We start from the raw sequence: 115,343 nt of genomic DNA, 5'->3' as shown, positions 1-115,343 counted from the left end.
ATGCTGTTCTGGCTGGTCGGTTCGGTGTCTGGCCGCAGTCTGTCGATGCTGTTGCCGCTGCTGCCGTATTTTGTCATGGCGCTATTCCTTACGCTGCTGTTAGCGCGTCACCTGAATATTCTGGTGGCGGGCGACGAGATCGCCAAAGGGTTGGGACAGCGAACCACTCTGGTCCGTGCGTTATCCGGGCTGTGTGTGATCGGGTTGGCGGGCGGCGCCGTGGCGATAGCTGGAAATATCGGTTTTATTGGGCTGATTGTGCCGCATATGGTGCGCCGTCTACTGTCTGCCGATCATCGCTGGCTGTTGCCCGGCTGCGCGATTTTTGGTGCCACGTTGTTACTGCTGGCTGATGTCGCTTCGCGTCTGCTGATTGTGCCGCAGGAAGTACCGGTTGGGGCAATGACCGCGCTGCTAGGTGCGCCTTTCTTCATTTATCTGGCGAGAAAGGGGATGCGGCATGGGTAAGGTGTTTACCGTGCGGATGGGGAGCGTTTCACGTCAGATTGATCTACGTACCTCTGTGGTGGCGCTCTTGCTCCTGCTGGTGCTGTTAGCCGTCGTGTTCCTCTCGCTGTCGCTGGGGGAAGTGGTGCTGTCGCCTGTGCAGGTGATGTCGGCGCTGCTGGGAAAGGCAGACAGCGGTGTGTATTTTATCGTCAACGACCTGCGTTTACCGCGAGCGCTGTTGGCGCTATTGGTCGGCGGTGCGCTGGCGATATCCGGCTTGATTCTGCAAAGCATTGTGCGTAATCCATTAGCCTCGCCGGATATTCTGGGGATTACCAGCGGTGCATCGGCGGCAGCGGTCTTCTTCCTCTCGTTTCTGGCGACGGCGATAAGCCAGCGTTGGCTCCCGCTGGCGGCGATGGGCGGGGCGTGGATAACGGCGCTCGCGATTTATCTGCTGGCCTGGAAGCAGGGCGCATCGCCGCTGCGGTTGGTGCTGGTTGGCGTTGGGCTGTCTGCCATCATGGGCGCGGCGGTCACGATGATGCTGGTATTTAGCCCGATAGGCACCACGCTGACAGCCTATGTGTGGCTGACGGGCAGTATTTACGGCGCACAGTGGCAGCATGTGTCAGAGCTGACGGGCTGGTTGTTGCTTGGTGCACCGTTTTTAGTGGGGCTGGCGAGACACGTTAACGTGCATGAGTTGGATGATGCGTTGGCCTGCGGTGTTGGCCAGTCTGTTGGGCGTATCCGGCTTGCGCTGTTAACGCTGAGCGTCGCGCTGGCAGGGGCTGCCATTGCCTATGCAGGCGCGATGGCGTTTGTTGGCCTGCTGGCACCGCATATCGCGAAAAAGCTGGCGAGCCGTTCATTTCCCGGCCTGGCGCTGGTGTCAGCGTTGACGGGCGGTTTATTGGTGATGGTGGCCGATTTGATTGGCCGCACCGCGTTCCTGCCGTTGGATCTGCCTGCTGGTATTTTTATCTCTGTGCTCGGAACGCCTTTCTTTATCTATTTATTGCTTCGGCAACGTTACTGAGATTGTAAGATGATGCGAGAGAATGTGCTGCCAACACACGTATATCCAACTCACGGCGAAGCGATTGCCAGCCAGTCGCTGACGCTGAGTTATGAAAAACAGGTTGTGATTGATGCGTTGGATATCGCGCTGCCAGCCCAGAAAATTTCGGTGCTGGTGGGGAGTAACGGCTGCGGTAAGAGCACGTTGTTGAAGTCGTTCGCCCGTCTGCTGAAACCGACAAGTGGGACGATTATTGTCAACGGGGCGGATATCCATCGGCAATCTACCGTTGAGGTGGCGAAGTCACTGGCGATTCTTCCACAAACGCCGACCGCGCCGGAAGGGCTGACGGTGTATCAATTGGTGAAGATGGGGCGTTATCCGCACCAGTCGTGGCTCAAGCAGTGGTCGACAACGGACGAAGAAAAAGTGATTCAGGCGTTGCACAGCACTGGCGTGTTGGCATTAAAGGATCGCGCAGTAGATTCGCTATCCGGCGGGCAGCGCCAGCGTGTATGGATCGCTATGACGCTGGCGCAGGATACCGATATTGTTCTGTTGGATGAGCCGACGACGTATCTCGATCTGGCGCATCAGATGGAGGTGCTGGATTTGCTGCGGGAATTGAACCTTCAGCAGCAGAAAACTATTGTCATGGTGTTACATGATTTGAATCTGGCGTGTCGCTACGCACACCACATGGTAGCCGTGCATAACCGTACGGTGTTTGCACAGGGGAATCCGCGCGATATTCTTACCGAAGCTACGGTAAAAACGGTGTTTAACCTGAACTGTCGCATCATTGACGATCCGTTCTTCGGCACGCCGTTGTGCATTCCGTTTGGGCGCGACGCGGTGGAGACGGCGACTGATGTCGGTTAACCGCCTGACGGCACCGCAGTGGGCGATGCTCTCCGGTACGCTGCAACTCACGGATGCCTCGCTGCGGGTCGGTTCTGACCGTTGCCCAAGCCGTAAGATGCTGGAACCAGACTATTGCCATTGGCTGCTGAACACCCTGACACCACCGTTGCTGTCGCCATCGATCAAGATTACGGCGTCACTGCTGGCGAAGCGGATAGGATTTTTAACCACGGCCGCCAGCCTGTATGCGATGTCGGTGTATAACAAAGGGCTGAACATGACGCTGGATAACAGCGTGCTGGAATTCGGACACAGCCGTCTATGGACATCGACCATGCCACTTTACGATCTCACGGTGTCTCAACCAGAAGCAGGGCGGCGAGAGGCGTGGCGCGATAGCCTGTTCGATACGCTGTTTGCTCAACACCTATCGCCGGTGTTACATACGCTGTCTGCGGTGTCGGGCGCGCCGTTGCGCATCCTGTGGGAAAACGTCGCGGTGCGGGTGTTTTCGTTATACGAACAGCGTATTGAGTGGGACGATCCGGCAGCGGAGTGTTCACCAGGAATGACGTTGGCACAGCAGGTACAACAGGATTTTGACGCTTTGCTGGCTGCGCCCGGCGAACGTTTTGGCTGTGATGATAACCCGCTAAGACCGTTCTTTCGGGCGAAAACGCGAGTGCCTGCGGTGGGGAGTTCGGTGAACTTTCGCAGCGTACGCTTCCGCCGCACCTGCTGTTTTTATTACAAGGCATCGCAGCCGCAGGAATACTGCCAAAATTGCCCATTACTGCGCCCCACCAGAAAAACGGGCTGACACAGGTAAAAATCCTCTCGTAGTTATGCCCTAAATAATTCGAGTTGCATGACAAAACGTTAGCGTTTTGAACAACGCAGAGCGTTGGCCCTTTAGGGCGAGGCCCACGACGGGCCGAGTATTTAAGGTCAGCCAACGCACATGCAGCTTGAAGTATGACGGGGATAGAATCTCTGCTACAATCGTCGGCAGTCATGCACCGTAGTTGTGCTCGTTCACCGTGGTTGTTGCGTATGTCGTTGTTACGTGAAGTGTTACGTGAGTTGTTACGTAAATAGTGGCCCAGCAAACCCGTCTTATTGACCCTCTGAAAACTACACCGGCTACTGTCCGGTCAGAGCGGATCTGGAGTTGTTCTTTTTATGTCATTTGATTCTCTCGGCCTGAGTGCCGATATTCTGCGCGCGATTGAAGAGCAGGGTTATCGCGATCCTACCCCCGTTCAGCGTCAGGCGATTCCTGTCGTGTTGGAAGGGCGCGATTTAATGGCCAGCGCGCAAACGGGTACGGGTAAAACGGCGGGTTTTACGCTGCCACTCTTGCAACTGCTCACCAGCCGCGAAGCGCAGAATAAAGGGAAAGGACGCCGTCCAGTGCGGGCGCTGATCCTCACGCCAACTCGCGAGCTGGCGGCACAGATTGATGAGAACGTGAAGGCGTATAGCAAGTATCTGCGCCTGCGCTCACTGGTCGTATTTGGCGGTGTGAGCATTAACCCGCAGATGATGAAGCTGCGCGGCGGCGTGGATATTCTGGTGGCGACGCCGGGGCGTCTGCTCGATCTGGAACACCAGAACGCCGTTGACCTGTCACAGATTGAAATTCTGGTTCTGGATGAAGCGGATCGGATGCTGGATATGGGCTTCATTCACGATATTCGTCGTGTACTGGCGAAGCTGCCGACCAAACGCCAAAACCTGCTGTTCTCCGCGACTTTCTCGGATGAGATCAAAGCGTTGGCGAACAAACTGCTGACTAATCCCGCCTCGGTTGAAGTCGTGCGTCGTAATACGCCGTCTGAACTGGTTACGCAGCACGTACATTTTGTCGATAAGCGCCGCAAACGTGAACTGTTGTCTCAGTTGATTGGTGAAAATAACTGGCAGCAGGTGCTGGTCTTTACCCGTACCAAACACGGCGCTAACCATCTGGCTGAACTGCTGGAGAAAGACGGTATTACCGCCGCCGCTATCCACGGTAATAAAAGCCAGGGCGCGCGTACGCGTGCGCTGGCAAACTTCAAAGATGGCAGCATCCGCGTGCTGGTCGCGACGGATATCGCCGCACGTGGTTTGGATATCGACCAACTGCCGCACGTGGTGAACTATGAGTTGCCAAACGTGCCGGAAGATTACGTGCACCGTATCGGCCGTACCGGTCGTGCAGAAGCAACGGGAGAAGCGCTGTCGCTGGTGTGCGTAGATGAACACAAACTGCTGCGTGATATCGAGCGTTTGTTGAAGCGTGAGATTCCGCGTATTGCTATCGAAGGCTATGAGCCAGATCCGTCCATCAAGGCAGAACCGATTGTGAATGGCCGCCAGGGTAACCGTGGCGGCGGCGGTGCGCGTAGTTCAGCACCTCGTGCGCAGTCTGGCGCACCGCGCGGTCAGTCCGAGCGCAGCGAACGTAGTCAAGGTCAGGGCGAACGCCGTTCAGCCGAGGGTAATCGCCAACCGCGCAAATCGGGCGGTAATAGCGATAGTCCATGGGGCACTGGCGGAAAAGGCAAGGGGGGCGGTGAAGGCCAGCGCCGCGCACCGCGCCCGCAAAACCGCAGTAAGCCAGCGGATAAGTAACAGCGAAAGGGAGCCATCTGGCTCCCTTTTTTATCGCGTTATTTTTGCCGTAACAGGCTGTGCAGTTGGATTGCGTGGGCGGTAGAACATCACCGCGTTGCCCGCCAGAATCAGCAACAGGCCGATAAGCGCGTTGGGTCGCCACTGGTAGCCTTCAAATAGCGTCGAAATCGACAGCGCCACCAGCGGAAAGAGCAGCGTGGTGTAAGCCGCCTGGCTGGCACCGATGCGGCCGATCAGGCTGAAGTAAGCACCGAAGCCGATGACTGAACCAAAGATAGCCAGATAGAACAGTGACCCCAGATAGCTGGTGCTGTATTCCGGTGCGAAGCTATATCCCTGAATCAGGCTGAACAATCCCATCCAGAGCGCCCCATATCCCATGCCCCAGCCGTTGGTTGTCAGTACGTCGCGACCCTGTCGCTGGTGCTGGGCGCTAATCATATTACCGAGTGAGAAGCAGTAGGTACCCAGAACGCTCAATCCCACGCCCCATAGCAAATAGGGCTGCGCATCGATTTGTGTCAGATCGTGCCAGAATAGCGCGATGATGCCGGTAAGCCCGAGCGGTGTGGCGATCGCCACGTTGCGTGTTAACGGCTGCCCGAAGAAAAGACGGCTGTTAAAGGCGTTAAACAGCACCGCCATCGAGAAAATGATGGATTCCAATCCGCTCGAAATCCAGGCGATGGCGTGGTAAAAACAGAGAAAGTTGACGCCGAATACGCATAGCCCTTGTACCATACACAGCAGGTGGGCACGCGGGGAAAGCGGGCGCAGGCGACGCGTCAGGGTCAGAAATGCCAGTAAGATGGCCGATGCCAGCGCAAAGCGCCAGAAAACGGAGACTTCAGCAGCGACGTTGCCCTGTTGCAGGCTAATGGCGATCCACGTCGTGCCCCAAATCAGGACGACAGAAAAGTAAAGTAGGGTATTCATTGAGTGATTCCGCATGAGTTAATGTTGGCAGTATGGCGAATGCGTTTGTCGCAGGCTTTCAGCCCCTTGCGGTGAATAACAGAATCTTGCGGTTAAATGAAAAACGGAGGCAGCAATGCATCGTTATAAAGCGTTCGATACCATGCTGCATCATAAAACCGAGCTGCGCGGCACCGTCGAACTGACGTCCGGCGTGCGTCTGGCCGCATGGTTTAACCGCCATGACCGCGTTACGATGGAAAACACCGAGCACCATACGCTTAGCCTTTATATCGCCGGTGGCTATGAGAGCTATCACCAAACGGCGGACGGCTGGCATAACGGCGGCGGGCCGGATCGTTTCTGCCTGATGCCGCAACAGAGCGCATCGACCTGGGATATCCGTGGCGACCTCGATTTTGTGCATCTGTATTTTGACGATGCACACCTGCGACAGCTGGCTGAGCAAACCTGGGATCGCAGCCCGGCATCGATCTGCACGGAAGAGCGGATATTTGGTGACGATCCGCTGATTACGTCGCTGTATCGGCAATTTTTGCTCAGCAACCGCTGGGACGATCCGGCAAATCAGCTTGTCCTTAGCAGTGCTGCGACGCTGTTGATGATTCAGGTACTGCGTGGTTACACCCAATTGCAATGGGAACTGCCGATGGTGCGCGGCGGGCTGGCGCCAGCAGTACTGCGGCGCAGCAAGATGCAAATTGACGCGAATCTCGATCAGCCGCTGACGCTACAGGCGCTGGCGGCGGAAGCGGGGCTCAGCGAGTTTCACTTTGCGCGCATGTTTCGCCAGAGTGTGGGAATGGCACCGCATCAGTATGTCCTGAAGCAGCGACTGGTTCGCGCTGAAGCGCTCGTGCGACAGGGTACGCTGCCGATCACGGATATTGCGCTGGCCTGCGGGTTCAGCTCCGCCAGCCACCTCAGTCATCAATTCAAAAAGGAATATGGCCTGACGCCATCGGCGCTGCGTCTGGCGCAGAAATAGACCGGAAAAAAGCAGACGGGCAAAAAATCAGCGAAACGTTGTCGAGGCGGATGTTCATCATCCGCCTCACGCTTTTCTGATCGTTATTATTTCGCCGCCAGCAGGCATAAATTCAATGCCACTTCATACGATTTTACAAACGACGGCACAGGAAGAAACTCAAAACGCGAGTGGAAATTGTGTGCACCGGTGAAGAAATTTGGCGTCAGCAATCCTTTGGCGGACAGTGCCGCGCCGTCTGTGCCGCCACGCATTGGTGTCACTTTGGGTTCAATGCCCAGCGTGTCCAGTGCGGCAAACAGCAGATCGATGGCTCGGCGATCGTCGGTAATCGCATTGCTGATATTGCTGTAGATATCGGTGAGGCTGAATGCCACGCTGCCAGTCGGGTACTGTGCAGCAATCTTCTCGGCGATGGCGGCGATCTGCTGCTTCCGTTGTTCAAACGTCGCTAAATCGAAATCGCGGATAGACGCTTTGAGCTTCGCTTCATTGGCGTTCGCCGTCAGATCGTTAAACCAGACATAGCCCTCGCGTCCTTCCGTATGCTCCGGCGTCTGTTGGCGATCGAACTGGCTGATAAAGTCATGCGCCATCAGCAGCGGGTTGACCAGCACGCCTTTTGCCGACATCGGGTGCGCGGGCACGCCAGTAAAGCGAATTTCCGCTGAGGCTGCATTGAAGTTCTCATACACCACTTCACCCAGTTCGCAGCAGTCGATAGTGTAGGCGAAATCAACATCGAAGCGTTTGAGATCGAGCGCTTTTGCTCCGCGCAGCCCAATTTCCTCATCTGGCACAAAGGCCACCACGATATCGCCGTGTGGGGTAGCGTGGGTCAGGTTCTCCATGAGCGTCATCACTACGGTAACGGCGGCTTTGTTGTCCGCACCGAGTACGCTGGTGCCGTCGCTGAAAATAATGTCCTGCCCGACATACGGTAGAATTTCCGGGTGTTCCGCCGTGCGCAGCCAAATGTCCTGTTCGGCGTTCAGACAGAGGTCTTCACCGGTAAAACGCAGCGTTTGTGGGTGAATATGCGGCGACAGGCCGACGTCAACCGTATCGATATGCGTAATAAAACCGATGCGTGGTGCGGACGGACAGTTACCCGGCTTCACGGCTGTCACAGTGGCGTGCTCATCAATGACGACATCTTGCAAACCCAGTGCTCGTAGCTCGTCCGCCAGCAGACGTGCCATTTCATGCTGTTCCGGGGTGCTGGGTAACGTTGTCGAGCGGGCATCGCTTTGGCTGGTGACGGCGAGATAACGGTAAAAACGGTTGCTGAGTTGATGAGCCAGACTGTCTGTCATAACGAATCCTTTTTGTTCTGCAATACCTATGATGGCTATCCTAACGTAGAAATTATTTCATTTGAGGGTTTTATTTGTCATTTTATCGTCATGATTTTTATAGCGGTGTGGTGGAACATCAATAACAAGCGAGGACTGGGATGAAAAAAGCAGGAATACGATTCACATTGGCTGCGCTGACGCTGGCGGTCGCCTCCGCGGCATCGGCGAATACCCTGGTGTATTGCTCTGAAGGATCGCCGGAAAACTTTAACCCGCAGCTTTATACCTCCGGCACCAGCGTGGATGCCAGCGCTGTGCCGATTTATAACCGTCTGGTGGATTTCAAACGTGGCACCACAGAACTGGTACCAAGTTTAGCAGAACGCTGGGACATCAGTGCTGATGGCCGCGTGTATACCTTCCATTTGCGCAAAGGGGTGACGTTCCAGAGCAATAAATTTTTCAAACCCTCGCGTGATTTTACCGCCGACGACGTCATTTTCTCCTTCATGCGGCAAAAAGACCCGCAGCATCCTTACCACAACGTCTCGAAAGGGACGTATGCCAATTTTGAAAGCTTGTCCTTTAGTTCACTGATTCAGAATATCGAGAAAGTGGATGACCACACGGTGCGTTTCACGCTTTCCCATGCGGAAGCCCCGTTTCTGGCCGATTTAGCCTGGTACTTCGCTTCCATTCTTTCTGCGGAATATGCCGATGCCATGCTCAAAGCCGGCACGCCGGAACGCGTGGATATGGACCCGATTGGCACTGGACCTTTCGAGTTAGCACAGTATCAGAAAGATTCGCGCATTCTGTTTAAGGCATTTCCCGCCTATTGGGAAGGCAAGGCTAAACTGGAACGGTTGATTTTCACTATTACGCCAGACGCCTCCGTGCGTTACGCCAAGCTAGAGAAGAATGAGTGTCAGGTGATGCCGTTCCCTAATCCTGCCGATCTGCCACGCATGAAAGAGAACAAAGATATCGTGTTGATGCAGAAGGCGGGATTGAATACCGGCTTCCTGTCGTTCAATACCCAAAAAGCGCCGACGGATAATGTGAAAGTGCGGCAGGCATTGACGATGGCGATTAACAAACCGGCGATTATTGACGCCGTTTTTCAAGGCACTGGCACCGTAGCGAAAAACCTGCTGCCGCCTGGCGTCTGGAGTGCTGACAGTGAGCTAAAGGATTACGACTACGATCCCGAGAAGGCGAAGGCATTGCTGAAAGAAGCCGGTTTGGCGGAGGGCACCACTATCGAACTGTGGGCGATGCCGGTGCAGCGTCCGTATAACCCGAATGCCCGCCGCATGTCGGAGATGATTCAGGCCGACTGGGCGAAAGTCGGCGTGCAGGCGAAAATTGTCACCTTTGAGTGGGGCGAATATCTGAAGCGGGTGAAAAGTGGTGAGCATCAGGCGGCGTTGATGGGCTGGACAACGGCGACGGGTGACCCTGATAACTTCTTCGGCCCGCTGTTTACCTGTACGGCGGCCAACGGCGGTTCCAACTCGGCAAAGTGGTGTTATGCGCCGTTTGATAAAATCATTATCGAAGCGCGCGCTTCACAGGATCACGAGCAGCGTATTGCCCTGTACAAGCAGGCGCAGCAGATGATGCACGATCAGGCACCGGCCGTCATGATTGCGCATTCCACCATCTTTGAACCCGTACGTAAAGAAGTGACCGGGTACGAGGTCGACCCGTTCGGTAAGCATATTTTCTATCAGGTAGACGTGAAGAAGTAAGACGTAGTGAAAACGGCACGCCGCACGGCGTGCCTGACTCTGGCGTAGCGTTACTCGGTTTCGTCACCGTAATACAGCTTACCGATGCGGATAATATCGCGCCCCTGTGATTTGCGATGTTTATTGGAATCGCGCAGGGAATAAATGCAGCCGCAATACTCCTGTTGATAGAAACGTTCGCGTTTGCTGATTTCGATCATGCGCGACGAGCCGCCGCCTTTGCGCCAGTTGTAATCCCAATAGGTGATGCCGGGATATTTCTGCGCCGCGTTCTGTCCGCATTCGGTAATCTGCTGCATGTTTTTCCAGCGTGAAATCCCCAGCGAACTGGAAATGACGCTAAACCCGTTTTCTGCGGCGTACAGCGCTGTGCGCTCAAAGCGCATATCAAAACACATGGTGCAGCGAATACCGCGTTCCGGTTCCCATTCCATGCCTTTAGCGCGCTCGAACCAGTTATCCGAATCGTAATCTGCATCAATGAAAGGCACGTTATGCTGTTCGGCGAAGCGGATGTTTTCCTCTTTTCGGATCAGATATTCACGCTGCGGGTGGATATTGGGGTTATAAAAGAAAATGGTGTAGTCGATGCCAGAAGCGGTGATGGCTTCCATAACTTCACCAGAGCAGGGCGCACAGCAGGAATGCAGCAGCAGTTTGTCTGCGCTGTTGGGTAGTGAAAGCTGCGGGCGTTTAAATTCTGCGGTTTTGACATTCGACATAAAAAATAGCCACTTCGTTGTGGTCCGTAAGGACGGTGTCGGTACAAATTCGTCACGAATTATTGATGATATGTTCACAAGAGGCAACCTCATGGCCTGCCCAGCGTTATCTTTCCCGTTGCGTTCCCCGTACAATACCCCCTAAGATTGCCTGCTTTTTTTGGCCTGAATGGCTGTGATTAACGATCGAATGGTTACCGAGTAGCGTTATGCGTGTTCTGCTTGCCCCGATGGAAGGGGTTCTCGACTCATTAGTGCGAGAACTGCTGACTGAAGTAAATGATTATGACCTGTGCATCACCGAATTTTTACGCGTGGTGGATCAGTGCCTGCCGGTTAAATCCTTTTATCGCCTTTGCCCGGAACTACAGCATGCCAGCCGTACGCCGTCAGGCACGCTGGTGCGCGTACAGTTACTGGGGCAATATCCCCAGTGGCTGGCGGAAAACGCGGCGCGGGCGGTGGAGCTGGGCTCATATGGTGTCGATCTTAACTGCGGCTGCCCGTCGAAGCTGGTGAACGGCAGCGGGGGCGGGGCGACGCTGTTGAAAGATCCCGAACTGATTTATCGGGGCGCAAAAGCGATGCGTGAGGCGGTGCCTGCGCATTTGCCGGTCACAGTGAAAATCCGTCTGGGCTGGGATTCCGGTGCTCGCCAGTTTGAAATCGCCGATGCGGTGCAGCAGGCGGGCGCGAGCGAGCTGGCCGTGCATGGTCGCACGAAGGAAGACGGTTATAAGGCTGAATGTATTAACTGGCAGGCGATAGGGGAGATTCGCCAGCGCCTGCGGATTCCGGTGATTGCCAACGGTGAAATCTGGGACTGGCAGAGTGCACAGGATTGTATGGCAACAACGGGCTGCGATGCGGTGATGATCGGGCGTGGTGCGCTGAATGTACCGAACCTGAGCCGCGTGATTAAGTATAACGAGCCGCGTATGCCGTGGCCTGAGGTCATGCTGCTGCTACAAAAATATGTGCAGTTGGAAAAGCAGGGCGACACGGGAATGTATCACGTCGCGCGCATCAAACAGTGGCTCGGCTATTTGCGTAAAGAGTACGACGACGCCACCGAGTTATTCAGCGAGATCCGCACGTTGAAGACCTCAACGGATATCGCCCGTGTGATTGGTGAGCCATAAGTGCTCACCGTTTTTCGTCCTTCTGCTCAATTTTAACCCACCTCATCACTCTCCCGCTGGCCTGTACTTTACTTTACGAATCGGTTGGCGGTATAACACCTCATCTATCTGGAAGTTTAGACGTCTATAATGAAAGGTCATCATGGAACAACACGCACCAGTCACGGAAGGGCAGTTTAAGCGCACCATGAAAGCTCGCCATTTGGTGATGCTTTCGCTCGGCGGTGTCATCGGTACTGGCCTGTTTTTCAATACGGGCTACATTATTTCCACGACGGGCGCGGCTGGGACGCTATTGGCGTATCTGATCGGCGCGCTGGTGGTGTATCTGGTCATGCTGAGTCTGGGGGAGTTGTCTGTCGCCATGCCAGAGACTGGGGCATTCCATGTGTATGCGTCCCGCTATCTCAGCCCGGCAACAGGCTATACCGTGGCGTGGCTATATTGGCTGACGTGGACGGTCGCGCTCGGTTCCAGCCTGACCGCTGCTGGTTTTTGTATGCAGTATTGGTTTCCACAGGTGCCAGTCTGGACCTGGTGCCTGCTGTTTTGTGTGTTGATCTATTTGCTGAACGTTGTGTCGTCTCGCTTCTTTGCCGAAGGGGAGTTCTGGTTCTCCATCGTTAAAGTGGTCACGATTCTCGCCTTTATCGTGCTCGGTGCGGGTGCGATGTTTGGCTTTATTCCGATGCAGGATGGTTCTCCCGCCCCGTTCTTCCAGAATATTACGGCGTCCGGCTGGTTCCCCTACGGCGGCTTGCCGATCTTGATGACGATGGTAGCGGTCAACTTCGCTTTCTCCGGTACGGAACTGATCGGTATCGCGGCGGGAGAGACTGAGAATCCGCACAAGGTTGTGCCGATGGCGATTCGTACGACCGTTGCGCGACTGGTGATCTTCTTTCTGGGGACGGTATTGGTTCTGGCGGCGCTCATTCCGATGGAAGAGGCCGGTATCGCCAAAAGCCCATTTGTGCTGGTGTTTGAAAAAATAGGTATTCCCTACGCCGCTGACATTTTTAATTTCGTGATTTTGACGGCGATCCTGTCCGCGGCTAACTCAGGGCTATATGCCTCGGGGCGTATGCTGTGGTCGTTGTCCAATGAAGGCACATTACCGCGCCGTTTTTCTCGCCTGACGCGCCGTGGTATTCCGCTTTTTGCCATTTCCGTCAGTATGCTGGGCGGGCTGCTGGCGCTATTTTCCAGCGTGATCGCGCCGGATACCGTCTATGTGGCACTGTCCGCGATTTCCGGTTTTGCCGTGGTGGCGGTGTGGTTGAGTATTTGTGCCTCGCACTATATGTTTCGCCGCCATCATGTTCGTGCCGGGAAATCCCTTTCCGACCTGCAATATCGTGCACCCTGGTTCCCGATAACACCGATTTTGGGATTCCTGCTCTGTCTGCTGGCCTGCGTCGGGCTGGCGTTTGACCCAAGCCAGCGGATTGCACTGTGGTGTGGAATTCCATTTGTCGCGCTGTGCTACGGTGCTTATTATTTCACGCAGTCAATGAAGAAGCGTGGATTAACGGGAGTGGAAGACATTGCGTAAAAATACGGTGACCGACATGCTGGCGACGGCATCAACGATTGTGCTGGACGGTGCGCTGGCGACCGAACTGGAAGCGCGCGGCTGTGATTTAACGGACCCACTGTGGTCGGCGAAAGTGCTGGTGGAAAATCCGGCACTGATTTATCAGGTACACCTCGACTATTTCAAAGCCGGGGCGCAGTGCGCGATTACCGCCAGTTATCAGGCGACGCCGCAAGGATTTAAGGCGCGTGGGTATAGCGAAGCGGAATCGTTGATGCTGATTGCCAAAAGCGTACAGTTGGCGGCGCAGGCACGGGATGATTATCGCCGTGACAACCCGCAGGCTGGCGTGCTGCTGGTGGCTGGATCAGTCGGGCCGTACGGTGCCTATCTGGCGGATGGTTCAGAATATCGTGGCGACTATCAGTTACCGCAGGCTGACATGATGGCGTTTCATCGCCCGCGTCTGGCGGCGCTGCATGACGCGGGGGCGGATTTGTTGGCCTGCGAGACGCTGCCGTCTTTTGCGGAAATAGAGGCGCTGATTGCGTTGTTGGCCGAATTCCCTCAGGCGCAAGCCTGGTTTTCTTTCACGTTGCGTGACAGTGAACACCTCAGCGACGGTACGCCATTACGCACCGTGCTGGAACGCGTTAACGCCTGTTCGCAGGTGGTTGCCGTGGGCATCAACTGTATTGCGCTGGAGAATGTGACGCCAGCGCTGACGCACCTGTCTTCGCTGACGAATTTGCCTTTGGTGGTTTATCCCAATTCCGGCGAGCAGTATGATGCGGTAACCAAAACCTGGAGCAGCACTCATGATGCCGCATGCTCGCTGACGGCGTATCTACCCGAGTGGCGAGCGGCAGGGGCTCGTCTGATTGGCGGCTGTTGCCGAACCACGCCTGCTGATATCACCGATATTGCACGCTGCTGTCAGCACTAAATAGGGGGATGTCGTGATGGACAATGAGGTGAACCTACAGCATGTGTATGCGCTTGCCAGACAGCGTGTCGCACCGGATATTCCGGTGACGGTGCTCTGTATTGGTGAACAGCAGACGACTGTCATTTGCGGGGCGGCATCACAACCGTCGGCAATTCTGCAACTGACCATCGGTTTTGACAAAACAGCGGCGACGTTTTTCAAGCATCTTCCCCCGACGCCAGATGAGATGGAATTAGCGATCATGGCGGTAGAAGATGAGGTGACGCGTATTCGGCACGACATCCCTGCGAATTCCGCTTTGTTCTCTTTCGACCCTGCATTGGAGACAATCGCACAGATTTCTGGAGCAGAAGAAGAGGATGGCGGATGGCGGCTGCCGCAGGATGATATGGAACGAACATTTAAACGTCTGGAACGTGTCATGCTAGGGAGCCCGGCTAGCTGGGAAGGCATTCCGCTAGAAAACGCTTTTTCCGCCCGGTTGCTTATTTTGCGTGAGTTTATGCACCATCACGGCTTCGATTCTGCACTGATCTTGCTGTTACCTGCGGTTGCTGCGTGAAGAACTAGCGGTTTTTTCTTTCTCAGCTACTATTAACGGCGGTCAGCGTCCAGTGCGATTCTGACCGCATTTTTTTCTGGAAAATTATCGGTGGATAGTCGCGCTTCTGCATGTCTTGGTAGGGATGGTGCGTGGGTCTCCGGCGTTGTAAGGTAATAACACGATAATATTATCGCGGTGATAGGGACGTAGGGTGTTAATCCAAGGAGGGTGAGAGGACGGCCATTTGGCCATATTATGTTACCTGTATGATCTATTTTACGGATGACTGAATCATTATTTTCTTGAATTTCCGCATGGCAGCGTAATAACGCGCTGAACGATGTGGCGGAGAGTCAATGTTATTTCAGGGAATCCAGTGAGGGGAAAGAACATGGTTGAACATTTCACAGGGAAATATGAAGTTGAACTTAAATTTCGTATCGACGATATAGCCGTTTTTAGAAATACGCTTTTTAGTCTTCACCCAGAAGCTTTCGTCTTTGAAAATAAAGAACATGATATTTATTACGATGACTCAGAGAAGCGACTACGGCAGCAAAATATCAAAATGCTGGTGCGCCGCATGGAGCCATCGGGGATAAAACTTTGGATTGTTAAAGGGCCGGGAGCCGATCGTTGCGAAGCGGTTAACGTCGAAGCCTTTGAAAAAACTGACAGTATGTTACAGACGTTAGGGTATCAGCCCTTGTTTGAAATTCATAAAATCCGCAGCATCTATTTTTTAAACGCCTTCCATATTACCCTCGATTATATTGAATCACTTGGGTATTTTGTCGAAATATCCGTGATGACCGATGATGAAACTCAGTTGAAAGCACTCAGAGATCGGTGTATAGAGTGTGCATTACGGCTTCAATTGTCATTGGATAATATTGAAACGAAATCTTATTACCAATTATTAGGTTTTAACTGACTGTTCTTTTTTGGTTATTGAATGGTTGCTTTTATTGTTTTATTTACATAGGGAAAAATGATGAAAAAATCTATTCCGGCGGTGCTGGCCACGGTGGTGATGGCTTTTTCTTTGTCCGTTCATGGCAGTAATGTGGCGCAATATAAAGACGGCACCTACATCGGTAAAGCACAGGGTAAGGCGGCAGAGGTTGAAGTGACGGTCAGCATCAAAGATGGGAAGTTCGCCAATGCTGAAGTGCTCAAGCATGGTGATACCGAGGCGATGATGCTGAGCGCGACCGATCAAATTGTGCCGGAGCTTCTTGAGAAGCAGGATATTAACAAAGTGGATGCGGTAACGGGTGCCACATTATCAAGCCAGGGCGTAATTAATGCGGTGAAACAGGCGCTAGAACAGGCAAAAGTCACACCGTGATTGAACACAACGTGACTATCATCACTCATAAAGGCATCGTTGATAAAGGAATCGCATTGCCGTGGAAAACCTGCTGATTATTCTGCGCCACACGCCTTATTGGGTGTGGGCTATTTTGGGTTACCTGATTTATGTTGGTGTAAAAGCCAGCCAGCCGAGGCGACAATCCCTGGCGCAGATGTTAGTCGTGCCAGTGGTGTTTACAGTGTGGGGTATTAGCTCGATTTTTCACACGCTAATGCTCCCGCTTGCGGCGGCGAGCGGGTTTCTACTGATGCTGATGGGTGGACTGGGTATGGGGTGGATGTGGGGGAAGACCTCTGGAATCTACTTGCCGGAACCACGCTGTTTTCAACGCACGGGTTCGTGGTGGCCGTTGATCTTGATGCTAATGACGTTTTTCTCTCGCTTCTATTTTGCCGTCCAATTGGCGTACTTTCCGACATTGGCTCACGATCTTGCGTTCTGCCTGTTTTCCGGCGCGGCGAGCGGGATGACTGCCGGGATATTCAGCGGTGTCAGCCTGCGTTTGCTTAGCCAGATGCGCAAAATAAGACCGTCTCTGACATAATGCTATAAAAAACAGTATGTTGATGAAATCGTTTGTCAAAATTTGTCACAAAGCTTTTTCTGCTGCATGAGTGCGTGGGGAGAGGCGGTAAATTATAATGCCGATGCCTATCCCTTTCATTTAACAGAATTCTGTTTAAGTTATTGAAGAATGACTAAAAATTTTAAGCTTTCTCTTTTTGGCCTGTTGGTACTGTCAACCCATGCTGTGATGTTGCCTCAGGCTGTGGCGAAAGCGCCGACGTATTCCGCAGGCAGCGCGCATCAGGAAATTGCTTCTGGTAGCGCGATGGTGGTGGATTTGAGTGATAACCATATTCTTTATTCCAGCAATCCTGACGTCGTTGTGCCGATCGCGTCGGTGACGAAGCTGATGACAGCGCTGGTGGTGCTGGATGCCAATCTGCCGCTGGATGAAATTATCTCTGTCGATATCAGCCAGACGAAAGAAATGAAAGGGGTGTACTCGCGCGTTCGTCTGAACAGTGAGATCAGCCGCCGTGATATGTTGCTACTGGCGCTGATGTCATCCGAAAACCGCGCGGCGGCCAGTCTGGCGCACCACTATCCGGGCGGCTATCAGGCGTTTATCCGTGCGATGAATGCCAAAGCCCGTGCACTCGGTATGGCACACACGCGTTATGTCGAGCCAACTGGCTTGTCTATTAATAATGTGTCGACCGCCCGCGATCTTACCAAGCTCCTGATTGCCAGCAAGCAATATCCATTACTGAGCCAGCTCAGCACGACACAGGAAAAAACGGCGACGTTCACCCATCCGGCGTACAGCCTGCCATTCAGAAATACTAATCATCTGGTCTATAAAGCGGATTGGAGCATTCAGCTCACCAAAACGGGCTTTACGAATCAGGCCGGGCATTGTCTGGTGATGCGTACGGTCATTAATCAACGACCTGTTGCGCTGGTGGTGTTGGATGCATTCGGTAAATACACGCACTTTGCGGATGCTAACCGCCTGCGTAAGTGGATTGAAACCGGTAAGGTTAGCGAGGTGCCCGCCGCCGCGTTGAGCTATAAGAAACAAAAATCGCTGGCTTCTCGCCAACCGCAGAGCATGGCGAATATCGATACCGAATAAGAGACTGATCCCTTCCCGTGTCCGGGAGGGGCGTTTTGACGGTGGCCGAAAGGGTCACCGATTGCGTTAGGCGCGCGCGCGAAAATCCTTTACCACTTCACCTGCATTTGTTACCTCTTCCTCGTGCGCGGCTTCGCGCCAGGTTTCAGCTAGGGCGTCTTGTAGCCATTGCTGCATCGCGGGCAATGCCAACAAGTGCTCGCAGTAAGCGGCGGCTTCCGGTGAGACGGTAAGCTGATAGGTTTTGATACGGAAAACGACGGGGGCAAAAAACGCGTCTACCGCTGAAAATTGTTTCCCCGCTAAAAACGGCCCGCCAAATCGTGTTAATCCTTCCTGCCATAGCTCAGAGATACGCGTAATGTCGCTGCTGAGAGCAGGAGATATCTCGTTCAGCTTGACGCGCACGCCGCAGCTCATGGCGCAGGTATTGCGCAGTGTGGTAAAGCCGGAATGCATTTCGGCGGCGGCACAGCGAGCCCAGGCACGGGTTTTGGCATCAGCAGGCCAGATGTCGGGGTGCTGTTCAGCCAGATACTCGGTAATCGCCAATGAATCCCAGACGGTGGTTTCGCCATCGATCAGGCAGGGGACTTTTGCCGTCGGTGAAAAAGCCTTAAACGCTGGCTGTGCCATGCCCGGCGCAAAAACAACCTGCTTCTCCTCGAAAGGAATCGACAGCGTTTTCAACAGTACCCACGGGCGTAACGACCAGGATGAATAGTTCTTATTGGCGATGTACAACTGATACATGTCTGAGGCTCCTTGCATTAGCGAAGCCTTAGCATTAGCACGAAAGACGGTAGAAATCACCCTGCATTTACCCACCCGTGTGGCGAGTAGAACAATCCGGTTTGAGGCCAGCGATGAACTACAGGAAAGGTGTTTCATCGCGGTTCATCAGGCGATGATAACCTGCTGGCAATGCCTCTGGAGTAACGAGAGTTCGGGTTTGTCTGCGCTAAGCGTATCAGTCACGATCATGTCGATTTCCTGCATGGTGGCATAGACCACGCGGCTCGTGATGCCAATCTTGCTGTGATCTGCGAGGATAATTCGCGTTCTGGCATGTTGCACCATCGATCGGGCAATTGCCGCTTCGTGGTGAGCAAAACTGGTCGCGCCAGAGGTCGCATCCACTCCAACAGGAGAGAGGATCGCCACGTCGGCGCGGTAGCGTTCCAGTTCATTGATTGTGATATCGCCGCTGGTTGCCTGTGCTGAGGCTCCCATGTATCCACCGAGTAGTATCACGCTATGTTGTGCGACAGACTCCGTGGCGGTAAGTTTCTGCGCGACGGTGAGACTGTTGGTAATCACCGTCATTCCCGGCATGGAAAGCAGTTCGTCGGCGAACAGAGAGGTGGTGCTACCTGCGTCGATAAACAGCGTTTGCCCGGCCTGTAGCTGTTGTACCGCCGCACGGGCAATCGCCTGTTTTTCTTTTTCACGCACGGTATTGCGAATGGACAACGGTGGTTCCGGCTCTTCCGTTGTGGCTACGATCCCACCATGAACGCGGCGTAACGCCCCTGCCGCTTCCAGCTTGAGAATATCGCGTCGTACGGTTTCGCGCGAAACACCAAGATGTTGAATAATCTTCTCGGTGCTCACCCGGTTTAATGTTGAGAGCAGGGCCTGTATGCGATGTAACCGCGTTTCTTCTAACATAGCTGTCCATTCGTTAATGTTGTGACACCGGTTACCATGATTGCCGCTTTTCTGTTACCAGGTGCAGAAGCAGTGCGGTCACCGCCACGATGCCCATAATACAGGTCGAAAAAGCGGCAGCCTGTGACGTAAAGCCGGCTTCATCCAGTCGCATCACGGTGACGGCACCTAAAGGCAACGACGGCGTGACCAAAAAAATCACGGCTGATAGTGTAACCATTGAGCGCATGAATAAAAACATAGCGACCGAAATCAGCGTGACGCGCATAGCTGGCAGGTAGACATCACGTAAAATACGCACTACGCCGCCGCCTAAAACAGTTGTGGCGTCCTCCATCGCATGCGGCACGTTGCGTATTCCCATCATCATCGTGGTGTAGCCTTGTGTGTGATAATGGTAATAATTACATAGTGCCACCAGCAGCGCCGAACCATACAGCATTCCCCACGGGAGATCGGCCGTATTGAACGTGAACACATAAGATAACCCCAACACCAGGCCGGGAACAGCAACAGGCAATGCACTAACCAGTACGGCGGTGTTGGCAACTTTGCCCGGCTGGCGGTGAATGCCGAAGGTGAGCAGGAACAGTAGCGCGGTGCCGACCACTGCCGCCAGCGCCGAGATCCAAACTGACGTCCATAGTGGCGTGTAGCCTCCCGCGAGATCGATATCGTAATGTTTTAGCGTCAGATCCAGACGATATGGCCATAGGCGTATCATGCTGGCAATAATGACGGTGCCGATAACGGTGACAATCATGAGTGCGATAGTCATGGTTGCCAGATAGAACGACATATCGCGTGTGCGCAGCGGTTGCGGAACGTGCGGGATAGCGGCATGTGAACCGATGGCTTTCTGCCGCCTTGTCGTGGCGCGCTCTATCCAGATTGAGGCAGCCGCAGGCAGCAGGAGTAGAATCCCGACAACAGCTCCCATGCCGAATTTCATTTGACCACTAACCTGGCTATAGATCTCGGTTGCCAGTACCGAGAAGTTACCACCGATGACAATCGCGTTGCCGAAATCGGTGATCGTGATGGTAAAGATAACAAAGGCCGCACTCAGCAAGCCATATTTCAGGCCGGGGAGGGTGATGTCCAGAAACTGCCGCCAGTCAGAGGCACCCAGAACGTTAGCGGCTTCATACTGGCGTGTATCGCTATGGCGCAGCGTGGTGCGAATGATCAGAATCGCCTGTGGCAGCGCGTACAGGACGTTGGCGATCAACAGCCCCCAGAAACCATAAATATCCAATCGCACGCCAATAATGTTGCCGATGATGCCGTTTCTTCCCAGCAGAAAAATCAGTCCCAATCCCAACACCAGCGAGGGGGCAAGGATAGGCAGTGAGGTCGAAAATGCGATAAAACGCTTTGCAGGCATCGCCGTACATTCCAACCCATAGGCGACAATAAACCCCAGCAAAAGCGTGACCAGCGTGGTGACGATGCCAAGTAACAGGCTGTTTGCGGTCGCCCGCCAGATACCGGGTGAGTCCATCAACGCCAAATAGTTTGATAACCCAACAGTCCCGTTTTGATCGTTCAACAGGCTGTGCCAGACGATACTTAGCATCGGTATGCCGAAAAACATGAGTAGCGCCAGCAGCGGAACCCACAGACACAGACGAGAAAGCCAGCGATCGCTGACCGTTTGCGGAGGAAGATGTGTCTGATTCATGCTTGTACCCAGGCGCAGTCTTCTGCGCGAATCGAGAGATGAATGGGGTCGCCAGGATTCCAGTTCACGGCACTACTGGTCTCGACTAATAGCGGCTGCGATTTCCATATCACCTGTATGCGTTGGATACTGCCGAGGAAACTGGTGTTGATGACGCGTCCTTCTGCACCTTCCGCTTTATGTAGGGCAATCCTTTCCGGGCGGATAAACAATTCAGCGCCTTCCGGTAGCGCAGGCTCTTGTGCGGAAGGGAGGAGTTCTGGCATCCATGTGTTGACGACATCGCGTGACAGCAAATTACTGTGCCCCATGAACTCGGCAACGAAACGCGTGCGTGGACTGGTATAGAGTTCGTGCGGCGTCCCTTCTTGCACAATGCGTCCACCGTGCATACAAATGATTTTATCCGCCATACTCATCGCTTCTTCCTGATCGTGCGTGACCATCAGGGTCGGAATGCCGAGCCGCTGCTGCACATCGCGTAATTCCTGACGTAATCCGGCGCGTACGCGTGCATCTAGTGCCGAGAGCGGTTCATCCAGTAATAGCAGGGAAGGGTTGACGGCCAGCGCGCGTGCAATAGCGACACGCTGCTGCTGTCCTCCTGAAAGTTGGGCAGGATAACGATCGCCGAATCCGCTGAGGCGCACGGTATCCAACAGATCGCTGACGCGTGCGGTAATTTCCTCAGCAGGCGTCTGGCGAATTTTGAGACCATAACCAATATTTTGCGCAATCGTCATGTGGGGGAAAAGTGAATAGGACTGAAAGACGATGCCAAAGCCTCTTTCCCTTGCCGGTACGTTAACCAGATCGCGATCGTCCAGCGTGATTTTCCCCCCATCGCAGCTTAGTAGCCCGGCAATAATGCGCAGCAACGTCGTTTTACCACAGCCGCTAGGCCCAAGGAGGCAGACAAATTCGGCATTTTCGATCGACAAATTGATGCGATCGAGAGCGACATAACCATCAAAGCTTTTATGAAGATTTTGAATAACCAGTGCCATGAATGCGACCTCTTAATTACGGTTGCCGCGAAGCTAAACAGATTTTTCGCGGCAGCCTTTACTGCGAATACAGGCCGTTATCGGCCGATGGATTTTTGCCAGGTTGCCAGTGTGGCATCACGATCGTTGGCGCTTTTGGTAAAGTCCACGGGGTAGAGGACGTGTGTGAGATCGGCCGGTAGCCCGGCCATTTGCGCGGCTTTGGACTGTTCAACGCCAGGAATAGTCACGATCTCTTTGTATTTGGTGTACAGCGCGGCGGCATGGCTGGAAAGTGTCCAGTCAAGGAACCGTTTGGCGTCGGGTTTATTTTTGGCTGCGGTCATCAGGGCGGAGGCTTCTAACTCATAGCCAGCACCATCGTTGGGGATCACCATTTTGACGGGGTAGCCTTCTTCAATTGACTGCATGGCGGCGAAAGCCAGTGACACGCCGATGGCATATTCCCCTGTGCGTGCGGCTTTACACGGACGTGAGCCTGACTTGGTGTATTGGGCGATATTGCCATCCAACGACTTCAGAAATGCCCAGCCGTTTTGTTCACCTTTAGCTTGCAGTAGTGCGGCAATTTGCAGGTAGCCGGTGCCGGACGAGACGGGATTTGGCATCACAATCTCCCCCTTATAGATCGGGTTTGTCAGATCTTGCCAGGATGCAGGCACCGGAAGATTCTTGGCTTTTAGCGCTTCGGTATTGACGCAAAAGGCGGCCATATAACCGGTTGCTGCGAACCACTTGTGATCCGGCGCGCGATAGGTGGCTGCCAGACTGTCACTGCCTTTGGCATCGTAAGGTTCTAATAATGCAGAGAGCTGTGGGTCCATCACGCTGGTCACCGCCCAGCCCCAAATGACGTCATGTTGCGGGTTTTTGGATTCGGCCAGAATCCGTGGGCCAAGGTCGCCAGTGGACAAACGTAGTACGTTAATGGTCAGGTCGGGCAAGTCTTTCTTGGCCTGTGCGACGTAATCTTTGATCTCATCTTCTTCTAGCGAGGTATAGACCGTGATGGTGCCCGCGTGTGCCGCAGCATTAACCAGCGTGGCACAGGTGAACGCAGTAAGCAGACTAACGCGACGAAATAAAGATCGGTTCATAAATGTTCCCCTACGGTTGTGGAAAATGTTGGCATCGGTGTTCCCCTCGTCTCGAATGGTGTATCGCCATTTTGTGTATTTTTGTGTTTATGACGAGGGGTATGAGGTTTTAGCACTAATCGTGCCATCTTCTGCGTTGATGATGTTTTCTGTTTTAATTATTAATTTAATCAATGCATTACTGATTTATTCGGTGTGTGGAGTGACGTGATTAACGAATGGACTGAATAGTGTGTCTTTTTTTGTGATGAGTTTATTGCACTTTTTTGGCATTTTTGTGCATCAAAAAAGTGCATTTTTTTGTATTTGTGTATTTTATTGCTTTTGGTGTAGGGTGAGTGTTATCTGAACATGCGCGATGCGTTTTATCTACGTGATACGCAGTCGGGCCACAACCTTGATACAGGAGTCATTATGGCGACACGCTCAACCATTATGGATACCAACAGTTTTAGCACTGAGCATGCGGATGCGCTGGATGAGTCTACGCGTAGGCTGACGAATAGGCGCACCGAGGTGTTAGGGGATTCTTATCGTTTGTTCTACCGTAATCCGGTGCATCTGGTGCGCGGTGAGGGGCAATATCTGTGGGATGCTGCCGGGCATAAATATCTGGATGTTTATAACAATGTCGCCAGTATCGGGCACTGTCACCCTGCGGTCATTGAGGCCGTTCACGAGCAAATGCGTCAGCTCAATACCCATACCCGCTATTTACACGAACGAATTCTGGATTACTCAGCGGATATTCTCAGCACGGTGCCAGCCGCTATCAATAAGGCGATGTACATGTGTACCGGATCGGAGGCTAACGATCTGGCGATCCGTGTAGCTCGAGCCTACAGCGGCGGAACCGGTATTATTGTGAGTCGAGAAGCCTACCACGGGACCAGCGAGTTGACGTCCGGTGCGTCGCCTGCGCTCGGAAGCGGGCAACCTCTGGCGGCGACTACGCGTCTTGTGCCAGCTCCCGATCGTTATCGCGTGAAGGCGGCGGATCTGGGCGTCTGGTTCGCGCAACAAATTCAATTGCAAATTGATGATATGGCCGCGAACGGCATCAAATTCGCTGGTTTTCTGGCTGACTCCATTTTTTCTTCGGATGGCGTATTGCCGGGGCCAGCGGGCTACCTGCAACCGGCGATAGAGGTGGTGCATGCCAATGGGGGTATTTTCATTGCCGATGAGGTCCAGCCCGGTTTTGCCCGCACGGGTGAGCATTTTTGGGGATTTGGTCGGCATGGTATTGTGCCGGACGTCGTGACATTGGGTAAACCGATGGGCAACGGTATACCGGTTTCGGCGCTATTGGCAAAAGCCGATGTGCTGGCGGCCTTTAGCGATGAAATTCCCTATTTTAATACGTTTGGTGGGAATCCGGTGTCGATGGCGGCAGCGCAGGCGGTATTAAACGTTATTCGTGCGGAGGGTTTACAGGAACATAGCCGCATTGTCGGGGAAAAATTGCAGCGGGAGCTGACGCTGCTTGCCGACCGTCATGCATGTATCGGTGATGTGCGCGGGGCGGGGTTGTTTATCGGCTTTGAGCTGGTCAGCGATCGAGAAACAAAAGCGCCGGATAAAGCACTGGCGCTGGACGTGGTTGAACAGCTTCGTGCTGAACGTGTCCTCACATCGGTTGCAGGCCCGCATGGTAATGTATTGAAGCTACGCCCGCCGTTAGCATTTCAAGAGCATGATATTGACTGGCTGGTTGGATCGCTCGATCGGGCCTTAAGTTTGCAGTCTCATCGGCGTTAATTCTCCCAGATACACATGCGTCGGTAGCCGCCCGCCGCATGTGGCTTCCTACTGTACGTTTTTTCCTCGTTATTGCCCAGCTTGCTTAGGTTGAATGTGAATTATGCGTATCGTTTAGCATTATTCTTGCAGTTTTTATTAAATGAAATCTCAACAAATGCACTATATTACGCGCTGTGCATTTGAGTGCGTCGGTGCGGCAACCTCTATCGGGAAACCTTATTCGCTTAAGGCAGGAGAAGGTGTTTTTTGCCTTGTCAGAGAAGGGATGTGACCGTCGGAATCTTCAACCTGTCTTGTGCTTCAGCGCCTCGTTTTGATCTGACGCTCTGACGCCTGGATTGACTGGGTCTTTATAACGAATGAAATGGCTTACTTCACTGACTATAGCAATTGGACTTGCCTGTAATCCGGTGTTTGCGCAGGAATTGACGTCTGTGCCGGCATCAATATCGCCTTCACATCAGCAGCGTGATGCGTTTGTCACGGATTTACTGAAGAAAATGACGCTGGAAGAGAAAATCGGCCAGCTCCGCTTGATCAGCGTCGGAACGGATAACCCGAAAGAAGCCATCCGTGAAATGATTAGAAATGGCCAGGTTGGCGCGATTTTTAATACAGTGACCCGTCAGGATATTCGTGCAATGCAGGATCAGGTCATGCAGCTTAGCCGCCTGAAGATCCCCCTGTTTTTCGCCTATGATGTGGTGCACGGTCAACGCACTATTTTCCCTATTGCTTTGGGATTAGCCTCCAGTTGGGATATGGACGCGATTGCGAAAAGTGCGCGCGTGGCGGCTTATGAAGCGACGGAAGATGGCCTGAACATGACCTGGGCACCGATGGTGGATATCACCCGCGATCCACGTTGGGGCCGCGTGTCAGAAGGCTTTGGGGAAGACACTTGGCTGACCAGTAAAATCGCGGGTGTGGTAGTCAAATCCTTTCAGGGCGATGACGTAACCGGACGCCACTCGCTGATGACTAGCGTCAAACACTACGCGCTTTATGGTGCGGTTGAAGGTGGACGTGATTATAACACCGTGGACATGAGCCCTCAGCGCATGTTCCAGGACTATATGCCGCCATACAAAGCGGCGATTGACGCGGGCAGCAGCGGCGTGATGGTTGCACTGAACTCCATCAACGGTACACCGGCCACCTCAAACAGCTGGTTGCTGAAGGATGTGCTACGCGATCAGTGGAATTTCAAAGGCATTACCATTACCGATCACGGTGCGATTAAAGAGCTGATTAAGCATGGCGTTGCCAGCGATCCGCGTGATGCATCGCGTCTGGCAGTAAAATCCGGTATTGGCATGAGCATGAGTGACGAATATTTCGTACGCTATTTGCCAGAGCTGGTGAAAAGTGGGGCGGTGAGCAGGCAGGAGATCGATGATGCCTGTCGCCAGGTCTTGAACGTGAAATATGATATGGGGCTGTTTGAAGATCCGTATCGTCATTTGGGCGTCGCGAGTTCCGATCCGGTGGATACCAATGCGGAAAGCCGCTTACACCGTCTGGATGCGCGTGATGTGGCGCGTAAAAGTCTGGTGCTGTTGAAAAACCGTCTGCAAACGCTGCCGCTGAAAAAACAGGGCACGATCGCCGTCGTTGGGCCATTGGCTGACAGCCAGCGCGATACGATGGGAAGCTGGTCCGCGGCGGGCGTCTCGAAACAGACGATCACTGTTTATCAGGGCCTGAAGAATGCGGTCGGCGATAAAGCCACTATTCTCTATGCTAAAGGTGCCAATGTCAGTAATCACAAAGGCATCATCGATTTCCTGAACCAATATGAAGATGCTGTGCAGGTGGATAAACGTCCACCGCAGGTGATGATCGATGAAGCCGTAGAAGCCGCGAAGAAAGCGGATGTGGTGGTCGCAGTCGTTGGTGAGGCCGCTGGGATGGCGCATGAAGCGTCCAGCCGCTCGAATATCGATCTGCCACAAGGCCAGCGCGATCTGATCGCAGCACTGAAAGCCACGGGTAAACCGCTGGTGCTGGTGCTGATGAACGGCCGTCCTCTGGCATTGGTGCGTGAAGATCAGCAGGCTGATGCGTTACTGGAAACCTGGTTCAGCGGTACGGAAGGGGGTAATGCCATCGCCGATGTGCTGTTTGGTGACTATAACCCATCAGGCAAGCTCCCGATGTCCTTCCCACGCTCTGTCGGGCAGATTCCGATTTATTACAATCACCTGCCGTCAGGCCGTCCTTACACGCCGGAAAACCCAGGTAAATATACCTCTCACTATTACGATGAAGCCAACGGGCCACTCTATCCGTTTGGCTATGGACTGAGCTATACCACGTTCAGCGTGTCTGACGTGCGTTTGTCCAGCCAGACGATGAAGCGCAATGGGACGATTAACGCTAGCGTCACGGTGAAAAACACCGGCAATCGTGCAGGGGAAACGGTAGTACAACTGTATCTCCACGATGTCGTGGCTTCCATCAGTCGCCCACTGAAAGAGCTGCGTGGTTTTGAGAAGGTGATGCTACAGCCGGGAGAATCCCGCACGGTTACTTTCACGCTCGATCAGGATGCGCTGAAGTTCTACAATGCCCGCATGCAGCAGGTCGTTGAGCCCGGTAAATTTGATGTGATGATCGGTCTGGATTCGCAGCGGGTGAAGAGCGACAGCTTCACACTGCTATAATAAAGCCCGCCTCGCCGCCGGTGCTTCCGGCGGCGAATACACGAATGGTTTGACCGAAATACAGTGTGATTTTCGAAATAAAGCGTGATTACCGGAGAATAAGGTTTTGCAGGAAAAAGGTATGCCGTTGACTGAAGTCGTGCTGGTTGATGAAAATGACAAGCCAACTGGCGTCATGGAAAAGCAGGAAGCGCACGTAAAAGGCGCGTTACACCGTGCGATTACCGTCTATATTTTCAACTCTCGTCAGCAGTTGTTATTACAGCAGCGGGCAGAAGAGAAATATCACAGCGGTGGTTTATGGAGTAATACCTGTTGCAGCCACCCTGCACCCGGTGAAGAAACGTTACAGGCGGCACACCGCCGTTTGTATGAAGAAATGGGGTTACGCTGCGCGTTGACGCCGGTGTTTACGCTGACCTATCACCTGCCGCTGGATAATGGGTTGATTGAGCATGAACTAGGGCATGTGTACTTTGGCGTGACGGATGATGTTCCGCAGATCAATCCCGATGAAGTGTCGAGCTATGAATACCAGTCTCTAGATGAGATAGCAGGGCGGATGGTGGCAACGCCTGAGCAGTTTACGGCCTGGTTCCAACTGACTTTTGCGCGTATTCCTGAGTATTGGCAGACGTTTCAGTCTGAACAACCCGGTTAATTAAGGCGAGGTTAATTGCCGCGTTTCCGTGCGGCACTGTTCGTGCACCCGTGCCGTAGAGGCAGCGTTGTGGATCGAAAGCCTTAGCCCGCGTGCTCGATAATAATGTAGCCCACCAGCATCATGCCGGACATACCGCCTAAGGCGAGAAAGGCAAAAAGACCGATAATGCCGATTTTTTGAAGAGTCATCAGGTTATCCTTTTGTTAACTGCCCCGAATTATAATGCCTTCAGCCCATGAAACAAGGCCGAAACGCTTCTCACTTTTTAAGTACACCTGATTACCGAAATAAAAGCAGCAGGCCGAAAAACAATAAAATGATGCCAGCACCGCGCTCAATTGGGTTAATCCAGCGCGTTAAACACTGCTGAACTCGTGGACGAGCGATCAGCGCCGCGATGAGCAGATCCCACGCCAGCACAACAGAAAACATCCAACTTCCGCTGACGAATTGCTGTACTGGTGTCACATGCGGCCCAAGAATACTGGTCATCAGGCTGATGTAGAACAGCATATTTTTAGGATTCAGCAGTGATGAACCGAGTCCCAGTAGAATTTGTTTGCGCAGTGTTGGGCAACAGTGGGACTGCTGCTCTGCCTGTAGCAACGGGACAGAACGACTTTTCAGTAGCTGGTAGCCAATCCAGATCAGATAAGCCGCACCGCCCAATTCGATGGCGGTAAAAAGTGTCGGCGAGTGCTGGATGCCTGCCCAGCCGATCGCCGCCAGCAGGATATAAATGCCATTTCCCAGTGCGATGCCCAGACAGATTCCCGCACTACCACGCAGCCGGTAGCGAATGGCGTAGGCCGTCAACAGAAAGAAATCCGGGCCAGGGCTCAATAGCGCCACAAAATGCGCCAGTGCCAGTGCAGGAAAATGGGCAGGAAAAAGGAAATCGGCGGAAAAAAGGAGATTGATAAACATGATATTTCTGACCTCGATAAATAATCGAAGCCAGTCTAGACAAGGTTTTCGGCTATTTATTGTCAAATATTGATCGCGCGTACTGCCCCGGCGTGGCTGCTGTGTATTGCACAAACGTTTTGTGAAAATGGCTTTGATCGCAGAAGCCGCTTTGATAGCTGGCATCAACGAGCGGCGTACCTTGTTTCATCAGCGATTTGGCATACTCAATACGCGCATTATTAAGGAATGCCATTGGTGTAATGCCGGTATCGTGACGAAACTGCCGTACGATGGTTTCGCGGCGTAGATTCAGCTCATCTGCCAGCGTTTCCAGTGACGGGGATGCTTGCAAATTATTCAGCAGACGCTCGCGTACGTGCAGCGTTGTGGTTTGCAATGAGCGATGGGCTAATACGGGGTCTGGCAGGCAATATTGTCGCCAAATGGGCTCCAGCATCGTTTTTAGCTGGTTATCTGCTGACGTAATGTCTCCCTGATACAGCAGAGCAAGGATGTGCTGATAATGTGTAAACAGCGCTGGATCGCGCAGTACGATACAGTTGCAACGCACGCTATCTGCCTGATAGCCACAATGCGTGGCGATCTGGTCGAGACACCACTCAGCATCCAGATAAAGCATGTGGTAGCTACGCGTTTTCCCAGGAAGCGGGTTACAGCTGTGCGGCTGCTGGGGATCGATAAAGATCAGATCGCCAATCTGTAGGTGATGTGTTCCGTTGCGGTAATGGCAAAGCGTTTCGCCGTGTTCGATAGCTCCAATCGAAAATTGCGCATGATTGTGTGTTTTATAGGCTTGGCGACTGTTGCGCGTGGTGCGGCTTTCAACATGGGGTAATCGTGAAGAAAACCAGTACGACTGGTTGATAGCATGAACTAAAGACATAATTTACCGAAGCTATTGTTTACCGGAGATAGCGTTTACCGCTCATGGCAAGGACAGGGTTTTACCCTAATCGCTGGATGAAAGATTGTCGAGACCGGAATCATTGCGAACGTGATATCGGCTGACGCCGCCGGGCGTCTGTGGGACAATAGCGACCAGATTACACAAATATAGAGTATGCATGACGCTGTCCCCCGCAATAAAATTGCAGATTGGTCAATGGTATAAGGCCCTGCAAGAGCAAATCCCGGATTTTATTTCCCGCGTTCCCCAGCGACAGATGATTGCCGAAGTGGCGAAAACGTTGGCGGGTGATTACCCGCGCCATCTGGCTATTGAAGCACCCACTGGCGTCGGGAAAACGCTTTCTTACCTTATTCCAGGGATTGCTGTCGGGCGTGCGGAAGATAAAACGCTGGTGGTCAGCACCGCGAATGTGGCATTGCAGGATCAGATTTACAGCAAAGATTTGCCGTTGTTGCAGAAATTTATTCCTGAACTGAAATTTACCGCTGCATTTGGCCGTCGTCGGTATATTTGCCCGCGTAATTTGGCAATGCTGGCGACCGATCCTGACGCGCAGGGGGATTTACCGCTCTTTCTGGATGATGAACGGCTGTCTGCCAGTAAGGAAGAAGAACGCGTCTGTGTAAAGCTTGAAAAAGCACTGCAAGGCCACGTCTGGGACGGGCTGCGTGATCATTATCAGGACTCGATTGATGATAGCCTGTGGCAGAAACTGTGTACGGACAAAGCGAACTGCCTTGCGCACAACTGTCATTATTACCGCGAGTGTCCGTTCTTCATCGCACGGCGTGAGATCGAACAGGCGGATGTCGTCGTCACCAACCATGCACTGGTGATGGCGGCGATGGAAAGTGAGTCGGTACTTCCTCCCCCTAAGAATTTACTGCTGGTGCTTGATGAAGGGCACCATATTCCCGACGTTGCCCGCGATACGCTGGAGATGTCCGGCGATATTCATCCTGCCTATATGATGGCGCAAATGGAACAATTGGTGCAGCTTATCGGGCAGTGTATGGCGCAATTCGCGCCAAAATCGCCACCGCGCCTCGCTAACAGTGAACGGCTAATCAGCCACTGTGAGGAGATCCGCGAATGCGTACTGTCTTTCTCGCAAATGTGCGCGCTGTTCTTGCCGCATGACGGGCAGGAAACAGAATACCGCTTTGCGATGGGCAAAATGCCCGATGAAATGCGTGAGCTCTGTGTGCGATTGTTCAAGCTGACCGATACGCTACGAGCGTTGGTGGAGTATATGCTCAACGACCTCAGCGAAAAAACCGGCAAGCATGACGTGGTGCGGGTCTATCACGCGTTGCTGAAAATGAGCCGCCAGCAAGGCTACTTTGAGTCGATGAGCAAGCTATGGCGGCTGGCGGCGATGGAAAAATCGTCGAACGCACCGGTTTCTAAATGGATTACGCGGGAAATGCGTGATAACCAGCCACATCTTCACCTGCACTGCGCGGGAATTCGCGTCTGCGATCAGCTTGAAAGGTTGCTGTGGAGTAAGGTGTCGCATGTGGTGGTGACATCGGCCACGTTGCGTTCGCTGAACAGCTTTGCGCGCATACAGGAACTTTCTGGTTTGGGCGAACAGGAAGGGGATACGTTTATTGCGCTGGATTCACCGTTCAATCACCGTGAACAAGGGCGTCTGGTCATTCCCAAGATGCGTTATGAACCACTGATGGAATCAGAAGCGCAGCATATTGCTGAAATGGCACAATTTTTCCGAGCGGAGTTAAAACAGGATAAGCATAAAGGTATGTTGATGCTGTTTGCCAGCCAGCGTGCTATGCAACTCTTTCTGACGCAGGTCACCGATTTACGCCTGATGCTGCTGGTTCAGGGAGATAAGCCGCGTTACAGGCTGGTTGAGCTACACCGTCAGCGGGTACAAGAAGGCCAGACCAGTGTGCTGATTGGCTTACAGTCGTTTGCGGAAGGGTTGGATCTGAAAGGGGAGCTACTTTCTCAGGTGCATATCCATAAAATCGCGTTTCCGCCCATCGACAGCCCGGTGATTTTGACGGAAGGCGAATGGCTAAAAAGCCTCAAGCGGCACCCGTTTATCGTACAGAGTTTGCCCAGCGCGTCGTTTAATCTTATCCAACAAGTTGGGCGTCTTATTCGTAGCCATGATTGCTTTGGTGAAATTGTCATTTATGACAGGCGATTGCTGACGAAAGGTTATGGTGCACAGCTGCTGGCGGCGCTGCCTGTCTTCCCGATTGAACAGCGGGATATGCCATAACAAACTCCTCTGTATCCGTTCACCGAATAAGGGGGTAATTCGCCCCTATTTAGCGCTATATTTTTTTATTCTTATTTGTTAGATTTGTCTCAGAACAGCAAGGATGCCGTTAATACGTGTGACAAACAATGTCATTGCTAAGTGCGGTTTTTATCAACCAAGGATAGGTATGATGATGAGAATTAACGCAGTTAATAAAAATTCCTTCCTTGTCGAAAACGAATGCTGCCTGGCTCAGCCCTCTTTGCTTTTTCTATCTATTTCAATAATAAAAATTAATCATTAGTCCCTTATTATTTTTCATTTGATAATAACGAAGATAATTATCTCGTGTTCTTAATTATTTCCTTATGGGAATAACTTTTATTTATATGAGTTTTTTATATAAATAATTTTTGATCAATTTTATCTCACCAGAAGCCATTAGTTCGTGGCGTATGTCATTCATATGCCTGAAGGGATTTAGGATTCTGATCATCCCGATCAGACTTATGGAGAAGAAAAGATGGCTTTACGAGATCAAGATAAGGATACCGCTGAATCAGCATTGCATGCCGCAGGTACGGGGTATAGCGATGTATACGATCTGTATAATTACCACTCCCGTGGCGAAGGGCAGCTTAATGGCAAACCCTCGTTCACCAGCGATCTGGCCGCGAAGGAAATTGTCCGTGACGGCCTGACCTGGAATGGAACGAACGTATTCGGTAAATCCGCTAATTTGACCTATTCGTTCTTACAGAACGTGCGGTCTATCCCTTCTGGCGATCAGGGCTTTGTGAAATTCAGCGCCGCCCAGGAACAACAAGCCAAACTGTCTCTGCAATCGTGGTCAGATGTCGCCAATATCACGTTTACTCAGGTTAGCCCTACCCAAAAGGCTACCATCACGTTTGGTAACTACACCCGTGATTCAAGTGGTCGGATGGACTACGATACTCAGGCTTATGCTTATATGCCAGGTAACCACTCTGCGGCGGGCAGCGCTTGGTTTAACTACAATTCCGACACGGTACGTAACCCAGCAACAGAGTATGGCAAACAGACGTTGACGCACGAAATCGGTCATGCGCTGGGCCTGAACCACCCAGGTTCTTACAATGCGGGTGAGGGTAACCCGACCTACCGTGATGTGACCTATGCGGAAGATACGCGCCAGTTCAGCCTGATGAGCTATTGGAGTGAGCAGAATACCGGAGGCGATTTCCAGGGGCACTATGCTGCTGGTCCGCTGATTGATGACATCACAGCGATCCAATATCTTTATGGCGCAAACATGAACACGCGTACCGGTGATACGGTATACGGTTTTAACTCCAATACCGGTCGTGATTTCTATTCAGCTAACAGCAGCAGTGACAAACTGATCTTCTCTGTTTGGGATGCGGGCGGCACTGATACGTTTGATTTCTCTGGCTACCGAAACGATCAGCGCATCAACCTGAATGAAGGTGGCTTCTCTGACGTTGGCGGCCTGAAAGGTAACGTTTCTATCGCTCACGGCGTAACGATCGAAAACGCGATTGGCGGCTCCGGCAACGATATTATTATCGGTAACAACGCGAATAATATTTTGAATGGTGGCGCGGGTGATGACGTTATTTACGGCGGCGGCGGTGCAGATACGCTGACGGGCGGTGCGGGCAAAGATATTTTCGTCTATGCCAGCGCGAGCGACTCTTCCTATAAGACAGGCTATGACACCATCACGGACTTCCAACGCGGCATCGACAAAATCGATCTGTCAGCGCTGAATCAAAATAAAGATTTGCAGTTCGTTGATGCTTTCACCGGACGTGGCAATGAAGCATTGCTTGACTGGGATGCGGGCAGCAACACCACCAATCTGTGGCTGAATTTTGCGGGTCAGACCACGCCAGACTTTGTTGTGCATATTGTTGGTCAGCCTTCTGCGGCAACCGATTTTATCGTGTGATGTAGCAAGGACGGGGAAACCCGTCCTTTTCTGTTATCGAGTTGGGGCCACTATGAAAAAGTTAATCATCGCGGCGCTGTTAAGTGCAATAAGCGGAGGATGTATGGCGAGTAGTTTGAAGTTGCCTTCAGCAAGTGAGCTAAGCGGCGTATGGCAATTGCGTGGCGGGGAACAGCAGTGCGAAGTCGTGCTGCACAATACGCCGTTACTGGATAACACCTGGCGCTTTGAGGGCGACGCGCCGTGTTTAAAAGCGCTGTTATCCGATGTACCCGTAGGCTGGCGGCCGACGCCGGATGGTATCACGCTGACGAAAGAGCAGGGACAGTCCGTCGTGTTCTTTAGCAAGGAAAAAGAGGGTTATACGCTGACATTGCCTGATGGCAGTACACGGACGATGCACAAACAGCCCTGACAGGAGAGGCAAACGCAGTGAGTCAACTATCAAATAAGGAACGTTCGTTGTTGAGCATACTGCGTCCTTTCCGGCGCAGCTTTTGGAGCATTGGGATTTTCAGCGCCATCGTTAATCTACTGATGCTGTCGCCTTCTCTCTATATGCTTCAGGTTTACGATCGTGTACTGGCTTCAGGGAATGGTACGACCTTGCTGATGCTCACTCTGCTGATTGCTGGTCTGGGTATATTCATGGCGGCGCTCGAATGGGTGCGGAGTCTGGTTGTCGTTCGGCTCGGTACGCGGATCGATCTACAGTTGAATCAACAGGTCTTCAACGCCGCGTTTGAACGCAATCTCGAGGCTGGCGAGGCAAAAGCGGGTCAGGCACTGAACGATCTCACGCTATTACGGCAGTTTATTACGGGCAATTCACTGTTTGCTTTCTTCGATATTCCCTGGTTTCCCTTCTTTTTACTCGTGCTGTTCCTGATCCATCCGGTTCTCGGCTTTCTGGCGTTAGGGGGAACGGTAGTTCTGCTGCTGCTGGCATGGCTAAATCAGTCTCTCACCACGTCGCCGTTGGAAGAAGCAAACCATGAAGCGCTACAGGCGACCCATCTTGCGGATACGCAGTTGCGTAATGCGGAAGTGATTGAATCAATGGGGATGCTGCCTAATTTACGTCGGCGCTGGTTGGGACAACATTATCGCTTTATTACCCTGCAAAATCTGGCGAGCGAACGAGCCGCAGTTGTTGGTGCTGCGTCAAAACATGCGCGCATTTTTCTGCAATCGCTGATGCTCGGCGTGGGGGCGATGTTAGCGATTAAGGGCGAAATCACACCGGGCATGATGATTGCTGGGTCAATTCTTGTCGGCCGCGTGCTGAGCCCTATCGATCAGTTTATCGGTATCTGGAAGCCGTTAAGCAGCGCGCGGCAGGCTTGGCATCGCTTGAATCGAATTATGACGGCGTATCCGCCCAAAGCGGAGGCGATGGCGCTGCCCGCACCAGTTGGCCAGCTTAGCGTCGAAAATGTGTTATTACAGACGCCGCAAGGGGCATCAAGATTGCAGGAAATCCATTTCTCGCTTCAGGCAGGCGAAACGCTGGCGATTTTGGGCGCATCGGGTTCAGGTAAATCTACGCTGGCGCGTCTGCTGGTTGCGACGCAAACACCGACGCGTGGCAAGGTTCGACTGGATGGTGCCGATCTCAGTCAGGTAGATAAAACGGCGTTTGGCCCGGCAATGGGCTATCTGCCACAGGATGTGCAGCTGTTTAAAGGCACGCTAGCGGAGAATATTTCCCGCTTTGGCGAGCATGACGCGGAAAAGATTGTCGCAGCGGCGAAGCTGGCTGGCGTCCACGAAATGATTCTTAGCCAGCCACAGGGATATGACACGCCTCTTGGGGCTGACGGCAACGGGCTGTCGGGCGGGCAACGACAGCGTATCGCGCTGGCGCGTGCGATATATGGCGATCCCTGCCTGCTGGTACTCGATGAGCCAAACTCCAGCCTTGACAACGAAGGTGAAGTTGCGCTGGCACAGGCGATATCGCACCTTCAGAAGCGAGGAGCGACGGTGGTGCTGATTACGCATCGTCCTGCATTAACCACGCTGGCGCATAAAATCCTGGTTCTTAACCAAGGCAGACAGCAGCGTTTTGGGCCTGCGCGCGACATTCTAAGCGAATTGCAGCCGCGTCGTGCCGCCAACCAAGCACAAATGACACCTTCTGCCGCTGTCCAGCAGTAACAGGGAATGAGAGAAAACAGGGAATGACATGTCCGCATCTGAAATAAGCGAAGAGAATATGAACCAGATGGCGCGGCGCGATGAAAAACGTGCCGTGCGTTTGGGATGGTTGCTAGTGCTTGCCGGGTTCGGCGGCTTTCTCCTGTGGGCGCTATTTGCTCCGTTGGATAAGGGTGTCATGGTAAATGGCAGCGTCGTGATCTCCGGCAATCGCAAAGTTGTTCAGCACAATCAGGGCGGTATCGTCGATAAAATTCAGGTTAAAGATGGCGACAAGGTGGAGGTCGGTCAGATTTTGTTAACGCTGAATGAGGTTGATGCACGTTCGGCAAGTGAGGGTCTGGATGGTCAGTATTTACAGTTAGTCGCGCGGGAAGGTCGGCTGCTTGCTGAACAGCAGCGTCTGAATGACATGGTGATGACGCCCCGTCTGCAACCGCTAGCGGAAAGGCCAGAGATGAACGCGATTACGGCATTGCAGCGCGATTTACTGCACAGCCGCCAGCAGTCGCTCAAGCTTGAGGCGGAAGGAATGCGCACAGGTATTGCGGGTATGGAGGCATCGCTAAGCGCCCAGCATCAGGTGATAGCCAGCAAGCAGAAGCAGCGGGAAACGCTGGAACAACAGCTACGAGGGTTACGTTCACTGGCGGCGGAAAATTATGTGCCGCGCAACAAAATGCTGGAGAACGAACGTCTGCTGGCACAGCTTAACGGTGATATCGCACAGTTGGCGGGAGATATTAATCGCACCCGACGTGACATTGAGCAACAGACGCTGCTGACTGCACAACGCCAACAAGAATATGACAAAGAAGTAAACGGTGAGCTGGCGGAAGTCCAGGCACTGCTGAGCGATGTGGGTAGCAAGAAGGAAAAAGCCGACTTCAATCTGGCGAATATCCAGATGAGAGCGCCTGTTTCCGGGACGGTGGTCGGGTTGAAAGTCTTTACTGAAGGCGGTGTTATTGCGCCGGGACAGACGCTTCTGGAGATCGTACCGGACGATCAGCCTCTACAGGTTGATGCTCGCCTGCCCGTTGAATTAGTCGATAAAGTCTGGCCAGGGTTAGCCGTTGAGCTTCAGTTCGTTGCGTTTAACCAAAGCACCACGCCGCGCGTAGCGGGAACCGTTGAACTGCTGTCCGCCGATCGCCTGCTGGATGAACGAGACGGCTCTCCCTATTACAGCCTGCGCGTGATGGTGGATGATGCAGGGAAACGTGCGCTGGAGGGGCTGGAAGTCAAACCCGGCATGCCGGTACAGGGGTTTGTCCGTACCGGAGAACGGTCATTCGTCAATTATCTATTTAAGCCTTTAATGGATCGCCTGCATCTGGCACTAACGGAAGAGTAATCATGCAAAGGATCGCGATAATCGTGCTGTTTGGGCTCCTTTCTTCAGGCGCTAACGCATTAGGGCTGCTTGATGCCTGGGAGTTGGCGCTGCGCAATGACGCCCAGTTTCGTGCGGCGGGGTTTGAGCGAGCAGCCGGTCAGGAAGAGGAAACAATCGGGCGTGCTAATCTGCTCCCGAATCTCCAATATGGCTATAGTGCCAACCGTAGCCACTCCAAAGTCACCCAAACGGATAGCTTCACCGGCAACACGTTAAAACGCGATTATAACAGCTACACGTCGACGCTCTCGCTGCGTCAGCCGCTGCTGGACTATGCGGCCTGGGCACGTTATCAGCAAGGCGTTGCCCGTACGTTGATGGCCGATCAGCGTTTTCGCGATCGCAGTCAGGATCTGATGGTACGGCTTTATAAAGCCTGGAGTAGTGCGCTGCTGGCACAGGAAAAACTGCAATTGCTGGATGCACAGCAGCGAGCGTATCACGAACAATTGGCGCTGAATAAACGCCTCTTGCTGGCGGGCGAAGGGACGTTAACGGACGTGCGAGAAACGGAAGCGCGTTTTACGCTGATTGAGGCACAGCGCATTGAGCAGCAGGATAATCTGGATGCCGCGATTACCGATCTGGAAAATATGACAGGCACAACGCTGGATATTGCAGCGCTACACCCTCTGACGCTCACGCAACTGCCGTCTGCGGAGTCAGGTAAGCAGACGTTAGCGCAATGGCGCGATCTTGCCGTGCAGCACAACGCAAAACTAGCAACACAGCGCGAAGGGCTGACGGTCAGCCGTTATGAAATCGAACGCAGTCGAGCTGGCCATTTACCGACGCTGTCGCTGGTGGCATCGTCGCGCAATAGCCGTTCGGAAAGTGAATATAACTACAATCAGAAATACGACACACAGAGCGTTGGTTTGCAGTTGAATGTCCCGCTTTATTCCGGTGGCTCCGTCTCGGCATCGATGCGGCAGGCGGCGGCGGAATATCAGCAAAGCCAGGCAGAGTTGGACGATCAAACCAAGCAAACATTGGCGGAGTTGAAAAAATATTACAATCTATACAATAACGGTTCGGCGAAAATCAAAGCCTGGCAAATGACAGCCTCGTCGGCGCAAGAAGCGGTCAACGCCACGCGGTTGAGTGTTGCAGGCGGAGAACGTATCAATCTGGATATTCTGCTGGCCGAACAGGATTGGTATAACGCCCGACGAGAGCTGGCGGAAGCGAAATACAGCTGGCTTCAGGCATGGCTATTACTGCGCTATACGGCGGGTACGCTGAACGAGAAAGATATTCTGGAACTGGCGGCCCGGTTTCAGCCCGCGACAAATTCCTTAGGAAATAGCAAGGTAATGAGAAACTAAAATAGAAATGAAAACCATATTCGGCTAAAGAGGTATGATTTTTATGTTGCCGTAAAAGCAGCACAAGTTTGATATGAAGCCTGATGTGTATGTATGACGAATATAAATGGTTCAATTTTGTGGGATCTTACGCCTCAATAATACTTAAACTCCTTTAAAATCATAAAACATCCTCATTTTGCATAATGGCCTCCATTCTTATCAGGAGGCTTTATTGTGAAAAAAATCAAAAAACCGCGTCTTACCGGCTGGATTGTGACATCGGCTTTTCTCTTTGCTGTTATCGGACTGATTTCACCGCAGCAGCTTCCCGTCACCGTCTATAAGCTCTCGCTTATCTCACTCGCCGCCGTATTAGGCTATTGGCTGGATCGCTCGCTGTTTCCTAAAGCGCGTCCCGGTTTGTTCCTTGAACAAGGTGATGAACCTGTGCCACGTGGACGTTTTCCTGTTCGGGATGGCCACCATACCGTATTTGCCGCTGCAATGTTACGACGAGCGTTGATTGTGTCAGCTGTGTGCATCGGCGTAGCGATGGGGTTGTGATATGCGACATCTTCTCATCACGCTGCTTGTTAGCCCGATGCTTTTTAGCGCAACGGTCTGCGCCGACACAATCCCTCGCGCCGCGCAGGCGTATCGCAGTGATGTGATCCGCAGCGCACGGCTGGATTGGGGCATGAATGCCCCGATTGCTGATTTTGCGGCACAGTTGCATCAGGAAAGCGGTTGGAATCCACGGGCGGTTTCTCCCGTTGGTGCGCAAGGGCTGGCGCAGTTTATGCCGACCACTGCCGACTGGTTTAGCGGTATCGTTCCTGAGCTTCGTGCAAATCAACCGTTTAATCCTGCTTGGGCGATCCGTGCGCTGACGGGCTACGATCGCTGGCTGTGGACGCGAATCAGCGCCAGCAATGACTGCGAACGCATGGCAATGACCCTGTCGTCCTACAATGGCGGGCTTGGCTGGTTACAGCGTGATAAGCAACGCGCGAAGATCGCCGATAAGGACATACTTCGTTGGTTCGATCATGTAGAAACTGTCAATGCCGGACGTAGCGCCGCCAACTGGCGTGAGAACCGTCATTATCCCGACCGCATTTTACATCAGTTGGCACCACGCTATCTGAGCTGGGGGAGGGCGAGCTGTGTGGAATAATTTGTTTCTTAATAGTCTGAAATCCTTTCTTTCGCCACGCGTGGTTACCCTTTTGCTTGTCGTTATGCTGTTAATTGCGGTCTATCTGACCGGCCGTCATCAGGGTTATCAACTGGCGCAGGCACTGGGGGATGCCGAGCTGGCGAAACAGCAGGCGGCATTCAACTTGCTACAGCAGCAGCAGGCCGAAACCCAGAACCAGCTACTACGTGCGGCGGCGGAGCAATACCAGCAGCAGGTAGAGCGTGGGAATCAACTCGAACAGCGCTATGTCGCAGCGCGCCAAAAACTGGCGGCGGATAACGCTGCTCTGCAACGGAGAATTGATCATGTTACTCAGCAATATATTGACGAAAAAGGCAAAGTTCATCCTGTGCAGTGTGTGTTTACTCGTGGCTTCGTGCAGCACTACAACGCCGCTTTCGGTCTGCCCGCCGATGGTGCGAAAGATATTACCGCCGCTGCCCGCCGCGCTGGCGCAGCGTCCGATCTCGGCGCAACCGCTGGTGCCGAATTACAACCTTCAGGCGTCTCCCAGCGCGATATCCTCGCCAACATCAGTGACAACGGAGAGCGCTACCAGGCGCTGAGTGCGCAGGTTAATGCGCTGCTGGATTATATCGAAGCGTTACAACGGACAGGGGAGGTAATACGTGAAGATTGAAGTGGAGTTCTGGTCGCTGGTTGGCCTGTTGCTGTCGTTTATGAGCTTCCTGTTTGCCGCAGGGCGGATTCTGCTCACTCAGATTGAAAAGCGGTTGAACGAGCGTTTTGCCGCTTTGGAAAACGCACGACAGAAGAGTGAACAGGGGTGGACACGACTGGAGCGCGAGTTTCTGGAATTTCGCGCTGATTTACCGCTTATCTACGTGCGACGTGAGGACTACATCCGTGGTCAAACGGTAATTGAAGCCAAGCTGGATGCACTTTACAACAAGCTGGAGTTAGTACAGCAGCGGTATTCGGGGGGAAATCATGGCTGATATGCAGTGTATCCGACAGGAATCGATGCGTTGGCATTTGCTCATCGCATTAAATAGAACTCGTCCTTATACCGCGAATGAAATGTTTTTATTGGCCGTGATGCAGCGGCTATATGCCGATGCCTCTGAACCGGAGCTGCGTCAGGCGCTGGATTACTTGGCCGATCGCAAGATGGCGGTACTGACCAAGGAGAAGGGGGGGATCTGGCTGGCGAATCTCACTCGCCTTGGTGTGGACGTCGTGGAGTATGCGGTTGATTGTATGGTTGGTATCGCTCGACCGGAAAAATACTGGGATCGGTAATCTCTTAACGTTGGTTTCTCTTCTGTATTTTCTCTTTATCCGTGTCGTTATATTCCTTTGCGCCAGCACGGTTGTGCTGGCGTTTTTTATCGAAAGAATTTTTATTTCTCAGTGTATTAGACGTTTTTTTCAAGTAAATCACTTCGCTGTTTTTTCTAAAACAGATTAAAAGCCGCAGCCAACCGTTATCTGGATACTAGCGCCATCAACACGATGTACCACCAAAACGGCGGGTGAACGGATATGAATACCAAACCAATTATCGATGCGGTGATAGCCCGCCTCCAACAGCAATTACCGGCGCGTCGGATCGCGTCCTGTCCAGAAAATATTCTGATCGGACCAGATTTCCTGACACAAGGAGATGTGTTGGTGGGATATCGCGGCTCCGAGTTTTCTGTACCAGAAGACGTGGATTCTCTGGTTCAGACGCAACTACCCCAACTGATGGTTGCTGTGCTGCTACCAGATCTGGATGGCGAAAACGGTGTGCTGGGCACACTCGATACCATTCGTCAGGCATTGGGAGGATACCGATTGCCTGACTGTCATCGCGGTATCCGGTTAATTCGTGACCGTTACGTTGGTTACACCGAAGGACGCTGGCATTACGCCATTGATTGCACCACAGAGACCCTTTTTATCGAAGACCGCGAGCAGACGGATGGTCCGCTGCTTACCACGGTTAATTATGAGGAGAAAGACGCATGAAATACCGCTATACCGGCCCCGCCAGCGGCGTCACGCTGGCAGATGGTCAGGAAATTCTGCTTTGGCCCGCTCAGGTGACTGAACTGCCGGCAGATCATGAGTACGTGAAAACGCTGATTGCGCTGGGCTATTTGCTGCCTGTCGCGGGTCAGGTTCTGGCTGATAGCGCAACGGAGGTGACCCTTGGCCGCTAATTATTTACACGGTGTAGAAACGATTGAAGTTGAAACCGGTGCTCGTCCGGTGAAAACCGTCAAATCTGCGGTAATTGGGTTGATTGGTACGGCACCACAGGGTGCGGTAAATGACGTCACGCTGTGCCTGTCCGAAAAAGACGCGGCGCAGTTTGGCAGCCAGTTCGGCGGGTATACCATCCCGCAGGCGCTGGATGCGATTTACGATCATGGCGCAGGTACGGTTCTGGTTATCAACGTGCTAGATCCGGCGAAACATAAGTCCGCAGTGAGCGCAGAAAAAGTCACCTTTGACAAAGCGACCGGTACGGCGCAACTGGCGAACCGCGTGGTTACCAAACTGGTGCTGACGGCGGCAGAAGGCGGTCAGCCGTTTGTTGAAGGTCAGGACTATACGCTGGATGCACAAACTGGCGTACTGAAAAATCTGGGTAAAAACATCGATGTTACCGCTGTGGTCAGTGCGTCTTACGACTTTGCTGATGTCACGAAAGTGACTGCCGCTGACATCATCGGTAGCATCAACGCCGCAGGCAAACGCACCGGTATGAAGCTGCTGAACGATACCTATAACCTGTATGGCTTCTTTGCCAAAATTCTGATTTCACCGGTGTTCTGTACGCAAAATAGCGTAACGACCGAGCTGATCGCGCTTGCCGACAAACTGGGCGCGATTGCCTATATCGATGCGCCAATCGGTACCACCTTTGCGCAGGCGCTGAGCGGCCGTGGCCCGGAAGGCACGATCAACTTCAACACCAGCTCTGAACGCGCTCGTCTGTGCTATCCGCACGTAAAAGTGTACGACGCGGAAACCAACAGTGAACGTCTGGAGCCGCTGTCGGCGCGTGCCGCCGGTCTGCGTGCCAAAGTCGATCTGGAGAAAGGTTTCTGGTGGTCGTCTTCCAATCAGGAAATTAAAGGGATCACCGGCGTAGAACGCCAACTGTCCGCGATGATTGACGATCCACAGAGTGAAGTGAACCTGCTGAATGAACAGGGCATCAGTACCATCTTCAACAGCTACGGTTCCGGCCTGCGTTTGTGGGGCAATCGCACCGCTGCCTGGCCAACCGTGACGCACATGAAGAATTTCGAAAACGTGCGTCGTACCGGCGATGTGATTAACGAATCCATCCGTTACTTCAGCCAGCAGTATATCGACATGCCGATCAATCAGGCGCTGATCGATGCGCTGGTGGAATCGGTCAACGCCTACGGCCGCAAGCTGATCGGTGACGGCGCACTGCTGGGCTTCAAATGCTGGTTCGATGCTGCACGCAATGAGCAAACCGAGCTGGCGGCAGGGCACCTGTTGCTTAACTACAAATTCACTCCGCCGCCACCGCTTGAGCGTCTGACCTTTGAGACGGAGATCACCTCGGAATACCTGGTAACGCTGGAGGGCACTAACTGATGGCCGGGAAAATTGAAGTAAACCGTATTACCAATGCCAACATCTATATCAACGGTACCAACCTGCTGGGGCGTGCGCAGGAAATCAAACTGCCGGATATCTCCATGATCATGCAGGAGCATAAGGCGCTGGGCATGGTCGGCAAGATCGAACTGCCTGCGGGCTTCGACAAGCTGGAAGGCGAGATCAAGTGGAACTCCTTCTACCGTGAAGCGATGCTGGCGGCGGCGAACCCTTACCAGTCGCTGGCGCTGCAGTGTCGCTCCAGCGTGGAACGTTATGGCTCTCAAGGCCGTATCGAAGAAGTGCCGCTGGTGACGCACATGACCATCATGTTCAAAAAGAATCCGCTGGGCACGTTCAAGCAGCACGAAAACCCGGATTTTAGCAGCGCGTTCAGCTGTACCTACATCAAGCAGGTGATGAACGGTGAAGACCTGCTGGAGCTGGATTACCTGTCCAACATCTTCATGGTGGGCGGTGTGGATCAACTGAACAGCTACCGCGCCAATATCGGCGGTTAATTTGGTATTCATTGACTAAGTAAGGGAAGAAAGGGGCTTAGGCCCCTTTCTTATGCCTGCCGCTTTCGTTTTCTAATTCACTTTAAAATCGTTATTCCTCGCCGCACGCGATACTGCTCCTGACATTTACTAAGGAGCTTTTATGCACACTGAAACCTATTCTCTGCAATTCCCTTACACCACTTCTGCCGGCCAACGCGTGGAGTCCATTTCGCTCAAGCGTCTGAAAGTCAAAGACATCAAAGCGGTGAAAAAAATCAGCGATGACCCAAGCAACTGGGACGACGCGCTGCTGTCACGCATGACTGGTCTGGTGCCGGAAGACATCGATGAGATGGACGCACAGGACTACATGGCGCTGCAAAAACGATTTCAGCAGCTACTTGGGTTGGATAACGCAGCCGGCTCTGCTGTGGAAAGCACAGGCCCTGCTGGCGAGGTGGTTTCGCTTTCAGCCGAGTGAGATTGATGCGCTGGAACTGGACGACTTTGAACACTGGCTGGATGAAGCCAGCGAACAGATAAAACGTGAGAACGGTGAGGAAGACTGATTACTGACAGGATTAATTAGGCCACCATCCACCCAACTCGGCCAGCGACAGGACGCTGGCCGTTTTCCTCCCTCACCACCTGTCTTCTTCTCCCGCTTATCACTCGTCCTTTTCCTCGTTTTATCCCCTGTTTGTGATGGGGAAACCAAACTGGAGCGGCGCAAGCCGCCGTCTCCGATCCGCCCCTCAAGGGGTTTTTCTGAATGAGAGTGAACCGTGGATATGCTTTTAAACGGTGTCATGCTGGGCAGGGCGTTTGGCGCCATGCTGGATGACACAAAAAAATCGCTGCAGCCACTTAGCGATAAACTCAAACAAGCCGAGGAGTGGCAGCGTCTGTTTAATCAGTCGCTAGAGCGCTTTGGCAATGTCAGTTTGCGCAGCACACAGGTGACATCCCGACTGAGCCAGTCACTAAGTAAATTGGTAACCAATCAGGAACGGCTGGAGAGTATCCAGTCACGTCAAGAAACACTACATAGCCGTCGGGGTGAACTCGCCGATGACTTTAAGACTAAGCGTGAGCAGTTTGGTTTTGTCATGAAGCCGATTGTGGCGTCGGTCACACACTATGCCTCGTTTGAGGCGCAGTTGCGTGACATCAGCGTTGCTCATGGGATATCGGGTGAGCAAGAAAAGTTGATGGGGCAGAAACTGCGTCAATCTTCTCAACAGGTGAACCAAAAGCCAGATGCATTGCTCGGTAGTGCCGGGCAACTGCTTGCTTACGGCATGTCACCGGATCAGGCAACGGATGTTGCGGCAGTTTTAGGGAAAACGTCAACGGCCTCTGGCGCGGCGCTGTCCGATCTTACTGCACTTTCGGCCACATTAGATGACGTGTTTAACCTGAAAGGTGCTAAGGCGCTGGAGGAATCCTTCTCCCGCATGCTGGCGGGCACGAAACAGGGTTTCTCCATGGCGTCGATGACGCAATACGCGACTGCGCTAGCTCCAGGGTTTACGGCAATGGGGGCGACGGGCAATCAGGCGTTGAGTCAGTTGGTTTCCAGCCTGAGCGCGACAAAAGGCGCGGATACAGAAGCGAATACGGCTGCCCGGCTGGAGAGTTTCATGAATTCGGTGGGGCGAACTGACATTGCCGACAGCTACTACAACGCGGGCGTAGATTATAACGCGTCACTAAAAAGCTACATGAAAGGTGGGTATTCACAGTACGACGCTGCGGTTCAGATTAGTAACCGATTTATCGACAGCAAAGGCAGTCAATTCCAGCAACTATGGGATAAGGCCAGTAAAGCGGGCAACGTAGACGCACAGCAAAGTTTAATGCAGCGCTATGGATTGCAGGAGGTGTTCCGTACGCCAGAAGCTGTCAATCATGCGATGTCGATGAAGCAGAACTGGCAGAGCTATCAAGCGAACCAACAGCGAATGAACAGCCCAGCAGCCACGCAAACGCTGGATCTCGACTTCGCCCGGCAGAATGACACATTGACTGGGCGCTGGAATCAAATGACAACGTCAGTGATGAACATTGCACTCAATGTTGGGGAAGCCCTGGTGCCAGTATTGGTTTCCTTGAGTGACATACTGATTCCTATTCTGGATCAACTAGTGACCTGGACGGCGGCGAACCCTGAACTGGTTCGTGGGATCGTGATGGCCGTCGCCGGTTTCTTTGCGTTCAGAATGGCATTGAGCGGTGCGAAGCTGGGGATTACCACACTGCTATCGCCTTTACTGAGCGTTTGGGAAGGTATTTTGCAGGTTCAGCGTGGCTGGCAGTTGTTCAATGCGGGATTAAGAACGACCGGAGTGTTGCAAGGTATTGGGGGGATTTTGAGCCGACTGGTTGGTGGAGTTGGAGCATTCGGACGTATGCTGCTGATGAATCCGATTGGCTTGGCAGTAACGGCAATTGTGGGGGCTGTTTACCTGATTTACCGATATTGGGAACCGATTAGCGCATTCTTTAAAAACCTCTGGTCGCAAGTCAGTCAGGCTTTTAATGCGGGATGGGAGGCGCTCAGCAATGCGGTATCTGGAGGCGTAGTAGGGATTACCGCTTTACTGCTCGACTGGTCGCCATTTGGCTTGCTGTATTCCATCTTCGCCGATGCTGTCAGCGAATTGGGCATTCAACTTCCCGGTAGTTTAAGTGAACTCGGTGGCGTGATTATTGATGCATTGGCTAAGGGGCTGATCAGTTATTTCCCCGAGCTAAAAAATGTCCTGGAAACGATCGACGAATTTATTCCCGATAGCGTTAAAAACTTTCTGGGTATCGGCTCGAAAACCGTCTCTATCGAAGCTAGCGGTCAACCTGTGGCTGCCAATGTTATGACTCCACCCGTTCTGCAACCCACGTCGGTATCTGCATTGTCGCTACAGCCGACATTGCCTGTTGAATTACCTAAGACTGAGGACACAATGCCAACCCCGCAACAGCGTGTCGCACTGACACCAACTGTCGGTGGAGTAAAAGGTAAGTTAGTCAGCGCAGTTCCTTCCGAGCGTATTCAGGTTGCTTTCTCACCCACCATTTATCTCAACGGCCAGAAGGCAGCGCCAACGCCTGAAATGACGAAGACGCTGACGCTTAGCATGAATGAACTGGAAAATATGTTGAACAAGCTGCTCGCTCAGCGTGAGCGCAGGGGGTACGCCTGATGTTTGCAGTATTAGGAAATATTGAATTTGAAGTGACTGCCTACTGGGACGGCTTTAATACGTCATTCGGCGCAGATTATGCCGAGCATGGCCGCATTGAAGGTAAACCCGGTCTGCAGTTCATCGGTGCGAAACTGGACGAGATTACGATTAGTCTGGTGTTTCACAAGCAGTACTGCACGCCAGATGTGGAGCTGAAACGGTTGACGGAGGCGATGCGGGCGCATCAGGCGATGGCGTTAGTCTTCGGCAATGGAGATTATCGCGGCTGGTTTGTGATTACGGCACTGACCTCGACCAGCGAACATACCGACGCGAAGGGCAACGTATTGGCCATGAATGCCTCGCTAACGCTGCGAGAATACATTGGCGATCCGAAAAATCCGCTCAAGCCGCCTGCGATAGAGACGCCTGTTCCTAATGTTAGCGCCATCACTAAAGCAGTCGATAAAGTAAGCAATTTTGCAGCTTCACTACGCACGGCTGTCACGTATGCCAAGAAGGCTCAATCAGCCGTTAAGGCGGTGAAAACCACCGTTCAGATTGTAAAACGGATGAAGAAGAATCCCGAAACCGCGCTGTTGCAAATTCCCGGGTTGCTAACGCAAGTCGGGAATGTATTGACGCCGTTAAGTGAGGTGGAACCGGCGTTTAAAAAAGCGGCAGAGGCTATTTCTGATGCAGCGGTTCAGGCAGAGAAGATGATGCCTGAAATTACAGCGGTTAATAAAGCGGCGAATGAAATGCTGAAACAGGTCAAGCAAGTTGCCACCTTGTTGCAGGGCGTCGACAGCAAAAACGTTATCGAGAAGCTGGAAGCCATCAGTAAACATGTAGATGCCGCGAGCGACACATTTAAAGGCGCTGAACCTGCGCTGAGCAAACTGACGGCGGAAATCGTGAAGAGGGTTGAAGCATATGCACCTTGAACATATCACTACACAGGGCGAACGCTGGGATACCTTGTCCTACCTGTATTACGGCGATCCGCTCGGCTATCCGCGGATTATTGCGGCTAACCCGCATGTCCCCATCGTGCCGCTGTTGCCATCGGGTTTGGTGGTGCTGATTCCGATTATTGAACAGGCTGAGGCCAGTAAAACGGAGGACACACCACCATGGCTGCGTTAACGGAAGAATTAACCCTGCTCTCTCCTGCAGTGTCGGAAGTACTGCAACCGGCGTTTACACTGTGGTATCAGCAAAAAGACATCACCAATGATATCGCGCCGTATGTCACCAGTGTGACGTATACCGACAGTATCAAGAATGAATCGGATTCGATTGAGGTCAGGCTCGATGATACCGATGGCCGCTGGATAGATAAATGGTATCCGGGTACGGGCGATACATTATCGCTCAAGCTCGGCTATCTCGGTGAAATGCTGTTTGACTGCGGCACTTTCTCGATTGATGAAATTGAGGTGAGCTCACCGCCGAGCGAGGTGATGATTCGCGGCGTTGCGACATCGGTCAATCGTGCATTGAGGACCAAATCAAACCGCGGTTTTGAAGATACAACGTTAGCCGCGATTGCGACACGCATCGCGAAAAAGCATCAGTTGATGTTGGTAGGGAAGATTCAAATCATCAAGATCGATCGTGTTACGCAATATGCGGAAACCGATGTCGCTTTTCTAAAGCGGCTCGCCAGTGAATATGGCTATGTCGTGAAAGTGGTCAGCGACCAACTGATTTTTTCCCATCTGGCGGCGCTGCGCAATCAGGCGTCTGTTCGGCAAATTAAGCCAACGGACGTCGCGCGTTTTTCACTGAGCGATACGATCAGCCACGTCTATAAAAACGCTAAGACGAAATATCAGAAAGGGAGTGAAAAGAAACTGATGGTTTATGAAGCCAACGGTGGCGCGAACAACGAAATGAAGTCTGCCGGTGCTGAGACCAGTGCGGATACGTTGAAAGTTAACGTTCGCGCGGCGGATGCTTCTGGAGCAAAGATGAAAACGGATGCCGCGTTGGATGCGCACAACGAAAAGCAACAAAAGGGGTCGATGACGCTGATGGGCAGCCCGCAGTTGGCGGCGGGAAATAAAGTGGAACTGGTGTCGTTCGGCCAACTTTCTGGCCATTGGTTGATCGAATCGGCTCGCCATGTTCTGGAACGTAGCAGTGGCTACATCACGGAGATTGGGTTGATTCGCGGGCCGATTACGGCGGGCAAGCGGAAATCGGACGGCGGAAAAACGCTGGTGACTTACCACCCGGATGGTAGTCAGACAATGCAGAAGGTTAAGAGTAAAAAGGATATAGGGTTATGAGTTTATCTCGTCGAATTGGCACGATCAGTGCGGTGGATGAGGTTCGCGTGATGGTGCGCGTTCGTCTACCAGAGTGCGACAATTTGCGTACGGCCTGGCTGCCGGTATTACAGCGCAATACGCAAAATAATAAGGATTATTGGTTGCCGGATATTGGCGAACAGGTCGAAGTTCTGCTGGATGGAAACGGCGAGGATGGCCTGGTGCTAGGGGCGATTTACTCTGCCACTGATGTGCCAATGCTGGCAGATAAGGACAAAAGGGCGATAACGTTCGCTGACGGCGCGCATATTGAATACGATCGCCGGACGCATACGTTAACGATCAACGGCGGCGTGCAACATATTGCGATTAGCAGCGGTACTGACGTGGTAGTTAACGCTCAGCGCGTCACTATTAATGCGCCAGAAACGACGGTGACGGGCAAGCTACTGGTGCATGGGCAACTCACCTACGAGAGCGGGATGTCCGGTTCCGGCGGTGCCAGCCTCAGTGGCGATGTCAGTATCTCCGGCAACGTCAGCGCCAGCGGCAGCGTCATGGATGCTGGCGGCAACTCCAATCACCACTCGCACTAGCACGTTCTCTAAACCGCTTTACTATTCCTTCCTCCCAACGGGGGCGACAATAGCCCCCTATGAAAACTCAATCTGTTTTTTGGCAACCGGCGCTGCAACGTTCTGGCGACATCGTCGAAGGAACGGCAGATATCATGCAGGCGATTCACATCATCCTGCGGACACCCTGCGGCAGCGACCCACATCGGCCTGACTTTGGTAGCAATCTACATCTGTATCTCGATTATCCGATCGATCGTGCGATCCCGCATGTCGTCAGGGAATCGGTAGACGCGATCAAACGATGGGAACCTCGCTGCCAGCTACTGGCGGTTAAACCTTCTGTGAATGGGGCTCACCTGACGCTGCACGTTAGCTGGAGAACCGCTAACGGCGCGACACAGACCACGGAGTTGTTATGGCGCTGACAGAACCCAATTTTATTGAACGCGATGCGGCAAATATTACCGCCGAAATGATCGCGAAATATGAAGCTGATTCGGGGAAAACACTCTATCCGGCACAGGCCGAACGCCTGCTGATTAACCTCTTTGCCTACCGGGAAACTTTATTGCGTAGTGCGGTCCAGGAAGCCGCCAAGCAGAACCTGGTTGCGTTTGCTCGTGCACCGATGCTGGATTATCTGGCAGAACTGGTCGGCGTCTACCGTTTGGCGGCGCAACCAGCGCGCGCAGAGCTTCGTTTTACTCCTGAAACACCGTTAGTCAGCGATCTGCTGATTCCTGCGGGCACTCGCGTTAGCGCGTCAGACAGCGTGATTTTCACCACCGACAGCGACGCGCTGCTGAGAATGAACGGTAGTGGTGTCACCGTGTTGGCGACCTGTACCGAAAGTGGCGATGTGGGTAATGACTGGCTGCCCGCCCAGATCAGTACGCTGCTGGATGAGATTGGCGACAGTGATTTAAGCGTCGTCAATCTCACCAAGAGCAGCGGCGGTTCCGCCGAGGAAGATGACGATCGTCTGCGTGAACGTGTTCAACTGGCGCCGGAATCGTTCAGTACGGCGGGATCGAAACTGGCGTATCGCTTCCATGCGATGCGGGCACACCAAAACATTGTCGATGTGGTGGTGATGTCGCCAGAACCAGGCGAAGTCGTGCTGTATCCGTTGCTCAGCACTGGCCTGCCGGACAGCAGCATGCTTTCGCTGGTGGAAAGTTTTTGCTCCGACGAACAGGTGCGTCCACTGACGGATTTTGTTTCCGCCAAATCGCCTAAACAGGTGGATTATGCCATTAACGCCAAATTGACGCTGTTTAACGGCGAACAGGCTGGCGTCGTTCTGGCTGCGGCGGAGAAAGCGGTGCAGGTCTGGGTTGAAACCCGTACCGCTACGCTGGGGCGCGACATTGTTCCAAGCCAGATTATTGCCACGCTTTCTATTTCCGGCGTGTATCAGGTGGAACTGACTTCGCCGTCATTGATAGTGCTTGATGACAGTGAATGGGCGAACTGTACGGGCATCAATGTCAGCGTCGTCGGGGTGTCGAATGGCTGATTCACTACAACTGCTACCACCGCCGTTGGCGGCTGACGCCAGCTTTCGTTCGCTGGCGGAATTGGCCGACCGTTTTGATGGCATCGATCTGAATGCTTTGCTGGTTTATCTGATCGATATCACTGACGGCAGCGTGTTGCCCTGGCTGGCAGAACAGTTCTCGTTGTTTGGCGACGGCTGGGAACTGGCGGAATCGGATGACTCTAAACGTGCGCTGATCAAGGCTGCTATCGATCTGCATCGCAGTAAAGGTACGCCCTGGAGCATTAAAGAGATCATCCGTCGCTTCGGCTTCGGCGAGAGCACGTTGATCGAGAACATCGGCCGCCTGAGCTACGACGGTGAAACCACTTATAACAACCTTTATGTACACGGTGATAAAGCGGCGTGGGCCGTCTATCGCGTGCTGCTAAAACAACCGATTACCAACGATCAGGCCAGAATGCTGCGTAATGCTATTGGGATGTTTGCCCCTGCGCGGTGCCATCTGGCCAGTATCGAATATTGGGAAGTGCCTATCCGCTATAACCGGACGGCAATATACGACAGTAACTACAATCATGGGAGCGCTTGAACATGGCGAATTTGTCAGAGAACCCACAATGGGTTGACGGCATTTACCAAATCGAAACGTCAGATCCGGTCGTAGGTGGACCGGATGGTGTTTCAAACCGACAGGCTAAAGAACTGGCCAGTCGTACCAGCTATTTGAAAAAAGAGCAGGAAAAAACAGGTAGCGATCTGGCGATACACGTCGCTGCTGCCGATCCGCATACACAATATGCGCCAAAGGCGAACCCAACCTTCACCGGCACGCCTAAAGCGCCAACACCTGCAACCGACAGCAATAGCCAGCAGGTTGCTACGACGGCATTTGTGAAGTCGGTTGTTGCAACACTCATTAATGGTGCGCCTGCGGCATTGGACACATTGCAGGAATTGGCGAAATCATTGGGTAATGATCCCAATTTCTCGGCAACGGTGTTGAATGCTATCGCTGATGTAAAAGCAGAGGCTACGAATAAGCTGAATGCTCACAATATAGCGGCTGATCCACATACGCAATATGCACCAAAAGCGAGCCCAGTACTGACGGGTAAGCCGACGGCCCCAACGGCTGCGCAAGCATCTAATGATACGCAGATAGCGACAACGGCATTTGTTAAAGCGGCTGTTGCCGCATTGGTGAATGGTTCACCTGCGGCGCTGGATACGTTGCAGGAATTGGCCAATGCGTTGGGGAATGATCCACAATTCTCAACGACGGTATTGAATGCATTAGCTGGAAAGCTGGCAAAAAATCAGAGCGGTGCAGATATTGCAGATAAGAATCTGTTTGTTAAAAACGTTGGAGCGGCACGAGCTTTTAATGGTGCGATAAACATTGGTGGAGATAGTGGCGCGTGGAAAACATCTGACTTTATTGCGTGGTTGAAAAGCCAAGGTGCGTTTAATCATCCATCTTGGGTATGCAAAGGTACTTGGAGTTACGCAAATAATAAGATTATTACCGATACGGGCGTCGGTAATATTCAGTTGGCTGGCGCGGTCATTGAAGTGTTTGGTCTGGAAAGTGCGATGACCATTCGCATTACCACGCCTTCTACAGTGACTGCTGCCGGAGCGCTACCCAATGCGCAGTTTACCTATATTAATCATGGTGATGGTTATTTTCCAGGCTGGCGAAGGGATTATAACACGCGGAATCTGCCTACAGCGGTGGATGTGGGTGCACTACCTGCCAGTGGTACCGCTCAGGCTGCGATAAAATTAGCAACACCTCGTACTATCAACGGCGTGCCGTTTGACGGGACTGCGAATATTGCGCTAACTCCTGCAAACCTCGGTTTGGGTGAGGCGGCAAAACGAGGTGTGGGAACAGCAGCAACGAACGTACCGGATATCTCAACAGCGGATAGCCGCTATATGCTCAAAGAAGCGGGTGTGAATTACGTTCGACAAGGCGTAACAGGGGTTATTTCTAAAGGTGAAGATCTTGCATGGAACAAGCCGACTGGGGCTTATTTAAAATCTAATGAAGGAGATTCATCTCTTATTTGGCACATTGGTTTAAATACCGGTTCTGCATCGGCAGCTCAATTTCATTTCAACTATGCAAATGGAGGATTGAGGTATCGAAGTTCTCGTGATTCTCAAGGCTTTGAAAAACCGTGGGCGCGTATTTATAGCGATCAAGATAAGCCCAGTGCTGCTGATGTTGGGGCATTATCTGCTAACGGCACAGCTGTAGCTGCAACTAAGCTTGCGGTAGCGAGGAAAATTAATGGCGTGGTTTTTGACGGCACTGCTGATATTAACATTGCTTCCAGATGGAATAAGGTGGCAAGTGGGTCGGTAAGTTACCCTCTTGTTAATTCACAAACAAAATCTTTTGTTGGGACAATTGATACTGGTGTTGCAACGACATCATGGGTGCACGATTCAAAAAAATATGCTGTGGTACTTTCATCGAAAGGTGTTGAAGTTAGAACGAATAATCCAGCTAACTGTAGTTGGGGGGCAAGTGGAGAGCTTCGGTCTATAACCAGATTTAATGGTCATTCAACAATACTCATTGATGTCTTTACTTACGGACAAAATTTACAGTCAGGTGCTATTTCTACATGGGAATTATGGGAGATCATTTCATGAGCAATGAAGAAGAAAATATTGAGAATATTTTTATTTACTCTGAAAGTGAAAAATTATTTTACATAGGTGGAAATCCTATTTTTTATCCTGAGGATGTAATAACCGTATCGGAGAAGGAGATGTTAGATATTGTTGAGAGAAACCATAATCAAGAAGAAAAATAGAAAATAAACTTCCACAAGAAATAAGACCAAACTTATATTTTCATTATTTTATTAATGGCATGTCAGGAAAAATTTTTCTTGGCGAGCTAATGTCAACTCGACTGAGCTGCAAGCGGTGGTTTTTCCACGTTTTCAGCTCATTTTTTCTTTTTCAGTTGCCAAAGTTAGGGCGCAGCGTGCGTGATTTGATTGAACTGGTATCCGCATTGCAGGCGAAAGGAATTCATTTCCGCAGCCTGACAGACAGCATTGACACCTCGACACCCGCTGGTCGCTTTTTCTTTCATGTAATGAGCGCGTTGGCGGAAATGGAGCGTGAGCTAATTGTTGAGCGCAAACGACTGATGACGCCAGATGTGCTTTGTCGTGCCGAAGCGATGTTGGCGACAGGGGCTACGCGCTTTCAGGTGGCAAATGTCGTCGGCGTATCGGAAAAAACCATCTATAAGTATTTCCCCGTGGGGGAGAAAGACAGTGTTCCTGTCATTGATTAAAAAGTGGGGTGATAGCAATTTCCTCTGCGCCAGAGTGACCAGAACCTCACCAAACATGTTATTTTCATTGATAAGTTCTTTACTGTGTCGCCGTAAATGAGAGGCCAGCATGGATTACACCAAAATTATCAAAGAAGTTGGGCGCGGGAAAAATCATGCGCGTGATATCGATCAGGCAACGGCTTATGAACTGTATAGCGCAATGCTGCGCGGTGACGTGCCAGATTTGGAGCTCGGTGGGCTGCTGATTGCATTTCGCATCAAAGGAGAGTCCGAGGCCGAAATGCTGGGCTTTTACCAGGCGATGGACGAGCATGTGCTACGCTTGAATCCGCCTGCGGGCTTTCCTATGCCTATCGTTGTCCCTAGCTATAACGGTGCGCGGAGGCAGGCTAGCCTGACGCCGCTGCTGGTGCTACTGCTGGCAAAACTGGGTTTTCCAGTGGTCGTGCATGGCGTGAGTGACGATCCGACTCGTGTTACCAGCGCGGAGATTTTACGTCATCTCGGCATGACGATTGCGGAGAACGCCGGGCAGGCTCAGCAGGAGCTTGATAAGGGGAGTCCGGTATTTATTCCCGTCTCTGTGCTGTGTCCAGCTATCGATCGCCAGCTACAGTTACGCTGGCGTATGGGGGTGCGTAACAGTAGCCATACGCTAGCCAAGGTGGCGACGCCGTTTGGGGAAAGCGAGGCGCTGCGCGTTGCTAGCGTTTCCCACCCTGAATATGTTTCCCGCGTGGGGACATTTTTTAACGATATCAAGGGGCGCGCACTTCTGATGCACGGCACGGAAGGGGAGGTTTATGCCAATCCGCAGCGTTGCCCGGAAATCCATTTTATTCATCAGCAACATACTAAAGTGTTGCAACTGCGTCAGGAGATCAGCGTCGCGCCCGACGCTCTGCCTATTGCGAAGGATGCTGCGACCACGGCGCGCTGGACAGTGCAATGCCTAACGGGCGAAATTGCCATCCCACAGGCGATTCGTCTGCAACTGGCGTGCTGTTTGGTTGCTGCTGGCGAAGCAGCGACCATGGAACAGGCGGTCGCAACGATTAAGAAACGCCTTGGCTGATCGGTTTGCCGGAGCGGAATCGGGCGCGAATTACCGCGCCACTTCACGCAGCCTGGCGGCTGTCATTTGGAGAGAGAAGGAATAGCATGCAACAGGTAGCGGACTATTTTAACGCCTTGAATCGCGACTATCTTGCGGTTCATCAGGCGAAAGAAGAGCTGTTTTGGCAACTGTATATGGGAACGGGCAACGATGAGGTGTCTGAGCATTTCTCCGCCGCAGAAAGTGCGTATAAGCGCTTTATTTCACAGCCGCAGCGTCTGGCTGAATTGAGAGTTCATCTTGCCACGTTGGAAAATAGCCCGCGCGATGAACAACTGCAGGCGTTGTTACACGGTTTACAAGGTTGGTATCGGTTTTTCGACTGTAACGTGATTGAAGATCCGCAGGCTCAGGCGTTGATGGACGAGATTATTGCCGCTGAAAGTGTGTTATACGCCAAGCGTAAATCCTATGAGATGACGCATCTGGATGCCAAAGGTGAGCGTGTTTCCGCCTCGCTCGGAGAACTGCTGACCAACCAGACGACCAATGATACCGAAGCTTATCGTCAAAGTTCCCAGCAGGCGCTGCGCGATCTCGAACAGTGGCTGTTGCAGAACGGTTTCCCTGAGCTGGTTTCGCTGCGTAACCGCTTCGCCCGTCAGATGGGCTACCGGAACTATTTTGACTATAAGGTCAATAAGACAGAGCGGATGACGCCGGAGCAACTGTTTGCCATCCTCGATCCTTTTGAAGAGCAGACTCGCGAAGCGAATGCCCGTAGCCTAAAGAATCTGGCGGGTGAAAAGGGTGAAGATGCGCTGCAACCGTGGAATATTCGCTATGCCAGCTCAGGGGATGTAACGCGCCAACTCGATCCTTATTTCCCTTTCTCAGCGTCACTGGAACGTTGGATCAACAGCTTTAAACGCTTGAACATCGGGTTTAATGGGGCGGAAATGCAGCTTGATTTGCTGGTGCGTAAAGGCAAATACGAGAATGGCTTTATGCACGGTCCGGTGCCGCCATTTGTGCAGGACGGAAAATGGGTTCCTGCGCGGATTAATTTCACCAGTCTGGCAAAACCGGATCAAATCGGTAGCGGTGCCAGCGGCATTAATACGCTGTTCCATGAAGGCGGGCATGCCGCGCATTTTGCCAATATTAAGCAAAACGCCCCCTGTTTTTCACAGGAGTTTCCACCAACGTCGATGGCCTACGCTGAAACACAGTCCATGTTCTGCGACAGCCTGTTGGGTGATGCCGACTGGCTAAAACGCTATGCGAAGAATGCGCAGGGAGAGACGATTCCTGACGAGTTGATCCGTGCAGATATCAGCACACAGCAACCGATGCGCGCCTTCAATGAGCGACACATCCTGCTGGTGCCGTATTTTGAGTGGCAGCTCTATTCGTGGGATGACGAGGCGCGTACGCCGGAAGCGATGACCAAACTGGCACGCGACACCGAACTGCGTATTCTGGGTATCAGCGGTAGCCCGCGGCCGACGTTAGCGATCCCGCATTTGTTGTCTATGGAGTCAGCGTGCTCTTACCAAGGCTATCTGCTGGCGCTGATGGCGGTAGAACAGACGCGGAGCTACTTCCTGCAACGCGACGGCTATTTGACGGACAACCCCGCTATCGGGCCGGATTTGGCGCAGCACTATTGGTTGCCGGGTAATAGCGTGAGCCATGATGATACGCTGCGTAGCCTGACGGGTGAGGGTTTTAATCCCGCTTATCTGGCGAAGGCCTGCAATCTGACGGTCGATGAAGCCTGGCAACAGGCGCAGGGGACGATGGCACAGGCTGCTGCGCGTCCTCAGCCTGCGGCGGATTTTGATTTGTCAGCCCGTATTCGCGTGGTCGATGGTAGCCGCGTGCTGGCGGATAATGCGCAGGGTGATGAGAAGATGTGCCAGGATTTTGCGGCGTTTATTGAACGAGAATATCCACGTTCACAGGGATAGCGCTGAAAAGAAGTAAGGGGGCGAAAGCCCCCTTGTTGATCAGGATACGTGTTGTAGGAATTCACGCAGGCGGTCGCTGGGTGGATTCGTAATCAGCGTTTCCGGGTCGCCATCTTCTGCGATGCGGCCTTTATCAATAAAGATCAGGCGTGAAGCCACTTTATGGGCAAAGCCCACTTCGTGGGTGACGATGACCATCGTCATGCCTTCCTCGGCCAGATCTTTCATTACGGTCAGCACTTCATGCCGCAGTTCCGGGTCGAGTGCAGACGTCGGCTCATCAAACAGCATTAGCTTCGGTTTGACTGCCAGCGCGCGGGCGATGGCCACACGCTGCTGCTGACCACCGGAAAGCTCGGAAGGGTAGTGATGCGCGCGTTCTGACAGACCTACTTTTGCCAGTAATTCCAGCGCCAGTTTCTCAGCTTCCGCTTTACTCGCGCCGCGCACACGAATCGGGCCGAACGCGACGTTTTCCAGCGCGGTAAGATGTGGGAACAGATAAAACTGCTGGAATACCATCCCAGCTTCCTGACGGATCAAGCGCTCATCAACGCGGGGATCGTTTACTTTGAGGCCATCAACAATCAATTCGCCGCTGGTAATTTCTTCCAGCTTATTGATACAGCGTAGCAGCGTGGATTTACCCGAACCTGACGGCCCGATGATGACCACAACCTCACCCTGACCGATGGTGAGATCGATGTCGTGTAAGACTTGCGTCTTGCCAAAGTGTTTGGATACGTTTTTAAATTCAATCATATAATCTTAAGTCTTCTTTCCAGACGACGCAGAATAAAGCTGAGGACCAGCGTGATGCACAGGTAAATAATGGCAACCGCAGTCCAGATTTCCAGCGCCCGGAAGTTGCCCGCGATGATTTCCTGGCCTGAACGCGTGAGTTCAGCCACGCCAATAACAATAAACAGTGACGTGTCTTTAATGCTGATAATCCACTGATTACCGAGCGGCGGCAGCATACGGCGTAGCGCGAGTGGGGCAATGACATGTCGTAACGTTGCGCGGCGAGACAGCCCAAGCGCTAAACCCGCTTCACGGAAGCCGTTATGAATTGATAATACCGAACCGCGGGTAATCTCTGCGATATATGCACCGGAGTTAATCATGATGGTCACTACGGCGGCGGCGAAAGGGTCAATTCGCACGGACGTGAAGATCATCGGTAAGGCGAAGTAAATAAACATCACCTGTACAACAATCGGGGTACCGCGGATTATTTCAATAAAAACGAGCGAAATGCGGCTGGAAAACCAGCCGCCGTATGCGCGGGCAAAACCCGCGACCACGCCAATCACCAGGCCGCCAAGCAGACCCAGAACAGAAATCAACAGCGTCATTTTTGCCCCTTCCATCAGGAGGGGCAGAGAAGGCCAAATGGCACTCCAGTCAAACTGCATGGAATATCTCCAGATTAAATCGGCAATTACTTAGGTTCTACGCCAAACCACTTCTTGTAGATCTCAGCATAAGTGCCGTTTTCACGCAGTGTTTTCAGGGCGCCGTTCACTTTTTCACGCAGCTCGTTGCTGCCTTTCGGGAACGCGATGCCGTATTGTTGGGCTTTAATCGAATCACCTACCGCTTTAAACTGGCCGTTGCCTGCGGTTTTGATGAAGTAGAGAATGTTTGGCGTATCGTGCAGCACAGCGTCAGCACGGTTGGTGCCCAATTCCATATAAGCGTTGTCGATGTTAGGGAACTGACGCAGATCTTTGGTTTTGATATTGGCTTTTGCGTAATCAACGGAACCTGTGCCGCTCTTCACCGCAACCACTTTACCGGCCAAGTCCTGCTCACCTTTGATATCGTTGTTGTCCGCTTTAACCATCACCAGCAGGCCGCTGTTGTAATAACCGTCAGAGAAATCGATTGCTTTTTGACGCTCTTCGGTAATGGTAATGCCTGCGAGCGCCAGATCGATGTTACGCGTTTGCAGAGCAGGAATAATACCGCCGAAGTCCATTGGCTTCAGGGTGTACTTCAGGTTGAGCTGTTTAGCGATAGCATCCCAGAGGTCAATGTCAAAACCGACGTATTTGTCGCCTTGTTTGAATTCAAAGGGGACGAAAGCGGTGTCTGTTGCGACAATCAATTCTTTCTCAGCGGCATAGCTGGATACGCTCATCATCAGCGTCAATGCAGCCAAAGAGGCCTTAAGTAGTGATTTCATCAAATCCTTCCTATTTAGCAGTTGTGGGAGCTTTTTGTTTTACAGGCGTTTTAAGCATAGTACGAAAGTGGCACCCGTTAGAACATTAGGTCAATTATCATGCGTTGTGCTTAACCTGTTGTTTTTATTTTATTACCTTGCAGGCGGTGAAATTTTCATCTCCGATTCGCTTGGGCAAGGCGCTGTTATGATTAACTGATTTATACGAGGGAAACAACCGTTGATTGGCGTTCTGGTCAATTAATGGAGGCAAAAGCTAATTTTTTGAGCGTCTTAACGGATAAAATGCGTAGTTTGTGCGGATTACACGACAAAAGAGGGAGCTAGAGTAGATTGAGCTGGCAGTAAAAAGGCTGCCTTAGCAGCCTTGAGAACGTTTGCGGTACGATAGCGCAAATTATTCAATATTTGATTCAATAAACCACAGAAACTGATCCAGATCGCGTGATGCAGCGGTCAGAATGTCCGCAGAGGCCTCATCTTCCGTTTTACCAATAGCACGACGAACATTGTTTGCGACAATGGCATAACGCTCGGCCAGCGCTTTTAGATGATCCTGAACGCTATGGATATTAGTCGGGTAGCTTTTCAGCGAAGTTTGTTTACCGACAATTTGCACAGTACCCAATGCGACACCGCCTATCTGCACGACGCGTTCGGCGATGGTATCCTGATGGTCAATAATTGAGGTGCGGAAGCCGTCCAGCATTTCATGAACGGCGATAAAGTTTGCACCGCGCATGTTCCAGTGTGCCTGTTTGGTAATCAACGACAGGTCGATAAAATCAACAACCAGTTGGTTTAACAGTGCGATCGTCGAGGTTTTCACGCTATCGTCCAAATCATTGCGAGTGTAAAGCAGTTCGGACGGTGCTGATTTCACGAGTTTGGCGGTAGACATAATAGTTATCCTCTCTTTAATTATTCATAGTCTTACTGTTTAACGTGATTAATTATAACAGCGATAAAAATCAATATTGAAAAGAATTGCCTATCAAATGAATAGCCATAGCATAGCGATACTATGGCTATTTGTAGTCAGGATTTATCTGATACCAATAATGTGTAAATGGCGAGGGATGGAAATATTTTATATTGTCATTGCAACACAATTGCATATTTTGATAAATATCATTACTGCTGAAGTGAAAATAGTTATTATTATCTTGTTTTTCTTAAGGCATATAATGTGTTATTAAAGGCGTCATGAAAAATGAGAATCAATCTTATTGGTACTAGCGGAAGTGGGAAATCTACGCTCGCTCGTCGTTTGTCTGAGCAGTTGGATGTACCCTACGTTGAAATGGATGCGTTGTTTTGGTTGAGCAACTGGCAAGGAAGAACGGATGCCGACTTTTTTCAACGGCTTGAAAGCGCACTGGCGCCAGAAAGCTGGGTACTGGATGGCAACTATAACCGAACGCGAGATATTAAATGGCGCAATGTTGATGCCGTGATTTGGGTCGATTACGGTTTTACCCGCACGCTTTTTCAAGCGGTGCGGCGTGCTTATCTTCGGGCATGGCGCAAAGAGGAGCTCTGGGGCGGAACGGGCAATAAAGAGTCCTTTATTCGCAGTTTCTTTAGCCGGGATTCGATTATCCTCTGGACAATAAAAACCTATTCAAGAAACCGAAAACGCTATCTGGCGGATTTAGCTGACCCTCGCTATCGCCATATCCGTTTTATTGTTCTGCGTTCACCTCAGGAATGTGAGACGTTTCTGCAACATTTTCCCGAGGAAATAAGTACGCATTCTGTTTAAGCTTTCTCTGCTTTTCGTACCTCTGCTGATTTTATTGTCAACGTTGCGCCTAGTGATGCGATGATAATAAATATCAGCGCCATCCACTGTATCAATGAGAGATGTTCGCCGAGGAAGAGTATCCCAGATAAGGCGGCAATCGCGGGCTCCATACTCATTAGAGTGCTGAACGTTCTGGCGGGTAGGCGCGTTAACGCCACCATTTCCAGAGAATAGGGCAGCGCGGTGGACAGAATAGCGACGGCAATGCCGAGTGGGAGTATCGTGAGCGAAAACAGTGTGCTTTCCGCGTAATAGGCACCGATAGGGCAAAAGATAAGTGCAGCAATACAGGAGCCAATAGCGACAGTGCCTGGCCCGTGATTTGCCCCTGCTTTTTGCCCAAATAGGATATAGAACGCCCAGCAGGCGCCTGCACCGATGGCGTAGGCGGCACCTGTTAAATCAACATTTCCGATATTGTGACCCAGCGGTAATAAAAACCACAGCCCTGCAACGGCAAGACAGACCCATAGAAAATCAATCGGCCGGCGTGATGCTAACATAGCAACGGCAAGTGGGCCGGTGAACTCCAGCGCGACAGCAATGCCAAGCGGCACCGTTTGCAACGAGAGATAAAATAGAAAATTCATACCGCCCAGCGTAATGCCATAAATCAACAGCGGCAGACGGTTACTACTGAAGCGCATACGCCATGGTTTAAAAATGATGCACAGAATGATCGTCCCAATTCCCAGACGTAACGCCGTGACGCCAGTGGCACCGATGAGCGGAAACAGATTTTTGGCCAGAGCGGCTCCGCTTTGGATCGATAACATCGAGATAATGATGAGCAATACAGGGATGAATGATGATGAACGATGGGGAAATAAGGTCATTCTTTTGGCCTTAAAAGCAGGTATAACATTCTGTTGCTATCATATCCAATTGTAAACAATTTGTCTGGTATGAATTGACTTTTATTGACCTTTATTTACGCATCATTTAACTGGTTTTTTTTCATTCAATACAATTAGCATACAAACTGAGCGGGAAATTAAGAATTGTCTGTTTTACCAGCCTGTGGTGAATTTATTTTTAATCTAACTGTCACAATGAAAAGTTCAATATAATTAGTGTGATAGCTTCTATTTGACAACATTTGTTACATCTAAAGCCTAATTGATAAATATTTATAGGGCGGCAAGTACCGCACTTCTTTGTTATATTTACTGCGTTAGTTAGTCTTTCATAAAATGAATTTGAGGCTGTAAATATGAAAAAAATCGCGTGTCTTTCCGCTCTGGCTTGTGTATTAGCCGTTGGCGCAGGTTCTGCATTTGCTGGTCAAAGTACCGTAACTGCTGGTTATGCTCAAGGTGATGCTCAGGGCGTACAAAATAAAGTTAAAGGCTTTAACCTGAAATATCGTTATGAGCAAGATAATAACCCACTGGGCGTTATTAGCTCATTCACCTACCTGGAAAAAAATGGTAGCGATGGCAGTGACTACAACAAAGGCCAATACATGGGCTTCACTGCTGGTCCTGCTTATCGTCTGAATGACTGGGCAAGCCTGTACGGTGTTGTTGGTTTGAGCCACGGCAAAGTAACGAATAACGCTACTAACGGCCTGGGCAATAGCAGCAATGACGATTACGGCTTCACCTACGGTGCTGGTGTTCAGTTCAACCCAATCCAAGACGTTGCTCTGGATGTTGGTTACGAGCAAAGCCGTATCCGCAATGTTGACGTTGGTGCCTGGGCTGTTGGCGTAGGTTACCGCTTCTAATCTAGCCCTGTGGGGTTTTTACCCTCAGTGTTGGTGTTAGCTGTGTCAAAAGAATCCGCTCTTTTTAGGGCGGATTTTTTTATGATTTTTGTTTAAACCCGTGCGAGTTTTGTCAGTAGCTTTCCTACCGAACACTATTCACTTGCCCATATTGATCGCATGTAGTGCTCATCTGTTAGATGATTTTATCTTGACGTTAAGATTCTTTGTGTGAAGATAATGATCATCAGTCAGCAGTGATTTATTCAAGCTATTGAGGTTATACATGGTAGTGACATCGACAGCCCGCGCGCGGGCTTTTCTTTTCTTCACAATTATCCTGTTGGGATTGAATTTACGCCCTGTTCTGGCAGGGATTGGCCCGCTGCTGAATCAGATTCAGGCTGCAACGGGTCTGGATGACAGCATGGCCGGGATGTTAACTACGCTCCCGGTGTTTGCTATGGGCTGGTGCGCGTTGTATGGCGGGCAATTACAGGCGCGTCTCGGCGAGTATAGAGGGATTACGCTGGGTATCGTGGTCATTGCCCTGGCGTGTAGCGCTCGCTGGTGGCTCAATAGTGGTATCGCTCTGTTGGTTAGCGCTGCGTGTGCTGGAATCGGGATTGCCTTAATTCAGGCGCTGGTGCCGTCGTTTATCAAGCTCCATTTCGGTCGTCATAGCAGCCTTCTTATGGGTTTTTATACCACGGCGATTATGACCGGTGCGGCATTTGCGGCGTCATCGGTTTCTCCGCTGGCAAATGCGTGGGGTTGGCAAAGTGCGTTGGCCTGCTGGGGTATTGTTGCGCTGGTTGCGACGGTGGCCTGGAAATGTATTCCTAAAGCGTATACCACGAAGCAGGATGCCGTGAGCGTTTTAGCCACGCACCGAAGCGGAATGGACTGGCTGCTGATGGTATTCTTCGGTATTGGGACGGGAGCGTATACTTTGGTGCTGGCGTGGCTGCCGCCGTATTACATGCAACTAGGAGTCAATGCGACGCAAAGTGGCCTGATGTTAGGCGGATTAACGATGACGGAAGTGATTTCCGGTCTGCTGGTATCAACGTTTATTAATCGTTTTCCCGATCGACGTAAGCTACTGCTCCCTATTTTGGCTGTAATGCTGGTGGGGATGGTCGGGTTGATTGTCGCCCCGCTGACGCTCACGTACCCCATCATTATCATGTTGGGGATTGGGATTGGTGCGCTTTTCCCACTGTCACTCATCGTGGCATTGGATCAGGTGACGGAACCGCATAAAACCGGTTCACTGATGGGGTTTGTGCAGGGCGGTGGCTATATCCTCGCCAGTTTAATGCCGCTGCTCGCCGGGTTTATACGTCAGCATACGGCGGGTCTGGAACAAGCCTGGATGATTATGACGGTTGGTGTGGTCATACTGATTATCATGGCGACCCGTTTTGCTCCGCTTAAAAACTCAGGTCGCTAAGTACGTTACTTTGTTGTACGCGAGCGGATTTCCCCGCTCGCTGTCATGAATCTGCCGGGGGGCGATAACGCCATAGCCAGCGGCCACTCATTAGCCGGCGATAATAGAAGAACCCACGTACAATCCAGTCAAAGAACATCCCCATCCACACGCCGATCACGCCAAAGCCGAGCATTACGCCGAGTATATATCCCGCGATGACTCGACATCCCCACATGCCTGCCATTGCTACCCACATGGTGTAGCTGGCATCTTTTGCGCCTTTTAGCCCGGCAGGTAATACCCACGATGCCGCCCAGATTGGCATAAACAGCGCGTTGAGCCACAGGAGGTGTTTTGCCACTTCGATCACTTCCGGCTCATTGGTATAAAACGACGCCAAGAAGCTGGCGCTGGGGACCGACAGTACGGCAAGAACACATAGCCCAATATTGGATAACCAGAAAATATGTTTTAGTTGGCGGGTAGACTGCATGATCTGGCCTTTTCCCAGCCGCGTACCAACGATGATCGTGGCAGCGGCGCCGAGCGAATTACCGGGCAGGTTAATCAACGTCGAGATGGAGAAAGCAATAAAGTTTCCGGCAATGACTTCGGTTCCCATGCCTGCTACAAAGCGCTGTGTGATCAATTTGCCGATGTTAAACATCACGGATTCGATGCTGGCGGGAATCCCGATACTGAGCACTTCATAGAGAATCGACACGGTAAAAGGTGCAAAATAAGACCTGAAGGGAATGCGCAACGCACCGTTAAAGCCGTGCATCAGCGTCAGAATCACGAGTATCGCCCCGATATAGCGTGAAATGGTAATCCCGATGCCTGCACCGATAAAACCGAGGCCATCCCAGGAGAATGCGCCGTAAATCAGCAGACTACTGATGGCAATATTAAGAATATTCATCCCAATATTAATGACCATCGGCAACTTGGTATTGCCCGCGCCACGGAGCGCGCCGCAGCCGACTAGCGCGACAGCGACGGCGGGATATCCCCACACTGTCCAGCGAAGGAACGTGAGGGCCAGTGCTTTAACCTGTTCATCGGCTTGCCCAGCAATCAAGTCGATAATCGTGGAACCGGCGAATTCAACCAGCGCGACCAACAGAAATGATGAAAGAACCAGCAATGACATCGATTGGCGAGCGGCAGAGCGTGCTTGCTTTCTATTGCGCTGTCCCAGGCTGAAAGCGACAACAACGGCGGTCCCCAATGCGACCGCAGTGAAGAACGCAATGATGACCATATTGAAACTATCAGCGAGACCGACGGCTGCCATAGCCTCTTTCCCCAGCCAACTGACCAGGAACGTACTGAAAACCCCCATCAACACGACGCAGAGACCTTCAATAAAAATGGGGAAGGCGAGCGGTGAAATTTCTCTCCAGAAGAGAACGCGGTTGGAGTAACGCTTTTTATACCAGTCTGTATCTTTTAATTTTTTCATGAAACGGTCTTGGAGATATCTCAAGTTTCCCAGTCAGCAAGGTAAACAAAGCCATAAAATGGCTCGCAAATAGCACCATTTTTGTACGGCGCGTTTCTCTATTTTGTGCGATCGCGGCAGCATGGCTGTTTTTAAAATAGCGTTCCTATTTACAGAGTATCAGCCGCCAAATCGATGTCCAGCCTCGATTGCCTTCCCGGCATGGAAAGTTGTTGCGTGCGCATAGTATTTAATTTAGATTATTCTTAATTAGTTTTATCTAAACTAATGGTGGCACGCATACAATCAGCGATATCACCTTTCTTGCTGGTTGAACATCGCGTTAAGTGACGCATTATGACGGGTTTCAACGGTTCAAAAGAGGATCAGGATCATGTCAACACCACTTGCTATTTCACCCACACAGGCCCACCAACTAGTAGATGAAGGCGCGATACTCATCGATATTCGCCAGCCGGAAGAGTACGCTCGCGAGCACATCGCACAGGCGAGGTTGCATCCGCTGAATCCCGCTGTGGGGTATGCACTTCCTGAAGACGTTAGGAAAGGGAAAACTATAATTTTCCATTGTTTGTCTGGTATGCGTTCAGCACAGAATGCTGAGATTCTGATGCAGTCTGCGTTTCCGGCAACAGTTTTTTTACTTAATGGTGGAATGACCGCCTGGAAAAAGGCGGGTTTTCCGACAGAAATTAATAATAAACAGCCAATTGATGTCATGCGCCAGGTTCAAATCGCCGCTGGCGTCCTTATTCTGAGTGGTGTATTACTGGGGTACAGCGTCAACAGCGCTTTCTTTCTGCTCTCTGGATTTGTGGGGGCGGGGTTGCTGTTTGCAGGGGTTACTGGCTTTTGCGGTATGGCAAAGTTGTTAATGAAAATGTCGTGGAACCGAGCAGCCAAACGCTGATTTGCCGGGATAGTAAGCGGAGTGTTAACTAACGACGTTAAAGAATAGGGGCAGTAATATGGATATGAAGAACATTCCGTTTGGTACAACTGATTGGTCACAAATAGAACCGACTGAGCATAAGGGAGAGTCGGGGATCGCATATTGGCGGACACAGCGTTTTGATAATATCCGCGTCCGTATTGTCGAATACACGCCCGGCTATCTGGCCGATCACTGGTGCTCAAAAGGACATGTCCTGCTTTGCCTTGAAGGCGAACTTCATACGGAATTAGATGATGGTCGTGCTTTTGTTCTCAAACCTGGAATGAGCTATCAGGTCGCAGATAACGCGGAAGCGCATCGTTCCTACACCGAAACCGGCGCTAAGCTGTTCGTTGTGGATTGATGTCATGGGCTACGTGGTGCTGCGCAGAGAGATTGTACTGTTGTTTCATCATTCAATCGAACTAGCATGATGCACAATGTGGCGAAATAATTCAGTGGACTGACTCGTGGAGTGCTTTGATTGCTGGCGGAGTTTGTGAAAGAACGGCATATCACGGCGTACTGAAGTCAGTTAGCGATGCCGAAATCTTGCTTATGAATAATGGAGCAGGATTTCGGCACAGGAACAGTCTTAATTATTTCACATTTTGAGCTGTTTCACCGTGGCATCTACATCTATCTCATCTTCCGAGAAGATTAACGTCGTTCCCTGGAAAGTGGTGATCGCCAGTTTTTTTAGCGAGCGCATTTCACCAGGTTTAGCGCTTGATTTCGGTCTGATGCTATTCATCAGTACTCCCACAGACAGCACCACATTGTCTTTATCAATACGGGTATCGGCAGGCACTTCTTCGCTGTAAACCACGAAAGACTTAAGGGACGTGAGCTTTAAACGCTCGCCCGCGATATAGATGTATTTACTTTCCGGCACAACTTTCACAGCATACGCTGATAGGCCCTTGTTATTCGTGGTGGGCTCGAAGGTCACCGCCGCATCTTTTTTAATCAGATCAGGGTTGGCGACTTTAATCACATGAAAATAACGGTTATCACCGTTTTCATCTTTGATAAATCCAAAACCTTTATCTTTAAACCAGGTTGTGATCGTTCCGTTCATCGCCATTACCGCCTACTTAATCGTTTATCTACTCAATTTTTACAGCGCGCAGTGTAAAACACATTTCCTGCGCAGACTACGCCTTTGATTTAAGTCTGGACGATAAATTTCTGATAGGCGAGGGGATGGTGACGATATAAGCGATGGAGAGTAAAACGCTGCATTCAACAGTGGCGGAAACGCTAACCGTGCTGGCGACTAGCTAGGATAACCCTGCGCTTTTCATTGGTTGACGAAACATAACATCTGAATGAAAAGCCCTGAGGGACTTTCCATTCCTAAGTATTTGTAAGACGTTGATTACCACATTAAATCATCGGGCACTTTAAAATCGGCATAGGGATCTTCTTCGTCTTGTTCTTCCTGACTAAGCGCACTATTCAATACAATGCTGTCTGCATCTCGTTGCATAATTTTATCGGCTACAATCGCGGGGATAATAGCGTATTCACTTTCACCACTGCTATCGAGAACCAAACGCGCGATGGCGAGACGACCGCTAATCAACTGAGCTTGAGTCAGCTTATCCACATCTATTTTTTTAATTAAATTATTATCTGTGAAATTAAAGCCAATATCGCCTTTTGACATGATGATTCTATTCATTTCAATAAGCTGCTTAACCTGAGCTTTATACTCTTTAGATAACGTCGCTTGTTTTTGTTGTTCGCTTAGCTGTTTATCACGCTCAAGTTGTGCTTTTTTATTTTCTTCTACAGCCTCTCTTGCCTCACGAGCCTGAACTCGTGATTTTTTAGCTGTTCTTTGGACTTTGGCCATTTTTTTGCTGGTGACTAATCCAGCTTTTAGCATCTGCTCTTGTAAGGTGAGTTTTGTCATCTTCGTTTCTAAACCAGTTGAATAATGAGTGGGATTATACCTGTAATTTTTGAGGCTGTACCAGATGGCAGGAACTGATGAGCGTATTGCTTGAGTTTGGTGGGGGCTATCAGCGGTTGGCGTGAACTGACTTCAGGATGGGATACAACATTCAGCGTTGGGCACTATCCGTCCGTGAGCAGTGCCTGGATTTTGGGTGCTACAGGTAAGATACGATCAGAACATCGCTACGTTGTACTCTTTTAAAAACTACTCATTGCCCCATTGATTCAGAAACATCGCTATCTCATCAATACGTCGCCCGTCGATGCCAGCTTCACTGGCCATCTCTCTCTGAGCATCCTCGCTGATTTCTTCGTTATTCATTAAGCGGGTGATCAGCAACTGGAAATAGCGTGCCAGAGATTCACGTTCTGACTCGCTCACTGGCTCCGCAGATTCTGTCGAATATTCATCCGCGATGTCATAATATTTAAGTGGTATTTCATTGTTCATCAGTAGTCCTCGGGGTTAACGCCTATGCCATTTGCGGTCAGCATTGTCTGGTCTTGATAATATCATTCTTATTCCATGAGAGTAATTCCAGTGGCGCGAATTGCCTACTGTCGCCAGCCAAAGAAAAGAATGCCCAGTAGTTACTGTTCTACCGTATTGGTGTTGCCAACGGGCTGCTTCATGACATAGCCAGTTAATTGCGATGTCTTGCCGTACCTAACTTTTTAAACAGGTGCTTTAGCGGCTTTGACTTCCGTGTTTGTGAGGCGCTTTGTCTGAATTGCCATGATCGTTACCTTCGGGACTACGGTTTTATGGGACTACGCTAATATAGTCCCAAATGTAGTCCCAAACTTTCCGGCTGTAAACGGGGGATACCGATAGATAACAGGCAACAAAAAACCCGCAAACTCAGTGAGAATGCGGGTTTTTGCGGGGTTTCCGGTAGCACGAGAGAAGTTGAATTTATAGGTTAGCTGTTTGTTTGTATTGCCTTAATTATGGTTTTGTTTTTTATTATATAACTAAACGTATAACTAAAACGAAAAGTCATCATGGGAAATAGCCTGTGCATGACAGTTGAGTTTCGCTTGATACGCTGGTTTTAGCGCTGGCTGTGCTGTAAATTTAATTTTGCTTTACGACGCTCCAACACCATCATTCTTCGGGTGTGTTGCCATAAAATCCCATCGAGCAACATAAACTCACGCCACTCGGCTGTGCCCACAGAAAGCGATCTGTGCATCAACTCGCCAACACGTTCGGCAAGGAGTAGGTTTCTTGCTCGTAGCAATTGCAACGGTGTGAATTGCCCATTATCACCCGCCAAAGGAAAGAATGCCTGGCGGCTGCGTTCCCCATGTTTCACTGCATTGGTGTTACCAATTGGAGCGCCTGCACCGGTGCGTTTTCCTCCCCAACCGGACGATCTTGATTGTTGGTTATGTTTTTTATCGTCTTTCATGATTGAGTGGCTGTTAGTCGTGGGATGTGTGTTTGTTAAAATCCAAAAAGTAAAACACTAAAGATCATCCAGCGTCACGCGTACTGGTTTGGGGTTGCGAAGACGTTCACGGACAGCTTCAACTAATTCTACGTCTTCATCATTGAGTAACTTTTGTTTAAATGGGAGTCTTTCATTTTCAGCAATGTATTCCAACGTGATGCGCAATGCTTCAGAAGGTGTAATACCCAGTTTCTTAAGTGCTGCATAAGAGCGCCTTTTAAGATCGTCATCGATACGGAAAGTAACATTACCCATCGTATTCCCTCATGTACTTAGGTTTATTTTTGTGAAGGTTCGTTGTTCACCATTTTGATGGTAAACGTCTGTGCGTATGAAAGACGCGCAGAATCTGGAGCATATTATCTTTCACACGGTAGGGGATGATGTAGGGATAGTGCGTTAACACCAGCTCACGCGTTCCTGGCACACGGCCTGGCCTTCCCATTGCTGGCTGTTGCGGTAGTAATTCCGTTAATCTTTGGACTTCATCTACGAATTGGCTGGCGGCTTGTGGATCGTCCTGCGCGATATAGAGGTACTCGGCTTCCAAATTGGCCGCAGCTTTACGCAGCCATTTAATTTCCATGTCTTGCCGTTCCTAGCTTTTTAAATAGATTGTTCATCTCATCTGATGAGACAAAATCGCCCGCATCGGCTTCTTTAATAGCCTGCTCAATTTCTGCTATCTGCCAGGCTTCCCGCGCAAGATAATCTTCAATGGCTTGTCCGGCCAGAAAAGAGCGGGTACGTCCTGTGGCTTTAGCCAGCGCATCAAGTTGCGCGGTTGTTTCATCATTTAAGCGAACGGACATGACGCCCATACTCTCACCTCACTACGTTATGTGTTTTGTATACATTGTAGTGAGGTGGAGAGAGAGAGGCAAGTGGCTACTCAGTGGTATTTGGGGTGTTGTTCTCAGTGCCGAAGTGGATTGGTAGCTGTCTGTCTGTTAAGAGCAAAGCGGAAGTTCGAAATTTTTCTCACTACCGAGGATTCATTAGTAACGTTGTAGAGTGTTAAGCAATGGGTGGGAGTAGGTCACAGCGGCGCATATTTGGTCTACCTAGACGCTCAGAAGTTTAAACAGATCTCGACATCCAAAATTAGAATTGTGTAAAAAGAGAACATCACAACTTCAAAAGTCTCGCTTGTTCTGGATTGACACTTTCGACGTAATTTTTAACACCAATCTTGTGTGCTTCGTAGTCACTGGCATAAAAATCAATCAAAAAAGCACTCATCTTCTGTGACGTAATTCTCATCATTCCCTTTCTCAAACTTAAGTTAAACACTGTGATTTGTGCAGATGGAGCCTGAGTTTTATTCATGTTGGCTAGATAGCCCGATTTTTCCATTGCCACAAATATTTCGTCATATGTAGTTTGCAAACGAATTAAATCGTTAGAGGATATAATTACATCATCCATGTAAACACTTAGCATTACGCCATATTGCTTGTTCAAACGGCGCAATAAGCTACCCAAATGGCTTTTGTCCAAGCATAAGGTTGCAAGAACCGGTGATTGCACAAATCCAAAGGGAAGAACGTGTTTGTGGTATCCATGGGATAGATTTTTCACAGTCGAGTATTTTGAAATTTCTCTCGCCTGCGAATAGGAAAAATAGGCTTTTAAATCACGAGTGATACGACTGCGGCTGGTTGAATGAAAAAAGTGTTTGATATCAATAACTGCTAAATAATCACTTTTTAAATGTAACCTAGCAGCTTTCAGATGTCCGCCGGTTCTAAGATGATAAAAATAGAGTGGTGGAATCCATTTACTTCTGACCACCTCTAGTATCTTCATTCCGAGTTTACTTGCCTCAGCACTTGGAACGTACACCCAAATACCAGGTTTGATCTCGAATTTATGTTCCCATCTTTGAGTTTCTATGGACATGAATTGAATAATCGTAGTTAAAGACCATGTTAAGAACGCTGAAAACTGTACCAACTAATATTACAAATGCAGTTGCACATTTGAGCATAGCGGTGACAAGTTCAACACGCGCCTTAACTAAGCCAAGTTCATTTGTGTTCATAACTTGTTACTCCGTAGAAACCTGACGTCTCTTAGCGCAAGCGCATGGCCCAACTAAATAATAAAATTTCAACAATTTGCAAGCCCAATAAGTCATGTAAGCCCAGCAAATCGGCGTCCAGTATGCCGGACATATTGGCATTCAGTCCGCTAGTCGCAAAGCGACAAACTCCACATCTACGGATAGCGGATATCTCCCCGCTAACGTCAGGTTGAGGTAATTTACCGTTAATTCAATAAGAATAATAGCTTTTCTTGGAGATATAATGCTCTAAATAATTAGATTAAAGAGGTTTGTAAGTACACCTGTTTTAGCTTCACACACTTTTTGAGACTTCCTGACTTTACCGTGATACTTGCAAGAGCATTATGATTGTTTATAGTGAAAATACGAAATCTAACACGAATGGACTAAAAATATACGCAGTCAGAGGATGCCAGCTAGAATGTTTTTAACAAACCCTTCGTAACTCTATAAGAACCAAATAATTAACAACAACATAATCACCACTCCATTAATTAACAAACCATTTCAAGCATGCTCCCCATACCTTTTCCCGCCGCGCTGATTTCGCAAAAAACCATAGCATTTCGATACATGCGTACCGACCAAAAAATTGATTTCAAATTGAATAAAATGAGGCGTGGTGCGGGTTGCAGCGAGGTACGCAGTTCGTACAGCAATGCGCACAACTGCGTACCATATTGCGCATTTTTCCGTACCCGTTCAGTGTCGTTGTGCGCACTTTCTTGCTGGCAATGGTTTAACCCATCATGATTTTTGTGTGCGCAAATTCTTATAGATAAGCAAAAGTGGGTCGGTTCGGTAGGTTCAGTCGGTTCACGTAGTTAACTGATTGATAGATAGGGTAATTATTTTCAGAATTGAACCGACCTATGGGTAGGTTCACGCGGTGTGTAAGTCGGTTCACCAAGCCAGCCAGAAAAAGGGTGTTTGGTCAGGTCGGTTCAAAATGGCTAAAGTCGGTTCAGGGTCGGTTCACTATTCAAATAAAAATAACGATAAATCAATGCATTAAAATAATGAACCGACTGAACCTACCGAACCGACCTTATTTTACCTTACGCATAATTTACTCTTCCTCGTCGTCGAGCGTCATGAGCACCACAAAGCGCGGCTGCTTGCCGTCAATGCGCAGTGATTTACGTGTAATCCCTTTGGCGGGTTTATCCAGCATTCCTGCATCGACCAGCACCTGCGCAAACGCGGCGGCATTCGCACCAACGGCAATTTCGTTATTGAACACGGCGGGGAAGGTGTGAAACACCAGCGTATCGGCTCCCGGCTTTTTCACCCTATATCCTGCCAGATCCTTGATAGGTAAATCGCGTGGATCTGGATTGGGATGGGGTAAATAGCGGCTGTAGCCAAACTGGTGCAAAAAGGCGTCGGCCTGTTCTACCCAGGCTTTGGCTTCACGGTTGCCCATGCCAAATTCATTTACCCAGGCATAGAAGCTGTGTTGTAGCGCATCGTGGCATTCTTGCGCCGTCCAGCCGGTAAAAGAAGCAGAGAGTAATAAAGCGGCTTCCAGTACGGCAAAACGTGACGCCACCCGCCGCACTTGTTCGCTGGCATCATTGGGTAAGAGTGACAACCAGCGTCGCTCTGTTTTGCGGTAGGTTGTTAGCGAGTTTTCTTTCTGGCTGGCAAGGTGGGTGATCCACGCCCGACCAACTGCGCCATAATGGGAGTTGCTGGCATCGCGGATCGCGTCGGCATGGGCTTTGCCGTCTTGATAGCCATGAAATACCGTCGCTTTGGTGATCGGGACATTCAGCAAGCGCACCAATTGACCGGCATTCACCCGCCCGCCGTCAGCGCGGATATAGCTTTCCAGGTCGATCTCACCGGTACTGAACGCCATTGCCCGCCAGCGTTTTAGCTCTCGGTTGCCGCCTTCTCTGGCTCCCTGAATCTTACCCACGCCGTTAAACAGTGCATAGGCAGCATCGGCCACGGCTTTACGATTGCTGCCTTGCCCGATTTCATCCAACGGCATAAAGCCGTCATTATGGGCGGCGGCTTCGTTCACCAGCCCTAGCGCGGTGGAATACCAGGTTAGTTTAAGCGCGTTAGGATCGCCGTAAACGGAAGAGGCGATATTGCCTGTGGTGGTTTTGCCCGCAGAGGAACCGCCAAACAGATGGACGCCGAACCCGTCCGCGTTTACCAGCCCGATAAGTGGTGCGGCAAAGGCGCAGGCGATCCCCAGCATCATGGAGGGATTACCCTGTGCCAGTGCTGCGACGTTTTCACTCCAGCTTTGCGCCGTTCCGCTGGTGGCATAACCTTTGGCTGCACCTGATTTACCGTTGAACAAGACGGGAATACTTGGTGAACCGATAACGGAACCATCCGGCATCAGGTATGCGCCATGCTGCCAGCCGGTCGCGCTGGCGATTGCCCAGCGGCAACCCGCATGACTGCGACACAAGTGATCGGCCAGTATTGCCCGTAACCCGCCTTTGGCCGTGACTGCCAGCCCACCCGCACGTAATCGCGCCCAGCCTTCACGTTCGCCAATATCTCGCATTGGAATGGCTTCGGTACGGGATTGGCTCTCACCGCTTGGCGTCCAGCTTAAAACCAGATAACGCTCTGATTCATCCGATCCGATACCCGCTACCGTAATAGGATCAGACAGCCAGCTTTCACGCTCGATAATGTCGCCGCTGTCATGGTCAGTCTTCGGCTCTACCCAATACAGCCCACCATGACGAATATCTGCGTAAGGTTTTAAAGGGGAAGCGGAAGATGGCTGCTGTTTTTTTCCTGGCTGATAAAGTGAAGCAGCAAAAGCCGATATCGATACCGCCGCGCCATGCTGCTGGTAGTAATCATTCCAGTCAGCTTTTTCAGTTGTCGGCGGGAGTGTCACCCAACCGTTTACCGCTAGTGCCGCTTTTTCAGCCGCGATTTTTCCGGTGTTACTACCATCAGGTTTGTTGTCATTGTCCGCAGCCAGGATGATTTTGGTGTCCGGCCAGACTGTACGACAAGACCGCGCAACGTGAATCAGATTCCCGCTGTCTAACGCGCTGATAGCGACACCTTGCATCAGTAACGATGTCGTAAGCGCCGTGGCGTATCCTTCGGCAATGATCACCGTGTCTGTGTGTTCGGGTAGGGTACTAACGGGAATGAATGCGCCTTTCTTGCGACTACCGGCAATCAGCTTTTTCTCGCCATTAGGTTTGATTAGCTGTGCGCCGGTGGTGGTGCCGTCCATGTTTTGCAGCGCTAGCAACAGGGAACCATCATCCAGCAGTAGTGAGGGGCGTTGCAGCCCTTTATTCAGCAGATAGTCAGATTGACCCGATACCGCTTTCGCCACCAGCGAATTTACCCGTTCGGTAATCAGACGATGATTAGGCTTTTCACTGGCGGGGGTAATGACGGGCAACGGAAGCGCCAGCACCTCGGCGACCTGTTCCGCTGCTTGCCACGCATCACACTTGTTCACTTTCATCACCAGATCCAGTCCGGTTCCTGCGCCGCAGTGAGAACAAAAATAGGTGCCACGACCTTCTTTATCGTCAAAACGGTAGCGGGTATTCCCGCCACAATTGGGACATTCACTTTCCTGCCGATTGATCGGGATGCCTAACCGCTGCAAAATCCCCTCCCAATGGCCGTTGGCTTTTGTCCGCACGTCTTGAATGAACGTGTTGCTCATGCGGCCTCGTCCTCCTGCGCACGGTGGAGGGCATCAAGCCGTTCGGCAAGAATAAACATCAGGATCTCTTTTGCTTGCGGCTCCCTTAGCTCCACGATGGCATAAGCCAACGCCCGACACTGATCGATCAGTTCTTCCTGCTCCAGCGGCGTGTTATCAAACATGGCGCACCTCCTGAGCGGGAAGGCGTGCAGCGAAAGCAAATGCAAAACACGGAGACAGCATTTGCCGTGCTTCTTGCTCTGAATAGGCTTCAACGGATAGACGACAAAATGTTTTTGCCTGCGGAGAGTAGGGATGTACCAGAAAGCGATACTGAAATTTAAGGCGAGTTTGGGTAGACTGTGAATCAGCCATGACGTTACTCCTTTTAACGCTGTGGTCAGAAGCCCGGTACGTGTTGCTGCACTGCCGGGCTTCGTTATGTTAACCTTGAATTCAATCAAGGTGTATGCACAGGATAATTCTTGGTGTGCGCACACGTCAAGCGCTTTAAATTTCAATTTTTCAGGCAGAGTACCGTCAGTGTCTTTAACGGAGTTAGGTATGGCTACAGGCAACAACAATACTAAATCCACCAAAAAGGGAATCCGTTTCCCACACGAACTTATTGATGAAATTGATGCCAGCGTAGCGCGTGAAAAAGTAGACAATCCCAACGCTAATTTTTCTGCGTGGGTATTGGATGCCTGCGGGCGTAAGTTAGAAGCGGAAAAAGACGATAAATCAAAACCGTGATTTGAGCGTTTTTCTAAATAGCTGATGTGCTGATTTTGGGCGTAACAATGCCCGTTCCAGCCAGTGCCAGATTTTTGGAACATCATATTTTTTGATTCCGATATGCCGCTATCGCGGCAATAAAAATGAAGGTGTCGGCTTATGCGGTTTCGGTTTGCTGGTCACGTTCGGCAATGCGTTGCCTTAACCAGTCACTAACTTCATCCTCGAACCAGCCTACGCGCCGTAAGCCAACCCGAAACCCTTTGGGGAACTCTCCGGCATTGATCATTTCCTGAAAGCTGCTGTCCGAGCTAACGCGCAGAATGGCTTTCACTTCTTTCTTTAACAGGATTTTTCTGTCTAACAGATTCATACATGCCTATCTCCAATGAAACCGGCGTTGTCCGGTCAGTGCAGATAGTTAAACGGTTCTAGAGGGCGGTGTATGATAATTTAGGTTTAAAATTGGGAAGGCTAAGTAAATTTTTGAAATAGTGATTCTGATAACTGCACGCTGCCTTACAACCAGTTGATGAAAGAATTCACTCTTATTCGGCGTGTTCTCACTGAGAACAGCACCGACTATATGCACTACATATTCCACGCGTTTTTTCTGGTTCAGTTTATTGCCCCATATATAAATACAGTATCAGCTCTTGGCGATGCGTAATCCTCTTGCTCCTTCTGATGCCATCACTTTTCCCGTTGCGGCTGTTTCCACAAATTCACCCCACCAGCACATCAATACCTTGCGCTGTTCCAGATAGGTAGAACGGTTATAGGCTCGCCGTACTTCATTGGTGTCGACGTGGGCTAGGGCGGCTTCGATCACATCTGGCGGGAACCCTTCTTCATTGGCGGCGGTACTGAATATGGCGCGTAGACCGTGGGATACCAGTACGCCTTTATAACCCATACGGCGCAATGCGGCGTTAGCGGTTTGGCTGTTCATCGGCTGTTTCGGATCTTTACTGGATGGAAACAGATATTCTCGGTGTCCGCTGATGGGCTTCATGGCGTCCAGAATGGCTAATGCCTGCGGGGGGAGGGGAATAATGTGATCACGGCGCATCTTCATACGGCCAGCGGGGATCGTCCAGGTGTTATCTGTAAGGTTTATCTCGCTCCAGCGGGTTTCAGCGGCTTCGGCAGGGCGGGTAACGGTGAGTAGCTGCCATTCAATCAATAAGCGGGTCTGTAGCTCGATGCTGGCGACCGATAGCGTTTTCATCAAGCTAGGTAATGCCTCTGGCCGGATGGTCGGCATATGGGTTTTCACCGGCGTTTGAAACGCTTTGCGGATCTTGGCGGCTGGATTAGCAGTAACCAACCCAGAGTTAACCGCATAATCCATTACCTCGTTAATACGCTGGCTTACCCGTTTGACGGTTTCCAGTTTGCCGCTGGCCTGTATCGGCTCTAGCGCGGTGATGAAGTGACGAGCGGTAAGCTGGGTGATCGGTAAGGTTCCGATGAACGGGAACACGTATTTTTCCAGCGAACGCCAAATATCTTTAATGGTGTTCTCAGCTAGCTGCTGGGATTTTTTCACTTCGTACCAGTCACCGGAGACTTTAGCGAACGTGTTTAGGTTGATGGCTTGCTCTTGTTCGCGCTGCTGTTGCTGGTGGAATTGCGGGTCGATGCCTTTACTTATCAGCGCTTTTGCCGCTTCACGCCGTTGTCGGGCTTCTGCCAAGGAAACCGCAGGGAATGAACCAAAGCTGATTAATGCACGTTTCTTCGTATCGGGACGGTAATAATTAAAGCGCCAGATTTTAGAACCGCTCGGTTTCACCAGCATATACAACCCATCTCCGTCCTGTAGTGTGTATTCCTTCTCGGCAGGTTTGGCGGCTTTGATCTCGGTATTGGTCAGTGGGGTAGTTATACGAGCCATCGTAGTTATACGCTTTTGTAGTTATATGGGGCGGTATAACTAAGCGTATAACTAAACTTTCCGGCTGTAAACGGGGGATGCCGATAGATAACAGGCAACAAAAAACCCGCAAACTCAGTGAGAATGCGGGTTTCTGTGGGGTTTCCGGTAGTAAACGATACTAACCGAATAGGTATTTGGTCGGCACGAGAGGATTTGAACCTCCGACCCCCGACACCCCATGACGGTGCGCTACCAGGCTGCGCTACGTGCCGATGCTATAGGCATTTATACTACATTTTCCTGACTTTATTGCAATAGTCAGATGGAACGACTGCTTTAGATTTAAGCAGTTAGTTAGCAATAAAGCGCCTTTCGTTCGTTAGTACCTGCAAGAGCAGAGCAAGCTGCGGTTTTTCATCATTCAGCCGATTTCCCGCCATATCGTAAGCCCGGTAGTTGCCGTTGCTTTCCAACACGATGATCTGTTCCGGCGTCGTGATCAGTAGCGTGCCGCCGTTGCCGTTAATCAACCACGGATAGCGTCGTTGGGCAGAAAATAGGTCTTCGCCTTGTGAATAATCATCCGTGTTGTTTTTAACATGGAGTAGACGCTGCATGAGCGTAGTCATGACGTCTTTGTTGTCCGTCATTTTCGTAATGGTCTGCGCAGGCGTATTCGGCCAGTGAACAATAAGCGGCGTTTGCCATTGTGTACGTGCGAAACGGGTTGCGTTGCTGGTATTGGCATTCTGGTTTTGTGCGGTTGTCACGATGATGACGGTGTTATCCAGAATGTTCTTTTCCTGCAAAGTACGAATGATTTGACCAATCTGACGGTCAACATCCTGAATATTTATCCGGTTGCTTGGATCTACATCTTTGCTGGAAGCGTGTTGTGGGGCGCTGCTCAACTCAACATAAGAGAACCACGGTGCTGGATTATTATCGAGATTGAGCCATTCTTGCCATTGCGTGATGATGGCGTCGCCACTTTGTTGCTGTGGCGCGGGCAAGGAGAAATCAGAAAGCAGCGCTTGGCGATAGAGCGGGCTGTTGAAGCCGTTCGCCGAAAATAGCCCAAACTGATAGCCCTGCTGGCTTAATGCAGCGATTAACGCGGAAGGTTTCCGAGCACTCAGGACGCCATCCATATAGGTCGTTGAAAGGCCGTAAAATAGATTAAACAAGGCGGCGTCTGGTTGAGAACCTGAATCATAATGATCGCTGAAGCGCACATTTTCTGAGGCGAAACGCGACAGGTTCGGCATACGGCTTTGTATCGCGTCAGGCTGCGTATCGTCGATCATCACCATCAGCAGGTTATAGCCACTGCCGCTATCGCGGAAGGTGATGCTATTGAGTGGATACTCGACCGTTATCGCCTCAGGATTACCCTGCTGTGACAGTCGACGCTGGTATTCCTGCGCATCCAACAGGCCATGTTTTTCCAGAAACCGTCGTGCCGTCATCGGATAAGATAGCGGTAGATTGGCGCGCTGCATGGTAATCGGGCGATAGAAATTTGCGTCGGCCCAGATATACATCAGGTGCGACGCGAAGAACGCCGAGATGAAAACGCCCGCCAGCGGCTTGCCAAAATGGCGGCGATTCAGACTGCGTAATTTTTGCCAACACCAGGTGCCAAATAGCATCTCTGCCATGAAGATCAATGGAATGCCGATAAACATCCACTGCCAGTCGCGTGCAATTTCCCCCTGTCCTGGGTTGACGACGAGTTCCCAAACGGTGCTGTTAAGATGCAGATGAAAACGGGTAAAAACCTCAACATCGACTAACAGTATTGTTAGCCCAGCCGTTGCCAGCGCCGCAGACAGGAACCGCAGCAGGCGCTGCGACATCACAATAAACGTGAGTGGGAAGATGATCAGCAGATAGGCGGCAAAGACGATAAAACTAAAATGACCGAGCCAGCTAACCAGCGCATAAATTCGGCCGAACAGGGAGATCGGCCAATCGGCAACAAACAGGTAGCGGCTACCCAGCCCCAAGGTGAGCAAAATGTTGAATAAGGCGAACCAGTGTCCCCAACTGATCATCTGGGAGACTTTTTCGCGGTAGCGCTGACGGTTGGTTACCATACGTTGGTCAAAACTTAGTGAGCTTTATCGGCTTTTTTAATCGAAGCCTGTAGGGCTTCAGCGAAAGAACGCGCCAGAACCTGACGTTGCGCTGGCGCGATGCTGGTGTTAATCAGGTTCGTCACCATGTTACCGAGCACCATCAAAGCAAGATCGGTCGGGGCGTGGTGCTTTTCCAGAACATTGACCATCTCAGAGAGCAGTTGTTCAACGTGTTCGTCACTATAACGGGATGATTGTGGCATAAAATGGCGTATCTCAAGCAGATAAAGTCGCTTATCTTACCGTATAGGCTTATGCTTTTCCGCACTTTTATCATTAATGCATTTTTATCACTGACGTGATTCCACCAATAACAACTAGTGTAGACGCTTAGCGCGTACAGATGTGACGGCAGCTTTATGTATTGCGGCCTGCTCGTATCAATGTTTGAATACGCGCCTTGCTAAAAGGAGAGTTTATCATGAGTCTGGATATCGCCCAGATTGCCCTGCATCAACTAATTAAACGCGACGAACAAACGCTGGAAATGGTGTTGCGTGATTCCCTGCTGTCGACTAACGCGGCAGTCGAAGAAATGATGGCGGAACTGCATCGTGTTTACAGCGCCAAGAGTAAGGCCTACGGGCTGTTTAATGAGCAGAGCGAGCTGGCGGATGCGCTTCGCGCTTGTCGCAAAGGGGATGAGGACTTTTTGAGCTTCTCACGCGCTGCGACAGGGCGGTTGCGTGACGAACTGGCGAAGTATCCGTTTGCTGAAGGCGGTATCGTGCTGTTCTGTCAGTATCGTTATCTGGCGGTCGAATATTTATTGATATCGGTGCTTAATAGCTGCAACAGCATGCGGGTTAATGAACAGTTGGATATCAGTACCACGCATTATCTGGATATCAATCATGCTGATATCGTTGCGCGTATCGATTTGACAGAATGGGAAACCAATCCAGAATCGACACGTTATTTGACGTTCCTCAAAGGCCGCGTTGGGCGCAAAGTATCTGACTTCTTCATGGATTTTCTGGCCGCGTCAGAAGGGCTGGACACCAAAGCACAAAACCGTGGCTTGCTGAAAGCAGTGGATGAGTATTGTGAAGAAGCCCAGTTAGATAAAAACGAGCGCCAGAATTATCGACAGCAGGTGTATAGCTACTGCAATGAACAGTTACAGTCCGGCGAGGAGATCGAGCTGGCGTCGCTGTCGCAGGAATTGCCACCGCTGGGTGAGAAAACCTTTCAGCAGTTTTCAGCCGATCAGGGGTATGAGTTGGAAGAGAGCTTCCCTGCCGATCGTGGAACGCTGCGCCAATTGACTAAATTTGCGGGCAGCGGCGGCGGTATTAGCCTGAATTTTGATGCGTTACTACTCGGCGAGCGGATTTTCTGGGACCCCGCGACGGATACGTTGACGATTAAAGGCACACCGCCGAATCTGCGCGATCAATTACAGCGCCGAACGAGCGGCGGTAAGTCGTAGAAATAGCGTCAGAAGACGGCGCTGCCCCTTTCTTATGACGATAAGAAAGGGGCGGCAACGGATAACAGTTAGAAATATTTCAGCCAGCGGATGTCTCTGCGACGGGCTTTTAAGTGTGCAAACGCCCGAACGGGTGAAAACAGCACGGCCATCAACAGCAGAGTACACGCCCACAGTTGCCATACGGCGGAAAAGCCGAACCACGCCCCCTGATTTTTCCCCCAGATTGCTAACGCGGTTAAATACATACCTTTTAAAACATACAGATGCAGTAGGTAGAAAAACATCGGCGCCGCGCCGAAGCTTGCTAACATAACAAGCCAACGCTTTTGCTGCTGACGTTCAAACACCGCAAGCAGGCACAATCCAATAGCGAGCGTCAGGCAGAGGAACAGCAGCGACGGTGGATATTTCGTGATGTTGAAATAGCTCATCAGTGTCTGCGCGATGGTTTCACCCTGTTGCCAAGGTTTATCGCCGTACAGATTGATGCTGCGCAGCGCGAAGAACAGCGTTAGTGTGATGCCTGCCAGAACGAGCAGGGCTTTTTGGCGCTGAAGCGGAAAGACATCTTTCCGGTATAGCACGCCAGCCGCGTAGCCAAGCGAAATGACGCCAATCCAGGGGAGTATTGGATATGAGGTTCGCATACGCAATGTTTCGCCGATTTCTATCCAACCGCGATCGTGCAGAATCGCCCAGGGAATCGACCAGATGGAGCCTGCGGAAGCATGCAGAGGGTCAAGTAGGTTATGTCCGCCCACGATAACGATGCCGAGCATGAAAACCAGCCCGGCAGGTAACCAAATCAGCGCGCTGAGGGCAAGCATGCTCATGCCAATGGCCCAGATAACCTGTAAGTAGATAACCTGTGGCGGGAATTGAAACGTCCACGCGACGTTGATCAGCGTGATCTCAAGAATAATGAGAATTAAGCCGCGCTGGAACAGAAAGAGGGAAGTTTGCCGACGATCTTGTACTTTCTGATGATAAAGCGCCGCTGAAAGGCCAGTTAAAAAGACAAACACGGGAGCGCATAGGTGAGCCAGCGTGCGGTTGATAAATAGCATGGGATCGGTGCTGGTGACATCAATAGGGTCGGCGAGCTGGAGGTGCAGATAAAAGGTTTCCCGCACATGGTCTAGTAGCATGAGTACCATCACCAGACCGCGCAGGGCATCGATAGCGATAAGCCGCTGAGATATCTCTCGAGACATGTTCACATTCCTTTGTGAATGAATAAATTTTTATAAAAAAAACGCCGCATAAGCGGCGTTCTTCTTTTTCCGGCGTCCCGGAAAACGACTTCAGCGCAAACTAAACGCGAACGAAGTCGATATGAGTCAGTTTAGGCTTGTAAACGTGACGTTGTACAGCCTGAACTTTAACTTGCACTTCTTTGCCATCGATAGACAGGATCAGTGTTTCACCGTAGAAGCCATCTTTAACTTCTTGGTTTTTCACTGAGTCGTGATCCAGTTCGATAGATACTGGTGCTTCTGAACCACCGTAAACGATGGCTGGGAATTTACCAGCGGAACGCAGGCGGCGGCTCGCACCCTTACCCTGACCTTGACGTGCTTCTGCTTTGATAGTAATCATTTTCTTCTCTACTTATATAAAGTAATCCTGCTACAGGCGACCCAGCAGCAGGTTGGGGTATTCAGCTTCTGCGAACAAAAGCGGGCTAAATTCTAGCGGAATATGGCTTCGTGGGCAAATGAATCCCAACATTACTCGTCATACTTCAAGTTTCATGTGCGTTGGCAGCATTACTCGGCACACTGGCGTGTACCTCGCCCCGTTGGGGCCGCTGCAAGCAGCGTTCAAACTTGCCTCTGGCAGGTTTGTCAGTCACCCGAATCACTTACCTGAGTAAGCTCATCGGGATGAAATGAGAGACATCCTGTCTCTCACCGGAGGCCAGCCGTTGGCTGGTCAAATTCGTTCCCGACGAATTTGTCCCTCACTTGCCGCCTGCCTGAAACTCGAATTATTTAGAGTATACATTAGCCGCGGAGTTCGTTGGCGCGGCGAAAGCGTCCCTGATAATCAAAGATCTTTTCGCGTATTTGCCAGAATTTTCCGTTTTTACGCGCGACGACAAAGTCGGGCGCACGTAATAATTTCTGTTGTGCAACGACGTCAGCGGCATTTTGCCAGCTAAACGGCGTTCCCGGTGCGCGTTGGTGAACGCGTAAGAACTGTTGCAGGAAAACGTGGCGTTGCGCGGTAGAATGCAGACGAAAACGTTCGCTCACTTCCGCACCGTCCTCATCGTGGTAGAGGATTTTCAGCCATTCTCCTTTTGCGTCTTGTCCCTGTTCAAAACTCATGCCACTACAGCGCAAAACCAGCGCATCTTTCAGCTTCAGCGCCGCTTTCAGCATGTCGTCGGGATCGACTAACACCTCGTCACACTGGTGACAGCGCCGCGCCGCGATATCATTCTCCGCTCCGCAGTGCGGACAAACTTTAAACCGAAACCGAAAATCACACTGTTGGCGTTGGCCACTTTCTGCTATTTCCCAACCCTGACAGCGGCGGCCATAGTGTTCGATGATATCGCCATCGGGAGTGGTTTTTCCCCAGAACAGATTGGCAAAACCACATTCAGGGCAGAAAACTTGCACTGGCTGGCTGCCAGCATGCGGTTTGCTGTTGCCGACTTCTGGCGTATAGAGATCGTGCGGGTTACCCGCGTAATCCAGTATCAGGCAGTCCGTTTTCCCCGGATACAAACGTAAACCACGCCCGATGATTTGCTGATACAGGCTGACCGACTCTGTCGGGCGGAGAATGGCAATAAGGTCGACATGCGGAGCGTCAAACCCGGTCGTTAGCACCGCCACGTTGACCAGATAGCGCAGCGACTGCTGTTTAAAGGCATCAATCAGCGCATCTCGCTCGGCTGCCGGCGTATCGGCACTGACGAGGGCGGCCTGACCAGCCGGTAACAATGCTGTAATTTCTTTGGCATGTTCGACGGTGGAAGCAAAAATCATCACGCCGCGCCGCGTTTGCGCATAATCGATGACCTGACTGATGATGTGTGGCGTAATGCGCTGCTGGCGTTTGAGTTCGATATTTAGGTCAGCTTCGCTGAATAGCCCGCTGCTGCGGGCGACGAGCCGGCTAAAATCATATTGCACCACTGGCATATCCAACCGGTCAGGCGGCACCAGAAAGCCATGTTTGATCATATAGCGCAGCGGCAGCTCATAGATGCAGTCGCGGAACAAACACCGTTCGTCACCACGTATCATACCGTGATAGTGATACTGATATATCCAGCCTTTACCAAGCCGATAGGGCGTTGCGGTTAAGCCGAGTAACCGTAACTGCGGATTGGTTTTTTGCAGGTGCTGGATGATTTGCTGATATTGGCTGTTATCGTCGTCGCTGATGCGGTGGCATTCATCAATGATCAACAGTGAGAACGCATTATCAAACTGGTCGAGATTACGGGCAACGGACTGCACGCTGCCAAAGACCACTTTTCCCTGACTCTCTCGCTGTTGCAGCCCCGCCGCGAAGATATCTGCTTCCAAATCCCAGGCGCAGTATTTAGCGTGATTTTGCGCCACCAGTTCTTTGACGTGAGCGAGAACCAAAACACGGCCGCGTGCAAGCCGTGCCAGTTCGGCGATGACCAGGCTCTTCCCTGCGCCAGTAGGCAAAACGATAACAGCCGGTTGGGTATGGCGGCGAAAATAGTCGAGCGTGGCGGAAACAGCCTCACGCTGGTAAGGCCGTAATGTGAATGACATCGCTAGTGCTGGCAGATTTTACTGGCGCTGGTGGTGAACCCAGCATCCTGCGGGATAAACTTTCCGCGTTCAGACAGAAATTGCACCAACATTGAAGCCGTCATGTTTTCGGCGGAACAGGTATGAAAACGTGCTGCACTGCCGAAGCGGGCTTCTATAGTGCTAATTAACTGTTCGGTGGTAAATGATTCACCAGACGCGAGCATCATTTGCAAAACTTCATGACCATGAATAGATGACATAGTGTTGTCCTTAAAATGTAAGAAATTGTCCCTATTATGCCTGTTGATAATACCTAGTGCGAGGGATGCGCAGCCTGAATACGGGCTAAAAAGAGCGGTCCACAGACGGTGAATTGCAGGACGAGCGGGCAAAGCCTCGTTATACTATCCTCTCACAATTCAGGGCCTCACGATTTGAGTCAGGCAGTTATTTGAGATAGGTAGTCAGTGTTAATGCGATTGGACAAATTTTTATCCCAACAGTTGGAAATTAGCCGTTCACTGGTGGCGCGTGAGCTCCACGCACAGCGCGTTACCGTCGATGGTGAAGTGGTAAAAAGCGGCGCATTCAAGTTATCCCCGGAGCATAACGTTGAATTTGATGGAAACCCACTGAAACAGCAGAATGGCCCACGTTATTTCATGTTGAATAAGCCTCAAGGCTACGTTTGTTCAACGGACGATCCCGATCATCCGACCATTCTGTATTTTATGGATGTGCCCGTGGCGTACAAACTGCATGCGGCAGGGCGGCTGGATATCGATACCACGGGGTTGGTGCTGTTAACTGACGATGGTCAATGGTCGCATCGTATTACTTCGCCTAAACATGAGTGTGAAAAAACCTATCTGGTGACGCTGGAGCAGCCGCTGGCCGAGGATACTGCCGCACAATTTACGGCGGGCGTGCAGTTGCATAGCGAAAAGAATCTCACTAAGCCCGCTACGCTAGAGAAGATAACGGATCACGTCGTGCGGTTGACGATTAGTGAAGGCCGGTATCATCAGGTGAAAAGGATGTTTGCTGCGGTGGGGAATCGCGTTGTGGAACTGCATCGCGAGCGTATTGGCGGCATTTCTCTGGATAGTGAACTGGAACCGGGAGAATACCGCGAATTAAGTGCTGAAGAGGTAGCCAGCGTAAAATAAGCGTATTCAGAACGACCTTCTTTCTTATCTGGAGTTATTAGTGCAATTACGCCGACCTTCTCATCTCGGGCTGATTTTTATTCTTGGCCTGATTTCGATGCTAACGCCGTTAGCTATCGATATGTATTTACCGGCGTTGCCGACCATTGCTAACGAGTTTGGCGTGGGGGATGGGCATGTCCAAATGACGCTCAGCACCTATGTGCTGGGCTTTGCTATTGGTCAGATGTTTTACGGGCCGATGGCGGATAGCCTGGGACGTAAGCCTGTGATTCTCGGTGGCACGCTGGTTTTTGCGTTCGCTGGTGTAGCCTGTGCGCTGGCGCAAACGGTGGAGCAACTGATCTACATGCGTTTCCTGCATGGGGTTTCCGCCGCGGCGTCTGCGGTCGTTATTAATGCGCTGATGCGCGATATGTTCTCGCGGGATGATTTCTCCCGCATGATGTCATTCGTTGTGTTGGTGATGACCGTTGCCCCCTTAATCGCTCCGATTGTCGGTGGGTGGCTGTTGCTGTGGTTTAGCTGGCATTCCATTTTTTGGGCGATCTCTGGCGCGGCTTTTCTTGCATCAGCGCTGATCTTCTTTTTTATCAAAGAAACGTTACCGCCTGCGAAACAGCAGAAATTTCATCTCCGCACCACCATCGGGAATTTTGCCATCCTGTTTCGCCACAAGCGGGTATTTAGCTATATGGTGGCGAGTGGGCTGTCGTTTTGCGGCATGTTCTCTTTCCTGAGTGCCGGACCGTTTGTGTATATCAATCTGTATGGCGTTTCTCCTCAGAATTTTGGCTATTACTTTGCCCTGAACGTCGTTTTTCTGTTTGTAGTGACGCTGTTTAACAGCCGTAATGTTCGACGGTTGGGGGCTATGGCGATGTTCCGCACGGGGCTGGTCATTCAGTTTGCGATGGGGATATGGCTGGTGATTGTCTGCCTGTTCGACCTTGGCTTCTTACCGCTAGTGTTTGGTGTCGCGCTGTTTGTTGGCTGCATTGCGATGGTGGCGTCGAACGCGATGGCGGTCATTCTTGATGACTTCCCTCATATGGCAGGGACGGCATCATCGTTGGCTGGCACACTACGCTTTGGTCTTGGCGCGATCGTGGGGGTTATCCTCTCACTGGCTTCATTTAACAGCGCCTGGCCGATGGTGTTATCGATGGCACTTTGTTCTATCGGTGCATTTCTGCTGTATCTGTACGCACACCGTTCCGCTTCGTCCTGATTTTTCCCTTCTCTTCAGGTGCAGGTAAGGTATTCCTGCACCTGAATGTGTTCTTCTATTCTTGGTTTTCCTTCTGACGACGATAGTCTGGCATTCCCTTTTGTTTTGGTAATGTAAAATATTTGACCCAAAAGTGAACAAAGAAGCCAAAAAGGGTTGAGATATTAAGTGGAAAAGGTTACATATAGCCGGAAAAGAAGAGCAATTCGTGATCGGTTTGGCATTAATAGCGCTTGCAATCAGGCTTGTGAGCCACTAGCACGATATTTAAAACGTGTATTTGTTGTTTTTTTGTTCATCAAAAGTGGCGGGAAATGGTGTGAACACGCTACTATGATAAATATGTTACTATTTTGTGAATTATTACCTGAGGGAAACAGTAGTGGACGGTTTTCAACTTTCGGTAGTTCATCGTTTGCCGCAAAGTTATCGCTGGTTATCGGGTTTTACAGGTATCAATGTTGAACCGATTCCGCTGAGCGGCAGAGAAGAAGACAATAATCTGATTGGCCTCAAACTCTTGAGCCATGATGGCGATATCGCATGGGAAATTATGCGTCAGTTGAATCACTCCCTGTCTGAAATACAGGTGGAATGCGCCGTTCTGGAATGGGAAGGCGAACCCTGTTTGTTTTTACATCGTACCGATGAAAGTACTGCAATGTGCCGCTTGAAGAATGTCGGTGTTGCTATCGCGGAATCGGTATCGGCACAGTATCCTTTTTGAACCGCAGCGTCAGTAGTGGCGCTGCGGTTTTCTCTCGGTGCGCCGAGCATGGCGCGTAGTGCCTTGACAGGCGCTGTCTGTTGACTGTGGTGGTAAACAGACGACTTGGAGGTGCAAGTCCTCTACACACCCGGTAAGGGGAAGTGTTAGCTGAACGGCAAGGGTGTTCACCGTGAGGTGAAATCTGAAGGAAGCTGAAAGCAAAATGCGGGTCTGACGAACAGGAAGCGGTTTAGGCGGCACAGTGGGGTAAGGCGGCCGATATCGTCAACGCCCAATACTTACACGGAACGCTGTGACGTAGAGCCGACAGACATAGGCAGGAAGGTCACGCGAATTACCCCGGGAGCTCTGCCATTCTGCCACTGTGCTACCAATATCGAGAGGTGTTGGGAGGGAATGTCAGAAGTCAGCCGACGCCGTAGTAGTGCTCATTGACCAGGAGCACGAAGGGCTGAACAGGTTAACCGTAATTAGGACACGGATACTCGATGTCGATTAATGATGCACAAGGGCAGAACATTGCCGCCATCAGTCAGGGCTGCGGACAGAATCCGCGAGCGCAACGTAGTGGTGCTGAAATCGACACGGCGGTCAGTGGGCGAACGAAAGCGGAAGTGCCGTTGACAATCGAAACGGTGACAGAGAGAGCCAATATGATGCTGGCCTATCAGCGCGTGGTGGAAAACAAAGGTGCCGCAGGGGTAGATAATCTCAGCGTGTCAGCGTTAAAACCGTGGCTGAAAGAAAACTGGGCAAGCATCAAAAGTGCATTGATGACAGGACATTATCTGCCCCGCGCGATACGTAAAATGGACATCCCAAAGCCAGATGGCGGCGTGAGAACATTAGGTATCCCGACGGTAGCAGACAGACTTATCCAGCAAGCGATAGCGCAGAAACTGAGCGCAGTCGTCGACCCGACCTTCTCAAATTCCAGTTATGGCTTCCGCCCGGCCCGCAACGCATGGCAGGCAGTGCGTCAGGCACAAGCGTATATGCACAGCGGTAAACGCTGGGTAGTCGACATGGATTTGGAAAAGTTCTTCGACAGAGTAGAGCATGACATCGTCATGTCGCGGTTAGCGCGCCGCATCAAGGATATCCGGTTGTTGAAGTTAATCCGGCGCTACCTTGAAGCGGAAAGTGTCGACAGCAATAAAGAGAGAGTGAAACGTGAAAGAGGGATGCCGCAAGGCGGGCCTTTATCGCCGTTGCTGTCGAATATCTTGCTGGATGAGTTGGACAAAGAGCTGGAGCGACGTGGACACGCGTTCTGCCGATATGCAGACGACTGCAATATCTATGTAAGCAGTCGAAAAGCGGGTGAGCATCTTCTCAGGGATATGCGTGAGTATCTGACGAAAACGTTAGGACTGACGATAAACGAAAAGAAGAGTGCGGTGGCAAGACCGTGGGAACGTAAGTTCCTGGGGTACAGCGTGACAAGGCACAAATATGTTCGCTTAAAAGTGGCAGACAGTAGTGTAGCGAGGTTAAAGGAAAAGCTGCGCAGTCTGACGACAGGGCATAACTCGGCGTCAATCCAGAGTGTCATCAATAAACTGAAACCGCTCCTCAGAGGCTGGATAAGTTACTTCCGATACACCGGGGTGAAAGGGGTACTGGAGGAAATAGATAGCTGGATAAACAGGAAGTTGCGTTGTCTGCTGTGGCGGCAATGGAAGCGTCCAGGCACGCGAGCGAAGAAGTTAATGCAAGCGGGTTTAACGGAAGAAAGGGCGTGGCGTTCAGCGAGCAACCAACGAGGAGCATGGTGGAATGCGGGAGCGAGGCATATGAATCAAGCGATTAAAGTCTCGTGGCTAAGGAAGGCGGGCTTGCTATCACTACTCGAAGAACACAGGCAGTTCCAGAGTTAACCTGAACCGCCGTATACGGAACCGTACGTACGGTGGTGTGAGAGGACGGCGGGAGCGATCCCGCCTCCTACTCGATCTGGTTTCCGCTGTTTTTCTGCCACTCAGGATGAAAACTGTAGCAGCTCCCGCGTGTACTGTTCGGCAGGATGTGTGAACACCTGTTTACATTCGCCCTGTTCGACGACGTTGCCTTGTCGTAACACAATAACCTGATGGCATAGTGAGCGAATAACCTGCAAATCATGACTGATAAACAGGTAGGCGATTTTGTGCTTTTCCTGTAATGATTTCAGCAGCGCCAGAATTTGTGCCTGCACCGTCCTGTCTAGCGACGACGTCGGTTCATCGAGGATCAGCAGTTCCGGTTGCAGTATCAGTGCTCGAGCGATGGCGATGCGCTGACGTTGACCGCCGGAAAATTCCGAGGGATAGCGGTAGCGAGTGGTAGGGTCTAGCCCCACTTCCTGCATCACCGTGACTACGCGTTGTTCGCGTGCTTCTTTGCTCAATGTGTGATGGACGGTTAATCCCTCAGCAATAATTTGCTCCACATTCAGCCGCGGGTTCAGCGCGGAATTGGGGTCCTGAAAAACGACCTGAATCCGGTGACGAAAAGGCAGCATTTGCTTACGGGTGAGTCCCTGTAAGGGCTGGCCGTCAAACCAGATATCGCCGCGCGATTGAATCAGGCGCAGCAGCGCTAATCCGGTGGTGCTTTTTCCTGAACCGGATTCTCCCACCAGACCCAGACTTTCACCGCGTCGTAAGGCAAAGGTAATATTGTTAACGACTTGCTTTTCATCAACGGTACGGCGCAAAAGGCCACGTTTGATGGGAAACGAAACATGCAGTTTTTCCACCCGCAGAAGTGGTTCACCGTCATCTTCTATCGCAAGCGGCTCACCCGATGGTTCTGCGTCCAGTAATTGGCGCGTGTAAGGATGCTGAGGCGCGCTGAAAAGCAGCTGACAGCTGTTGTGCTCCACCGCCTGACCTGCTTTCATCACCGAGACATTATCAGCCAACTTACGGACGATATTCAGGTCGTGGGTGATGAAGAATAAACTCATCCCCAGTTCCTGCTTCAGCTCGTTCAGCAATTTCAATATTTGCGCCTGAACGGTAACGTCTAACGCCGTTGTGGGCTCATCGGCAATCAGTAAATCGGGCTGGGTCAGTAGCGCCATCGCTATCATGACGCGCTGGCGTTCCCCGCCGGAAAGCTGATGCGGGAAATCATTCAACCGGCTTTTCGCCTGACGGATGCCCACGCGATCCAGGCAGGAGATGACCTCGCTGCGGGCTGCCTCGGTGCGCATTCCCCGGTGTAACGCAAGCACTTCGATCAGCTGCTTCTCAATACTTTGCAGGGGGTTAAGCGATACCATCGGTTCCTGAAAGATCATTGCGATCCGATTACCGCGTATTTGACGCAGGGTTTTTTCATCGGCATGTAGCAGTGATTGTCCTGCGAAACGGATATCCCCTTGCGGATAAACCACGGGGGGAGAGGGGAGCAAACGCAAAACCGACAGTGCCGTGACGCTTTTCCCCGAACCTGATTCACCGACCAGCGCCAGCGTCTCACCCGCGTTCACCGACAGTGAAAGCTGGTCGACAACGCGCTGCTCCTGCTCGCCTTTGCGGAAGGCAATGCTGAGATTATCTATCTGCAATAAAGGTGAACTGGACATATTAATGCGCCTTGCTGGGGTCAAAGGCGTCGCGTACCGCTTCGCCGATAAAAATGAGTAAGGAAAGCACGATGGAAAGCACCATAAATACGGTAATACCTAGCCACGGCGCCTGGAGGTTATTTTTTCCTTCCAGCAATAAGGTACCTAGTGATGGTGAACCCATCGGCAGACCAAAACCGAGAAAATCCAGTGACGTCAATGTGGTAATCGATCCGCAGAGAATAAAGGGAAGGTAGGTCAGCGTCGCGACCATCGCATTTGGTAGCATACAGCGGAACATAATGGCGCGGTCGCTGACGCCCATTGCCTGCGCGGCGCGAATATAGTCAAAGTTTCGCGTACGTAGAAACTCTGCTCTTACTACACCAACCAGACTCATCCAGCCGAACAGTACGGTAATGCCTAATAGCCACCAGAAGTCCGGTTGGATAACGCTGGACAGCAGGATGATGAGAAACAGCGTCGGCATACCGGACCAGACTTCGATAAAGCGCTGGCCCCATAGGTCGAGGCGTCCGCCGTAATACCCCTGTGTTGCCCCGACAATAATGCCAATCACGCTGGACAGGATCGTCAGCGCCAGGCCGAACAGCAGTGAAATGCGGAAGCCATACAGTACCTGTGCGACCACGTCTTTACCCTGACTGTCTGTTCCCAGCCAGTTCTGCCACGAGGGGGCGGACGGGAAAGAGGCGGTAGTCGCGTAGTTTATGGTGTCGTAGCTGTAGCGAATCAGTGGCCAGATGGCCCAACCGTGGTTGCTGATACGCTCTGCGATATAAGGATCGCGGAAATCAGCGGTGGTATCTAACTGCCCACCGAATGTTCTCTCGCTGTGGTCAATGAGCACTGGCGTATAGAGCTGGCCGTCATATTTCGCCAGCAGCGGTTTATCATTGGCGATCAGTTCGGAAAACAAACTGAGAATAAACAGCACCATGAAAATCCACAGCGACCAGTAACCACGACGATTACTTTTAAAACGCGCCCAGCGCGCCTGATTAATCGGGCTTAAGCGGCTCATTGGCGTCCCTCAAAATCGATACGCGGGTCCACCAGCGTATAGGTTATGTCGCTGATGATATTCAGTAATAAGCCGATCAGCGTGAAGATATACAGCGTGCCGAACATGACGGGATAATCACGTTGCAGCGTTGCGTCATAGCCCAACAGACCCAACCCGTTGAGAGAGAACATCACCTCAATCAACAGTGAGCCGGTGAAAAACATGCTGATAAAGGTGGCAGGGAAGCCTGCAATCACCAGCAGCATGGCATTACGGAATACGTGGCGGTAGAGAATGCTCTTTTCATCCAGCCCTTTAGCGCGCGCGGTAACAACGTACTGCTTACGAATCTCATCCATAAAGGAGTTCTTGGTGAGCATCGTTAGCGTGGCGAAACCGCCAATCACGGAAGCCAGAACCGGTAGCGCGATATGCCACAAATAGTCAGTAATCTTGCTATACCACGGCAAGGTATCAAAATTGCTGGAGACCAATCCTCGAAGTGGGAACCAGTCCAGATAACTGCCGCCTGCGAACAGCACAATCAAAATGATTGCAAACAAAAATGCCGGAATCGCATAGCCAATAATGATGAGCGTGCTGCTCCAGGTATCGAACGGTGTCCCGTTCTTCACCGCCTTTTTGATGCCAAGTGGAATGGAAATCAGATAGACGATCAGCGTACTCCACAGTCCCAGCGTAATCGAAACCGGCATGCTCTCCTTGATGAGCTGCATCACCGAAGAGCCGCGGAACAGGCTGTCACCGAAGTCAAAACGAACATAGTCCCACAGCAGTTTAAAATAGCGCTCATGGATCGGTTTATCGAAGCCATAGCGCTTGGTGATTTCCTCGATGACTTCTGGGTCAAGCCCGCGAGAGCCTCTATAAACGTTCTCGATATTGGGGGCACCGCCGGTGCCAGCGCGTGCCATGCCGGCATCCATTCCACTATTGGCGGTATAGCCACTGCCATGCCCCATTTCGATCGCGGCGATGGCCTGATCGACCGGACCACCGGGGGCAATTTGTACAATGAAGAAGTTAATCGTAATAATCGCCCATAGGGTTGGGATGACCAGCAAGAGGCGGCGTAACAGATACGTTCCCATTTTGATTCCTTAACGTCGCTCTGCGGGCAGCGTGGCTGCCTGTTTGGTATCGAACCACCAGCCATCAAAACCCAGCGAATAGGCTGGGCGTACCGCAGGCATGGCAAATTTGTTCCAATAGGCGAAGCGGTCATGGTTGGAATACCACATCGGAATCATAAACTGATTCCAGGTTAATACCCTGTCCAGTGCACGGCCTAATGATAGCAGGGGGACTTTTTGCCCTTGATGCTTAACGATGTTTTCAATGAGCGAATCAATCGCGGGATCGCTAACGCCAGGTCTGTTGTAGGTTGAATTGATGTACTGTGAGCTCCAATACACTTGCAGATTGTCATTGGGGTAGAGGGACGCAGGGTACACCATAGCCGTCATGTCGAAATCTCGCTTGCGGATACGATTATTGAACTGCGTACTGTCGATGTTGCGCACGTTCATGGTAATGCCCAGTTTTTTCAGACTTTGCTGGAAAGGCAGGACATACTGCGAGTTACCTGCACTGGGTAGCAACAGTTCAAACGTAAATGGCCTTCCAGTTTGGCGATTGACCAGCTTTTGATCTTTCAATTCCCAACCGGCTTCTTCCAGTAGTTTGAGCGCCTTAAGCCAGTTTTGTCGGTCATAGCCGCTGCCATCGGAGGAGGGCGGTTGATAGCTGGGGCCGAAGACTTCTGCGGGCACTTTGTCTTTGAGTGGCGTCAGCCAGGCCAATTCCTCGGTGCCAGGTTCACCTTTAGCGGCATATTCGGTGTTTTGGAAATAACTGTCGGCACGCTGATAGGTGTTGTAATACAGCGCCTTGTTCATCCAATTGAAATCAAATGCCAGCGCTAATGCCTGACGTACACGGCGATCCTGAAACAGCGGTCGCTGGATATTGAATGTCAGCCAACGCGTATCCTGAGCGGATTGATTGGCCTGATCCTGTTTGATGATATAGCCACGCGCAAAATTGCCGCCTTGATATTGGGCTGCCCAGTTTTTTGGCGATCCTTCCTCACGCAGATCGAAGGCACCCGCTTTAAAGGCCTCCAGCGCGACGCTGTCATCCAAATAATAGTCGTAGCGAATTTTATCGAAATTGTACTGGCCTTTATTGACCGGTAGATCGGCACCCCAGTAGTCTTTTACGCGTGAATAGGTGACATATTGCCCCGTTCGATAGGCGGTGATGCGGTAAGGACCACTAGCCGGAGGCGGATATGAGAGTGGTTCGTTGAATTTGTGATGCTTCCAGAACTTCTCCGGCATGATGGGGAGCGTCAGCAGACTGAACATGCGGTTTTTTTCGGGCACGGGGAAATCGAAGCGTACGGTCAGCGGTGCAACGGCCTTGGCGGTAACATCTTTAAAATAGATGCGGAATTGCGGCACGCCCTGCGTCATAAACATGTTGTAAGTGAACGCCACGTCAGCGGCGGTGATCGGTGAGCCGTCATGAAAGCGGGCGTTGGGATTCATTTCTATTTCAATCCAGCGGAAATCCGCCGGATGGCGTGTTGTCAGCGCGACTAACGGATAATAGCTGCCGGGCTCGTCATCAGAAGACGTAAAGAGCGAATCGTAGAGTCGTTCCGTACGTGCTGCCGCCACGCCACGTAGCGCGAAACGGTTGAAATTATCAAAGGTACCTAGCGCACTGAGAGTAATGCTGCCGCCTTTGGGGGCATCAGGATTGACATAATCAAAATGGCTGAAACTCTCGCCATATTTGGGTTCACCCAAAAGTGCGAAGCGAGTGCTGTTTTCAATCGTTTCGGCATGCAGCCCAAAATGGGCTGTGCAAAGCAATACGGCAGCGATAACGCGTTTTAACATCTGACGGCAATCTCCTGCGAGTGGACGTTATCTGATTAGGCATCTGATGTAGATATGCCATATCGTAATGTCGATGATGCCAATTTTATCGGCATAAAGTTCTTGAAATAATTAACATTCCCATTGGGACGTTGCGTGTTTTCTTTTTATCATGAAATCAGGTAATAAACCTACCTTAATCACGACTCGTTAATGTTTCAGGTTGTTGAGTCAGTCATATTTTGTGCAGTATGCCGAAGGGGGCGGGGTGATATGCGAGGGGGTAGGGATAAAAAAACGCCGCTTAGATGCTAAGCGGCGTTAGTGTCGTCTCGTTTCGTTGGCTAATAACAGCACAATACCACAGCAAGGGACAGGTATTGTTTAGCTGGTTTTTCCTTTACTCAGAACACGGCGTCCTTCTTGATAACGCTTATTCCAGTAGTCTTCCGTCATTTTGGAGATGATGACGCCACTGCTGGTGGAGGCGTGGACGAACTGATCGTTACCGAGATAAATGCCAACGTGGCGTCCGGTTGAACCCGCACGGAACAGAACAAGATCGCCAACGCGCAGTTTGTTGCGCTGAATTTGCTGGCCCATCTCTTGTTGTTCATAAGTTGAACGCGGTAGATCCATACCAAACTGTTCGCGGAAAGTGCGCTGAACGAAAGCTGAGCAGTCAATGCCACGGCGACTATCACCACCTAAACGGTAACGAACACCTTTCCAACTGGCATATTGGTTAAGTAATTTGGACTTGACGTCCACGTTACGAACCAGTGCTTCAAATTCATCCTGAGAGGCTTGCAGTAAAAGACCATCTTTATCATTAACTGCATGCATATCAGTTTGAGCTTTATGGTTGTATGCACTATTACTTCCACATGCGGAGAGCATCATTGCTACCGCGACGGCAGGCACTGCCCGCCAGATATATCTCAGAATCGGTTGAGACTTGACCATTATTGTTATGTTCCCTTGCTGTCCTTAACGATAAAAATCGCTATGTAGTATCCCCATTTCTCAGGGGTATAAATGCCAAACGAAAACGAGACTCAGACTAAATCAGAGTTTCTTCTTAGCCAAACACTCATCAGCGAAAGTGTGCCAGAATGCACATTATTTCTCTTGCTGCGGGTAGTTCAGTGTGCGCTAAAAAGCAAACTTGAACGAGACTACCGCAACAGCAGGAGGATTGCGAGAAGTTTTAACTAATTTATTTATAAGATTTAATGATGTATTCAGCTAAAAAATGTCGATGTAAAAAATCTGAAATCATCTGAATTTATACTGTCGATTTTTTAGGTAATAGCCGGTTTAACAGGGCAATAGCCGCATCGCTTGCTGGTGTTAATAACCACCAGCTTAGGCCAACCAGAACAACCGAGAGCGAACCAACAGCAATATCGGTAAACCAATGTGCACCGATCATGATGCGAGGTAATGAAAAAACCACCATGATGGTCAGGCCGATAGCGAAAGCGGTGCGGGTAAAATAGCGCAGCATAAAGGCAGCAAAGATCATCAACATCATACCGTGGTCGCCGGGGAAACTGTCCGATGAAGCGTCTTTGGTCGGAATGCCCGTTAAGTCTGAAACGCGGTTGATGTCGCTAAAATAGAGCGTCGGGCTGGCATGTTGAACGGGGAGCAGATGTCCTGCCTGATTCAGTACCACGGCGGTTAACAGCATGATGAAGCCGATGATCAACAAACGGCGACGTTCAACGGGCGTGGCTTTCACATAAAACGATAAATACAGCAATCCCATCGCAATGAGTGCACAGCCATCAAAGGCGCGATTATTGGTAATAGCAACCAAATGTAAAAATGTCGGACTATCAACCAAAAGACGATTGAAATAGAAAAATATATGGCTGTCGAGCGTGAGCCAAAAACCATGGTTTTCTGGTAAATACCAGGATAAAAACAGACCAATGCCCAAAACATTGAGCACTAAAATAGAAGAAAGACGAGCAAATGACATAAGGCAAAACATCCAAACAAAGACGAAAAAACTCTAGTTTAGTCCACGTTAGCTAAACGAGCCTTTAACAGTGAGGCTTGTAACGTATTCCATTCTGCTGGTGTTTCATTGATGATTTCGATTCGGCTATCAATCGGTGCCGTCGATCGGGTTTCTATATGAAGGTCGTGTCCCTGACGGTTGACGACGAGCGTCCCTTCTTTTATACGCATTACCCCTTTAACCCGGCTCACGGGGGAAAGACGAACCCAGTCCAGCAGGGCGGCGGTGTCAAAAGCGGTTTCAGATTCGAATATCCAACCGCAGGCGTGATAACCCTGTCCCTGATTGAGAGAACGCCGCCAGGATTGACCCTCTGGTAGCTTCAGCGCGGCCAAACCATTTGTGGGCTTATGCGCATGGTGGTGGGTGCCATCAGGCAGTTCGCGCAAGTTGTGTCGCGCTTGATCGAGCTGCTGCCGGTCAACGTTTCCCTGGCTCACTTCGATAACGTGTCGACCATCGCCACTTGCCTGTTGCCACTGCTGTAATGCTGCCAGATCGTCGGCGGTATAAGTGTCACGCTTGTTAGCGATAATCATGTCAGCGGCAGCGAGCTGATCGCGAAAATTTTCATTTTCCGTGTAGCGCGTGTCGCTTAATTGACGCGCATCCAGCAGACACAGCGTAGCCTGCAACGTCAGCCAGGGCTGATAGGTATCACTCGTCAGCAAGGAGAGAATTTGTTTCGGATGACCAAGCCCGGTGGGTTCGATAAGCAGCCGATGAGGTTTTTTCTGTTGCAGCAGCATATTCAGGCCAACTTGCATCGGCAAACCATTTACGCAGCACATACAGCCACCGGGGATCTCTTTCAGAACCGCACCGCTATCTGCCAGTAGTGCACCGTCAATACCGACTTCGCCGAATTCATTGACCAGTACTGCCCACACTTCGTCTTCAGGCTTTTGCGACAGAAGATGACGAATCGTGGTGGTTTTTCCACTACCGAGAAACCCGGTGATCAAATTGACTTTCGTTAGCATGGCAGGCTCCTATGCGGGGGAGAGTTGACGTGTGCCGGATAGATCATCCGGCGACAAGTATTGTGCGGGAAGCACAAGGTAGAATGTTAGTCAGCGCGACCCATATAGCGACGTTCTGGAATGTGAATACGGATTTTTTCACCCGCGCTCAGGTATTCTGGAACAGGGATGACCAAGCCGGTACTCATGGTGGCGGGTTTGTTGCGTGAGCTGGCGGAGGCGCCTTTAATGCCTGGTGCCGTCTCGATGATTTCCAGATCTACCGTTTGTGGCAGTTCCAGTGCAATGATTTGACCATCCCAGCTCAATACCTGAATCCCCGGCATACCGCCGTCAGGGATAAACAGCAGTTCTTCTTCTATTTGATCTTTCTTGAAGAGGTAAGGAGTGTAGTCTTCATCATCCATAAAGACGTATTCATCACCGTCGATATAAGAGAAGGTCACCGTGCGGCGTGTCAGCGTGATGGTGTCGATAATATCATCGCCTTTAAAACGTTCTTCCACTTTCAAACCCGTGCGGACGTCAGAAAAACGCATTTTATACAATGTACTGGCACCGCGGGCGCTGGGGCTCTGGACGTCGATGTCCTTCACCAGCAATAACTTGTCGTTATAGTTAACGACCATACCGCGTTTGATTTCGTTCGCTCTTGCCATAAAAATTACCTGCTATAAGGAGTGTGATTTTTGTGGCGACACGTTACTCGCGCCGAAGAGTTCAGGCAAGTATATACTCGTCATCCTTCAAATTTCATGTACGTTGGCTACGTTCACTCACCCGAATCACTTACTTGTGTAAGCTCATCGGGATTAAATGAGAGACATCCTGTCTCTCACCGGAGGCCAGCCGTTGGCTGGTCAAATTCGTTCCCGACGAATTTGTCCCTCACTTGCCGCCTGCCTGAAATTCGAATTATTTAGAGTATAAGGAAAGAAGGGCTGATATTGGTTTTTTGCTATCGGACTGCTATTGTGGCGAGCTCTATCCCTTGTCAGCCCACCGGAGAGCTTGCTGATGGACTGTCGCCCCCATTGCGGTGCCTGTTGTACCGCGCCATCGATTTCAACACCCATGCCGGGGCTGCCGCAGGGCAAGCCAGCCAACACGCCCTGTATTCATCTTGATGAGGCGATGCGTTGCGGATTGTTTCATTCACCGCTGCGACCCGCGGTTTGCGCAGGGCTAAAACCGCGGGTAGATATGTGTTTCAGCCATCGCGATGAGGCCATGATTTACCTGCTCAGGCTGGAAGCCGATACCGCACCCTAACTTGTGGTGGTCAGACATCCTTGATGCGCCACATACAATAGATAGAGCCGACGATCATCAGCAGTGCGAAGAAGAACACGGCATGATAGCTCCAGATTTCAGCAACGATCCCGGCCAGCGAACCGGAGATGATCCAGCCAACGCGCGTGGTATTGGTAAACAGCGTCGTCGCCGCACCGGCCTGTCCAGGCATTAAATCCTGAAAATAGAGCATACCGATTCCGGCCAAAATACCGATGAAAACGGCGTTCAGCACCTGCAATGCCAGCAGCGCGATTTCACCATTCAGAAACAGTAGGCCGCCGAAGAACAGTAAACCTGAGGCGACGGCAAGCCGCATCAGGAATCGCTTTCCGAAGCGTTTGGCAACGTAGCCTGCAATCAGCATCACCGGAATTTCCAGACCAGCGGCAACGCCCATCATGATACCCGCCAGCTTTTCCGGTAGATGCAGTTCATGCACCAGATACAGTGGCATATTAATGAGGTAAATCCCGTTGCAGGTCCACATCAAGGTGCATGCAACGAACAACAAGAGCGTGTCGCGGCGGTTGCGACGCGGTGATTCCAGTGTGGAGGTGGTTTTTTCCACCGCTTTGGGCATGGAAGGCAAAAAGAATTTGACCAGAATACCGCACAAGACAAAGACAACGGCGGCAGTCAGATACATCGTCGTGAAGCCGAATCCGAGTGCCAGCGCAAAGGCGATAGGCGGGCCAACAACCCAGGCGAGCGAAATTTGGGCGCGAAGGATTGAGCTAAACATCGCTGCTTCACGACCGGTTTTATCCGCGTGCTCGCGCGCCAGCGCAAAAAGTTGCGGGTTTGCCGTCGATCCAAAACTGCTCAATAAGACGCCGATAAAGAGCAGAATAAAGTAGTTACGGTTCCACGCAAACAGCATGCAGGCCAGAGCCCCCAGTAGGCAGCAGACGAAGATCAGCGATTTGCGATCGCCTTGACGATCCGAGCGCGTTGCCAGTATTTGGCTGACGATAATGCCGATAACCGCACTACCGGTATAAAACATGCCAACAAGGAAAGGACGTGCCTGTACTTCACTGGAAAGAAAAAGGCTGAGCGTGGGAAGTTGCAGAGCTCCGGCCGTTCCAGTCAGAAAGGCGATAACCAAAAATGCTGACGATGTCAGGTCAAGCGGACGTCGTGTAGTGTTTGCAGGAGTGAACATAAATTGATAGCGCTTGGAAAATAGGCAGAGACTGTCGAGCGCGACAGTCTACTCGCGTTTATAATGAAACCGAAATCTTGTTTCATTATTTTTCTTCAGCACGGCTTCAGCCATTTAATGATTTTTGTTGGCAGGCAGCGCGCCATCCACGTTAAAATGTGCGTTATGTCAAAATTTTGTTACGTCAGCAGCGTAGAAAGCTTGCATAAATGTCGTAATAGAATGAGACTTTTGAAACGTTTCAGCGGAGTTTTTTTTGAAACGCCCTAATAATCGACACATTTTTTTCTCATAAAAGCTGAAACGATTCAACTTTCAGCAAGAGAGGAGAGCCATGTTCCAGTTGTCACAGCAAGATATTCATTTGGGTGCAGCGGCCAGTAACAAGCAGGAAGCTATCCAGCTTGTTGCTTCAGCACTGACTGATGCCGGGTGCGTTAACGCAGGGTATGTCGACGGCATGCTACAGCGTGAACAGCAAACATCGACCTATTTGGGAAGCGGCATTGCTATCCCGCACGGCACCACTGATACCCGCGATCTGGTATTGAAGACCGGGGTTCAAGTATTCCAGTTTCCTCAGGGTATTGCCTGGGGTGAAGATCAAACCGCCTATGTGGTGTTGGGTATTGCGGCTCGCTCTGATGAACATCTGGCGTTGCTGCGCCAATTGACTCACGTCCTGAGCGACGACCGCGTAGCGGCACGTCTGGCAAGCACCACATCAGCAGAAGAACTGCGTAGCCTGCTGATGGGTGAGCAGCAGTTGGCGGAGTTCCGCTTTGACACCTCGCTGATTGCGCTGGATGTGGCGACCGATAATCTGTTGACGCTTCAGGCGCTGAACGCCGGTCGCCTTCAGCAGGTTGGTGCCGCAGACGCCAGTTTTGTCAGCACTACCGTCAGCAATAAACCGCTGAATCTGGGACAAGGTGTGTGGTTCAGCGATAGCGCTGTCGGTAACCTCAGCAGCGCGGCTGCGGTGGCACGTCCGGCTGCGCCTTTCAGCGTTGACGGTGAAAACGTGGCTTTGTTGGTCACGGTTGCGGCGGCTGACGATCAGGCTTTTGCGCCTATTGATTACCTGAGCAACTTGCTGATTGCGCAAAAAGCGGAACGTCTGCTGACGGCTGATGCCCCGACGCTGCTGGCACTTTTGACCAGCGACGTACCGGAAGAAAGCGAAGTGCTGACGGCCGAATTTACCATTCGTAACGAACACGGTCTGCACGCTCGTCCGGGCACCATGCTGGTGAACGTGATCAAACAGTTCACCAGTGAGATTACGGTGACCAATCTGGATGGCACAGGCAAACCGGCAAATGGCCGCAGCCTGATGAAAGTGGTCGCGCTGGGCGTGAAGAAAGGTCACAAACTGCGTTTCACCGCCAGCGGTAGCGATGCGGAGCAAGCACTGGCCGCTATCGGCGACGCGATTACGTCCGGTTTGGGCGAGGGGGCAGCATGAGCAGGAGAGTAGCCACAATCACCCTGAATCCAGCTTACGATCTGGTTGGCTATTGCCCAGAAGTTGAGAAAGGCGAAGTCAATTTGGTTCAGACAGCGGGTCTGCACGCCGCAGGTAAAGGTATCAACGTTGCCAAGGTGCTGAAAGATCTCGGGATTGATGTCACGGTAGGTGGCTTTCTGGGTAAAGACAATCAGGATGGTTTTCAGCAATTGTTCAGCGAGCTGGGCATTGCCAACCGTTTCCAGGTTGTGCCAGGACGTACGCGTATTAATGTCAAATTAACCGAAAAAGATGGCGACGTAACCGACTTCAACTTTTCCGGTTTTGAAGTGACACAGCAAGACTGGCAGCGTTTCGTCAATGATTCGCTGAGCTGGCTGGGACAGTTCGACATGGTCGCGGTGAGCGGCAGTTTACCTGCTGGTGTCGATCCTGATGCCTTTACCGACTGGATGTCTCGCCTGCGCACGCAGTGTCCTTGCATTATTTTCGACAGCAGCCGTGAAGCGCTGGTGGCGGGACTGAAGGCCTCTCCTTGGTTGGTGAAACCAAACCGCCGGGAGCTGGAAATATGGGCTGGGCGTAAATTACCTACGCTGGCTGATGTGGTGGATGCCGCTCACGCGCTACGTGAACAGGGTATCGCGCACGTTGTGATCTCACTGGGCGCGGAAGGTGCACTGTGGGTGAATGCATCTGGCGCGTGGCGGGCCTTACCACCTGCCTGTGATGTGGTAAGTACGGTAGGGGCGGGCGACTCCATGGTTGGGGGGTTGATTTATGGCTTATTAATGCGTGAGTCCAGTGAGCACACTCTGCGTTTGGCTACGGCGGTTTCGGCTCTGGCCGTCAGCCAAAGTAATGTAGGTATTACCGATCGTCCTCAGTTGGCCGCGATGATGGCGCGTGTCGACCTGAAACCCTTTAACTGATACAGCAGGAGACAAACAATGAAAACGCTGCTGATTTTGGATAAATCACTGGGCCTGGCGAGAAGCCAACTGGTGAAGAACCTACTCGGCGCTGCCGCTGCGAAAGCAGGGGTGACGTTTACAGAACACGCTAACGACGCACAACTGGCGATCGTTCTGGGTGCATCCGCTGCGGCGGACAGTGCTCTGAATGGCAAGCAGGTTTATGTCGGTGATATCGAACTGGCTGTTTCGCAGCCGGAAGCCTTTTTAGCGAAAGCACAGGCTGAAGCCACGGTCTATCAGGCCGCTGCGTCAGCTCCTGTTCAGCAGCCCGAAGCTGCCAAGCGTATTGTGGCGATAACGGCGTGCCCGACGGGCGTTGCGCACACGTTTATGGCGGCAGAAGCGATTGAAAGCGAAGCCAAAAAACGCGGCTGGTGGGTTAAAGTGGAAACGCGCGGCTCTGTTGGCGCAGGTAACGCGATTACCCCAGAAGAAGTGGAGCAGGCCGATCTGGTGATTGTTGCCGCTGATATTGAAGTCGATCTGGCGAAGTTTGCTGGTAAGAAGATGTATCGCACCTCGACGGGGCTGGCACTGAAAAAGACGGCGCAAGAGTTAGACAAGGCGCAGGCTGAAGCCAAAGTGTATCAGCCATCCGGGCAAGCAAGCGCGGCAAGCGCGAGCGAGTCTGGTCAGAAAGGCGGGGCAGGCCCGTATCGTCACCTGTTGACCGGCGTGTCTTACATGCTGCCGATGGTGGTAGCGGGTGGTTTGTGTATCGCACTGTCGTTTGTCTTTGGTATTGAAGCGTTTAAACAGGAAGGTACGCTGGCAGCGGCGCTGATGAAGATCGGCGGCGGTTCTGCCTTTGCGCTGATGGTACCGGTGCTGGCGGGTTATATCGCTTTCTCCATTGCGGATCGTCCGGGGTTAACGCCGGGTCTGGTTGGCGGGATGTTGGCTGTCAGTACAGGTGCGGGCTTCCTTGGCGGGATTATTGCCGGTTTCCTGGCGGGTTATATTGCCAGAGCGATCAACAATAAACTGATTCTGCCGCAAAGTTTGACGGCGCTAAAACCGATCCTGATCATTCCGCTGTTTGCTACGTTGATCACCGGCCTTATCATGATTTACGTTGTTGGTACGCCAGTGGCGAAAATCCTGACTGGCCTGACAGGCTGGCTGCAATCCATGGGCACGGCGAATGCGGTGATTCTGGGTGCAATTCTGGGCGCGATGATGTGTACGGATATGGGCGGCCCGGTTAACAAAGTTGCTTATGTGTTCGGTACTACCTTGCTCAGTAGCCAGATTTACGCGCCGATGGCCGCCGTCATGGCTGCGGGTATGGTGCCACCGCTGGCGATGGGTCTGGCAACCGTACTGGCAAGCAAGAAATTTAACCCGACCGAGCGTGAAGGGGGCAAAGCGGCCTTTGTACTGGGCCTGTGCTTTATCTCCGAAGGGGCAATTCCTTACGCGGCGCGTGATCCAATGCGCGTTCTTCCTTGCTGCATCATCGGTGGGGCACTGACTGGTGCATTGTCAATGGCGGTTGGGGCTAAGTTAATGGCACCACACGGTGGTTTGTTCGTGCTGTTGATTCCTGGCGCGATTACCCCGGTTATCGGCTACCTGTTAGCGATCATTGCGGGTACTGTCGTCGCAGGCGTGCTGTACGCACTGCTGAAACGCTCTGATGAACAACTGGCGAAAGTTGCGTAAGTTTGAGCATCGTCGTGAATCAAAAGTAATGCCATAACACAAGGATGTGGATGAGATAGCGCCAGTTGGTATTCACCAACTGGCGCTTTTTTTAGCACTGGGCTTCAGACTTGAGCCAGGCGATTTCGTCGGCCCAGATATCGGGGTTGACCGTTTCCAGAATCATCGGGATACCATCAAAACGGGGATCTTTCATGATGTAGCTGAAGGCGGTTTTGCCGATATTGCCTTCTCCCAGGCTATGGTGTCGGTCAACCCGGCTGCCGAACGCGCTTTTCGCATCGTTCAAATGCATTCCGCGCAGATAGCGAAACCCAACAATACGGTCAAACTCAGCAAAGGTCGCTGCACAATCTGCCTCTGTCCGCAGATCGTAGCCGCCAGCGAAGGCGTGACAGGTATCGATACAGACGCCGACGCGGCTTTTATCTTCTACGCTATCGATGATGGCTGCCAGATGTTCAAAGCGAAAACCCAAATTGCTGCCTTGCCCGGCAGTATTCTCAATCACCGCGGTAACGCCGTCCGTTTCCGCCAGCGCGATATTAATGGACTCGGCAATACGTGCCAGACAGTCCGCTTCCTCAATCTGTTTCAGATGGCTACCGGGGTGAAAATTCAGCAGGCTTAGCCCAAGCTGTTGGCAGCGCGACATTTCATCAATAAACGCGATACGTGATTTCTCCAGCGCTTCGCTGTCCGGATGACCCAGATTAATCAGATAACTGTCGTGGGGCAGAATCTGTGCCGATGTATAGGCGTACTGTTCACACGCGGCTTTAAAACGGTCAATGACCTCTGTGCTGAGTGCCGCAGCCTGCCATTGGCGCTGATTCTTGGTAAATAAAGCGAAAGCCGTCGCCTTTATTTCATGTGCGCGAATCACGGCCTGATCGACACCACCTGCTGCGCTAACGTGCGCCCCGATGTATTTCATATTGGTCTCCTCTGATTACGGAGACATTATGGCATCGTCATGCATACCCGTCATACTTCAAGTTGCATGTGCGTTGGCTGCGCTCACTCACCCGAATCACTTACCTGAGTAAGCTCATCGGGATTCCCTCACTTGCCGCCTTCCTGAAACTCGAATTATTTAGGGTATAGGCTAATCAGATGTTAACAGGGAAATAATTTATCGTTAGCTGAATACATGCGCGAAGAACAGATTGATTCCCGCTCCACCGATCACCAGCCAGATAAACACGATGAGGGCCAGCAGCAGCGGTTTTACGCCCGCCTGACGGATGGCGCTAAATCGGGTTGTCAGGCCCAACGCAACCATCGCCATGGTTAGCAGCACATTATCGAGTTGAACTAAATGGGCGACGAGCGTTGGAGGAAGTAGTTGGAAAGAATTGAAACCAGCTACGGCGATAAACCCCAGCGCAAACCACGGGAACATCAGTGGCATGTTCTTTTCTACATCACTTTTTGGTGTCGCTTTCTTCAGGTACAACCCAAGAATGAGAAGGAAAGGGGCCAGCATCATCACGCGCAGCATCTTGCTGATGACAGCGATGCTTTCCGTTGCGCTATCGACGGCATGTCCTGCGGCAACGGCCTGAGCGACTTCATGTATCGTGGAACCAAAGTACAGCCCGACGATTTGCGGTGTGACCGCAATCCAGTGATGTTCGAGGTTGAGCCGATAGAGCCACGGATACAAAAACATGGCTGTCGTACCAAAAATTACCACGGTGGAAACCGCGACGGCAATCGCATTGCTGGACGCTTTGACTACTGGAGCTGTCGCCATGATCGCCGCCGCACCACAGATACTGCTGCCCGCACCGATGAGAATCACGGTTTCATTGTCGAGCTTCAGCCAGCGCTTTCCTATCCAACAGGCGAGCAAAAATGTCAGCGTGACCACGCTGAGATCGACTGCAATGCCCGTAAAGCCCACGGCAGCAACCTGCTGCAAGCTGAGACGAAAACCATAAAGTATGATACCCCAGCGCAGTAAATGCTGTTTGGCCCACTGCACGCCCGGATCGCACAGAGGATGACGCTGCGGATAAACGCTATTCCCCAGCACGATCCCGGTCAGGATGGCCAGTGTCAGCGAACCGGGTCCCCAGTGGGCGATTTTCGGAATATTTGCCAGCCAGAGAAGTGAAAAAGTTATTACACTGATTAACAGCAGGCCGGGGAATCGCCGTTTCGCGCCATCTGGCGGTGCTATCGTTGTTAATACCGTAGGAAGAGCCATGGATTTGCTGCCTATTCTGACCGTACCGAATTGAGAAGCCAGCTTATAATCCACAAGATTAAAAGAAAAATTGATTATATATTTATAACCTATAGATATTTCAGATAAAGAGCGCACTATGCATATCACGTTACGTCAGCTGGAAGTCTTTGCTGAAGTCCTGAAAAGTGGTTCAACAACGCAGGCCTCCGTTGTACTCGCCCTTTCTCAATCGGCGGTCAGCGCCGCTTTGGCGGATTTAGAAGGGCAATTGGGCGTTCAACTCTTCGACCGCGTAGGTAAACGACTCGTGGTTAATGAACACGGCCGTTTGCTTTATCCCAAGGCGCTGGCGTTACTTGAACAGTCAATCGAGATTGAACAGCTCTTCCGGCGTGATAATGGGGCGCTGCGTATTTATGCCAGCAGTACCATCGGGAACTATTTACTGCCTGCGATGATTGCCCGCTATCGCCATGATTACCCTGAAATTCCGCTTGAACTGCATGTCGGTAATACGAAAGATGTCATTACTCGCGTGTCTGAATTCAGTGTTGATTTAGGCTTGATTGAAGGACCTTGTCATCACCCTGATTTGATTACCCAACCCTGGCTGGAAGATGAGCTGGTGGTGTTTTGTTCTCCCGAACACCCACTCAGTCGGGGCGCGGTATCGTTAGCCGCGCTGGCGGATGCACATTGGATCTTGCGTGAACGCGGCTCGGGCACACGCGAAGTGCTTGATCATTTGCTGCTAACGCACCTGTCGCATTTTCATCTGGTGATGGAGTTAGGCAATTCCGAGGCGATTAAGCATGCGGTTCGCCACGGAATTGGCATCAGTTGCCTGTCGCGGCATGTGATTGCCGAGCAGTTGGCGGCAGGCTCGCTGGTAGAATTGAAGGTGCCATTGCCTAAGCTCACGCGTACCTTGTATCTGGTGCACCACCGGCAGAAACATCTTTCAAATGTGTTGCGACGTTTCCTGAGTTATTGCTGTGAAACGGTATAGCGGAGCTATTTTCTGCTGCTAATAATCGGGCGTGAGTTATTAACCTCTCTTATAACTCGACGATCTTAACTATTCAGAGCAAGGCTATTTGCTACAATCCCGCCTCGATTTTTAGCACGAGCATGCAGGATAACAATGGCTCAGCACGATATTCAACAAACTACACAGGGCGCACCGACCCTGCGCCGCGAACTAAAAGCGCGGCATTTAACGATGATCGCGATTGGCGGATCGATTGGAACCGGGTTATTTGTCGCTTCGGGTGCGACGGTTTCACAAGCGGGTCCGGGGGGCGCACTCCTGTCATATGCTCTGATTGGGCTGATGGTTTACTTCCTGATGACCAGTCTGGGCGAACTGGCGGCATTTATGCCGGTTTCTGGCTCGTTCTCTACCTACGGTTCCCGCTATGTTGAAGAAGGTTTCGGCTTCGCGTTGGGGTGGAACTACTGGTACAACTGGGCGGTGACCATTGCGGTCGATCTGGTTGCGGCACAGTTAGTGATGGGATACTGGTTCCCCGAGGTTTCGGGCTGGATCTGGAGCGCCTTGTTTCTCGCGCTGATGTTCCTGCTTAACTACATTTCTGTGAAAGGGTTTGGCGAAGCCGAGTATTGGTTCTCACTGATTAAAGTGACGACGGTCATTATTTTCATTGCCGTTGGCGTAATGATGATTACGGGTATCATGAGCGGTGCGGAAAATGCGGGATTCCACAACTGGCAAATCGGTGATGCGCCGTTTGCGGGAGGATTCTCCGCCATGATCGGTGTGGCGATGATTGTTGGCTTCTCTTTCCAGGGCACGGAACTGATTGGTGTCGCTGCGGGTGAATCTAAAGATCCGGGGAAAAATATACCGCGTGCGATTCGCCAGGTTTTCTGGCGCATCCTGCTGTTCTACATCTTTGCGATTCTGATTATCAGCTTAATCATTCCGTATACTGACCCGAACTTGCTGCGTAATGATGTAAAAGACATTACGGTCAGTCCGTTCACACTCGTGTTTGAGAATGCGGGACTGCTGTCTGCCGCTGCGGTGATGAATGCGGTTATCCTGACGGCGGTGCTGTCGGCGGGTAACTCCGGGATGTACGCCTCTACGCGTATGTTGTTTACACTGGCATCGGAAGGTAAAGCACCACGTATTTTCGCTAAGCTGTCGAAAGGCGGCGTGCCGCGCAATGCGCTGTATGCCACAACGGTGGTAGCGGCGCTGTGTTTTCTGTCTTCTTTGTATGGCAACCAAACGGTTTATCTGTGGCTGCTGAATACCTCCGGCATGACGGGATTTATTGCCTGGTTGGGGATCGCAATCAGCCATTATCGTTTCCGCCGTGGCTACGTGCTACAAGGGCATGACCTGAATCGCCTGCCTTATCAATCGCGTTTCTTCCCACTAGGGCCGATCTTCGCGTTTGTACTCTGTCTGATCATTACGTTGGGGCAGAATTATCAGGCGTTTCTGGAAGATAAAATCGACTGGTATGGTGTGACGGCGACGTACATCGGTATTCCGCTGTTCCTGCTGATTTGGCTCGGTTATAAGCTGTATCGTGGAACGGGCTTCATCAAGTATCAGGATATGACGTTCCCAGATCATAAAGATTAATCGGGGTAATGCGGTCAATGCGGGCCGCTTTTTACCTCGATCTCTCCTCACGCCACTGATGAAACTTTTATCAGTGGCGTTTTCTTTCTTCAAACTCATCTTTTTTTATCAAATATTTTGAATGTCTTTGTTGCTGCGTGCGCCATCCTGATTATTTTCTATTCTTTCAATTAAATGAGTTCTCACTGCGAAAATCGACATTTATAAACGGGAGTTAAACGAACTTAAAAACGCTAATAATTATCATTTACGTTTTTATGCATTCCTTTACACTATTTTTCGCAAAAAAATTCAATAAAATAACGAGGGATCATGAAAGGAAATTCTCTGATTAATCTCAAAAATGCAGTGGCTCTGGCACTAGCGGCAACCGCAGCAAACGCAGCGATGGCGGCAGATAACAATGATGTTCTGGTTGTCACCGCGAGCGGTTATGAGAAAAAATTGACGAATGCGCCAGCTTCCATCTCTGTCGTCAGCGAAGAAGAGCTCTCTCAAAAAAGTTATCACGATCTGGGAGAAGCGTTAAGCGGTGTAGAAGGCGTTGATGTACGTAGCGGAACGGGTAAAACCGGCGGCTTGGACATCAGTATCCGCGGTATGCCTAGTAGTTACACCCTGATCCTGATTGATGGTGTGCGTCAGAATGCCAGTGGGGATGCGACGCCGAATGGCTTTGACACAATGAATACGGCGGTGATGCCGCCATTGTCTGCCATTGAGCGTATTGAAGTGATTCGCGGGCCGATGTCGACGCTGTATGGTTCTGATGCGATTGGCGGTGTGGTCAACATTATCACCAAGAAAGACAGCAAGCAGTGGCGTGGCAGCGTTAACCTGTCGCATACGGTGCAAGAACACCGCAAGTGGGGTGACAGCTCCACGCTGGGGTTCTATACCTCCGGCCCGTTGGTGAATGACCAATTTAGTTTGGCATTGCGCGGTAATGTTGAGCATCGTCAAGCTTCTAGTGTGACCTCATTGAACAGCAATGGTGGTGATACTCGCATACCTTTCCCGACCAAGACTGATAACTACAATGTCGGTGGGAAGCTGAGCTTTAAAACCAGCGATGTGAATACCCTGTGGGTTGACGGTGATGTATCCCGCCAGACTTACGATAATAGCTATAGCCAATTAGGACCTATTGGGGTTACTGGCGGCGGAGTTGCGTTTTGAGCGTAATAAGCTGGCGATAGGGCATGATACCGATCTGTCATTTGGTCGCTGGAGCTCAAACCTGTCATATACCATGACCGAGAACAAGGGACGTCTGCTGACACCACGTGTGTTGATTCCTGCCAACGCAACCCTTTCAGGTCGCGACCGCGAACTGAAAAATACCAATACGATCTTTGATACAATGCTGGTGTCGCCAGTAGGGGACGATCATTTGTTAACTGTCGGTGGACAGTTCTGGGACGCACGCCTTAAAGATGGGATTGTGCTGGCAAACAGTGGCGAGACGTTCGAACAAAAAAGCTGGTCGCTGTATGCGGAAGATGATTGGCAGTTGCTTGAACCACTATCTCTGACGCTCGGTGCCCGCTATGAGAAACACGATAGCTTTGGTGGTCACCTGAGCCCACGTGCTTATCTGGTATGGAATGTTGCAGATGACTGGACGGTAAAAGGTGGCGTGAGTACCGGTTACAAAACCCCTTCTTTGGCGCAATTGCATAACGGCGTGAGCGGTATTGGCGGGAATGGAACAACGAGTACCATTGGTAACCCGAATCTTAAGCCAGAAGAGAGCACCAATTTTGAAACGGGTGTGTATTACGAGAACGCGGCTAATGTGAAGGCGAATATTACCGGATTCGTCAACCATTATAAAAATGCCATTGATTCGGTTGAGATCAGTAATAGCTCAATCGGGACATATCGCAACATTGGCAAGGCCAGAACTCAAGGTGTAGAACTGGCAACGTCCTTCCCGGTATTCGTGCCAGATGTCACCCTTGCGTTGAACTACACCTATACGCATAGCGAACAAATCGGTGGAAACAACCCAGGCGCGGCGTTGACCACGACCGCTAAGCATATGGCGAATGCTCGCTTAAACTGGCAGATCGATGAGCAGTGGAATAGCTGGTTGGCGGCAGAATACCGAGCGAATACGCCTCGTTTTACCAACAATTATGCGAATTTGAATGACGCTCAAAAGCTGGTATATGACGCGCGTGGCGCTGATCTGAAATCCTGGACGGTGGTGAATCTGGGTACGTCATATAAAGTCACGAAAGATGTTACGCTGAACGGTACAGTGAATAATCTGCTGGACAAGGATTTCTCTCAGGTACAGCGCTATACATCGGGCCGTAACACGTATTATGCCGGTGATTACTTTGGGAGCAGTTCCTTTACGACAGGCTATGTTATGCCAGGCCGTAACTACTGGATGTCAGTCAACGTAACCTTCTGATTGTCATCTTTCCCCGAAACGGATGTTCATCCGTTTCGGGGTGTTAACATGTTGTATCTCTAGACACCCTCATCCACATTTCTGCTTCATTTCTCTTACGCTAATTCTGCCCACTTTTCACTGCCCATTTATCTTTTCTATTTCGATTATGGTTTACCGACCTATTTTTTGTGATATTTCTGAATATCGCCGATAACAATGTCGATGCGCGAAATTCATTATATTAGGTATTGTTAATTGCTTTAATGCTGACTACGCTTCACGTTACGGAGTGATGGATTTTCGATGAGATAGGTGATGTAACGTTATTAATACGTTCGTTGTTCTGTGTCATACAGAGAATTTAATTCATTAGTTTTGTATGAGAATACCTGTCGTGATTACCGATTGCGGAGTTCTTGATATCTGAAATCGTTAATCAGTGTATGAATAGCAACCAGGGCACGATGATGTTAAAAATTACCTTTTTGGATAAAGGCTCACTGCCGGAAACCATTTTCCTAAAAAAGACAAGTTTTAGGCGTCCACAATGCCGCCATGAATGGATTGAATATAGCTATACCTCTCCTGAACAAGTTATCGCCCGAGCGAAAGATACTCACGTTATCATCACGAATAAAGCACTATTAACGCGGGATACCTTAGTTGCGTTACCTGCGCTGAAGCTGATTGCCGTGACGGCAACAGGAACCGACAATATCGATCTTGCTGCCGCCAAAGAGCTGGGTATTACGGTCAAAAATGTACCGGGCTATT

The 115,343-nt window shown here is 51.2% G+C and carries 111 protein-coding genes, 1 tRNA gene and 2 pseudogenes (2 of these 114 only partly in view); 67 read left to right on the top strand and 47 right to left on the bottom strand.

Annotation, left to right across the window (positions count from 1 at the left end):
- The 5 genes from A6301_RS17525 to rhlE all read left to right on the top strand — a co-directional run.
- Window positions 1–468: the 3' end of an iron ABC transporter permease gene (locus tag A6301_RS17525; protein WP_234258364.1), read on the top strand. 522 nt of this gene lie to the left of the window's left edge; only the last 468 of its 990 coding nucleotides appear in the window; its start codon lies beyond the left edge, outside the window; it ends in the stop codon at window positions 466–468.
- Window positions 461–1,492 carry an iron chelate uptake ABC transporter family permease subunit gene (locus A6301_RS17520; protein WP_234258363.1) on the top strand — a complete coding sequence of 344 codons (1,032 nt, stop codon included), beginning with the start codon at window positions 461–463 and terminating at the stop codon, window positions 1,490–1,492. The genes A6301_RS17525 and A6301_RS17520 overlap by 8 nt, the downstream gene beginning before the upstream one ends.
- 12 nt (window positions 1,493–1,504) lie before the next feature.
- Window positions 1,505–2,356, top strand: coding sequence for an ABC transporter ATP-binding protein (locus tag A6301_RS17515; protein ID WP_107167985.1), 852 nt, complete (start codon window positions 1,505–1,507; stop codon window positions 2,354–2,356).
- Entirely contained in the window at window positions 2,346–3,158 is an 813-nt protein-coding gene (locus A6301_RS17510; protein ID WP_234258362.1) for an IucA/IucC family C-terminal-domain containing protein, read from the top strand. Before A6301_RS17515 ends, A6301_RS17510 begins: the two co-directional genes overlap by 11 nt.
- Before the next feature lie 362 nt (window positions 3,159–3,520).
- Window positions 3,521–4,957: an ATP-dependent RNA helicase RhlE gene (gene rhlE, locus A6301_RS17505; RefSeq protein ID WP_107167925.1), complete on the top strand. Its 1,437-nt coding sequence runs from the start codon at window positions 3,521–3,523 to the stop codon at window positions 4,955–4,957.
- A gap of 30 nt (window positions 4,958–4,987) precedes the next feature.
- On the opposite strand, the gene A6301_RS17500 is transcribed toward rhlE, so the two are convergent.
- Complete coding sequence (locus A6301_RS17500; protein WP_107167926.1) at window positions 4,988–5,896, bottom strand: DMT family transporter; 909 nt, start codon at window positions 5,894–5,896, stop codon at window positions 4,988–4,990.
- A gap of 115 nt (window positions 5,897–6,011) precedes the next feature.
- On the opposite strand from A6301_RS17500, the gene A6301_RS17495 reads away from it, so the two are divergent.
- On the top strand, window positions 6,012–6,884 hold the full coding sequence (locus A6301_RS17495; protein ID WP_234258361.1) for a helix-turn-helix domain-containing protein: 873 nt from the start codon (window positions 6,012–6,014) through the stop codon (window positions 6,882–6,884).
- Between the two features lie 86 nt (window positions 6,885–6,970).
- Here A6301_RS17495 and pepT read toward each other — a convergent pair whose 3' ends face one another.
- Window positions 6,971–8,200, bottom strand: a complete 1,230-nt coding sequence (gene pepT / locus A6301_RS17490; protein ID WP_234258360.1) for a peptidase T — start codon at window positions 8,198–8,200, stop codon at window positions 6,971–6,973.
- Window positions 8,201–8,340: 140 nt separating this feature from the next.
- Here pepT and A6301_RS17485 point away from each other — a divergent pair, with 140 nt between their 5' ends.
- Window positions 8,341–9,936, top strand: a complete 1,596-nt coding sequence (locus A6301_RS17485; protein WP_234258359.1) for an ABC transporter substrate-binding protein — start codon at window positions 8,341–8,343, stop codon at window positions 9,934–9,936.
- A gap of 50 nt (window positions 9,937–9,986) precedes the next feature.
- Here A6301_RS17485 and A6301_RS17480 read toward each other — a convergent pair whose 3' ends face one another.
- Window positions 9,987–10,658, bottom strand: a complete 672-nt coding sequence (locus A6301_RS17480; RefSeq protein ID WP_039287249.1) for an epoxyqueuosine reductase QueH — start codon at window positions 10,656–10,658, stop codon at window positions 9,987–9,989.
- A 209-nt stretch (window positions 10,659–10,867) separates the two neighbouring features.
- On the opposite strand from A6301_RS17480, the gene dusC reads away from it, so the two are divergent.
- From dusC to pbpG, 8 genes are all read left to right on the top strand, one after another.
- On the top strand, window positions 10,868–11,800 hold the full coding sequence (dusC, locus tag A6301_RS17475) for a tRNA dihydrouridine(16) synthase DusC (RefSeq protein WP_234258358.1): 933 nt from the start codon (window positions 10,868–10,870) through the stop codon (window positions 11,798–11,800).
- Between the two features lie 142 nt (window positions 11,801–11,942).
- The gene (gene mmuP, locus A6301_RS17470; RefSeq protein ID WP_107167931.1) at window positions 11,943–13,355 is read left to right on the top strand and encodes an S-methylmethionine permease; all 1,413 of its coding nucleotides are present in this window, start codon (window positions 11,943–11,945) and stop codon (window positions 13,353–13,355) included.
- The gene (gene mmuM, locus A6301_RS17465) at window positions 13,348–14,283 is read left to right on the top strand and encodes a homocysteine S-methyltransferase (protein WP_234258357.1); all 936 of its coding nucleotides are present in this window, start codon (window positions 13,348–13,350) and stop codon (window positions 14,281–14,283) included. The genes mmuP and mmuM overlap by 8 nt, the downstream gene beginning before the upstream one ends.
- A gap of 16 nt (window positions 14,284–14,299) precedes the next feature.
- Complete coding sequence (locus A6301_RS17460) at window positions 14,300–14,848, top strand: hypothetical protein (protein ID WP_107167933.1); 549 nt, start codon at window positions 14,300–14,302, stop codon at window positions 14,846–14,848.
- A gap of 373 nt (window positions 14,849–15,221) precedes the next feature.
- Complete coding sequence (gene cyaB, locus A6301_RS17455) at window positions 15,222–15,764, top strand: class IV adenylate cyclase (protein WP_107167934.1); 543 nt, start codon at window positions 15,222–15,224, stop codon at window positions 15,762–15,764.
- A gap of 60 nt (window positions 15,765–15,824) precedes the next feature.
- On the top strand, window positions 15,825–16,181 hold the full coding sequence (locus A6301_RS17450; RefSeq protein WP_370642256.1) for an FMN-binding protein: 357 nt from the start codon (window positions 15,825–15,827) through the stop codon (window positions 16,179–16,181).
- A gap of 61 nt (window positions 16,182–16,242) precedes the next feature.
- Window positions 16,243–16,752 carry a DUF6622 family protein gene (locus A6301_RS17445; protein ID WP_234258355.1) on the top strand — a complete coding sequence of 170 codons (510 nt, stop codon included), beginning with the start codon at window positions 16,243–16,245 and terminating at the stop codon, window positions 16,750–16,752.
- Between the two features lie 150 nt (window positions 16,753–16,902).
- Complete coding sequence (pbpG, locus tag A6301_RS17440) at window positions 16,903–17,850, top strand: D-alanyl-D-alanine endopeptidase (RefSeq protein WP_107167937.1); 948 nt, start codon at window positions 16,903–16,905, stop codon at window positions 17,848–17,850.
- 66 nt (window positions 17,851–17,916) lie between these two features.
- Here pbpG and A6301_RS17435 read toward each other — a convergent pair whose 3' ends face one another.
- The 5 genes from A6301_RS17435 to A6301_RS17415 all read right to left on the bottom strand — a co-directional run bounded on the left by A6301_RS17435 (window position 17,917) and on the right by A6301_RS17415 (window position 23,309).
- Entirely contained in the window at window positions 17,917–18,603 is a 687-nt protein-coding gene (locus A6301_RS17435; protein ID WP_234258354.1) for a glutathione S-transferase family protein, read from the bottom strand.
- A 147-nt stretch (window positions 18,604–18,750) separates the two neighbouring features.
- On the bottom strand, window positions 18,751–19,521 hold the full coding sequence (locus A6301_RS17430; RefSeq protein ID WP_107167939.1) for a DeoR/GlpR family DNA-binding transcription regulator: 771 nt from the start codon (window positions 19,519–19,521) through the stop codon (window positions 18,751–18,753).
- Between the two features lie 31 nt (window positions 19,522–19,552).
- Complete coding sequence (locus A6301_RS17425; RefSeq protein WP_234258353.1) at window positions 19,553–21,205, bottom strand: ABC transporter permease subunit; 1,653 nt, start codon at window positions 21,203–21,205, stop codon at window positions 19,553–19,555.
- Window positions 21,202–22,212 carry an ABC transporter ATP-binding protein gene (locus tag A6301_RS17420; protein ID WP_215484051.1) on the bottom strand — a complete coding sequence of 337 codons (1,011 nt, stop codon included), beginning with the start codon at window positions 22,210–22,212 and terminating at the stop codon, window positions 21,202–21,204. Before A6301_RS17420 ends, A6301_RS17425 begins: the two co-directional genes overlap by 4 nt.
- Window positions 22,213–22,289: 77 nt before the next feature.
- A complete protein-coding gene (locus A6301_RS17415) occupies window positions 22,290–23,309 on the bottom strand; it encodes an ABC transporter substrate-binding protein (RefSeq protein WP_234258352.1) in 1,020 nt (339 codons plus the stop codon).
- Between the two features lie 414 nt (window positions 23,310–23,723).
- On the opposite strand from A6301_RS17415, the gene A6301_RS17410 reads away from it, so the two are divergent.
- From A6301_RS17410 to idi, 3 genes are all read left to right on the top strand, one after another.
- Window positions 23,724–25,070 carry an aspartate aminotransferase family protein gene (locus tag A6301_RS17410; RefSeq protein ID WP_234258351.1) on the top strand — a complete coding sequence of 449 codons (1,347 nt, stop codon included), beginning with the start codon at window positions 23,724–23,726 and terminating at the stop codon, window positions 25,068–25,070.
- Between the two features lie 362 nt (window positions 25,071–25,432).
- Complete coding sequence (gene bglX, locus A6301_RS17405) at window positions 25,433–27,739, top strand: beta-glucosidase BglX (protein ID WP_215484053.1); 2,307 nt, start codon at window positions 25,433–25,435, stop codon at window positions 27,737–27,739.
- A gap of 121 nt (window positions 27,740–27,860) precedes the next feature.
- Window positions 27,861–28,400 carry an isopentenyl-diphosphate Delta-isomerase gene (gene idi, locus A6301_RS17400; protein ID WP_234258350.1) on the top strand — a complete coding sequence of 180 codons (540 nt, stop codon included), beginning with the start codon at window positions 27,861–27,863 and terminating at the stop codon, window positions 28,398–28,400.
- A gap of 282 nt (window positions 28,401–28,682) precedes the next feature.
- Here idi and A6301_RS17390 read toward each other — a convergent pair whose 3' ends face one another.
- Complete coding sequence (locus A6301_RS17390) at window positions 28,683–29,330, bottom strand: LysE family translocator (RefSeq protein WP_234258349.1); 648 nt, start codon at window positions 29,328–29,330, stop codon at window positions 28,683–28,685.
- A gap of 52 nt (window positions 29,331–29,382) precedes the next feature.
- On the bottom strand, window positions 29,383–30,216 hold the full coding sequence (locus A6301_RS17385; RefSeq protein ID WP_234258348.1) for an AraC family transcriptional regulator: 834 nt from the start codon (window positions 30,214–30,216) through the stop codon (window positions 29,383–29,385).
- A gap of 181 nt (window positions 30,217–30,397) precedes the next feature.
- On the opposite strand from A6301_RS17385, the gene dinG reads away from it, so the two are divergent.
- The 30 genes and pseudogenes from dinG to A6301_RS17240 all read left to right on the top strand — a co-directional run bounded on the left by dinG (window position 30,398) and on the right by A6301_RS17240 (window position 58,498).
- Complete coding sequence (dinG, locus tag A6301_RS17380; protein ID WP_234258347.1) at window positions 30,398–32,497, top strand: ATP-dependent DNA helicase DinG; 2,100 nt, start codon at window positions 30,398–30,400, stop codon at window positions 32,495–32,497.
- A gap of 505 nt (window positions 32,498–33,002) precedes the next feature.
- Complete coding sequence (locus A6301_RS17375) at window positions 33,003–34,433, top strand: serralysin family metalloprotease (protein ID WP_107167949.1); 1,431 nt, start codon at window positions 33,003–33,005, stop codon at window positions 34,431–34,433.
- 103 nt (window positions 34,434–34,536) lie between these two features.
- Window positions 34,537–34,848, top strand: a complete 312-nt coding sequence (locus tag A6301_RS17370) for a protease inhibitor Inh/omp19 family protein (RefSeq protein WP_107167950.1) — start codon at window positions 34,537–34,539, stop codon at window positions 34,846–34,848.
- A 17-nt stretch (window positions 34,849–34,865) separates the two neighbouring features.
- Window positions 34,866–36,593, top strand: coding sequence for a type I secretion system permease/ATPase (locus tag A6301_RS17365; protein WP_234258346.1), 1,728 nt, complete (start codon window positions 34,866–34,868; stop codon window positions 36,591–36,593).
- Window positions 36,594–36,621: 28 nt separating this feature from the next.
- Window positions 36,622–37,950: an HlyD family type I secretion periplasmic adaptor subunit gene (locus tag A6301_RS17360; RefSeq protein ID WP_234258345.1), complete on the top strand. Its 1,329-nt coding sequence runs from the start codon at window positions 36,622–36,624 to the stop codon at window positions 37,948–37,950.
- A 2-nt stretch (window positions 37,951–37,952) separates the two neighbouring features.
- Window positions 37,953–39,320 carry a TolC family outer membrane protein gene (locus A6301_RS17355; RefSeq protein WP_234258344.1) on the top strand — a complete coding sequence of 456 codons (1,368 nt, stop codon included), beginning with the start codon at window positions 37,953–37,955 and terminating at the stop codon, window positions 39,318–39,320.
- A 216-nt stretch (window positions 39,321–39,536) separates the two neighbouring features.
- On the top strand, window positions 39,537–39,866 hold the full coding sequence (locus A6301_RS17350; protein WP_010281025.1) for a putative holin: 330 nt from the start codon (window positions 39,537–39,539) through the stop codon (window positions 39,864–39,866).
- Window position 39,867: 1 nt separating this feature from the next.
- On the top strand, window positions 39,868–40,479 hold the full coding sequence (locus A6301_RS17345) for a transglycosylase SLT domain-containing protein (protein WP_100017071.1): 612 nt from the start codon (window positions 39,868–39,870) through the stop codon (window positions 40,477–40,479).
- A complete protein-coding gene (locus tag A6301_RS17340) occupies window positions 40,469–41,143 on the top strand; it encodes a hypothetical protein (RefSeq protein ID WP_234258343.1) in 675 nt (224 codons plus the stop codon). The genes A6301_RS17345 and A6301_RS17340 overlap by 11 nt, the downstream gene beginning before the upstream one ends.
- Window positions 41,133–41,462 carry a hypothetical protein gene (locus A6301_RS17335; protein ID WP_010281034.1) on the top strand — a complete coding sequence of 110 codons (330 nt, stop codon included), beginning with the start codon at window positions 41,133–41,135 and terminating at the stop codon, window positions 41,460–41,462. Before A6301_RS17340 ends, A6301_RS17335 begins: the two co-directional genes overlap by 11 nt.
- Complete coding sequence (locus tag A6301_RS17330) at window positions 41,455–41,766, top strand: hypothetical protein (RefSeq protein WP_234258342.1); 312 nt, start codon at window positions 41,455–41,457, stop codon at window positions 41,764–41,766. The genes A6301_RS17335 and A6301_RS17330 overlap by 8 nt, the downstream gene beginning before the upstream one ends.
- A gap of 243 nt (window positions 41,767–42,009) precedes the next feature.
- The gene (locus A6301_RS17325; protein ID WP_205542041.1) at window positions 42,010–42,477 is read left to right on the top strand and encodes a Gp37 family protein; all 468 of its coding nucleotides are present in this window, start codon (window positions 42,010–42,012) and stop codon (window positions 42,475–42,477) included.
- Window positions 42,474–42,671, top strand: coding sequence for a hypothetical protein (locus A6301_RS17320; protein WP_107167957.1), 198 nt, complete (start codon window positions 42,474–42,476; stop codon window positions 42,669–42,671). The genes A6301_RS17325 and A6301_RS17320 overlap by 4 nt, the downstream gene beginning before the upstream one ends.
- Window positions 42,661–44,088, top strand: coding sequence for a phage tail sheath subtilisin-like domain-containing protein (locus tag A6301_RS17315; protein ID WP_215484063.1), 1,428 nt, complete (start codon window positions 42,661–42,663; stop codon window positions 44,086–44,088). The genes A6301_RS17320 and A6301_RS17315 overlap by 11 nt, the downstream gene beginning before the upstream one ends.
- Window positions 44,088–44,612 carry a phage major tail tube protein gene (locus A6301_RS17310; RefSeq protein ID WP_010281046.1) on the top strand — a complete coding sequence of 175 codons (525 nt, stop codon included), beginning with the start codon at window positions 44,088–44,090 and terminating at the stop codon, window positions 44,610–44,612. Before A6301_RS17315 ends, A6301_RS17310 begins: the two co-directional genes overlap by 1 nt.
- A gap of 142 nt (window positions 44,613–44,754) precedes the next feature.
- The gene (locus A6301_RS17305) at window positions 44,755–45,075 is read left to right on the top strand and encodes a phage tail assembly protein (protein WP_215484064.1); all 321 of its coding nucleotides are present in this window, start codon (window positions 44,755–44,757) and stop codon (window positions 45,073–45,075) included.
- Complete coding sequence (locus A6301_RS22510; RefSeq protein WP_086002476.1) at window positions 45,020–45,163, top strand: GpE family phage tail protein; 144 nt, start codon at window positions 45,020–45,022, stop codon at window positions 45,161–45,163. Before A6301_RS17305 ends, A6301_RS22510 begins: the two co-directional genes overlap by 56 nt.
- A 222-nt stretch (window positions 45,164–45,385) precedes the next feature.
- Window positions 45,386–47,797, top strand: a complete 2,412-nt coding sequence (locus A6301_RS17300; protein WP_234258394.1) for a phage tail tape measure protein — start codon at window positions 45,386–45,388, stop codon at window positions 47,795–47,797.
- On the top strand, window positions 47,797–48,726 hold the full coding sequence (locus tag A6301_RS17295; protein ID WP_234258341.1) for a phage tail protein: 930 nt from the start codon (window positions 47,797–47,799) through the stop codon (window positions 48,724–48,726). The genes A6301_RS17300 and A6301_RS17295 overlap by 1 nt, the downstream gene beginning before the upstream one ends.
- On the top strand, window positions 48,716–48,928 hold the full coding sequence (locus A6301_RS17290; RefSeq protein WP_215484066.1) for a tail protein X: 213 nt from the start codon (window positions 48,716–48,718) through the stop codon (window positions 48,926–48,928). The genes A6301_RS17295 and A6301_RS17290 overlap by 11 nt, the downstream gene beginning before the upstream one ends.
- Window positions 48,916–50,076 carry a phage late control D family protein gene (locus A6301_RS17285; protein ID WP_234258340.1) on the top strand — a complete coding sequence of 387 codons (1,161 nt, stop codon included), beginning with the start codon at window positions 48,916–48,918 and terminating at the stop codon, window positions 50,074–50,076. Before A6301_RS17290 ends, A6301_RS17285 begins: the two co-directional genes overlap by 13 nt.
- Window positions 50,073–50,654, top strand: coding sequence for a phage baseplate assembly protein V (locus tag A6301_RS17280; RefSeq protein ID WP_234258339.1), 582 nt, complete (start codon window positions 50,073–50,075; stop codon window positions 50,652–50,654). The genes A6301_RS17285 and A6301_RS17280 overlap by 4 nt, the downstream gene beginning before the upstream one ends.
- 59 nt (window positions 50,655–50,713) lie before the next feature.
- Complete coding sequence (locus A6301_RS17275) at window positions 50,714–51,061, top strand: GPW/gp25 family protein (RefSeq protein ID WP_039500583.1); 348 nt, start codon at window positions 50,714–50,716, stop codon at window positions 51,059–51,061.
- Window positions 51,052–52,155: a baseplate J/gp47 family protein gene (locus tag A6301_RS17270; protein ID WP_234258338.1), complete on the top strand. Its 1,104-nt coding sequence runs from the start codon at window positions 51,052–51,054 to the stop codon at window positions 52,153–52,155. The genes A6301_RS17275 and A6301_RS17270 overlap by 10 nt, the downstream gene beginning before the upstream one ends.
- On the top strand, window positions 52,148–52,729 hold the full coding sequence (locus tag A6301_RS17265; protein WP_107167965.1) for a phage tail protein I: 582 nt from the start codon (window positions 52,148–52,150) through the stop codon (window positions 52,727–52,729). The genes A6301_RS17270 and A6301_RS17265 overlap by 8 nt, the downstream gene beginning before the upstream one ends.
- A 2-nt stretch (window positions 52,730–52,731) precedes the next feature.
- Window positions 52,732–54,807, top strand: coding sequence for a hypothetical protein (locus tag A6301_RS17260; protein ID WP_234258337.1), 2,076 nt, complete (start codon window positions 52,732–52,734; stop codon window positions 54,805–54,807).
- Complete coding sequence (locus tag A6301_RS17255) at window positions 54,804–54,971, top strand: hypothetical protein (protein ID WP_234258336.1); 168 nt, start codon at window positions 54,804–54,806, stop codon at window positions 54,969–54,971. The genes A6301_RS17260 and A6301_RS17255 overlap by 4 nt, the downstream gene beginning before the upstream one ends.
- Window positions 54,972–55,117: 146 nt before the next feature.
- A pseudogene (locus tag A6301_RS17250) lies at window positions 55,118–55,465 on the top strand (recombinase family protein); the annotation flags it as partial.
- Window positions 55,466–55,574: 109 nt separating this feature from the next.
- Entirely contained in the window at window positions 55,575–56,543 is a 969-nt protein-coding gene (gene ybiB / locus A6301_RS17245; protein WP_234258335.1) for a DNA-binding protein YbiB, read from the top strand.
- Between the two features lie 86 nt (window positions 56,544–56,629).
- The gene (locus A6301_RS17240; protein WP_234258334.1) at window positions 56,630–58,498 is read left to right on the top strand and encodes a M3 family metallopeptidase; all 1,869 of its coding nucleotides are present in this window, start codon (window positions 56,630–56,632) and stop codon (window positions 58,496–58,498) included.
- A gap of 39 nt (window positions 58,499–58,537) precedes the next feature.
- Here A6301_RS17240 and glnQ read toward each other — a convergent pair whose 3' ends face one another.
- The 4 genes from glnQ to dps form a co-directional block, all read right to left on the bottom strand.
- On the bottom strand, window positions 58,538–59,260 hold the full coding sequence (gene glnQ / locus A6301_RS17235) for a glutamine ABC transporter ATP-binding protein GlnQ (RefSeq protein ID WP_005972679.1): 723 nt from the start codon (window positions 59,258–59,260) through the stop codon (window positions 58,538–58,540).
- Window positions 59,257–59,916: a glutamine ABC transporter permease GlnP gene (glnP, locus tag A6301_RS17230; protein WP_107167970.1), complete on the bottom strand. Its 660-nt coding sequence runs from the start codon at window positions 59,914–59,916 to the stop codon at window positions 59,257–59,259. The genes glnQ and glnP overlap by 4 nt, the downstream gene beginning before the upstream one ends.
- Window positions 59,917–59,942: 26 nt before the next feature.
- Window positions 59,943–60,689, bottom strand: coding sequence for a glutamine ABC transporter substrate-binding protein GlnH (gene glnH / locus A6301_RS17225; RefSeq protein ID WP_107167971.1), 747 nt, complete (start codon window positions 60,687–60,689; stop codon window positions 59,943–59,945).
- 397 nt (window positions 60,690–61,086) lie between these two features.
- On the bottom strand, window positions 61,087–61,590 hold the full coding sequence (gene dps / locus A6301_RS17220) for a DNA starvation/stationary phase protection protein Dps (RefSeq protein WP_107167972.1): 504 nt from the start codon (window positions 61,588–61,590) through the stop codon (window positions 61,087–61,089).
- 312 nt (window positions 61,591–61,902) lie between these two features.
- On the opposite strand from dps, the gene A6301_RS17215 reads away from it, so the two are divergent.
- Window positions 61,903–62,454, top strand: coding sequence for an AAA family ATPase (locus A6301_RS17215; RefSeq protein WP_205542064.1), 552 nt, complete (start codon window positions 61,903–61,905; stop codon window positions 62,452–62,454).
- Here the strand turns inward: A6301_RS17215 and rhtA are convergent.
- A complete protein-coding gene (gene rhtA, locus A6301_RS17210; RefSeq protein WP_107167974.1) occupies window positions 62,451–63,332 on the bottom strand; it encodes a threonine/homoserine exporter RhtA in 882 nt (293 codons plus the stop codon). The genes A6301_RS17215 and rhtA overlap by 4 nt on opposite strands.
- Before the next feature lie 377 nt (window positions 63,333–63,709).
- Here rhtA and ompX point away from each other — a divergent pair, with 377 nt between their 5' ends.
- Entirely contained in the window at window positions 63,710–64,225 is a 516-nt protein-coding gene (gene ompX, locus A6301_RS17205) for an outer membrane protein OmpX (protein ID WP_107167975.1), read from the top strand.
- 265 nt (window positions 64,226–64,490) lie between these two features.
- Complete coding sequence (locus A6301_RS17200; RefSeq protein ID WP_234258333.1) at window positions 64,491–65,660, top strand: MFS transporter; 1,170 nt, start codon at window positions 64,491–64,493, stop codon at window positions 65,658–65,660.
- A 43-nt stretch (window positions 65,661–65,703) separates the two neighbouring features.
- On the opposite strand, the gene A6301_RS17195 is transcribed toward A6301_RS17200, so the two are convergent.
- Window positions 65,704–67,107, bottom strand: a complete 1,404-nt coding sequence (locus A6301_RS17195) for an EmmdR/YeeO family multidrug/toxin efflux MATE transporter (RefSeq protein ID WP_234258332.1) — start codon at window positions 67,105–67,107, stop codon at window positions 65,704–65,706.
- A 373-nt stretch (window positions 67,108–67,480) separates the two neighbouring features.
- On the opposite strand from A6301_RS17195, the gene A6301_RS17190 reads away from it, so the two are divergent.
- Window positions 67,481–68,017, top strand: a complete 537-nt coding sequence (locus A6301_RS17190) for a rhodanese family protein (protein WP_234258331.1) — start codon at window positions 67,481–67,483, stop codon at window positions 68,015–68,017.
- Between the two features lie 58 nt (window positions 68,018–68,075).
- A complete protein-coding gene (locus A6301_RS17185) occupies window positions 68,076–68,405 on the top strand; it encodes a DHCW motif cupin fold protein (RefSeq protein WP_234258330.1) in 330 nt (109 codons plus the stop codon).
- A gap of 240 nt (window positions 68,406–68,645) precedes the next feature.
- On the opposite strand, the gene A6301_RS17180 is transcribed toward A6301_RS17185, so the two are convergent.
- The 11 genes from A6301_RS17180 to A6301_RS17130 all read right to left on the bottom strand — a co-directional run bounded on the left by A6301_RS17180 (window position 68,646) and on the right by A6301_RS17130 (window position 77,564).
- Window positions 68,646–69,128, bottom strand: a complete 483-nt coding sequence (locus tag A6301_RS17180) for a cold-shock protein (protein WP_107167980.1) — start codon at window positions 69,126–69,128, stop codon at window positions 68,646–68,648.
- A gap of 294 nt (window positions 69,129–69,422) precedes the next feature.
- Complete coding sequence (locus A6301_RS17175) at window positions 69,423–69,962, bottom strand: DUF2058 domain-containing protein (protein ID WP_107167981.1); 540 nt, start codon at window positions 69,960–69,962, stop codon at window positions 69,423–69,425.
- 249 nt (window positions 69,963–70,211) lie between these two features.
- Window positions 70,212–70,457 carry a YmjA family protein gene (locus A6301_RS17170; protein WP_107167982.1) on the bottom strand — a complete coding sequence of 82 codons (246 nt, stop codon included), beginning with the start codon at window positions 70,455–70,457 and terminating at the stop codon, window positions 70,212–70,214.
- A gap of 604 nt (window positions 70,458–71,061) precedes the next feature.
- Window positions 71,062–71,421 carry a hypothetical protein gene (locus tag A6301_RS17165; RefSeq protein WP_234258329.1) on the bottom strand — a complete coding sequence of 120 codons (360 nt, stop codon included), beginning with the start codon at window positions 71,419–71,421 and terminating at the stop codon, window positions 71,062–71,064.
- A 57-nt stretch (window positions 71,422–71,478) separates the two neighbouring features.
- A complete protein-coding gene (locus A6301_RS17160) occupies window positions 71,479–71,718 on the bottom strand; it encodes a type II toxin-antitoxin system RelB/DinJ family antitoxin (RefSeq protein ID WP_234258328.1) in 240 nt (79 codons plus the stop codon).
- 46 nt (window positions 71,719–71,764) lie between these two features.
- A complete protein-coding gene (locus A6301_RS17155; RefSeq protein ID WP_012822666.1) occupies window positions 71,765–72,049 on the bottom strand; it encodes a type II toxin-antitoxin system RelE/ParE family toxin in 285 nt (94 codons plus the stop codon).
- Entirely contained in the window at window positions 72,039–72,284 is a 246-nt protein-coding gene (locus tag A6301_RS17150) for a CopG family ribbon-helix-helix protein (protein WP_010286544.1), read from the bottom strand. The genes A6301_RS17155 and A6301_RS17150 overlap by 11 nt, the downstream gene beginning before the upstream one ends.
- 307 nt (window positions 72,285–72,591) lie before the next feature.
- Window positions 72,592–73,365: a reverse transcriptase domain-containing protein gene (locus tag A6301_RS17145; RefSeq protein WP_234258327.1), complete on the bottom strand. Its 774-nt coding sequence runs from the start codon at window positions 73,363–73,365 to the stop codon at window positions 72,592–72,594.
- Between the two features lie 1,235 nt (window positions 73,366–74,600).
- Window positions 74,601–77,207: a TOPRIM and DUF927 domain-containing protein gene (locus A6301_RS17140; RefSeq protein WP_234258326.1), complete on the bottom strand. Its 2,607-nt coding sequence runs from the start codon at window positions 77,205–77,207 to the stop codon at window positions 74,601–74,603.
- Window positions 77,204–77,371, bottom strand: coding sequence for a hypothetical protein (locus A6301_RS17135; protein WP_010286537.1), 168 nt, complete (start codon window positions 77,369–77,371; stop codon window positions 77,204–77,206). The genes A6301_RS17140 and A6301_RS17135 overlap by 4 nt, the downstream gene beginning before the upstream one ends.
- Window positions 77,364–77,564: a host cell division inhibitor Icd-like protein gene (locus A6301_RS17130; protein ID WP_234258325.1), complete on the bottom strand. Its 201-nt coding sequence runs from the start codon at window positions 77,562–77,564 to the stop codon at window positions 77,364–77,366. The genes A6301_RS17135 and A6301_RS17130 overlap by 8 nt, the downstream gene beginning before the upstream one ends.
- Window positions 77,565–77,753: 189 nt before the next feature.
- On the opposite strand from A6301_RS17130, the gene A6301_RS17125 reads away from it, so the two are divergent.
- On the top strand, window positions 77,754–77,945 hold the full coding sequence (locus A6301_RS17125; RefSeq protein WP_205541168.1) for a YlcI/YnfO family protein: 192 nt from the start codon (window positions 77,754–77,756) through the stop codon (window positions 77,943–77,945).
- A gap of 139 nt (window positions 77,946–78,084) precedes the next feature.
- Here the strand turns inward: A6301_RS17125 and A6301_RS17120 are convergent, their stop codons facing one another.
- The 5 genes from A6301_RS17120 to A6301_RS17100 form a co-directional block, all read right to left on the bottom strand.
- The gene (locus A6301_RS17120) at window positions 78,085–78,300 is read right to left on the bottom strand and encodes an AlpA family transcriptional regulator (RefSeq protein WP_010286533.1); all 216 of its coding nucleotides are present in this window, start codon (window positions 78,298–78,300) and stop codon (window positions 78,085–78,087) included.
- Between the two features lie 276 nt (window positions 78,301–78,576).
- On the bottom strand, window positions 78,577–79,827 hold the full coding sequence (locus A6301_RS17115) for an integrase domain-containing protein (RefSeq protein ID WP_234258324.1): 1,251 nt from the start codon (window positions 79,825–79,827) through the stop codon (window positions 78,577–78,579).
- Between the two features lie 177 nt (window positions 79,828–80,004).
- Window positions 80,005–80,081, bottom strand: a tRNA-Pro gene (locus A6301_RS17110).
- A gap of 78 nt (window positions 80,082–80,159) precedes the next feature.
- Window positions 80,160–81,908 (bottom strand): LPS biosynthesis-modulating metalloenzyme YejM, encoded by a 1,749-nt coding sequence (yejM, locus tag A6301_RS17105; RefSeq protein ID WP_234258323.1) that lies wholly within the window; start codon window positions 81,906–81,908, stop codon window positions 80,160–80,162.
- 14 nt (window positions 81,909–81,922) lie between these two features.
- On the bottom strand, window positions 81,923–82,153 hold the full coding sequence (locus tag A6301_RS17100; RefSeq protein ID WP_005967239.1) for a YejL family protein: 231 nt from the start codon (window positions 82,151–82,153) through the stop codon (window positions 81,923–81,925).
- 218 nt (window positions 82,154–82,371) lie between these two features.
- Between A6301_RS17100 and yejK the strand changes: the two genes are divergently transcribed.
- Window positions 82,372–83,382, top strand: a complete 1,011-nt coding sequence (gene yejK, locus A6301_RS17095) for a nucleoid-associated protein YejK (protein WP_107170056.1) — start codon at window positions 82,372–82,374, stop codon at window positions 83,380–83,382.
- A gap of 68 nt (window positions 83,383–83,450) precedes the next feature.
- On the opposite strand, the gene A6301_RS17090 is transcribed toward yejK, so the two are convergent.
- The 4 genes from A6301_RS17090 to A6301_RS17075 all read right to left on the bottom strand — a co-directional run bounded on the left by A6301_RS17090 (window position 83,451) and on the right by A6301_RS17075 (window position 87,394).
- Complete coding sequence (locus tag A6301_RS17090) at window positions 83,451–84,599, bottom strand: DUF1624 domain-containing protein (RefSeq protein ID WP_234258322.1); 1,149 nt, start codon at window positions 84,597–84,599, stop codon at window positions 83,451–83,453.
- Window positions 84,600–84,699: 100 nt separating this feature from the next.
- Window positions 84,700–84,984, bottom strand: coding sequence for a 50S ribosomal protein L25 (gene rplY / locus A6301_RS17085; protein ID WP_005967246.1), 285 nt, complete (start codon window positions 84,982–84,984; stop codon window positions 84,700–84,702).
- Window positions 84,985–85,391: 407 nt separating this feature from the next.
- Window positions 85,392–87,152, bottom strand: coding sequence for a DEAD/DEAH box helicase (locus A6301_RS17080; protein ID WP_234258321.1), 1,761 nt, complete (start codon window positions 87,150–87,152; stop codon window positions 85,392–85,394).
- Between the two features lie 2 nt (window positions 87,153–87,154).
- Window positions 87,155–87,394: a YecH family metal-binding protein gene (locus A6301_RS17075; protein ID WP_205542096.1), complete on the bottom strand. Its 240-nt coding sequence runs from the start codon at window positions 87,392–87,394 to the stop codon at window positions 87,155–87,157.
- 213 nt (window positions 87,395–87,607) lie between these two features.
- Here A6301_RS17075 and rsuA point away from each other — a divergent pair, with 213 nt between their 5' ends.
- The 4 genes from rsuA (at window position 87,608) to ltrA (ending at window position 92,144) form a co-directional block, all read left to right on the top strand.
- The gene (gene rsuA, locus A6301_RS17070) at window positions 87,608–88,303 is read left to right on the top strand and encodes a 16S rRNA pseudouridine(516) synthase RsuA (protein ID WP_205542098.1); all 696 of its coding nucleotides are present in this window, start codon (window positions 87,608–87,610) and stop codon (window positions 88,301–88,303) included.
- 40 nt (window positions 88,304–88,343) lie between these two features.
- The gene (locus A6301_RS17065; protein WP_234258320.1) at window positions 88,344–89,534 is read left to right on the top strand and encodes a Bcr/CflA family multidrug efflux MFS transporter; all 1,191 of its coding nucleotides are present in this window, start codon (window positions 88,344–88,346) and stop codon (window positions 89,532–89,534) included.
- A 382-nt stretch (window positions 89,535–89,916) separates the two neighbouring features.
- Entirely contained in the window at window positions 89,917–90,261 is a 345-nt protein-coding gene (locus A6301_RS17060) for a YejG family protein (protein WP_107170062.1), read from the top strand.
- 491 nt (window positions 90,262–90,752) lie between these two features.
- Window positions 90,753–92,144 carry a group II intron reverse transcriptase/maturase gene (ltrA, locus tag A6301_RS17055; RefSeq protein ID WP_234258319.1) on the top strand — a complete coding sequence of 464 codons (1,392 nt, stop codon included), beginning with the start codon at window positions 90,753–90,755 and terminating at the stop codon, window positions 92,142–92,144.
- Between the two features lie 101 nt (window positions 92,145–92,245).
- Here ltrA and yejF read toward each other — a convergent pair whose 3' ends face one another.
- The 8 genes from yejF to yeiP form a co-directional block, all read right to left on the bottom strand.
- Window positions 92,246–93,838, bottom strand: a complete 1,593-nt coding sequence (gene yejF / locus A6301_RS17050; RefSeq protein WP_234258318.1) for a microcin C ABC transporter ATP-binding protein YejF — start codon at window positions 93,836–93,838, stop codon at window positions 92,246–92,248.
- Between the two features lies 1 nt (window position 93,839).
- Window positions 93,840–94,865: an ABC transporter permease gene (locus A6301_RS17045; protein ID WP_107170064.1), complete on the bottom strand. Its 1,026-nt coding sequence runs from the start codon at window positions 94,863–94,865 to the stop codon at window positions 93,840–93,842.
- The gene (locus A6301_RS17040) at window positions 94,862–95,959 is read right to left on the bottom strand and encodes a microcin C ABC transporter permease YejB (RefSeq protein WP_107170065.1); all 1,098 of its coding nucleotides are present in this window, start codon (window positions 95,957–95,959) and stop codon (window positions 94,862–94,864) included. The genes A6301_RS17045 and A6301_RS17040 overlap by 4 nt, the downstream gene beginning before the upstream one ends.
- A 9-nt stretch (window positions 95,960–95,968) precedes the next feature.
- Window positions 95,969–97,777: an extracellular solute-binding protein gene (locus A6301_RS17035; RefSeq protein ID WP_234258317.1), complete on the bottom strand. Its 1,809-nt coding sequence runs from the start codon at window positions 97,775–97,777 to the stop codon at window positions 95,969–95,971.
- Between the two features lie 363 nt (window positions 97,778–98,140).
- Complete coding sequence (mepS, locus tag A6301_RS17030; protein WP_234258316.1) at window positions 98,141–98,722, bottom strand: bifunctional murein DD-endopeptidase/murein LD-carboxypeptidase; 582 nt, start codon at window positions 98,720–98,722, stop codon at window positions 98,141–98,143.
- A gap of 322 nt (window positions 98,723–99,044) precedes the next feature.
- The gene (locus tag A6301_RS17025) at window positions 99,045–99,746 is read right to left on the bottom strand and encodes a phosphatase PAP2 family protein (RefSeq protein ID WP_205542109.1); all 702 of its coding nucleotides are present in this window, start codon (window positions 99,744–99,746) and stop codon (window positions 99,045–99,047) included.
- A gap of 38 nt (window positions 99,747–99,784) precedes the next feature.
- A complete protein-coding gene (locus A6301_RS17020; protein ID WP_234258315.1) occupies window positions 99,785–100,771 on the bottom strand; it encodes a GTP-binding protein in 987 nt (328 codons plus the stop codon).
- An 86-nt stretch (window positions 100,772–100,857) separates the two neighbouring features.
- On the bottom strand, window positions 100,858–101,430 hold the full coding sequence (gene yeiP, locus A6301_RS17015; protein ID WP_234258314.1) for an elongation factor P-like protein YeiP: 573 nt from the start codon (window positions 101,428–101,430) through the stop codon (window positions 100,858–100,860).
- Window positions 101,431–101,788: 358 nt separating this feature from the next.
- On the opposite strand from yeiP, the gene A6301_RS17010 reads away from it, so the two are divergent.
- Window positions 101,789–102,043 carry a YkgJ family cysteine cluster protein gene (locus A6301_RS17010; RefSeq protein ID WP_107169814.1) on the top strand — a complete coding sequence of 85 codons (255 nt, stop codon included), beginning with the start codon at window positions 101,789–101,791 and terminating at the stop codon, window positions 102,041–102,043.
- 10 nt (window positions 102,044–102,053) lie between these two features.
- Here A6301_RS17010 and setB read toward each other — a convergent pair whose 3' ends face one another.
- Window positions 102,054–103,232, bottom strand: coding sequence for a sugar efflux transporter SetB (gene setB / locus A6301_RS17005; protein ID WP_107169813.1), 1,179 nt, complete (start codon window positions 103,230–103,232; stop codon window positions 102,054–102,056).
- Between the two features lie 334 nt (window positions 103,233–103,566).
- On the opposite strand from setB, the gene fruB reads away from it, so the two are divergent.
- The 3 genes from fruB to fruA are packed head-to-tail and all read left to right on the top strand — an operon-like array spanning window position 103,567 to window position 107,345.
- Complete coding sequence (gene fruB, locus A6301_RS17000) at window positions 103,567–104,700, top strand: fused PTS fructose transporter subunit IIA/HPr protein (protein WP_205542112.1); 1,134 nt, start codon at window positions 103,567–103,569, stop codon at window positions 104,698–104,700.
- Complete coding sequence (fruK, locus tag A6301_RS16995) at window positions 104,697–105,635, top strand: 1-phosphofructokinase (RefSeq protein ID WP_014699594.1); 939 nt, start codon at window positions 104,697–104,699, stop codon at window positions 105,633–105,635. Before fruB ends, fruK begins: the two co-directional genes overlap by 4 nt.
- A gap of 18 nt (window positions 105,636–105,653) precedes the next feature.
- Entirely contained in the window at window positions 105,654–107,345 is a 1,692-nt protein-coding gene (gene fruA / locus A6301_RS16990; RefSeq protein ID WP_234258313.1) for a PTS fructose transporter subunit IIBC, read from the top strand.
- Window positions 107,346–107,436: 91 nt separating this feature from the next.
- Here the strand turns inward: fruA and nfo are convergent, their stop codons facing one another.
- On the bottom strand, window positions 107,437–108,282 hold the full coding sequence (gene nfo / locus A6301_RS16985) for a deoxyribonuclease IV (protein WP_234258312.1): 846 nt from the start codon (window positions 108,280–108,282) through the stop codon (window positions 107,437–107,439).
- A gap of 204 nt (window positions 108,283–108,486) precedes the next feature.
- Entirely contained in the window at window positions 108,487–109,560 is a 1,074-nt protein-coding gene (locus A6301_RS16980; RefSeq protein ID WP_234258311.1) for a YeiH family protein, read from the bottom strand.
- A gap of 118 nt (window positions 109,561–109,678) precedes the next feature.
- On the opposite strand from A6301_RS16980, the gene yieE reads away from it, so the two are divergent.
- The 4 genes and pseudogenes from yieE to A6301_RS16960 all read left to right on the top strand — a co-directional run.
- A complete protein-coding gene (gene yieE / locus A6301_RS16975; RefSeq protein WP_107169808.1) occupies window positions 109,679–110,551 on the top strand; it encodes a DNA-binding transcriptional regulator YeiE in 873 nt (290 codons plus the stop codon).
- A 135-nt stretch (window positions 110,552–110,686) separates the two neighbouring features.
- Window positions 110,687–112,162: an amino acid permease gene (locus A6301_RS16970; RefSeq protein WP_107169807.1), complete on the top strand. Its 1,476-nt coding sequence runs from the start codon at window positions 110,687–110,689 to the stop codon at window positions 112,160–112,162.
- Window positions 112,163–112,474: 312 nt separating this feature from the next.
- Window positions 112,475–114,587, top strand: a pseudogene (locus tag A6301_RS16965) (TonB-dependent receptor).
- Between the two features lie 425 nt (window positions 114,588–115,012).
- Window positions 115,013–115,343: the beginning of a 2-hydroxyacid dehydrogenase gene (locus A6301_RS16960; RefSeq protein WP_205542125.1), read on the top strand. It continues 659 nt past the right edge of the window; only the first 331 of its 990 coding nucleotides appear in the window; its start codon is at window positions 115,013–115,015; its stop codon lies beyond the right edge, outside the window.

This window comes from Pectobacterium sp. IFB5596, assembly GCF_021432585.1.
Classification (GTDB): Bacteria; Pseudomonadota; Gammaproteobacteria; order Enterobacterales; family Enterobacteriaceae; genus Pectobacterium; species Pectobacterium punjabense.
This window is presented reverse-complemented; position numbering and strand designations above follow the sequence as displayed.

Bases quoted from the DNA above. Each gene is read 5' to 3' on its own strand.
- A6301_RS17520 (WP_234258363.1), top strand. From the start codon at position 461: ATGGGTAAGGTGTTTACCGTGCGGATGGGGAGCGTTTCACGTCAGATT.
- A6301_RS17515 (WP_107167985.1), top strand. From the start codon at position 1,505: ATGCGAGAGAATGTGCTGCCAACACACGTATATCCAACTCACGGCGAA.
- A6301_RS17510 (WP_234258362.1), top strand. From the start codon at position 2,346: ATGTCGGTTAACCGCCTGACGGCACCGCAGTGGGCGATGCTCTCCGGT.
- rhlE (WP_107167925.1), top strand. From the start codon at position 3,521: ATGTCATTTGATTCTCTCGGCCTGAGTGCCGATATTCTGCGCGCGATT.
- A6301_RS17500 (WP_107167926.1), bottom strand. From the start codon at position 5,896: ATGAATACCCTACTTTACTTTTCTGTCGTCCTGATTTGGGGCACGACG.
- A6301_RS17495 (WP_234258361.1), top strand. From the start codon at position 6,012: ATGCATCGTTATAAAGCGTTCGATACCATGCTGCATCATAAAACCGAG.
- pepT (WP_234258360.1), bottom strand. From the start codon at position 8,200: ATGACAGACAGTCTGGCTCATCAACTCAGCAACCGTTTTTACCGTTAT.
- A6301_RS17485 (WP_234258359.1), top strand. From the start codon at position 8,341: ATGAAAAAAGCAGGAATACGATTCACATTGGCTGCGCTGACGCTGGCG.
- A6301_RS17480 (WP_039287249.1), bottom strand. From the start codon at position 10,658: ATGTCGAATGTCAAAACCGCAGAATTTAAACGCCCGCAGCTTTCACTA.
- dusC (WP_234258358.1), top strand. From the start codon at position 10,868: ATGCGTGTTCTGCTTGCCCCGATGGAAGGGGTTCTCGACTCATTAGTG.
- mmuP (WP_107167931.1), top strand. From the start codon at position 11,943: ATGGAACAACACGCACCAGTCACGGAAGGGCAGTTTAAGCGCACCATG.
- A6301_RS17460 (WP_107167933.1), top strand. From the start codon at position 14,300: ATGGACAATGAGGTGAACCTACAGCATGTGTATGCGCTTGCCAGACAG.
- cyaB (WP_107167934.1), top strand. From the start codon at position 15,222: ATGGTTGAACATTTCACAGGGAAATATGAAGTTGAACTTAAATTTCGT.
- A6301_RS17450 (WP_370642256.1), top strand. From the start codon at position 15,825: ATGAAAAAATCTATTCCGGCGGTGCTGGCCACGGTGGTGATGGCTTTT.
- pbpG (WP_107167937.1), top strand. From the start codon at position 16,903: ATGACTAAAAATTTTAAGCTTTCTCTTTTTGGCCTGTTGGTACTGTCA.
- A6301_RS17435 (WP_234258354.1), bottom strand. From the start codon at position 18,603: ATGTATCAGTTGTACATCGCCAATAAGAACTATTCATCCTGGTCGTTA.
- A6301_RS17430 (WP_107167939.1), bottom strand. From the start codon at position 19,521: ATGTTAGAAGAAACGCGGTTACATCGCATACAGGCCCTGCTCTCAACA.
- A6301_RS17425 (WP_234258353.1), bottom strand. From the start codon at position 21,205: ATGAATCAGACACATCTTCCTCCGCAAACGGTCAGCGATCGCTGGCTT.
- A6301_RS17420 (WP_215484051.1), bottom strand. From the start codon at position 22,212: ATGGCACTGGTTATTCAAAATCTTCATAAAAGCTTTGATGGTTATGTC.
- A6301_RS17415 (WP_234258352.1), bottom strand. From the start codon at position 23,309: ATGAACCGATCTTTATTTCGTCGCGTTAGTCTGCTTACTGCGTTCACC.
- A6301_RS17410 (WP_234258351.1), top strand. From the start codon at position 23,724: ATGGCGACACGCTCAACCATTATGGATACCAACAGTTTTAGCACTGAG.
- bglX (WP_215484053.1), top strand. From the start codon at position 25,433: ATGAAATGGCTTACTTCACTGACTATAGCAATTGGACTTGCCTGTAAT.
- idi (WP_234258350.1), top strand. From the start codon at position 27,861: ATGCCGTTGACTGAAGTCGTGCTGGTTGATGAAAATGACAAGCCAACT.
- A6301_RS17390 (WP_234258349.1), bottom strand. From the start codon at position 29,330: ATGTTTATCAATCTCCTTTTTTCCGCCGATTTCCTTTTTCCTGCCCAT.
- A6301_RS17385 (WP_234258348.1), bottom strand. From the start codon at position 30,216: ATGTCTTTAGTTCATGCTATCAACCAGTCGTACTGGTTTTCTTCACGA.
- dinG (WP_234258347.1), top strand. From the start codon at position 30,398: ATGACGCTGTCCCCCGCAATAAAATTGCAGATTGGTCAATGGTATAAG.
- A6301_RS17375 (WP_107167949.1), top strand. From the start codon at position 33,003: ATGGCTTTACGAGATCAAGATAAGGATACCGCTGAATCAGCATTGCAT.
- A6301_RS17370 (WP_107167950.1), top strand. From the start codon at position 34,537: ATGGCGAGTAGTTTGAAGTTGCCTTCAGCAAGTGAGCTAAGCGGCGTA.
- A6301_RS17360 (WP_234258345.1), top strand. From the start codon at position 36,622: ATGTCCGCATCTGAAATAAGCGAAGAGAATATGAACCAGATGGCGCGG.
- A6301_RS17355 (WP_234258344.1), top strand. From the start codon at position 37,953: ATGCAAAGGATCGCGATAATCGTGCTGTTTGGGCTCCTTTCTTCAGGC.
- A6301_RS17345 (WP_100017071.1), top strand. From the start codon at position 39,868: ATGCGACATCTTCTCATCACGCTGCTTGTTAGCCCGATGCTTTTTAGC.
- A6301_RS17330 (WP_234258342.1), top strand. From the start codon at position 41,455: ATGGCTGATATGCAGTGTATCCGACAGGAATCGATGCGTTGGCATTTG.
- A6301_RS17325 (WP_205542041.1), top strand. From the start codon at position 42,010: ATGAATACCAAACCAATTATCGATGCGGTGATAGCCCGCCTCCAACAG.
- A6301_RS17320 (WP_107167957.1), top strand. From the start codon at position 42,474: ATGAAATACCGCTATACCGGCCCCGCCAGCGGCGTCACGCTGGCAGAT.
- A6301_RS17310 (WP_010281046.1), top strand. From the start codon at position 44,088: ATGGCCGGGAAAATTGAAGTAAACCGTATTACCAATGCCAACATCTAT.
- A6301_RS17305 (WP_215484064.1), top strand. From the start codon at position 44,755: ATGCACACTGAAACCTATTCTCTGCAATTCCCTTACACCACTTCTGCC.
- A6301_RS17300 (WP_234258394.1), top strand. From the start codon at position 45,386: ATGCTTTTAAACGGTGTCATGCTGGGCAGGGCGTTTGGCGCCATGCTG.
- A6301_RS17295 (WP_234258341.1), top strand. From the start codon at position 47,797: ATGTTTGCAGTATTAGGAAATATTGAATTTGAAGTGACTGCCTACTGG.
- A6301_RS17290 (WP_215484066.1), top strand. From the start codon at position 48,716: ATGCACCTTGAACATATCACTACACAGGGCGAACGCTGGGATACCTTG.
- A6301_RS17285 (WP_234258340.1), top strand. From the start codon at position 48,916: ATGGCTGCGTTAACGGAAGAATTAACCCTGCTCTCTCCTGCAGTGTCG.
- A6301_RS17280 (WP_234258339.1), top strand. From the start codon at position 50,073: ATGAGTTTATCTCGTCGAATTGGCACGATCAGTGCGGTGGATGAGGTT.
- A6301_RS17275 (WP_039500583.1), top strand. From the start codon at position 50,714: ATGAAAACTCAATCTGTTTTTTGGCAACCGGCGCTGCAACGTTCTGGC.
- A6301_RS17270 (WP_234258338.1), top strand. From the start codon at position 51,052: ATGGCGCTGACAGAACCCAATTTTATTGAACGCGATGCGGCAAATATT.
- A6301_RS17265 (WP_107167965.1), top strand. From the start codon at position 52,148: ATGGCTGATTCACTACAACTGCTACCACCGCCGTTGGCGGCTGACGCC.
- A6301_RS17260 (WP_234258337.1), top strand. From the start codon at position 52,732: ATGGCGAATTTGTCAGAGAACCCACAATGGGTTGACGGCATTTACCAA.
- A6301_RS17255 (WP_234258336.1), top strand. From the start codon at position 54,804: ATGAGCAATGAAGAAGAAAATATTGAGAATATTTTTATTTACTCTGAA.
- ybiB (WP_234258335.1), top strand. From the start codon at position 55,575: ATGGATTACACCAAAATTATCAAAGAAGTTGGGCGCGGGAAAAATCAT.
- A6301_RS17240 (WP_234258334.1), top strand. From the start codon at position 56,630: ATGCAACAGGTAGCGGACTATTTTAACGCCTTGAATCGCGACTATCTT.
- glnQ (WP_005972679.1), bottom strand. From the start codon at position 59,260: ATGATTGAATTTAAAAACGTATCCAAACACTTTGGCAAGACGCAAGTC.
- glnP (WP_107167970.1), bottom strand. From the start codon at position 59,916: ATGCAGTTTGACTGGAGTGCCATTTGGCCTTCTCTGCCCCTCCTGATG.
- glnH (WP_107167971.1), bottom strand. From the start codon at position 60,689: ATGAAATCACTACTTAAGGCCTCTTTGGCTGCATTGACGCTGATGATG.
- dps (WP_107167972.1), bottom strand. From the start codon at position 61,590: ATGTCTACCGCCAAACTCGTGAAATCAGCACCGTCCGAACTGCTTTAC.
- A6301_RS17215 (WP_205542064.1), top strand. From the start codon at position 61,903: ATGAGAATCAATCTTATTGGTACTAGCGGAAGTGGGAAATCTACGCTC.
- rhtA (WP_107167974.1), bottom strand. From the start codon at position 63,332: ATGACCTTATTTCCCCATCGTTCATCATCATTCATCCCTGTATTGCTC.
- ompX (WP_107167975.1), top strand. From the start codon at position 63,710: ATGAAAAAAATCGCGTGTCTTTCCGCTCTGGCTTGTGTATTAGCCGTT.
- A6301_RS17200 (WP_234258333.1), top strand. From the start codon at position 64,491: ATGGTAGTGACATCGACAGCCCGCGCGCGGGCTTTTCTTTTCTTCACA.
- A6301_RS17195 (WP_234258332.1), bottom strand. From the start codon at position 67,107: ATGAAAAAATTAAAAGATACAGACTGGTATAAAAAGCGTTACTCCAAC.
- A6301_RS17190 (WP_234258331.1), top strand. From the start codon at position 67,481: ATGTCAACACCACTTGCTATTTCACCCACACAGGCCCACCAACTAGTA.
- A6301_RS17185 (WP_234258330.1), top strand. From the start codon at position 68,076: ATGGATATGAAGAACATTCCGTTTGGTACAACTGATTGGTCACAAATA.
- A6301_RS17180 (WP_107167980.1), bottom strand. From the start codon at position 69,128: ATGGCGATGAACGGAACGATCACAACCTGGTTTAAAGATAAAGGTTTT.
- A6301_RS17175 (WP_107167981.1), bottom strand. From the start codon at position 69,962: ATGACAAAACTCACCTTACAAGAGCAGATGCTAAAAGCTGGATTAGTC.
- A6301_RS17170 (WP_107167982.1), bottom strand. From the start codon at position 70,457: ATGAACAATGAAATACCACTTAAATATTATGACATCGCGGATGAATAT.
- A6301_RS17165 (WP_234258329.1), bottom strand. From the start codon at position 71,421: ATGAAAGACGATAAAAAACATAACCAACAATCAAGATCGTCCGGTTGG.
- A6301_RS17160 (WP_234258328.1), bottom strand. From the start codon at position 71,718: ATGGGTAATGTTACTTTCCGTATCGATGACGATCTTAAAAGGCGCTCT.
- A6301_RS17155 (WP_012822666.1), bottom strand. From the start codon at position 72,049: ATGGAAATTAAATGGCTGCGTAAAGCTGCGGCCAATTTGGAAGCCGAG.
- A6301_RS17150 (WP_010286544.1), bottom strand. From the start codon at position 72,284: ATGGGCGTCATGTCCGTTCGCTTAAATGATGAAACAACCGCGCAACTT.
- A6301_RS17145 (WP_234258327.1), bottom strand. From the start codon at position 73,365: ATGTCCATAGAAACTCAAAGATGGGAACATAAATTCGAGATCAAACCT.
- A6301_RS17140 (WP_234258326.1), bottom strand. From the start codon at position 77,207: ATGAGCAACACGTTCATTCAAGACGTGCGGACAAAAGCCAACGGCCAT.
- A6301_RS17135 (WP_010286537.1), bottom strand. From the start codon at position 77,371: ATGTTTGATAACACGCCGCTGGAGCAGGAAGAACTGATCGATCAGTGT.
- A6301_RS17130 (WP_234258325.1), bottom strand. From the start codon at position 77,564: ATGGCTGATTCACAGTCTACCCAAACTCGCCTTAAATTTCAGTATCGC.
- A6301_RS17125 (WP_205541168.1), top strand. From the start codon at position 77,754: ATGGCTACAGGCAACAACAATACTAAATCCACCAAAAAGGGAATCCGT.
- A6301_RS17120 (WP_010286533.1), bottom strand. From the start codon at position 78,300: ATGAATCTGTTAGACAGAAAAATCCTGTTAAAGAAAGAAGTGAAAGCC.
- A6301_RS17115 (WP_234258324.1), bottom strand. From the start codon at position 79,827: ATGGCTCGTATAACTACCCCACTGACCAATACCGAGATCAAAGCCGCC.
- yejM (WP_234258323.1), bottom strand. From the start codon at position 81,908: ATGGTAACCAACCGTCAGCGCTACCGCGAAAAAGTCTCCCAGATGATC.
- A6301_RS17100 (WP_005967239.1), bottom strand. From the start codon at position 82,153: ATGCCACAATCATCCCGTTATAGTGACGAACACGTTGAACAACTGCTC.
- yejK (WP_107170056.1), top strand. From the start codon at position 82,372: ATGAGTCTGGATATCGCCCAGATTGCCCTGCATCAACTAATTAAACGC.
- A6301_RS17090 (WP_234258322.1), bottom strand. From the start codon at position 84,599: ATGTCTCGAGAGATATCTCAGCGGCTTATCGCTATCGATGCCCTGCGC.
- rplY (WP_005967246.1), bottom strand. From the start codon at position 84,984: ATGATTACTATCAAAGCAGAAGCACGTCAAGGTCAGGGTAAGGGTGCG.
- A6301_RS17080 (WP_234258321.1), bottom strand. From the start codon at position 87,152: ATGTCATTCACATTACGGCCTTACCAGCGTGAGGCTGTTTCCGCCACG.
- A6301_RS17075 (WP_205542096.1), bottom strand. From the start codon at position 87,394: ATGTCATCTATTCATGGTCATGAAGTTTTGCAAATGATGCTCGCGTCT.
- rsuA (WP_205542098.1), top strand. From the start codon at position 87,608: ATGCGATTGGACAAATTTTTATCCCAACAGTTGGAAATTAGCCGTTCA.
- ltrA (WP_234258319.1), top strand. From the start codon at position 90,753: ATGTCGATTAATGATGCACAAGGGCAGAACATTGCCGCCATCAGTCAG.
- yejF (WP_234258318.1), bottom strand. From the start codon at position 93,838: ATGTCCAGTTCACCTTTATTGCAGATAGATAATCTCAGCATTGCCTTC.
- A6301_RS17045 (WP_107170064.1), bottom strand. From the start codon at position 94,865: ATGAGCCGCTTAAGCCCGATTAATCAGGCGCGCTGGGCGCGTTTTAAA.
- A6301_RS17040 (WP_107170065.1), bottom strand. From the start codon at position 95,959: ATGGGAACGTATCTGTTACGCCGCCTCTTGCTGGTCATCCCAACCCTA.
- A6301_RS17035 (WP_234258317.1), bottom strand. From the start codon at position 97,777: ATGTTAAAACGCGTTATCGCTGCCGTATTGCTTTGCACAGCCCATTTT.
- mepS (WP_234258316.1), bottom strand. From the start codon at position 98,722: ATGGTCAAGTCTCAACCGATTCTGAGATATATCTGGCGGGCAGTGCCT.
- A6301_RS17025 (WP_205542109.1), bottom strand. From the start codon at position 99,746: ATGTCATTTGCTCGTCTTTCTTCTATTTTAGTGCTCAATGTTTTGGGC.
- A6301_RS17020 (WP_234258315.1), bottom strand. From the start codon at position 100,771: ATGCTAACGAAAGTCAATTTGATCACCGGGTTTCTCGGTAGTGGAAAA.
- yeiP (WP_234258314.1), bottom strand. From the start codon at position 101,430: ATGGCAAGAGCGAACGAAATCAAACGCGGTATGGTCGTTAACTATAAC.
- A6301_RS17010 (WP_107169814.1), top strand. From the start codon at position 101,789: ATGGACTGTCGCCCCCATTGCGGTGCCTGTTGTACCGCGCCATCGATT.
- setB (WP_107169813.1), bottom strand. From the start codon at position 103,232: ATGTTCACTCCTGCAAACACTACACGACGTCCGCTTGACCTGACATCG.
- fruB (WP_205542112.1), top strand. From the start codon at position 103,567: ATGTTCCAGTTGTCACAGCAAGATATTCATTTGGGTGCAGCGGCCAGT.
- fruK (WP_014699594.1), top strand. From the start codon at position 104,697: ATGAGCAGGAGAGTAGCCACAATCACCCTGAATCCAGCTTACGATCTG.
- fruA (WP_234258313.1), top strand. From the start codon at position 105,654: ATGAAAACGCTGCTGATTTTGGATAAATCACTGGGCCTGGCGAGAAGC.
- nfo (WP_234258312.1), bottom strand. From the start codon at position 108,282: ATGAAATACATCGGGGCGCACGTTAGCGCAGCAGGTGGTGTCGATCAG.
- A6301_RS16980 (WP_234258311.1), bottom strand. From the start codon at position 109,560: ATGGCTCTTCCTACGGTATTAACAACGATAGCACCGCCAGATGGCGCG.
- yieE (WP_107169808.1), top strand. From the start codon at position 109,679: ATGCATATCACGTTACGTCAGCTGGAAGTCTTTGCTGAAGTCCTGAAA.
- A6301_RS16970 (WP_107169807.1), top strand. From the start codon at position 110,687: ATGGCTCAGCACGATATTCAACAAACTACACAGGGCGCACCGACCCTG.